The 115,343-nt window shown below is 47.4% G+C and carries 98 protein-coding genes (2 of these 98 cut by a window edge); 63 read left to right on the top strand and 35 right to left on the bottom strand.

The annotated features are described in order from the left end of the window. From G367_RS0112620 to G367_RS25690, 9 genes are all read left to right on the top strand, one after another. On the top strand, positions 1 to 213 hold the end of the coding sequence (locus G367_RS0112620; protein WP_020413497.1) for a LysE family translocator. It extends 417 nt beyond the left edge of the window; the window shows 213 of its 630 coding nt (coding positions 418-630); its start codon lies beyond the left edge, outside the window; its stop codon occupies positions 211 to 213. Between the two features lie 33 nt (positions 214 to 246). Next, positions 247 to 699, top strand: coding sequence for a hypothetical protein (locus G367_RS25190; protein WP_020413496.1), 453 nt, complete (start codon positions 247 to 249; stop codon positions 697 to 699). 61 nt (positions 700 to 760) lie between these two features. Further along, positions 761 to 1,156: a MerR family transcriptional regulator gene (locus G367_RS0112610; RefSeq protein ID WP_026305094.1), complete on the top strand. Its 396-nt coding sequence runs from the start codon at positions 761 to 763 to the stop codon at positions 1,154 to 1,156. 96 nt (positions 1,157 to 1,252) lie between these two features. Then, positions 1,253 to 2,348 (top strand): peptide chain release factor 2 gene (gene prfB / locus G367_RS0112605; protein WP_157533496.1). Its coding sequence is split into 2 segments (ribosomal slippage): positions 1,253 to 1,324 and positions 1,326 to 2,348, totalling 1,095 coding nucleotides; the frame shifts between segments, so codons are not numbered across the junction. 84 nt (positions 2,349 to 2,432) lie between these two features. After that, on the top strand, positions 2,433 to 3,917 hold the full coding sequence (lysS, locus tag G367_RS0112600; RefSeq protein WP_020413493.1) for a lysine--tRNA ligase: 1,485 nt from the start codon (positions 2,433 to 2,435) through the stop codon (positions 3,915 to 3,917). Positions 3,918 to 4,147: 230 nt separating this feature from the next. Beyond that, positions 4,148 to 5,089, top strand: coding sequence for a hypothetical protein (locus tag G367_RS0112595; protein WP_245556692.1), 942 nt, complete (start codon positions 4,148 to 4,150; stop codon positions 5,087 to 5,089). Between the two features lie 498 nt (positions 5,090 to 5,587). After that, positions 5,588 to 6,835 carry an HlyD family secretion protein gene (locus G367_RS0112590; protein ID WP_020413491.1) on the top strand — a complete coding sequence of 416 codons (1,248 nt, stop codon included), beginning with the start codon at positions 5,588 to 5,590 and terminating at the stop codon, positions 6,833 to 6,835. Next, the gene (locus G367_RS0112585) at positions 6,835 to 8,979 is read left to right on the top strand and encodes a peptidase domain-containing ABC transporter (protein ID WP_020413490.1); all 2,145 of its coding nucleotides are present in this window, start codon (positions 6,835 to 6,837) and stop codon (positions 8,977 to 8,979) included. Before G367_RS0112590 ends, G367_RS0112585 begins: the two co-directional genes overlap by 1 nt. Positions 8,980 to 9,020: 41 nt before the next feature. Beyond that, entirely contained in the window at positions 9,021 to 9,161 is a 141-nt protein-coding gene (locus G367_RS25690) for a class IIb bacteriocin, lactobin A/cerein 7B family (RefSeq protein WP_020413489.1), read from the top strand. Positions 9,162 to 9,266: 105 nt separating this feature from the next. On the opposite strand, the gene G367_RS0112575 is transcribed toward G367_RS25690, so the two are convergent. From G367_RS0112575 to G367_RS0112560, 4 genes are all read right to left on the bottom strand, one after another. Further along, positions 9,267 to 11,051, bottom strand: a complete 1,785-nt coding sequence (locus G367_RS0112575; RefSeq protein ID WP_020413488.1) for a hypothetical protein — start codon at positions 11,049 to 11,051, stop codon at positions 9,267 to 9,269. Positions 11,052 to 11,341: 290 nt separating this feature from the next. After that, positions 11,342 to 11,953, bottom strand: coding sequence for a TPM domain-containing protein (locus tag G367_RS0112570; protein WP_245556691.1), 612 nt, complete (start codon positions 11,951 to 11,953; stop codon positions 11,342 to 11,344). Then, positions 11,953 to 12,702, bottom strand: a complete 750-nt coding sequence (locus G367_RS26955) for a TPM domain-containing protein (RefSeq protein WP_020413486.1) — start codon at positions 12,700 to 12,702, stop codon at positions 11,953 to 11,955. Before G367_RS26955 ends, G367_RS0112570 begins: the two co-directional genes overlap by 1 nt. Positions 12,703 to 12,717: 15 nt before the next feature. Then, positions 12,718 to 13,332 carry a LemA family protein gene (locus G367_RS0112560; protein ID WP_020413485.1) on the bottom strand — a complete coding sequence of 205 codons (615 nt, stop codon included), beginning with the start codon at positions 13,330 to 13,332 and terminating at the stop codon, positions 12,718 to 12,720. A gap of 86 nt (positions 13,333 to 13,418) precedes the next feature. Here G367_RS0112560 and G367_RS0112555 point away from each other — a divergent pair, with 86 nt between their 5' ends. The 8 genes from G367_RS0112555 (at position 13,419) to G367_RS0112520 (ending at position 20,713) form a co-directional block, all read left to right on the top strand. Continuing rightward, complete coding sequence (locus G367_RS0112555; protein WP_020413484.1) at positions 13,419 to 13,955, top strand: YaeQ family protein; 537 nt, start codon at positions 13,419 to 13,421, stop codon at positions 13,953 to 13,955. A 14-nt stretch (positions 13,956 to 13,969) separates the two neighbouring features. Next, positions 13,970 to 14,452, top strand: a complete 483-nt coding sequence (locus G367_RS0112550; RefSeq protein ID WP_020413483.1) for a YajQ family cyclic di-GMP-binding protein — start codon at positions 13,970 to 13,972, stop codon at positions 14,450 to 14,452. Positions 14,453 to 14,469: 17 nt separating this feature from the next. Then, on the top strand, positions 14,470 to 15,399 hold the full coding sequence (locus tag G367_RS0112545; protein WP_020413482.1) for an esterase-like activity of phytase family protein: 930 nt from the start codon (positions 14,470 to 14,472) through the stop codon (positions 15,397 to 15,399). 381 nt (positions 15,400 to 15,780) lie between these two features. Then, positions 15,781 to 16,719 (top strand): hypothetical protein, encoded by a 939-nt coding sequence (locus G367_RS0112540; RefSeq protein ID WP_245556690.1) that lies wholly within the window; start codon positions 15,781 to 15,783, stop codon positions 16,717 to 16,719. Between the two features lie 55 nt (positions 16,720 to 16,774). Further along, entirely contained in the window at positions 16,775 to 17,713 is a 939-nt protein-coding gene (locus G367_RS25185) for an esterase-like activity of phytase family protein (RefSeq protein WP_020413480.1), read from the top strand. A gap of 344 nt (positions 17,714 to 18,057) precedes the next feature. After that, positions 18,058 to 18,648, top strand: coding sequence for a uracil-DNA glycosylase family protein (locus G367_RS0112530; protein WP_040628784.1), 591 nt, complete (start codon positions 18,058 to 18,060; stop codon positions 18,646 to 18,648). A gap of 2 nt (positions 18,649 to 18,650) precedes the next feature. Beyond that, positions 18,651 to 19,373, top strand: coding sequence for a uracil-DNA glycosylase (gene ung / locus G367_RS0112525; protein ID WP_020413478.1), 723 nt, complete (start codon positions 18,651 to 18,653; stop codon positions 19,371 to 19,373). 530 nt (positions 19,374 to 19,903) lie between these two features. Then, entirely contained in the window at positions 19,904 to 20,713 is an 810-nt protein-coding gene (locus tag G367_RS0112520) for a hypothetical protein (RefSeq protein WP_020413477.1), read from the top strand. A 203-nt stretch (positions 20,714 to 20,916) separates the two neighbouring features. Here G367_RS0112520 and G367_RS0112515 read toward each other — a convergent pair whose 3' ends face one another. The 3 genes from G367_RS0112515 to ygfZ all read right to left on the bottom strand — a co-directional run bounded on the left by G367_RS0112515 (position 20,917) and on the right by ygfZ (position 23,375). Next, complete coding sequence (locus G367_RS0112515; protein WP_020413476.1) at positions 20,917 to 21,516, bottom strand: class I SAM-dependent DNA methyltransferase; 600 nt, start codon at positions 21,514 to 21,516, stop codon at positions 20,917 to 20,919. 128 nt (positions 21,517 to 21,644) lie between these two features. Beyond that, on the bottom strand, positions 21,645 to 22,163 hold the full coding sequence (locus G367_RS23805; RefSeq protein WP_020413475.1) for an I78 family peptidase inhibitor: 519 nt from the start codon (positions 22,161 to 22,163) through the stop codon (positions 21,645 to 21,647). A gap of 171 nt (positions 22,164 to 22,334) precedes the next feature. Further along, positions 22,335 to 23,375 carry a CAF17-like 4Fe-4S cluster assembly/insertion protein YgfZ gene (gene ygfZ / locus G367_RS0112500; RefSeq protein ID WP_020413474.1) on the bottom strand — a complete coding sequence of 347 codons (1,041 nt, stop codon included), beginning with the start codon at positions 23,373 to 23,375 and terminating at the stop codon, positions 22,335 to 22,337. A gap of 114 nt (positions 23,376 to 23,489) precedes the next feature. Here ygfZ and G367_RS0112495 point away from each other — a divergent pair, with 114 nt between their 5' ends. Continuing rightward, positions 23,490 to 23,735, top strand: a complete 246-nt coding sequence (locus tag G367_RS0112495; RefSeq protein ID WP_020413473.1) for an FAD assembly factor SdhE — start codon at positions 23,490 to 23,492, stop codon at positions 23,733 to 23,735. Continuing rightward, on the top strand, positions 23,710 to 24,162 hold the full coding sequence (locus tag G367_RS0112490) for a protein YgfX (RefSeq protein WP_157533494.1): 453 nt from the start codon (positions 23,710 to 23,712) through the stop codon (positions 24,160 to 24,162). The genes G367_RS0112495 and G367_RS0112490 overlap by 26 nt, the downstream gene beginning before the upstream one ends. A gap of 37 nt (positions 24,163 to 24,199) precedes the next feature. On the opposite strand, the gene nadB is transcribed toward G367_RS0112490, so the two are convergent. Continuing rightward, positions 24,200 to 25,816, bottom strand: a complete 1,617-nt coding sequence (gene nadB, locus G367_RS0112485) for an L-aspartate oxidase (protein ID WP_020413471.1) — start codon at positions 25,814 to 25,816, stop codon at positions 24,200 to 24,202. A 169-nt stretch (positions 25,817 to 25,985) separates the two neighbouring features. Between nadB and rpoE the strand changes: the two genes are divergently transcribed. The 5 genes from rpoE (at position 25,986) to ycjG (ending at position 30,045) form a co-directional block, all read left to right on the top strand. After that, positions 25,986 to 26,600 (top strand): RNA polymerase sigma factor RpoE, encoded by a 615-nt coding sequence (gene rpoE, locus G367_RS0112480; protein ID WP_020413470.1) that lies wholly within the window; start codon positions 25,986 to 25,988, stop codon positions 26,598 to 26,600. Between the two features lie 117 nt (positions 26,601 to 26,717). After that, on the top strand, positions 26,718 to 27,404 hold the full coding sequence (locus G367_RS0112475) for a sigma-E factor negative regulatory protein (RefSeq protein ID WP_083922729.1): 687 nt from the start codon (positions 26,718 to 26,720) through the stop codon (positions 27,402 to 27,404). A 1-nt stretch (position 27,405) separates the two neighbouring features. Continuing rightward, positions 27,406 to 28,599, top strand: coding sequence for a MucB/RseB family sigma factor regulatory protein (locus G367_RS0112470; RefSeq protein ID WP_020413468.1), 1,194 nt, complete (start codon positions 27,406 to 27,408; stop codon positions 28,597 to 28,599). Between the two features lie 29 nt (positions 28,600 to 28,628). Beyond that, a complete protein-coding gene (locus tag G367_RS0112465; protein ID WP_020413467.1) occupies positions 28,629 to 29,057 on the top strand; it encodes a SoxR reducing system RseC family protein in 429 nt (142 codons plus the stop codon). A gap of 40 nt (positions 29,058 to 29,097) precedes the next feature. Beyond that, positions 29,098 to 30,045 (top strand): L-Ala-D/L-Glu epimerase, encoded by a 948-nt coding sequence (gene ycjG / locus G367_RS0112460; protein ID WP_020413466.1) that lies wholly within the window; start codon positions 29,098 to 29,100, stop codon positions 30,043 to 30,045. Here the strand turns inward: ycjG and mpaA are convergent. Then, on the bottom strand, positions 30,033 to 30,737 hold the full coding sequence (gene mpaA, locus G367_RS0112455; RefSeq protein ID WP_020413465.1) for a murein tripeptide amidase MpaA: 705 nt from the start codon (positions 30,735 to 30,737) through the stop codon (positions 30,033 to 30,035). The genes ycjG and mpaA overlap by 13 nt on opposite strands. A gap of 175 nt (positions 30,738 to 30,912) precedes the next feature. On the opposite strand from mpaA, the gene G367_RS0112450 reads away from it, so the two are divergent. The 8 genes from G367_RS0112450 (at position 30,913) to acpS (ending at position 38,397) form a co-directional block, all read left to right on the top strand. Further along, on the top strand, positions 30,913 to 32,310 hold the full coding sequence (locus G367_RS0112450) for a DegQ family serine endoprotease (protein ID WP_020413464.1): 1,398 nt from the start codon (positions 30,913 to 30,915) through the stop codon (positions 32,308 to 32,310). 133 nt (positions 32,311 to 32,443) lie between these two features. Further along, a complete protein-coding gene (gene lepA, locus G367_RS0112445) occupies positions 32,444 to 34,249 on the top strand; it encodes a translation elongation factor 4 (protein WP_020413463.1) in 1,806 nt (601 codons plus the stop codon). 43 nt (positions 34,250 to 34,292) lie between these two features. Continuing rightward, on the top strand, positions 34,293 to 35,060 hold the full coding sequence (lepB, locus tag G367_RS0112440; protein WP_020413462.1) for a signal peptidase I: 768 nt from the start codon (positions 34,293 to 34,295) through the stop codon (positions 35,058 to 35,060). A 48-nt stretch (positions 35,061 to 35,108) separates the two neighbouring features. Next, a complete protein-coding gene (locus tag G367_RS0112435) occupies positions 35,109 to 35,549 on the top strand; it encodes a DUF4845 domain-containing protein (protein ID WP_020413461.1) in 441 nt (146 codons plus the stop codon). Next, complete coding sequence (gene rnc, locus G367_RS0112430; RefSeq protein ID WP_020413460.1) at positions 35,542 to 36,222, top strand: ribonuclease III; 681 nt, start codon at positions 35,542 to 35,544, stop codon at positions 36,220 to 36,222. The genes G367_RS0112435 and rnc overlap by 8 nt, the downstream gene beginning before the upstream one ends. A gap of 116 nt (positions 36,223 to 36,338) precedes the next feature. After that, entirely contained in the window at positions 36,339 to 37,238 is a 900-nt protein-coding gene (era, locus tag G367_RS0112425; protein ID WP_026305091.1) for a GTPase Era, read from the top strand. Between the two features lie 26 nt (positions 37,239 to 37,264). After that, positions 37,265 to 38,014 (top strand): DNA repair protein RecO, encoded by a 750-nt coding sequence (gene recO / locus G367_RS0112420; protein ID WP_020413458.1) that lies wholly within the window; start codon positions 37,265 to 37,267, stop codon positions 38,012 to 38,014. Further along, positions 38,011 to 38,397, top strand: a complete 387-nt coding sequence (gene acpS, locus G367_RS0112415) for a holo-ACP synthase (RefSeq protein ID WP_020413457.1) — start codon at positions 38,011 to 38,013, stop codon at positions 38,395 to 38,397. The genes recO and acpS overlap by 4 nt, the downstream gene beginning before the upstream one ends. Here the strand turns inward: acpS and G367_RS0112410 are convergent. Continuing rightward, the gene (locus tag G367_RS0112410; RefSeq protein ID WP_020413456.1) at positions 38,394 to 41,225 is read right to left on the bottom strand and encodes a response regulator; all 2,832 of its coding nucleotides are present in this window, start codon (positions 41,223 to 41,225) and stop codon (positions 38,394 to 38,396) included. The genes acpS and G367_RS0112410 overlap by 4 nt on opposite strands. Before the next feature lie 219 nt (positions 41,226 to 41,444). Here G367_RS0112410 and cysM point away from each other — a divergent pair, with 219 nt between their 5' ends. From cysM to G367_RS0112345, 11 genes are all read left to right on the top strand, one after another. Next, on the top strand, positions 41,445 to 42,335 hold the full coding sequence (gene cysM / locus G367_RS0112405; protein WP_020413455.1) for a cysteine synthase CysM: 891 nt from the start codon (positions 41,445 to 41,447) through the stop codon (positions 42,333 to 42,335). A 646-nt stretch (positions 42,336 to 42,981) separates the two neighbouring features. Beyond that, positions 42,982 to 45,228 carry a GTP diphosphokinase gene (relA, locus tag G367_RS0112395; protein WP_020413453.1) on the top strand — a complete coding sequence of 749 codons (2,247 nt, stop codon included), beginning with the start codon at positions 42,982 to 42,984 and terminating at the stop codon, positions 45,226 to 45,228. Between the two features lie 14 nt (positions 45,229 to 45,242). Further along, on the top strand, positions 45,243 to 46,070 hold the full coding sequence (gene mazG, locus G367_RS0112390; protein WP_020413452.1) for a nucleoside triphosphate pyrophosphohydrolase: 828 nt from the start codon (positions 45,243 to 45,245) through the stop codon (positions 46,068 to 46,070). Between the two features lie 147 nt (positions 46,071 to 46,217). Next, the gene (gene adk / locus G367_RS0112385; protein WP_020413451.1) at positions 46,218 to 46,871 is read left to right on the top strand and encodes an adenylate kinase; all 654 of its coding nucleotides are present in this window, start codon (positions 46,218 to 46,220) and stop codon (positions 46,869 to 46,871) included. 172 nt (positions 46,872 to 47,043) lie between these two features. Beyond that, entirely contained in the window at positions 47,044 to 48,042 is a 999-nt protein-coding gene (gene hemH, locus G367_RS0112380) for a ferrochelatase (RefSeq protein WP_020413450.1), read from the top strand. A gap of 266 nt (positions 48,043 to 48,308) precedes the next feature. After that, positions 48,309 to 49,106 carry a hypothetical protein gene (locus tag G367_RS0112370; RefSeq protein WP_020413448.1) on the top strand — a complete coding sequence of 266 codons (798 nt, stop codon included), beginning with the start codon at positions 48,309 to 48,311 and terminating at the stop codon, positions 49,104 to 49,106. Positions 49,107 to 49,286: 180 nt separating this feature from the next. Then, the gene (gene tsaB, locus G367_RS0112365) at positions 49,287 to 49,991 is read left to right on the top strand and encodes a tRNA (adenosine(37)-N6)-threonylcarbamoyltransferase complex dimerization subunit type 1 TsaB (RefSeq protein ID WP_020413447.1); all 705 of its coding nucleotides are present in this window, start codon (positions 49,287 to 49,289) and stop codon (positions 49,989 to 49,991) included. Between the two features lie 3 nt (positions 49,992 to 49,994). Continuing rightward, on the top strand, positions 49,995 to 50,792 hold the full coding sequence (locus G367_RS0112360; protein ID WP_020413446.1) for an undecaprenyl-diphosphate phosphatase: 798 nt from the start codon (positions 49,995 to 49,997) through the stop codon (positions 50,790 to 50,792). Positions 50,793 to 50,797: 5 nt separating this feature from the next. Continuing rightward, positions 50,798 to 51,679 carry an NAD(P)-dependent oxidoreductase gene (locus G367_RS0112355; protein WP_020413445.1) on the top strand — a complete coding sequence of 294 codons (882 nt, stop codon included), beginning with the start codon at positions 50,798 to 50,800 and terminating at the stop codon, positions 51,677 to 51,679. 83 nt (positions 51,680 to 51,762) lie between these two features. Then, positions 51,763 to 52,911 (top strand): tRNA-queuosine alpha-mannosyltransferase domain-containing protein, encoded by a 1,149-nt coding sequence (locus G367_RS0112350; RefSeq protein WP_040628780.1) that lies wholly within the window; start codon positions 51,763 to 51,765, stop codon positions 52,909 to 52,911. Positions 52,912 to 53,423: 512 nt separating this feature from the next. After that, positions 53,424 to 53,726, top strand: a complete 303-nt coding sequence (locus G367_RS0112345) for a hypothetical protein (RefSeq protein ID WP_020413443.1) — start codon at positions 53,424 to 53,426, stop codon at positions 53,724 to 53,726. Between the two features lie 98 nt (positions 53,727 to 53,824). On the opposite strand, the gene G367_RS0112340 is transcribed toward G367_RS0112345, so the two are convergent. The 3 genes from G367_RS0112340 to G367_RS23800 are packed head-to-tail and all read right to left on the bottom strand — an operon-like array spanning position 53,825 to position 56,322. Next, positions 53,825 to 54,760, bottom strand: a complete 936-nt coding sequence (locus G367_RS0112340) for a TauD/TfdA family dioxygenase (protein ID WP_020413442.1) — start codon at positions 54,758 to 54,760, stop codon at positions 53,825 to 53,827. After that, positions 54,753 to 55,523, bottom strand: a complete 771-nt coding sequence (locus G367_RS0112335; RefSeq protein WP_020413441.1) for a class I SAM-dependent methyltransferase — start codon at positions 55,521 to 55,523, stop codon at positions 54,753 to 54,755. The genes G367_RS0112340 and G367_RS0112335 overlap by 8 nt, the downstream gene beginning before the upstream one ends. Beyond that, a complete protein-coding gene (locus G367_RS23800; protein WP_020413440.1) occupies positions 55,501 to 56,322 on the bottom strand; it encodes an iron-containing redox enzyme family protein in 822 nt (273 codons plus the stop codon). The genes G367_RS0112335 and G367_RS23800 overlap by 23 nt, the downstream gene beginning before the upstream one ends. Before the next feature lie 1,129 nt (positions 56,323 to 57,451). Here G367_RS23800 and pcaB point away from each other — a divergent pair. Further along, on the top strand, positions 57,452 to 58,801 hold the full coding sequence (gene pcaB, locus G367_RS0112325) for a 3-carboxy-cis,cis-muconate cycloisomerase (RefSeq protein ID WP_020413439.1): 1,350 nt from the start codon (positions 57,452 to 57,454) through the stop codon (positions 58,799 to 58,801). Positions 58,802 to 58,850: 49 nt separating this feature from the next. Next, positions 58,851 to 59,243 carry a nuclear transport factor 2 family protein gene (locus tag G367_RS0112320; RefSeq protein WP_020413438.1) on the top strand — a complete coding sequence of 131 codons (393 nt, stop codon included), beginning with the start codon at positions 58,851 to 58,853 and terminating at the stop codon, positions 59,241 to 59,243. Positions 59,244 to 59,353: 110 nt separating this feature from the next. Here G367_RS0112320 and G367_RS25180 read toward each other — a convergent pair whose 3' ends face one another. Then, on the bottom strand, positions 59,354 to 62,431 hold the full coding sequence (locus G367_RS25180; RefSeq protein ID WP_026305089.1) for a cellulose binding domain-containing protein: 3,078 nt from the start codon (positions 62,429 to 62,431) through the stop codon (positions 59,354 to 59,356). A gap of 695 nt (positions 62,432 to 63,126) precedes the next feature. Here G367_RS25180 and G367_RS0112310 point away from each other — a divergent pair. Further along, positions 63,127 to 65,211 (top strand): neutral/alkaline ceramidase, encoded by a 2,085-nt coding sequence (locus tag G367_RS0112310; protein ID WP_020413436.1) that lies wholly within the window; start codon positions 63,127 to 63,129, stop codon positions 65,209 to 65,211. Between the two features lie 743 nt (positions 65,212 to 65,954). After that, positions 65,955 to 66,929 carry a DJ-1/PfpI family protein gene (locus G367_RS25175; protein WP_051089500.1) on the top strand — a complete coding sequence of 325 codons (975 nt, stop codon included), beginning with the start codon at positions 65,955 to 65,957 and terminating at the stop codon, positions 66,927 to 66,929. 575 nt (positions 66,930 to 67,504) lie between these two features. Here the strand turns inward: G367_RS25175 and G367_RS0112295 are convergent. From G367_RS0112295 to G367_RS0112280, 4 genes are all read right to left on the bottom strand, one after another. Further along, positions 67,505 to 68,086 (bottom strand): hypothetical protein, encoded by a 582-nt coding sequence (locus G367_RS0112295; protein WP_020413433.1) that lies wholly within the window; start codon positions 68,084 to 68,086, stop codon positions 67,505 to 67,507. After that, positions 68,071 to 69,381, bottom strand: a complete 1,311-nt coding sequence (locus tag G367_RS25170) for a peptidylprolyl isomerase (protein ID WP_169337114.1) — start codon at positions 69,379 to 69,381, stop codon at positions 68,071 to 68,073. Before G367_RS25170 ends, G367_RS0112295 begins: the two co-directional genes overlap by 16 nt. Before the next feature lie 76 nt (positions 69,382 to 69,457). Further along, positions 69,458 to 70,480, bottom strand: coding sequence for a phospholipase C/P1 nuclease family protein (locus G367_RS0112285; protein ID WP_020413431.1), 1,023 nt, complete (start codon positions 70,478 to 70,480; stop codon positions 69,458 to 69,460). Between the two features lie 352 nt (positions 70,481 to 70,832). Continuing rightward, positions 70,833 to 71,480: a hypothetical protein gene (locus tag G367_RS0112280; RefSeq protein WP_020413430.1), complete on the bottom strand. Its 648-nt coding sequence runs from the start codon at positions 71,478 to 71,480 to the stop codon at positions 70,833 to 70,835. A 450-nt stretch (positions 71,481 to 71,930) separates the two neighbouring features. On the opposite strand from G367_RS0112280, the gene G367_RS0112270 reads away from it, so the two are divergent. The 3 genes from G367_RS0112270 (at position 71,931) to G367_RS0112260 (ending at position 73,670) form a co-directional block, all read left to right on the top strand. Next, complete coding sequence (locus G367_RS0112270; RefSeq protein ID WP_020413428.1) at positions 71,931 to 72,416, top strand: hotdog fold domain-containing protein; 486 nt, start codon at positions 71,931 to 71,933, stop codon at positions 72,414 to 72,416. 181 nt (positions 72,417 to 72,597) lie between these two features. Next, positions 72,598 to 73,032 carry a hypothetical protein gene (locus G367_RS0112265; RefSeq protein ID WP_020413427.1) on the top strand — a complete coding sequence of 145 codons (435 nt, stop codon included), beginning with the start codon at positions 72,598 to 72,600 and terminating at the stop codon, positions 73,030 to 73,032. Positions 73,033 to 73,139: 107 nt separating this feature from the next. After that, positions 73,140 to 73,670, top strand: coding sequence for an isochorismatase family protein (locus tag G367_RS0112260; protein ID WP_020413426.1), 531 nt, complete (start codon positions 73,140 to 73,142; stop codon positions 73,668 to 73,670). 626 nt (positions 73,671 to 74,296) lie between these two features. Here the strand turns inward: G367_RS0112260 and G367_RS0112255 are convergent. The 6 genes from G367_RS0112255 to G367_RS0112230 all read right to left on the bottom strand — a co-directional run bounded on the left by G367_RS0112255 (position 74,297) and on the right by G367_RS0112230 (position 79,258). Beyond that, complete coding sequence (locus G367_RS0112255; protein WP_020413424.1) at positions 74,297 to 74,884, bottom strand: endonuclease dU; 588 nt, start codon at positions 74,882 to 74,884, stop codon at positions 74,297 to 74,299. Positions 74,885 to 74,898: 14 nt separating this feature from the next. Next, the gene (locus tag G367_RS0112250) at positions 74,899 to 75,444 is read right to left on the bottom strand and encodes a DUF1415 domain-containing protein (RefSeq protein ID WP_020413423.1); all 546 of its coding nucleotides are present in this window, start codon (positions 75,442 to 75,444) and stop codon (positions 74,899 to 74,901) included. A 6-nt stretch (positions 75,445 to 75,450) separates the two neighbouring features. After that, on the bottom strand, positions 75,451 to 75,984 hold the full coding sequence (locus G367_RS0112245) for a DUF2058 domain-containing protein (protein ID WP_020413422.1): 534 nt from the start codon (positions 75,982 to 75,984) through the stop codon (positions 75,451 to 75,453). A 140-nt stretch (positions 75,985 to 76,124) separates the two neighbouring features. Then, positions 76,125 to 77,219, bottom strand: coding sequence for a PaaI family thioesterase (locus G367_RS0112240; RefSeq protein ID WP_020413421.1), 1,095 nt, complete (start codon positions 77,217 to 77,219; stop codon positions 76,125 to 76,127). A 116-nt stretch (positions 77,220 to 77,335) separates the two neighbouring features. Then, the gene (locus tag G367_RS0112235) at positions 77,336 to 78,808 is read right to left on the bottom strand and encodes an alpha/beta hydrolase (protein ID WP_020413420.1); all 1,473 of its coding nucleotides are present in this window, start codon (positions 78,806 to 78,808) and stop codon (positions 77,336 to 77,338) included. A 72-nt stretch (positions 78,809 to 78,880) separates the two neighbouring features. Beyond that, on the bottom strand, positions 78,881 to 79,258 hold the full coding sequence (locus G367_RS0112230) for a hypothetical protein (RefSeq protein WP_157533491.1): 378 nt from the start codon (positions 79,256 to 79,258) through the stop codon (positions 78,881 to 78,883). A gap of 1,030 nt (positions 79,259 to 80,288) precedes the next feature. On the opposite strand from G367_RS0112230, the gene G367_RS0112220 reads away from it, so the two are divergent. The 3 genes from G367_RS0112220 (at position 80,289) to G367_RS0112210 (ending at position 84,257) form a co-directional block, all read left to right on the top strand. Next, complete coding sequence (locus tag G367_RS0112220; protein WP_083922726.1) at positions 80,289 to 80,804, top strand: sigma-70 family RNA polymerase sigma factor; 516 nt, start codon at positions 80,289 to 80,291, stop codon at positions 80,802 to 80,804. Between the two features lie 157 nt (positions 80,805 to 80,961). Next, on the top strand, positions 80,962 to 81,087 hold the full coding sequence (locus tag G367_RS26950) for a hypothetical protein (protein ID WP_281165067.1): 126 nt from the start codon (positions 80,962 to 80,964) through the stop codon (positions 81,085 to 81,087). Positions 81,088 to 81,254: 167 nt separating this feature from the next. Next, entirely contained in the window at positions 81,255 to 84,257 is a 3,003-nt protein-coding gene (locus tag G367_RS0112210) for a TonB-dependent receptor (RefSeq protein WP_020413415.1), read from the top strand. A 435-nt stretch (positions 84,258 to 84,692) separates the two neighbouring features. Here G367_RS0112210 and G367_RS0112205 read toward each other — a convergent pair whose 3' ends face one another. Beyond that, positions 84,693 to 85,175, bottom strand: coding sequence for a PraA/PraB family alkane oxidation protein activator (locus tag G367_RS0112205; RefSeq protein ID WP_020413414.1), 483 nt, complete (start codon positions 85,173 to 85,175; stop codon positions 84,693 to 84,695). A 1,143-nt stretch (positions 85,176 to 86,318) separates the two neighbouring features. Here G367_RS0112205 and gndA point away from each other — a divergent pair. Further along, on the top strand, positions 86,319 to 87,839 hold the full coding sequence (gndA, locus tag G367_RS0112200) for an NADP-dependent phosphogluconate dehydrogenase (protein ID WP_020413413.1): 1,521 nt from the start codon (positions 86,319 to 86,321) through the stop codon (positions 87,837 to 87,839). A gap of 98 nt (positions 87,840 to 87,937) precedes the next feature. Here the strand turns inward: gndA and rdgC are convergent, their stop codons facing one another. The 6 genes from rdgC to G367_RS0112170 form a co-directional block, all read right to left on the bottom strand. Next, complete coding sequence (rdgC, locus tag G367_RS0112195; protein WP_020413412.1) at positions 87,938 to 88,930, bottom strand: recombination-associated protein RdgC; 993 nt, start codon at positions 88,928 to 88,930, stop codon at positions 87,938 to 87,940. Between the two features lie 165 nt (positions 88,931 to 89,095). After that, positions 89,096 to 90,223 carry an alkaline phosphatase family protein gene (locus G367_RS23775; protein WP_020413411.1) on the bottom strand — a complete coding sequence of 376 codons (1,128 nt, stop codon included), beginning with the start codon at positions 90,221 to 90,223 and terminating at the stop codon, positions 89,096 to 89,098. A 507-nt stretch (positions 90,224 to 90,730) separates the two neighbouring features. Then, positions 90,731 to 91,069 carry a hypothetical protein gene (locus tag G367_RS0112185; RefSeq protein ID WP_020413410.1) on the bottom strand — a complete coding sequence of 113 codons (339 nt, stop codon included), beginning with the start codon at positions 91,067 to 91,069 and terminating at the stop codon, positions 90,731 to 90,733. Positions 91,070 to 91,079: 10 nt separating this feature from the next. Continuing rightward, positions 91,080 to 91,583, bottom strand: coding sequence for a hypothetical protein (locus G367_RS25165; protein WP_020413409.1), 504 nt, complete (start codon positions 91,581 to 91,583; stop codon positions 91,080 to 91,082). 89 nt (positions 91,584 to 91,672) lie between these two features. Next, positions 91,673 to 92,773, bottom strand: coding sequence for an alpha/beta hydrolase family protein (locus tag G367_RS0112175; RefSeq protein ID WP_020413408.1), 1,101 nt, complete (start codon positions 92,771 to 92,773; stop codon positions 91,673 to 91,675). 401 nt (positions 92,774 to 93,174) lie between these two features. Then, positions 93,175 to 93,573, bottom strand: a complete 399-nt coding sequence (locus tag G367_RS0112170) for a VOC family protein (RefSeq protein WP_020413407.1) — start codon at positions 93,571 to 93,573, stop codon at positions 93,175 to 93,177. Positions 93,574 to 93,900: 327 nt separating this feature from the next. Between G367_RS0112170 and G367_RS0112165 the strand changes: the two genes are divergently transcribed. The 4 genes from G367_RS0112165 to G367_RS0112150 all read left to right on the top strand — a co-directional run bounded on the left by G367_RS0112165 (position 93,901) and on the right by G367_RS0112150 (position 97,441). Then, complete coding sequence (locus G367_RS0112165; protein ID WP_083922725.1) at positions 93,901 to 94,977, top strand: bile salt hydrolase; 1,077 nt, start codon at positions 93,901 to 93,903, stop codon at positions 94,975 to 94,977. Between the two features lie 206 nt (positions 94,978 to 95,183). After that, on the top strand, positions 95,184 to 95,627 hold the full coding sequence (locus G367_RS0112160) for a hypothetical protein (protein WP_157533490.1): 444 nt from the start codon (positions 95,184 to 95,186) through the stop codon (positions 95,625 to 95,627). Between the two features lie 45 nt (positions 95,628 to 95,672). Further along, positions 95,673 to 96,536: a GNAT family N-acetyltransferase gene (locus G367_RS0112155; protein ID WP_020413404.1), complete on the top strand. Its 864-nt coding sequence runs from the start codon at positions 95,673 to 95,675 to the stop codon at positions 96,534 to 96,536. Beyond that, complete coding sequence (locus G367_RS0112150; RefSeq protein WP_020413403.1) at positions 96,536 to 97,441, top strand: polysaccharide deacetylase family protein; 906 nt, start codon at positions 96,536 to 96,538, stop codon at positions 97,439 to 97,441. Before G367_RS0112155 ends, G367_RS0112150 begins: the two co-directional genes overlap by 1 nt. A 1,340-nt stretch (positions 97,442 to 98,781) precedes the next feature. Here the strand turns inward: G367_RS0112150 and G367_RS0112145 are convergent. Both G367_RS0112145 and G367_RS0112140 read right to left on the bottom strand, forming a co-directional pair. Further along, positions 98,782 to 100,254 (bottom strand): aminoacyl-histidine dipeptidase, encoded by a 1,473-nt coding sequence (locus tag G367_RS0112145; protein WP_020413402.1) that lies wholly within the window; start codon positions 100,252 to 100,254, stop codon positions 98,782 to 98,784. Positions 100,255 to 100,377: 123 nt separating this feature from the next. After that, positions 100,378 to 102,345, bottom strand: coding sequence for a VacB/RNase II family 3'-5' exoribonuclease (locus G367_RS0112140; protein WP_020413401.1), 1,968 nt, complete (start codon positions 102,343 to 102,345; stop codon positions 100,378 to 100,380). A 347-nt stretch (positions 102,346 to 102,692) separates the two neighbouring features. Between G367_RS0112140 and G367_RS0112135 the strand changes: the two genes are divergently transcribed. The 4 genes from G367_RS0112135 to G367_RS0112115 all read left to right on the top strand — a co-directional run bounded on the left by G367_RS0112135 (position 102,693) and on the right by G367_RS0112115 (position 112,218). Then, positions 102,693 to 103,781: a Glu/Leu/Phe/Val dehydrogenase dimerization domain-containing protein gene (locus G367_RS0112135; RefSeq protein WP_020413400.1), complete on the top strand. Its 1,089-nt coding sequence runs from the start codon at positions 102,693 to 102,695 to the stop codon at positions 103,779 to 103,781. Between the two features lie 254 nt (positions 103,782 to 104,035). Continuing rightward, positions 104,036 to 106,852 (top strand): M16 family metallopeptidase, encoded by a 2,817-nt coding sequence (locus G367_RS0112130; protein ID WP_026305088.1) that lies wholly within the window; start codon positions 104,036 to 104,038, stop codon positions 106,850 to 106,852. A 2,940-nt stretch (positions 106,853 to 109,792) separates the two neighbouring features. Next, a complete protein-coding gene (locus tag G367_RS0112120) occupies positions 109,793 to 110,383 on the top strand; it encodes a hypothetical protein (protein ID WP_020413397.1) in 591 nt (196 codons plus the stop codon). A gap of 923 nt (positions 110,384 to 111,306) precedes the next feature. Then, positions 111,307 to 112,218, top strand: coding sequence for a hypothetical protein (locus G367_RS0112115; RefSeq protein ID WP_020413396.1), 912 nt, complete (start codon positions 111,307 to 111,309; stop codon positions 112,216 to 112,218). Between the two features lie 437 nt (positions 112,219 to 112,655). Here G367_RS0112115 and G367_RS0112110 read toward each other — a convergent pair whose 3' ends face one another. Further along, positions 112,656 to 113,267, bottom strand: coding sequence for a glutathione S-transferase family protein (locus G367_RS0112110; protein ID WP_020413395.1), 612 nt, complete (start codon positions 113,265 to 113,267; stop codon positions 112,656 to 112,658). Positions 113,268 to 113,358: 91 nt separating this feature from the next. Here G367_RS0112110 and G367_RS0112105 point away from each other — a divergent pair, with 91 nt between their 5' ends. After that, a complete protein-coding gene (locus G367_RS0112105) occupies positions 113,359 to 114,720 on the top strand; it encodes a metal-dependent hydrolase family protein (RefSeq protein ID WP_020413394.1) in 1,362 nt (453 codons plus the stop codon). 52 nt (positions 114,721 to 114,772) lie between these two features. Here G367_RS0112105 and G367_RS0112100 read toward each other — a convergent pair whose 3' ends face one another. Then, positions 114,773 to 115,343 carry the 3' portion of an SIMPL domain-containing protein gene (locus G367_RS0112100; RefSeq protein WP_020413393.1) on the bottom strand. 140 nt of this gene lie beyond the right edge of the window, so 571 of the gene's 711 nt are visible here — the last part of the coding sequence; the start codon falls outside the window, past its right edge; its stop codon occupies positions 114,773 to 114,775.

Raw genomic sequence — 115,343 nt, 5'->3', positions numbered from 1 at the left:
CCACCCTTTATCAATCAAAGTAAACCTTTGGTGCCGCAACTCTCCGTGCTGCTTGCCACAATACTGTTGCTGGAAACCCTGTGTCTGCTGATTTACGCTGGAGGTGGTCAGGCACTCAGTCGTCTGCTGGAACGTGCTGAGAATGTGCGCTTGATCAATCGCATCTCCGGTACATTGATGTTACTGGTGGGAGTCTGGCTGGCACTGTCCTGAGTTGGGCTGTCGTCGTTTTATGGAGGAAGTTCGATGGTAAAAACAACACTATCTGCATTGATTGCATTGACCCTGGTGGTGGCCGTGGCTGCCTGCGGCGGTGCCAAGGAGGAGCAGGCAATGGAAAATCAAGTTGAAAATACCCCGGGGCCTACCCAGCCGGAGGTAGCGCCAAGCGCTCCCGCGCCGAGGCCGGGGGAGATGGTTTGGGTCTATCGCAAAAGCGGTCGCAAGCAGTGTGAAGGTGGAGGTATGACACTACAACAGAGCCTGGCCAAATTACGAGAGAATGGCATTGCGGTACAGGAGTCCCGCTGTGGCGTGCGAACTGACAGGATGTACCCGGCAGTGTGTGGGGCTCCTACCGGAGATATATTGCTGCATCTCGTTGGTATGGATGCTTTAGATGCAGCGTTGGAGTTGGGTTTCGATCCCGCCGAGCAGGTGCAATACCAATTTGCGGCATGTCGCGATAACAGCGCCTAGAAATTGTTGAATAGTGCTTGCTGTGGTGTTTGGTGAGCCTTGGAATCCGTAGGTGCTATCGGTGAATATATCTCAGGCAGCCCGCAGCTCGGGCCTAAGTAGTAAAGCCTTACGTCACTACGAGGAAATTGGCCTGTTGGTTCCCAGTCGTGGGGCTAATGGCTACCGCCAGTACACTGCAAGTGATGTAGAAACCCTGCGCTTTATCCAGAGGGCCCGTGTCAGCGGTTTTTCGACTGGAGAGGTCCGGGCCTTGCTGGAGTTGCGCGAGAACCCCGACAGGCGTAGCCGGGAAACCAAGCTGCTGGTCAGTGAAAAACTATCCCACCTGGAAGAGCAACTCCGAGACCTGCTCGAAATGCGTACAACCCTGTTGGCATTTGAGAAAAGTTGTGCCGGCAACGACTCACCCGAGTGCGCAATCCTGGATCGGTTATCTGGTCAGCTTCCAGGCTAATCCAATGGGTATCTCATTAGCTGTCGACTGGCAGGACCCCCGCGCGCTGCGGTAGAATGCGCGCCGCTTTTTATTTTGTCCGGACACCGAAAGTTCATGGAAATCAATCCCCTCCTCAATCAATTAAAAGACCTCGAAGAGCGCACTGACGTTCTTAGGGGGTATCTTTGACTACGCCAGCAAGAAAGAACGCCTTACCGAAGTAGAGCTGGAGCTGGCCGAGCCGAGCGTTTGGGACGACCCCAACCGCGCACAGGAACTGGGGCGCGAGCGCTCCTCCCTGGAAACGGTGGTTAATACCATCGAAAACCTTGACTCCGGCATTGCCGATTGCCGCGAACTGTTGGAAATGGCAGTCGAGGAAAATGATGAGGACTCCGTAGGGGAGGTCTCCACTGAGATCGAAGGTCTCCAGCAGCAGCTGGGGATTCTGGAATTCCGCCGTATGTTCTCCGGCGAGAATGACGAGAACAATGCCTACCTGGATATCCAGGCCGGCTCCGGTGGTACCGAGGCCCAGGACTGGGCGGAAATGATCCTGCGTATGTACCTGCGCTGGGGTGAAGCCCACGGCTTCAAGACCACCCTGGAAGAGGTCTCTGCGGGGGAAGTGGCCGGTATCAAGAGTGCCACCGTGCACTTTGCCGGCGACCATGCCTTCGGCTGGCTGCGCACAGAAACCGGTGTACACCGCCTGGTGCGCAAATCGCCGTTTGATTCCGGCAACCGCCGTCACACTTCTTTCAGCTCGGTATTTGTGTCACCGGAAATCGATGACAATATCGAGATTGAAATCGACAAATCCCAGGTGCGTGAAGACACCTACCGCGCATCAGGCGCCGGTGGTCAGCACGTCAACAAAACCGATTCTGCGGTGCGTTTGACCCACACAGAATCCGGGATCGTCGTGCAGTGCCAGAGCGAGCGCTCCCAGCACCAGAACCGCGATAAAGCCTGGAAAATGTTGCGCGCGAAAATGTACGAGCAGGAAATGCTCAAGCGCAACGCAGAGAAGCAGGCCATGGAAGACAGCAAGGCCGATATCGGTTGGGGCAGCCAGATCCGCTCCTACGTGTTGGACGACCAGCGTATCAAGGACCTGCGTACCAGTGTCCAGACCAGCAACTGCCAGGCAGTACTGGACGGAGACCTGGACCAATTTATCGAAGCCAGCCTCAAAGCCGGCCTCTGATTTAAAGTCTCCACTCTCACCGCGCCCCTCGTCTCTCACTAATGGGACGAGGGGTAATATCACTCACAAAACTGATAGATCACCATGACTGATATCCAGCAAGACGAAAACAAACTGATCGCCGAGCGCCGCACCAAGCTTTCCGCTCTGCGCGAGAAGGGCAATGCTTTCCCCAACAGTTTTCGCCGCGAGAACCTCGCTGCCGACCTGCAAGCTGAGTTCGGCGATAAACAGAAAGAGGAGCTGGAAGAACTGGGTAAACGGGCGTGCGTAGCGGGGCGAATCCTGGCTAAACGCGGACCCTTTATGGTGATCCAGGATGTGTCTGACCGCATCCAGCTCTACGCCGATAAAGCGGCACAGAAAGATATTAAAGAGCGCTTCGGTGCCTGGGATATCGGCGATATCGTCGGCGTAAAAGGCACACTGCACAAATCCGGCAAGGGCGATCTCTACGTCAACTGTGAAGAGTACAGCCTGCTGACCAAAGCACTGCGCCCGCTGCCGGAAAAATTCCACGGCATCGCCGATCAGGAAATGCGTTATCGCCAGCGCTATGTGGACCTGATCGCCACGCCGGAAGCCCGCGAAGTGTTCCGCGTGCGCTCTAAAGTGATCGAGTATATCCGCGACTTTCTCAACGGCCAGCAGTTTATGGAAGTGGAAACGCCCATGCTGCAAGTTATTCCCGGCGGAGCCAGCGCGCGCCCGTTCGTCACTCACCACAATGCGCTGGATATCGATATGTACCTGCGTATTGCCCCGGAGCTGTACCTGAAGCGCCTGGTCGTGGGTGGTTTTGAGCGGGTTTACGAGATCAACCGCAACTTCCGCAACGAGGGCCTGTCCACGCGCCACAACCCCGAATTCACCATGCTTGAGTTTTACCAGGCGTACGCGGACTACAACGACCTGATGGATCTCACCGAGAAGATGCTGCGCGGTATCTGTGAGGATGTTCTGGGCTCCACCACTGTGGAATACCAGGACAGCAGCTACGACTTCTCCAAGCCGTTCGCGCGTTTGTCTGTATTCGACTCCATCCTGCACTACAACCCGGAACTGACTGCGGCCGATATCGACAATATTGAATCCGCCCGCGCCGTTGCCGAGAAGCTGCAAATCCCACTGAAAGACAGCTGGGGCCTGGGTAAGGTACAGATCGAGATCTTCGAGAAAACTGTAGAGCACCGTCTCGACCAGCCGACCTTTATCACTGAGTATCCAACCGAAGTGTCTCCGTTGGCTCGCCGTAATGATGACAACCCGTTTGTCACCGACCGCTTTGAATTCTTCGTTGGCGGCCGCGAGATTGCCAACGGTTTCTCCGAGTTGAATGACGCGGAAGATCAAGCCGAACGCTTCAAGGCCCAGGTTGCGGAGAAAGATGCCGGTGACGACGAAGCCATGCATTACGACGCCGATTATATCCGCGCGCTGGAATACGGTCTGCCGCCCACCGCTGGTGAGGGCATCGGTATCGACCGTCTGGTAATGCTGTTTACCAACTCTCCATCGATTCGCGACGTACTGCTGTTCCCGCATATGCGTCCTGAAACGAACGATTAAACGGCTCACCGCGCTACTAGCAGTGTGCTCTGCCGTCGCGTCAATACTTCGGCGCGACGGCCCTCTCCGGATATCCTCTTCTAAAGTCGGGCATTCCTGTACAGGAATTTCATTGGCCTTTTCCCGTTTGTCGCATCTGTGTAACTGATGTTACGGCCGCGATCTACTCTAAATAAATCCATCGACGAAATTGCAGAGCTGTAGAAAGTGAGCAATAAAAGAAGGAGAAAGTGTTGGCAACTAAGGCGGCGCAATGTATTTGTGGGCTGGGGAGTTTGTTTATCTGCTGTACTGCCCTGGCTCAGTCGAAGTTACAATACCCTCTATCACAGGAACTAAGTGCTAGCTCGGTACCAATTGAGTTCCAAAACCTTCCTGTGCCGTATACGCCTTCCCTTCCTAGAGTCTCGACTCAAAACGGCTGGCGCTTTGCCGTCACGCCATACTTATTCCTGCCCTTGCGTACCAAGGGTGAGTCTACAGTGGCTGGAACCACAGTGGATGTTGATCTCAACCTGAAGAGAACCCTGGAACTTCTAAATGTGGCTTTTTCTGCCCGGCTTGAGGCCTGGAAGGGACGCTTTGGCGTAGTTACCGATCTTTATTATGTACACCTGAATTTAAAAGAGGGGGCTAGTATACGCCCTCCCAGAAATCCACAGTTAGATATAGACATCAATATTGATGTAAATGTGGATGTACATCAGGGGTGGGTTGCTGCATTTGGTGCATTTCGTTTATTAGATGGGAGTTTTGCCACTGGTGACCACCGTTATTTTTGGGATGTCGGTGCGGGTGTACGCTGGAACCGTCTCCGGCAGGAGGTGAAAGCCAGGGTAGGAATTGATATTGCCCCGATGCCTGAAGTGCGAAACCGGCTGGGAGGCCGCAAGAGCTGGTGGGAACCAGCTATAGGCACCAGAGTGGGGCTCAGGCTGAATGATTGTCTTACTCTGGGGGCGCGCACTGAAATCGGAGGTTTTGGTGCCAGCGGTGACGAATTGCAATGGAATCTACTGGTCGGACTTGACTGGCGTGCTTGGGAAGCAACGTCCTTACGTTTGGGTTACCAGTATTACAGTATCGACTATTCCAGTAGACTTCCAGATGGAAAATTTGCCTATGATATTGACCAGCATGGGCCCTATATAGCCGCTACATGGCGTTGGTGATCCCTGATTATTAGGTTTGGATAATATATAAATACTGACTGGAGAATCCGTTTTCCTGGTACTCCTATGATGCTTGTTGGTGAAGTATATTCACTTCTATTCTGTTTGTGATTTAATCGCGAATCTGGCAATAATATTCTTTTTATAAAACGTTCCCCCTGGAATAGATCTTCGAATGAGATGCCTGAGTTTTTTGGATGTATTTATATCTGGCTTGATAGATAAACAATAAAAAAATAAAAATTTAAAGGCGATTTTCTTATGGAGTCAGGGTTGATAATGGCTTTAAATTTTTGAGATTTTTAAAGGTTGAATTCTGGTGTTAGTATGCGGATCTAACCTCGCTAAAAAGCCTATCAATAGATGAGGGCCCCGGTTTATCAGAAACATTACTGGGACGGTTGTTATAAAGTTTTTGGTTTTACTTCGTTGACAGCATTGCTGTGTGAAGATAAAAATCTGACCGTTAAATAATTAACCTGGAATAAGGTAATTGTGGTGACAGGACTGTTTCGCCAGCAAGTTGTAGAAAGGCAAGTGGATCGCTTGCACGGTGGGGTTTTACTCCTGCCGCGTTTTTCACATACCGCTATTCTCGCGCTGCTACTAATTTGGATAGCAGTTGTCTTTATCTGGTTAGCTATTAGCAGTTATGCTCGCAAGGAGAGCGTAACTGGCTGGTTGGAGCCAGCCTCTGGATTGGTGCGGGTTTATGCTGAGCGTTCGGGCATTATTAAACAGGTTCTGGTGCGCGAAGGTGATAGGGTGATTAAAGGCCAACCACTGCTAGTGGTAAATGGAGATCGGATATTAGCTGACGGAAAGAACCTCGAGGCCTTATTATTGACTGAATATGAGAGTCAACAAAAGCTAGTCAATGAGCAGCTTGAGCGCGGCGATAAGATTTATCGTCAACAACTCCATGATGTAGATGAGCGTATTAATGCTAGTAGGGAGGATCTGGCACTACTTGAAAAACAGATAGAATTGCAATCCCGACATTCTGCGTTAGTGGCTGAGCAGGTAGAACGTTACCGTGTTCTAAAGCTAGATGGTCATGTATCCTCTTCAGAACTGGATGCCACCATTGCCCAGGAGTTGGAGCTATATGTCGATCGACAGGAGCTTGAGCGGAGTCGGGTTAATTTACGCAATCAAATTCAGAGGCTTGAAAGAGATCGATTACTACTCCCCGAAGAATACGCTAATAGTAGTGATCAATTGCGAACAAGGCTCTCAGACCTAGCCCAGCAAATAGCTAAATTGCATGGTCAGCGAGCTTATATCGTTAAAGCATCCCGATCAGGAGTGGTTAGTAATTTGCAGGCGTTCGAGGGGCAACAGACGCAAACCCATATTCCAGTTTTATCACTGTTGCCGGAGGGGCATATACTAACGGCACAATTGCTGGTATCTGTACGCTCAGCGGGCTTTCTCAGTCCGGGCCAGCAAGTGAAAATTCGCTATGATGCCTTCCCTTACCAAAAATTTGGTCTCTATGTCGGCACTGTACTGGAAGTGTCAGACACTGTTCTTCTGCCTGATGAGTTACATCGTGTACCTGTAGCTGTGGATGAGCCGGTTTTTAAGGTCATTGTAGAGCTGGCTGATCCTTCGGTTAATGCCTACGGGCGACGCTTTCAACTCAAGCCAGGTATGACTTTATCTGCCGATGTGAATCTGTCGGAGCGAAGCTTATTAGAGTGGTTGCTGGAACCAATTTATAGTTTAAAGGGGCGGTTGTAATGGAAACCAGCGCATGGTCATCGGTAAATAATGGGCGAGCGGAAACCCATTTGAATTTCTCTGTACATCGCCAATTGCCGGTAATTTTGCAGACGGAGGCTGCGGAGTGTGGATTGGTATGTCTGGCGATGATTGCGGGATTTCATGGTTATGATACTGACCTTGTTAGTCTGCGCCACCGATTTCATATTTCCAATCATGGCATCAACCTCAAGACCCTGGTAGATATCGCTGATCGCTTACATTTAGCGGGCCGTGCACTGCGACTTGAAATGGAGGAGTTGGAAGAGTTGCAGTGTCCCTGTGTACTCCATTGGGATATGAATCACTTTGTGGTACTCAAGTCATTACAGCGCGGTACTGCCGTTATTCATGATCCAGCAATGGGGGAGCGGATACTGTCCCTTGAGGAGCTTGCCCAACACTTTACTGGTGTTGCTCTGGAACTTTTGCCGACAGATGAATTTCAACTGGGGGAGGACCGTCAACAGCTTAAGCTACGTCATTTCTGGTCGTCTATCAGTGGGCTAAAACGTAGTTTGGGCCAGATATTGATACTGTCATTGATACTGCAATTGTTTGTTGTAGTTTCCCCTTTCTATATGCAAACCGTGGTGGATGATGTCATCTTGCGAGGGGATGAAAGCCTGCTATTGGTATTAGCTATGGGTTTTGGCTTGTTACTGGCGATACAAGTTGGTACGAATGCGTTAAGGGAATGGGTCATTCTGCATGTTTCTAGTCGGCTTAATGTACAAATGGCAGCAAATCTTTTTCGCCACCTGATTCGTTTGCCGATGAATTATTTTTTTACCCGACATATGGGCGATATAGTCTCTCGCTTTGGTTCCCTGAACAAAGTACGTGAGTTGCTTACCACAGGATTGGTTGCTGCAGTTGTGGACGGAATAATGGCTCTCATTACACTCGTCGCTATGATATTTTATGATATGAAGCTAACGTTAATTGTGCTATTGGCGGTTGCGCTTTATATTATCTTGCGAGTATTGCTGTATCGCCCATTGCATCTCCTTACTGAAGAGGAAATTGTTGTGCAGGCAAAGCATGATTCACACTTTATGGAGTCGGTGCGAGCCATACAGACAATTAAATTATTTCAGCGTGAAAATGATCGTCAAAGTCAGTGGCAAAACTATTTGGTCGATGCCATTAATAAGGATATTCGCATCACTCGCTGGAATATTGGCTATAAAACGGCGAACCGTTTGTTGTTTGGTATAGAAAATCTTTTGGTGATTTATTTTGCTGCAATAGCAGTGATGGGTAATATTTTCACTATTGGTATGCTTTATGCCTATATGAGCTACAAGAACCGCTTTGTACAATCCATGGATGCATTAATCGCAAAGTGGATAGAGTTGAAAATGCTTGGTTTACATTTGGATCGATTGTCTGACATTGTCTTTACTAAGACTGAGTCAATGGGAGAAGTATGTAATCGTAGAGTGGAAATTGATCGGAGTGGACCTCTGCAAGGTAAAATTGAGGTGCGTAATCTTACTTTTCAATATGGTGAAGCGGAAACACCAGCCTTTCAAAATTTGAGCTTTACAATAGAACCCGGTGAAACTGTTGCCATTGTAGGCCCAAGCGGGTGCGGTAAAAGTACTCTTTTAAAGTGCATGATGGGTTTGCTGCAGCCGACAGCGGGGGAGATCCTGATCGATGGTCAGCCTTTAAAGCAAATACCTCACTATCGAAGTCAGATAGCTGGAGTTTTGCAGGATGATCAACTGCTTGCAGGTAGCATTAGCGACAATATCGCCTGCTTTGAACCCAAGATAGATATGCAGGAAGTAGTTCGTAGTGCGAAAAAGGCATGTATTCACGATGAGATAATGTATATGCCCATGCAATACAATACCTTGGTTGGTGATATGGGTACCAGCCTTAGTGGTGGGCAAAAGCAGAGAATTGTGCTGGCACGCGCACTCTATCGTGTACCGCGCATTTTGTTCATGGATGAAGCAACTAGTCACTTGGATACGGCTACAGAATCTTTGGTTAATGACCATATCAAAGGACTTGCCATAACCAGAGTACTGGTTGCTCATAGGCCGGAGACGGTCAGGTCTGCAGGGAGGCGGATTGTATTATCCAGTGCATTTTCTGGAGTTGCTTAGATAAACGGAAATACCCTTAATTTAAATATAGGACTTTACTTATGAAAGAGCTCACGGTCAATGAAATGCAGGAAGTTAATGGTGGCCTTATAAAAACTATTATTAAGATTATTGATAAAATAATAAATGACAATGGGGATGGCGATGCTGAAACAGCTTCCTATACCTCTGAATCAGGCTGAAACAGGAACAGGTGATTATATAGTTAAATCTGCGCCCATATGGGCGTAGATCTTTAGCTGGCTTAGGTGGTAAGTGTTGTGCTCAATAAAAAGTGACTGTTTTGGTTAACGTATAGAAAGAGAGGTAAATGCGAAAATCTTCCAGTGCTTGTCTGACTGAATAACTTCAATATTTGCCCTTATTTCCCGCGTTTTTTTTTCTATCTGCCCCCAATTGTAACCCTCTGCAGTTGCTTGCCACTTGCTGGTGATTCTGAACGCCTTATTCCCATTGATAACTATATGTTTAGCATATTCTACTTCAAGATTATTGATTGAGCGCAACGAACCCGAATTTCCGCTAGAAGTCACTGGTTGAAAAATATGTGAAAGGTTGGTAGTGGTGTTTTTGAAATTTTCGTCGCTAATAAGATTAGATAAGCGGGTGTTTAATGCTTCAGTTTGGGGTTCTTCATATGCAGCGGCCAGCCTCTTAAGAAGTATTTCTACCATTTGTTCAAGTTCTTTTTTGTTGACCGTCCCAGGCAAGGGGATGCGTAGCTCTCCTGGGAGGGTATAGTAAATAGCTCCTGCACAAATAAGTACAATACTGTAAAATAGGATATGGTGCTTGTTTTTCGCCTCTACTCTTCTAGTGCGAAGAGTCAGGATGAAGAAAATAAAAATGCAAAACCCGAAGAGCACTGCCATTGGGATTACGGCGCTGGGGTTTTTAATGAGTACTGGACCGCTATTGGGAGCACGGTAGTCGTATAAGTAGTTGCGCCATTGTATATCTGGAAAATCAGGCGCAACATGGGTGGGAAAGGGGCCTGCAGGGTCTTGAATCAGTGTTGGTACCGAGTTTATAGCATCGGTAAAAATAGTCCAGTCGATACTGACACTCTGAGGCAGCTCTTTAATTTTGAATCTTTCCCTGTAGCCGATAAGTAGGGAGCCGATTTCTATTGATTCATCTTCAGTTATTTTCGTATAGCCTGCCTCATTGGCTTTGAGGAATATTATTTCAGTGCTGATTGGTTCGGATATCTCACGGTCGATAGTAGTTGGGTTTTTGCCCCGTAGGTATTTCAAGGTTGTGCGGCGAAGAAGTTCACGTTTTTTGGTGGTTAATGGCTGCCAGGCATTGAAATTTTGATCAGTCCACCGTAGTAAATCTTTGGGGCGCAATAGTATTTCGTGTCGAATTTGGCGTGGCTCTACATAGAGGAAAGATTGCAATGGATAGCGGTTTTGGCGGTTGAGGCTGTGGTTGGAAAATTTGGTATTCCAGGGGTCTTTCCAGTCAATGTTGAGAGATTCTGTCCGAGATAAGTATTGAAAATTACTGACTGGAGTTTTACCGTGTTGACTGGTAAATCCGATTGTAACTGTTGCCTCTCCATCATTTCCTAGCGGGGGTTGGATATCCAGATGACTTACCCCCTTGATAGGATATTCTATATTTGCCAGTAAAATAATTTCATCATCTGGGAGCTTGGGCGCTCTAAGACCAGTGCGTGGATCAAGCTTGCCAGCGAAGGGGGAGTTTCTTGGTTTTCTTTCGGCGATGCGAATTTCGGAATTTGTCGGTTTGATTTCCCTTTTTTCGGTAAAAATTTTAACAGCAAATTTTTTGTGCTTTTTGACGGCTATAGCCAGTTCATAGATACTTTCTGTGGGAAGGATTTCAGGCCAGAACTTTTCGGCATCTTCCGCTGATATTTCAAATCTGATTTGCAGTTTATCTCCAGTAACTTCAATTTCAGCGATATTTGGAGCAGTCTCGGCACCGGCGTAACCTATGAAGTTGGCATAGGTGATAGATGGTGTCAAAATGACCAAAATAATTCTGGCTAGAGTTCCTATTTTTTTGATAAGTCCTGCTTCTATTGTTCTGATTTGAATCATTTTTAGTAAGAAACTAGTGGGTTGGCTTCATATTAATTAGAACTGGCTAGTTGAGAGGCCTTATTTGTTGTTCAAGGCTCCGTTAGTCTTGACATAGACGTAGTAATTAAATTTTCGAGTGCCGTTCCTATCAGTATAGATTGAACATTCCTCTGACTTGTCCTTAATCAGTGCATGTATTCGTAATTTTACTTATCGAGTTGATTCACACTGTTTTTTTGACGGATACTTCCTTCCCCAGTTATACGCTGAAGCTGTCGATGAATATGTTGGCAGATATGATGTTCAGGTTAGTTAATTAGCACTAAATGATTGGGCAGCTCGTCTTTTACTGCACTTCTAGGTGCGGCCTCTCTCAATAACTCGCCACATTGCGCTATACATGAAAGTAAGGCTTCCCCAGCCTTGCCCCGCTTGATCTCCTGTATAAAGCTTTCGATAATCACCTGCCAATTGTCATTGGTAATATGCTGGGCGAGGCCGCGGTCTGCCAAAATCTCTACATAGTGCTCTGCCTCGCATACAAAAATCAAAAGTCCAAGCCGACCTTTGGTACTGTGTAATTCCTGTTCGAGAAACTGGCGACGGGCGAGGTTGGATGCTCGCCAAAATTTTATCTTTTTGGGGACCAGTCGCATTGTGATGGGGCGCCAGCGGAAAAAAATTGCTAGGGCAATAAATAGTATCCATTGCAGTATAAAAGCCTGTTGGAAGCTAATCCACCAAGGCAGGTATTGGAACAGGGGGGAAAGTAAAAGTGCGAGAAATGCAGCCCACAACGTGGAAATGTATAAGTAGTTGTCCGCTTCTTTTGCTACAACAGCCATTACTTCGGCATCAGTATGGGTTTCCACCTCTTTGATCGCTTCGGCTACTTGGCGTTGATAACTGTTGCTGAGCATTACCATCCTCCCGACGCGCCTCCTCCGCCAAAGCCGCCACCACCTCCGCTAAACCCGCCCCCCGGTCTGCCACCGCTGGAGTAACCGCCTCCAAAACCACCCGTTCCATAGTAGCCGCCGAAGCGGCCTCGCTTATAGCTACGCCTGTGTACGGGTGAACTGAGCATTGAGGTGCCAAACAGGTGCAGCATTACTAAAATCAGGAATATTCCTGCCAAAAAGGCGATGCGTCGGTCTTTTTTATTTTCTATGGGTTCGGCTACATACTCATTTTTTGTGACTGCGATGATAGACTGCACGCCAGTTTCTATACCTTCCGAAAAAGCTCCACGGCGAAATTTCGGCAGTACTTTGGTATGGATAATATTGGCAGCCAATGCGTCTGTCAGTGCGCCCTCCAGACCGTAGCCGACTTCAATGCGAACCTTGCGCTTGTTAGGTGCGATTAAAAACAAAATGCCATTGTTTTTATCCTTATGACCCAGCTTCCATTCTCGTGCCAGCTGGTTGGCGTACTCCTCTATAGTGAGCCCTTGTAGATCTGGCAAAATAGCGACTACGAGTTGATTGCTGCTTTCAGATTCGTATTGCTGGATCTGCTCAGTCAGTCGGTATCGTTCTTCTGATGATAAAAGCTCTTCCTTGTCTATTACGCGCCCCGTTAGTATGGGAAACTGTACATCTGCCCACAGCGACATAGTCATCCATGAGGTGATTAGGGCTAAGGCAAGCAGTGCGGGGCGAATCATAAATTTGACACCTGCCTATTGGAAATTCACCTCTGGAGCCTTCTCCGCCCCCTCAGTGGTAGCTTGGTAAGTCTCACGCAGAGGCATATTGCGGTAAAGAATTACGTGCCAAATCTTACCGGGAAAAGTGCGGATTTCCCGGTTGTAGCGCTGCACAGCCTGGATATAATCCCGCCGCGCCACGCTGATTCTGTTTTCAGTTCCTTCCAGCTGGGATTGAAGACTGAGGAAGTTCTGGTTGGCCTTAAGGTTGGGGTAGCGTTCTACCACGAGCATTAGGCGGGCCAGGGCGCTGGAGAGTTGGGATTGGGCAGCTTCGAATTGTTGCAGCTTGACTGGATCATTGAGTAGGTTGCCATCTAGCTGCATAGAATTTACCTTGGCGCGAGCCTCGGTAACCGCTTGCAGTGTCTCACGCTCATGGCCCGCATAGGCCTGTACTGTTTTTACCAAATTGGGTACCAGGTCTGCCCGGCGCTGGTATTGGTTCTCTACTTGGGCCCAGGCGGCTTTTACCTGCTCATCATAGGTAGGGATGTTGTTGATGCCGCAGCCACTGAGCAAGGCCACCAGCAGGCAGAGTAGGATGCAGTGCCAAGAGGGTAGACTGTTGCCAGCGGCAGAGCTCATGCGGGGTATCCTTATTCTCCTGTAAACCAACCAAGAATAGTCCGCCTTGGTCTCTGTGCTGGGGACGGCACAGAGATGGAGCCGAAATGGCACTAAAAGCAACAATTTTTAAGGCCAAAGTACAAATCGCCGATATGGATCGGGATTATTATGCGGAGCATCAGTTAACTTTGGCCCGTCACCCATCGGAAACCGATGAGCGTATGATGGTGCGCTTGCTGGCATTTGCCCACAATGCTGCGGATTCCCTTGAGTTCACTAGAGGTCTCTCTTCAGATGAGGAGGCGGACCTGTGGCAGAAAAGCCTCAATGGTGAGATAGATCTATGGGTGGAAGTAGGTCTTCCTACTGAGGAGCGTGTGCGTAAAGCCAGCAATCGGGCTGAGCAAGTTTTAGTTTACAGTTACGGGCGGCGTACTGCGCCAGTGTGGTGGCAAAAGCTGGAGAGCCAGCTTACACGTTTTGATAACCTCAGGGTTTATCATTTGGCTGCAGACGCTACTGAACAGCTGACGGCGATGGCCGAGCGAAATATGGAGTTCAGCATTTCCATTCAGGATGGTCATATATGGCTAGCTGATGGTACTAACAACGCGGAGATTACTCCGGAAATCTGGAAATAGGAGCAGAAAAATTAATGCCTTCATTTGATATTGTATCTGAAGTGGATAAGCATCAGCTGACAAACGCGGTGGATCAGGTGAATCGCACAGTCACCAACCGTTTTGATTTTAAAGGCGTGGATGCTGAAGTGGAGATGAGTGAATTCTCTCTGGTGGTTCGTGCTGAGGTGGATATGCAGGTTGACCAGATGGTGGATATGTTACGTGGTGCGTTGATCAAATGTGATATTGACCCCTTGGCGATGGATGTAGGAGAAAAAGAACAGTCTGGGAAGCAGGTTAAAGTAGGTGTGACCTTAAAGAACGGGCTTGACAAAGATCTGTCAAAAAAAATCGTTAAACTGATCAAAGATGAAAAGCTTAAGGTGCAGGCGGCTATTCAGGGTGAGCAAGTACGAGTTACTGGTAAGAAGCGCGATGATCTGCAGCAGGTAATTGCCTTGCTGCGCAGTAAGGAGTTGGAACAACCGCTACAGTTCAATAACTTCCGCGATTAACTGGGTTTGTAGTTTTTATGCGTTTTTTCTTCAGTTTTATATTTATGTTGCTTTCACCACTGGTGGTAGTGGCAGAAGTGAGCTCTGCCAGGTTAAAGGCCAGCTATTGGGTGAATAATAGCGCGGGCCTGGATATTTCCGGCTTAAGTTTTTGTGCCGGCAGGCTACTTGCAGTTTCCGATAAAAATTCTGGAGAAATTTATACACTAAAGTTGCGCGACGGGGATGCCGATCTGGTATCCCATCTTCAACTAGATGGCTTAGGTGTGCCTGAGCATGATGAGCCTGTGAGTTTCTGGGAGGCATTTAAGGAACTCTTTCGCCCAGCTGATGAGCTGGACTTCGAAGGAGTTAGCTGTGATGGAAGCACCATTTATCTTGTCAGTGAGCACTATAACCGTATTGCTGTGGTGAGCGACCAGGGAAAAGCAAGCTGGCAAGAGTACCTATGGTCACCCGCCGCGAAATCTCAAGGCTACTTGCAAAAAGCCAATGCTTCCAGTGAGGGGTTGGTAAAGGCCGGTGACGTCTTCTGGGTAGCTATGGAGCGCGAACCGCGGGGCTTGCTGAAACTGAACTCGAGCGGTGGTGCCAGTGTGTTTTCTTTACCATCGGTAGCTGGCCTCGACTTTAGAGGGCGCTCGGAAGACCTGACCGGCTTGGATTATTACGACGGGGCTTTGTTTACCCTGGAACGTAATGCGCATGCGGTATGTCGCAGGGCTCTGCCAAGCCTGAAGGCGGAATGGTGCCTGGATTACCATGCCCTTGAAGTGTCCCCAGAACGTGTCTACGAAGAGACTCGCTATGGCAAGGGGGAGGGATTGGCTGTCAATCAGCAAGGTATTTTTGTAGTGCTTGATAACAATAATGTAGGCCGCGCTCTGGCTCCCGATGATAAACGTGCACTACTACTTCACTTAGCTTTCCCCAGAGATAATCAATAGTTATTCAAATTATATGGAATGAGTTCAGTTCATCTCTGAGGTTATTAGGAGCTGCCTAGCCAATATGGCGCATAATTTGCGTTATATCTGATTTTTTAACCCCGAGGTTGGCAATCTCCAAACAATGGCCTTCTACAAAAGAGCAAATTATCGACAAATTGCTGATAAGTGTTGGGGCTACTATGATGAGCAACAGCTGACTTTGCATATCGTATCTATAAGCCGATGTGAGTATGTCGCCAGTTTCCTGGTAACGCTTAGATCCTGATTCTACTGTAGGAGTATTTTCTGATTAATGAGAGGACAGCTTAGCGTTAAAAACTTTATCGATAATGATGTAGTTCTAGAGCTTTATTGTTTCCATAGTAAATGGAATTTACCGTGAAAAATCGTTTTTTATCTGGTGCTGTTGGGATATTACTCTCACTGACAGGGCAGGCAACTGAAATTATTCCCGCAAAAAAAATCACGCACTACTGGGTTGATGGTAGTGCTGGATTGAGCCTTTCTGGCTTGAGTTTCTGTGGTGATAGCTTGGTTACAGTTTCAGATAAATACTCAAGAGAAATTTATCGAATTAAGATTGAGGATGGAAGTGCAAAATTGGAAACTTTCTTAGAGATTTCAGGGTTGAAAGTTCCAAAGAAAGATAAGCCAAAAAATTTTTGGCATTTTTTTCTTGAGCTTACCCGTCCGGCTTCCGCGATGGACTTTGAGGCAATTAGTTGCACTAATAAATCCATTTATTTACTGAGCGAACGTTACAATCGTATTGCTGAGGTAAATATGCGGGGCAAGGGGCACTGGCTGGAAAATATGTGGTCCTCAATGGCAAAAGCTCAGGGTTATATGCAAGGGTACAACCTTTCTGGTGTTGGGTTGGCAAAGGTAAAGGATTATTTTTGGGTGGCTATGGAGCGTGATCCTCGTGGTTTGGTAAAGCTTGGTCCTGATGGGAGTGTCCAGATATTTACACCGCCACCAGTAAAAGATTTGGATTTCCGTGGGGAGTCTGAAAATTTGGCCGGTTTAGATTACTACGATGGAGCTTTGTTTACTCTTGAGCCAAATGCTTATGCGGTGTGTCGAAGGGCTCTGCCAAGCCTAAAAGCAGAATGGTGTTTGGACTATCGAGAAATAGAGGAATCCTCTGAGCTTAAGTATGAGGCTTCTCGCACGGGGGGTAAGGGAGATGGTCTAGCTATCGGAGAAGGGGGCATTTTTATCGTGTTCGATAATGATAATATTAGTCGTAGTGCTGATCCACAAGACCGACGCGCCCTCTTTTTACAGCTGGTTTTCCCGGAAGTTGTTGATTAGATTGAACGGAGACATATGAATTGGTTATAAAGCTAAGCAGTAATTTGGGCCCGTTATGATTAAGAGCTTTCTTTATGTAATTACCGGCGTATTACTCTCAGTTACGGGAGTAGGAGCTGAAGTTATTCCCGCAAAAAAGATAAACCACTATTGGTTGGATGGTAGTGTGGGAGAAGGTATATCTGGTCTGAGTTTTTGTTATGGGGAGCTGCTCACGATTTCTGATAAAAATTCAAGGGAAATTTTCACCCTAAAACGAGAAGGCAGACACGCAAAATTAGCTTCTTATTTGCAGCTTTCAGGACTAACTGTTCCCCAAAAAGATAAGCCTAGAAATTTTTGGCATTTTATCTTGGACCTATCCAGGCCAGTGGGTGCAATGGATTTTGAGGGAATTACATGCTCCGATAAATATATCTATATAGTAAGTGAGCGTTACAATCGTATTCTTGAAGTGGACCGGCAGGGGAACGCTCACTGGTTGGATGCTATGTGGACCACCGAGGCCAGAGCTCGAGGTTACATGCAGGGCTTCAACCTTGCTAGCGAGGGCTTAGTGAAAATTGGTGATGACTTTTGGGTAGCTATGGAGAGTGAGCCTCGCGGTTTGGTAAAGCTTAGCCCCAATGGCGATGTTCAGCTTTTTACTCCACCACCGGTTGCCGGATTGAACTTTCGTGGAGAGCCTGAAGATCTGGGAGCGCTTGATTATTATGATGGCGGGTTATTTACTCTGGAGCGAAATGCTTATGCCGTATGCCGAAGAGTTCTGCCAAGCCTCAAAGCTGAATGGTGCTTGGACTACCGAGAAATTGAAAAATCTTCTGAGTTACAATATGAGGGGCATCGCACTGGAGGCAAGGGAGATGGGTTGGCTGTAGGGAAAGAAGGTATATTTATAGTGTTTGATAACGATAACATCAGCCGCAGTGCAAATCCTCAGGATCGCCGCGCGCTCTTGTTACATTTGGCCTTTCCTGAGCGTGTCCAGTAAAGCCAGATTTGGGGAGTGTATCTGCTACTTGTGGTTGGTTTTTTGTAGATACCCTGAAGGTTTAACCAGTCAAGATTTATGTGGTAAGGCCTTGAATATCTTAGAGTGTAATCCTTACCCTCTTTTCCAGAGATCCCTGCTTACCCAGCAAGCGAGGTTATGGCTGATTTGCCATGCTTGGTGAGTTGCTTGGAGATCTATTCCAGCGACGATAGCCATAAGGTCGCTGTCTAAAACTAAAGTATATTTGTGATGTTTAACAGCCTTAATATCAGTTGGGCTAGAGCTTCCAGAGTTCGTTTGGGACTGATGTTGTGTCTGGTTTTCCTGAAGGTTGAGAATTAGTGGCAAAGAAGAAATTATCTACATTGCTGGAAGAAATACGAGCTTGTCGCTTGTGTGAGGAGCATCTGCCACTGGGGCCCAATCCCGTTCTGCGTGCAGCAGAGTCGGCACGTTTGCTGATAGTTGGCCAGGCGCCGGGTACCAAAGTCCATGCTTCCAGTATCCCTTGGAATGACCCATCCGGCGACCGCCTTCGAGATTGGTTATCGATAGATAGGCAGGTGTTCTACGACGAATCCGAGATTGCCATCATTCCTATGGGTTTTTGCTACCCTGGTCGTGGCAAGGGAGGAGATTTACCTCCGCGTCCTGAATGCGCCACTACCTGGCATCAGCGCCTGCTGGAGCAGCTGCCAAACTTGCAACTTACTCTATTGGTGGGACAATACGCCCAGCGCCACTACTTGCCGCATTGGTATGGCAGTATTACTGAGAATGTGCGCCATTATCGCGATGCCTTGCCGGCCCGCTATTTCCCTTTACCGCACCCCAGTCCACGCAATACCTTATGGTTGCGTCGCAGACCTTGGTTTGAGGAAGAAGTGGTGCCGGAGCTGCGAAGACAAGTTAAGAAAATATTCAAGGTTTAATAATGCCGGTTCCGGACAATATCAAAATTCATCCTTCCTGGTACAGTGTGTTGGGCGAGGAGTTCAAGCAGCCTTATATGGCCCATTTACGTCAATTCCTGAGGGGAGAGAAAGAGGCCGGTAAGCGGATTTACCCTCCTGGTGGGCAGATTTTCAATGCTTTTAACTCCACCCCCTTTAATCAGGTGAAAGTAGTGATTCTTGGTCAGGATCCCTATCACGGACCTGGCCAGGCTCATGGCTTGTGTTTTTCTGTAATGCCGGGTGTCCGTATCCCGCCCTCTCTACAGAATATCTATAAAGAGTTGTATTCGGATCTGGGTATTGCTCCTGCCCATCACGGTTGCCTCCAGCCCTGGGCGGAGCAGGGTGTACTGCTGCTCAACGCTACCCTTACCGTAGAAGATAGTAAGGCCGGTGCTCACCAGGGCCGTGGTTGGGAGCAGTTTACTGATGCCGCCATTCATAAATTGGCGGAACAGCGAGAAGGTTTGGTATTTGTGCTGTGGGGTAGTTACGCGCAGAAGAAGGGAGGCTTTATTGATCGCAACAAGCATTTGGTGTTGCGCGCTCCACATCCATCTCCCCTATCGGCTCATCGCGGCTTCTTTGGCACCCGACCTTTTTCTCAAGTCAATCATTGGTTGCAACAGCGTGGTGAAAAGCCGATTGAATGGGCATTGCCAGAGGCTAATCGGTTGCAGAGGGTTGCTGTAGAGATTTAAGTGTCTGCTAATTTATATTGATTATGTTAGTTGGGGATCTTGTTTAGGGTTATTGGTTTATAGTTGGTTAGCCTTAATTTTTCATAAAATAAGCACTTTGGGGTGGTCGCTTGAATATAGGGGCTGCTCCTTTCTTTTGGTGCTTAAACTCTCAATTTAAGGTTTATTTACCGCTCTTTATCCTATAAAGATTATTTTTGCGTCTTAGCAGTTAAGCCTTAAAGCTATGTGGAGAGAGTGGTTTATGAATTCTTACTGAATTTATATTGTTTTGTGTTTTGGGGTCCGTCGCGCATTTAATTAGATTGATATTTTTTGTCTGTATTGTTCAATAATATGTGTCAATTCTGTTTGCGCCTTTTTGGGGTTGGGTTGCCGTCTGATTGATCGTGGTGACTGTTTGGTAGGGGGTATTTGTCTATAGCATTCTTATCCATTGAGAAGAAAAAAAGTGTTCTTGGCTTTATACTGGATTTTTAGTCTTAATATCATAAATTCTTGTGGCCAAATTACTTTGAGTGGTGGGTGCAGTGGAATATCTGTTCTTGGATACTGTTCTAGATTGGTTGTCTGCTCCATTTGTTGAGGCGGCCTTTACCACATTGTTTATTGGTACGGCAGCGTTTTGTAAAAAGAAGTTTGATGCGAAGTCTTACCGGGCCCTTTGGGATAGATTTTTGGGCGACTCTAAGGCTGATATCCATGTTGTTCTTCCGTTAATCAAGCAAAAAACTCTATATTCAGATATTACGAAGACGCAAAGTCTTATCCCGGATAATGTATTATTTATGCCTTATGACGAATCTCTCGCAATACAGCTTTTGAAAGATAGGATTAAGAAAGTATATCCTAAAAGGAAGGTGGTTTTTCACGATTCACATAATTTTGTCCATGATCAAAAAACATTTATATGTATAGGTGGTCCAGCTATCAATGTTGTAAGCCGTGATTTGTTGCTGACCAGGAAGATTGACTCAAAATTTAAAGTGGATTTTTTGGGACGCTTTGCGAATGATGAGACTGATGGGCGGGTATATATGTCAAACACTTTAGATGGTTCTATCACTGAGGATTATGGTTTTATTTTCATAACGGAGAACCCCTACCAGCGGGATAGCTGTGTGTGTTTAGTTTTTGGGATATGGTCTCATGGAACTTACTCTGCGATCCAGGCATTGTGTGGTAAGGGTACCCATCTACCTGAGCTTGCAAATAAGTTAAAGATAAATAAGTCACTTTTTGCTATTACAAAGTCCACTGTAAGGGGGATGGTAACGGGCTTTCCATCTGTAGAAAAGGTAAGGAAGATAGAGAGTGCGATTTCATCAAACCCTAATTAGATTTGCTGTTGTGGATGTGTTTTTATTAAAAAAATAAATAGAACCTGCTAATTATGTGTTGGAGTGGTCTGTCGGATCAAGTTGAAGGGTAGGTTGTCTTTGGGTATTTTATTTTTAATGGCTGGTTCTTGGGTGCAGAGTGGGTGATATTCAGGGCGTGGAAAGATTATTGTGTAGTTACGAGTTTTGTGCAAAATTTATTTTCAGTTTTTTTGAATAATTAAATAAGCGTGTAGTTCTGGATGTTGATCGTATTCGAGGTGTCTGCACGTACAGTCTAAGCTGAGGGTTAATTTAAGAAACCCAGCTATGCCCAGCGTTGAGTAATACATTTCTGGGCCCATGGTATTGTTTCTGTGCTCGCTGGGTCCATCTGTGCCGCCGAAGGAGAAAATTAACACTCCACCCCTGTTGAGTCTTTTGACTAGCCTTGTTAAGACATCCTTTTGTTTTTCAAGAGGAATATGCCAGATACTATCCCAGGCAGTAATAAAATCGTATTGCTCCTGACTTTCCCATAGACATATATCCTGATGATGGAAGGTGATATCCGGGTGGCGCTTTTTTGCTAAAGTGATCATTTTAGCAGAAATATCAATTCCTTCTGGCGCAAAGCCTTCAGTTTGAAGTAGCTCTATAAACCTCCCTGTACAGCCGCAACCAACATCAAGTGCCATACCTCTGTTCTTTACAAAAGCCAAGGCTCGTTTATGTTGTTCAATTCCGTTTGCTGCATTAAACACTTTACGCTCCCATAAATGGGTTATTTCATCGTAGGCTTTTCCGGTTTCTTGAGGATTCATATTTTTAAATTCTCAGGTGGGTAGTCTGAAGCTTGTTTGAATATTCTTTGATTTGACTTGGTTGAAATTATTGTTTTTATGTGCTGAGTTATTCTGAACGTTTTAAGGGCGAGTTGTATTCCCCTCTTTCAACCCTTCCAAATATTAACAATATTTCCATTGTTATCCAGCTCTATATTTACACGTTCAGGGCGAAAATCTTCAGTCAGAGCTTCACCAGTTTTATAGATACGTGAATATTTTCCGATGATGCTAGATATAGGGAGTTTCTTTATTTCATGGTTTTTTATTTTCGCTTGGTAAGGTGAGAGATTACCGATTTCATTAGTTAGTCTAAATGTCGATGAGCCATCAAGTCCCAGTTTTTTTCTGTCAAAAGATAAGTTGACACCTTCCAGGGATAGCGCTTCACAGTGGTCAGGTTTAATGCGTGTGACTGTGACTTGATAGGGCGGCAGCCCTGTGGTCCCTTTATTGACGTCAATATTGAAATCTTCTTTCTTGGTGCACCCTCCAGATGTGACGCGTAAATCAAGTGTTTCGGGGCGTACAGTTATCCCCAATAGCACTTCTCCAGCTGATTCGGAAAGTGCTGAATAAGATGTAAATAGGACTGCAATTAAAATTGCAACAGAAAAGGGTTTCATATTTTATCACCTTGTGATGTTTGTAGGATTTCGTTATAGCCATGAATTTAAAGGGTCGTAGAAGGATTGGTTGATCTTGTGTGAAATTTCTTGGTGGGAGGAGAGGGGCTGATTAGATTCATTGAAAAGGGCGGCCATAAACCGCCCTCGGAGTATTTACTTCGGCTTTAGCTAGGCTAGAGGATCGGCATCTGCATCATAGGGGAGTTCCTGAATTTCCAGGATGCGGCCGTCTTCCAAATGAAGCTTTTCACCGGCTGCGACTTTGGCAATAGTAAGGACAGCGAGTAGCTCTATGCCGTCTTTACTGTGACAGGCCTCTACCAGGTTGCCAATGCTTTGTTTGCCATCCCCGAAAACTTCCAGGCCGCTGATAGGGAGATCGCCTCCTGTACTTTTTGCGCGATATAAGCGGCGTTTTGCGGCGCCGCGAAATTGCATACGTGCAACCACTTCCTGGCCGGTGTAACAGCCTTTCTTAAAGCTGACGCCGCCAAGTAAGTGTAAATTAGTCATCTGAGGGATGAACATTTCTGAGGTGGCGGCATCAACTTGGGGAATGCCGGCCTCTATCTGTCCCTTTTGCCAAAGGTCATAGCCAGTCGCTTCACACTCTGGGGAGAGGTTTTGCCAGAGCTGCTGAGCTTTGGTGACTGGCACCAGTAGCGCAAGCTGGGCTTCATTAACCGCCTGGGCGATGCAGCGCTCGCCATCGAAATCAAAAGTGACTACTTCACCGGGGGAGGGAGGGGCGAAGCCAAGTAGCTGTGCTGTTTGCTGTGCGACGTTTTGACCTTGCAAGCCGAGCCAATGGCTGTCATCGCTGATATCTGTCAATTCTGCTTTAAAAAACACTGCGTACTTACTTAGGGCCTGTTGGGCAATCGGAGCGAGGTTGCGAGGAAGACGCAGAATAAATTCGCTCTGGGACAGCTTGAGGGCACTGAAAGCGCTGATCATACGGCCTTTAGGATTGCAGTGGGCGCCTAGGGTGCTGTGCTTGTCTGGTAGATTTACCAGATCGCAGGTGAGCTGGCCCTGTAAGAATTTCTGGCTGTCCGGGCCTTTGATCGAAACAGCGCCTTGGGGGCCAAGATCGATAAGGTGCAGTGCCTGCGGGTCATCCGTGCTGGTTAGAGGGAAGTGAGCTTTGCCGCCTTCCCAAATGGCGCCTTCGCTGCTGAGAAAATCCTGCCACTGTTGCTGGTCCATAGTGCTGCCACCTCCGGTTGTCTTGGTGGCAATATCTGGGGGTTGGAGCGCCCATTTTCAAGTTTGGCCAGGCTGCAGGTATACTGCACCCTTTAACTTGGTTGGAAAAGAAGTATGGATCGCAACCGCCTGTTTTGGGCCAGTCGCCGCGGAATGTTGGAGCTGGATCTGGTGCTGCTGCCATTTTTGGAAAATGTATATGAGACCCTGGAACCTGAAGATCAGCAGCGTTATATTCGGTTGTTGGACGAGCAGGATCAGGACCTGTTTGCCTGGTTCCTCCGCCGTGAAGACCCGGCCGACCCAGATCTCCAGCGAATAGTACAAATTATCCGTGACAACACCGGTTTGCGCGAGTAAAGGTTCCCCTCTCTATTTTGAGCGCAGCGCCCGCCTGAGTTGTGTCGTTGCGCCATCCTCTATCTTATTTTTTCTTCTTTCAATGGCTGTGCTTCAAGCTGCAATTCTATTGTGGCTCTGCGGGCTGCCCTCCTGGTTATTCTGGATCCTGCTGACTGTTATCTTGGTATTTGCCTATTGGGAGGTACGCAGTTTGGCGCAGATGGTGGGTATATTATCTACTCGAGAGCGTCGCTGGTTTTGGCGGGTGGTTGGTGATAATGAGCGCCAGTTCTCTTTCCGTGGTGAGCTGGTCTTATGGGGCTGGTTAGTGGTTATTAATGGGAGAGACTTACAGGGCAGGTCGTTGCGTTTGGTGTTGGCACGGGATGCAATAAGCCCTAACGACTGGCGCAGGCTGCAGGCGGCTCTGCGGTTCTCCCGTTAGGGGGATCGGTAGTCTGGGCCGCCTCTATTCTAAATTGCTAGATAAATTGTCGCTGATTGGCGAAGTTCTCAGGTACCAGAACGGTATCCATAGCCAGCTCCCTTAGGCCTGGGTAGTCTAGGGAATAGTGCAGGCCACGGCTTTCGCGGCGGTCCAGGGCTGAGCGAATAATTAGTTCTGAAACCAGTGCCAGGTTACGCAGTTCCACTAAGTCGTTGGTGATGCGGTAGTTGGCGTAAAACTCGCGAATCTCTCGCTGCAAGAGTTTTACCCTATGCTGGGCTCGTAGCAGGCGCTTGCGTGTGCGCACGATTCCTACGTAATCCCACATGAAGCGACGCAGTTCATCCCAGTTGTGCGAGATCACAACATCTTCATCTGAATCTGTTACCCGTGAAGCGTCCCAGCCTGGTGCGCGGCGTGGTACCTGTACTGAATCGAGGTGCTCCTCAATATGCAGTGCGGCAGAGCGCGCATATACCAAGCACTCCAAAAGCGAGTTACTGGCTAGGCGGTTGGCGCCATGCAGGCCAGTAAATGTCGTTTCGCCAATGGCGTACAGCTGGTCCAGGTCTGTGCGGCCGTGATGGTCCACCATAATGCCGCCGCATGTGTAATGGGCGGCAGGAACCACTGGGATTGGTTCCCGGGTAATATCGATGCCGTATTTCAGACAGTTGCTGTATACCGTAGGGAAGTGTTCCCGCACAAAGTCGGGGTCTTTGTGGGAGATATCCAGGTACAAGCAATCTGCACCCAGGCGCTTCATCTCATGGTCAATTGCCCGGGCGACGATATCCCGAGGGGCCAGTTCGCCACGCCTGTCAAAGCTCTCCATAAAACGGCTGCCGTCAGGCAGCTGCAATTGTGCACCTTCGCCGCGTAGAGCTTCAGTTATAAGGAAGGCTTTGGCTTTTGGATGGTACAGGCAGGTGGGGTGGAACTGATTAAATTCCATATTGGCAACCCGGCAACCAGCGCGCCAAGCCATGGCAATACCATCGCCACTGGCTCCGTCGGGGTTGCTGGTATAGAGGTAAGCTTTGCTGGCACCTCCTGTGGCGAGCACCACAGCCTTGGCCTGAATAAGCTCGACCTCTTCAGTATTTTTATTCAGAACATAAGCGCCAGCACAGCGAAAACGCCCCTTCTCGGGATCAGGCTGGCGGATCAGGTCTATGGCGACGCGGTGTTCAAAACAGTCGATATTGGAGCTGTTAAGCACCTTTACCAGCAGAGTGCTGTGTACGGCTTTACCAGTAGCGTCAGCACTGTGAATGATGCGGCGATGGCTGTGCCCCCCCTCTTTCGTAAGGTGGTAATCCTCCCCCTCGCGGGTAAAGTCTACGCCCTGGTTGATCAGCCAGCGAATAGCAGCGGTACTCTCCTCCACCGTGAAGCGTACAGACGATGGGTGGCAGAGTCCTGCACCCGCGTCTAATGTGTCTGCAATGTGCGACTCCACCGAATCCATCTCATCTAGCACTGCAGCGATGCCTCCTTGGGCGAACCAGGTGGAGCCGTCCTGCAGGCGCTGCTTGGAGAGCAGAGCTACGCGATACTTGGTTGAGAGGTGCAAGGCCAGGGTAAGGCCGGCGGCACCGCTGCCGATTACGAGAATGTCGTAGTTTGCCTGGGCATTCATAGATTTCATTTATCTTTTAGGGTCGCGTAGTATAGCGCCTCCTGATTATTCGTCGATTTGACGTGGAACTTATGTCCTATTGTCAGTGTCATCAACAAAGTAAAAGAAACGCCTGCGCCGGCAGCCCCTTAATAATGACAAGTGGCGCCCGCAGTGTGGCTGGATATGGGAGTTGGGGATGACAGCGCATCAGGCGTCAACGAGTGACCGTGAGCTGGTAGAGCGGGTTCAAAAGGGAGACAAACGCGCTTTTGATCTTTTAGTACTCAAATACCAACACAAAATTGTTGCCGTAGTCAGTAGGTTTATCAAGGACCACAGTGAGGTACAGGATGTAACTCAGGAGGCTTTTATAAAGGCCTATAGGGCACTTGCCAATTTCCGTGGCGACAGTGCTTTTTACACATGGATGTATCGAATCGCGATTAATACCGCTAAGAACCACTTGGTTTCCCGCAGTCGCCGTCCGCCGTCCTCAGATGTGGATCTTGAGGATGCCGAGTTCTACTCGGGTGCCGATCTTTTGCGGGATAACGAGACTCCTGAGAATCAGATGTTTCGCGACCAATTGGAGGGGGCTGTTCATCGCGCTATTCGCGCACTGCCAGAAGATCTGCGCTCAGCAGTTACGTTGAGGGAGCTTGAGGGATTGAGCTATGAGGAGATCGCCGAGGTAATGGGATGCCCGGTAGGCACAGTGCGCTCTAGGATATTTCGCGCACGGGAAGCGATTGACCGGACAGTCCAGGCCGTGATGGCCGGTGAGCCGGAAACACTGGGTGACAGAGGCTAATTTTGCGGAAAATTTTCCCTGCCGGGGAAACCAACCGCCGAGAGCCCGGTCATAACTGATACCAATTATGGTGCGTGTGGGCACCGAATAAATGATTGCACAAGAGGGTTAACCCCTATGTCCCACGGGAATCATCAGGAACGTCTCAACGAATCGCTCTCGGCGCTTATGGATGGCGAAGGCAGCGAATTGGAGTTGCAGCGGCTGCTTAAAGCCTCTGCTGTCTCTGAAGAGTTGGGTGAGCGCTGGTCACGCTACCAACTGGCCGCGAGCGTAATGCGTCGCGAGCATGTCGCCCCTGTAGATAGTGGCTTGGCTGCGAGCATCTCTGCAGCGATCGATCTCGAAGAGCCTCTGTCTCAGACTGGAAGTGCTTCTGTAGCCGCCAACGAACTGGTTAACAGTCGTTGGTGGCGTCCGCTTTCGCGCGGTGCAGTGGCAGCCACTGTGGCCTTCGCCGCAATCCTTGGGGTGCAACAGATTACCGATACCCAGCAGAACCTAGTGCAGGGTATAGATCAGGTCGCCGAAATCGAGCGCCCGGCGCAGCCGGTAGCCCAGTCGGCGCCACAACCTTCTGGTTTTTATGTTCCAGCCCCCTCGACTCGTTCAGTAAGTACGGCCACACCGCGCTTTGTACCTGAGCAGCGCGGGCAGGCAGTGATTCAGCAGGCACCTACGCCGGAGCTGATGCGCCATTTAAACCGTGTGATGATTCAACACTCCGAACAGGCCGCGCATGTTGGTAGTCAGGGTATGGTGCCCTTTGCCCGAGCGACCTACGGCGAACAGGTTGGAATGTAGTGTGACGAAAGTCGTTTACCGGGGGGGTCTTATCAATAGCGCAACCCTTAGTGCCAGCAGCCTGCTGTTGGCCTCCTTCCTGCTGGCCCCGCTGTCATTCGCACAGGAGGCTGCCGGTGGTGACCCCAATACCCCCAGTGCAGTAAACCTCGATATGGCCAGCTCTCAGGGTTCTCCTGTAGCGGAATCTGGTTTGGTCGCTGCAGGAGGGGAAGCCAGTTCAGCAACTACAGCTGCTGTAATTGACCCTTCTGCACCAGTGATGGCGGAAACGGCTGTTATTGAGCCTTCGGCAGCTGCCCCTGGGGCACTTGTTGGTTCCAATATGGCTAGTGCCCAGGCTGCCGGAAATGAGGTAGAGCAGTGGTTGAACAAGCTCGCCAAGGCTGTCAGCGAGCTGGAGTATAGCGGGCTGGTGACTTTCGAGCATGCCGGCATGTTGGAGACCCTACAGGTAGTGCATGCGGTGCGTGATGGTGAGCAAGTTGAGCGGGTTCGCTATTTGAGTGGCGAACCGCGTGAATTGATCAGTCACGGTAGTGGTGGTAACTGCGAATTCGGTGCGTCCCCCAGCGCGAGGACTACTTTATGGAATGCGGTGGGGCAGCAACAAGTTCAGCGCGCTTATCAGTTTATCTTGCGTGGTGAAGAGCGTATTGCCGACCGGGATGCGGTAGTGATTGAGGCCAGGCCCCGCGACCGCTATCGACTGGGGCTGGTGGTAAGTCTTGACCGTGAGACAGGCTTGCCCTTGAAAACAATGCTGGTGAGTACCCAGGGGCGCGTCTTGGAGCGCTATCAATTTGTACAGCTGGATTTGTCTCCAGTAGAGGACTCGGCCCTGCAGACGGTTTCAAACGCAGCACGACGTATCGACAATCGCAGCACTTGTGAGACTTCACAGAGCCGCTGGCAGGTGCGCTGGTTGCCCGATGGGTTCAAAGTGGTTTCGGTAAAGCCGCTATCAGATGGCGATATGATGGTCTTTAGCGATGGGCTCGGCGTGTTTACTGTGTTTGTACAGCGTCTTGGCCCTGAGCTGGAGAACTTTAAGGGGCGGGCGATCCGCGGTGCCACTGTCGCCTATATGGACCGGATGGAGGTGAAGGGAGTGGCCTATACCGTCACAGTTGTTGGAGAGATTCCCGATGCCACAGCACGTAGAGTGGCCAGCTCCATCATCGAAAAAGGCTGAATTGCTTGCTAGAAGAGCGGGGCCGAGTCGTGGCCATAGAATCTGATGCCGTCTGGGTGGAAACCATCCAGCGCAGTGCCTGTAATGGCTGTGAGGCTAAATCTGGCTGCGGAACTGGTTTGCTCGGAGACTTTTTCTCCTCTTCCACACGTGTGCGGGCGGCTTTAAATGGTTTCCCCGCCGACAAAATCTCTCTGAATGATACAGCGGTTATTGGAATCACCGAGAGTGCTCTGACCAGTAGTACACTACTGGTATACTTGTTGCCACTGCTTTCCCTGGTGCTGGTAGCGCTATTGGGAGATTACCTTTTCGCTGAAACTGGCGCCGTGATTGGCGCAGTTCTCGGCTTGATGGTGGGAGCTTTGGGGGTACGCTGGTACAGCCGCCACCAGTCTTCAAATCCTGCTTACACTCCTGTATTGCTGCGTATCGAGCCCGGCAGCGACCGCTCCTAACCTAAACTGATAGCTCCATAAACCCGATTGGAGGCTCTCCATGCTGGCCCGCTGCTACGCTGAGCGCTGGCCCCTGCGCACAGCTTTCGTCATATCCCGGGGTGCCCGCACTGAGGCTGAAGTGGTCGTGGTGGAGGTGAAGTGGGGCGGCATTGTCGGAATTGGTGAGTGCACCCCCTACGCTCGCTATGGAGAGAGCCCAGACTCAGTGATGCACCAACTTGAACCGCTGTTATCTGAGTTAGCTGCGGGCCTGGACAAGGCGCAATTACAGTCACGCCTGCAGGCAGGCGCTGCGCGTAACGCTCTGGATTGTGCATTAGTGGACTGGGAGAGAAAGTACAAAGGGGATGGCTTCGCTGGTCCCGATTCATTGCCTACCGTACAAACCCTGGTTATCGAGAGCCCAGAGGCGATGGCTGATGCTGCCAGTGTCGCTGTTTCCCAGGGAGTAGAGGTGTTAAAGTTGAAATTGGATGACCAGCTCGTGAGCGAAAGGGTGGCCGCGGTGCGTGCCGCCGCTCCTGCCACTGAGCTGGTCATCGATGCCAACGAGGCCTGGCGTAGCGATGGCCTGATTGAGCGCTGCGAAAAGCTTGCTGAAATGGGGGTGGCCATGCTGGAGCAGCCACTGCCCGCGAGTGATGATGAATTCCTGGAGGCCTTCCCTCATCCACTGCCGATCTGCGCGGATGAAAGTTGTCATACCCGTGCTGACTTACCACGCCTGAAAGGCCGCTACGAGATGGTCAATATCAAACTCGATAAAGCTGGCGGAATCACTGAGGCGCGGGCACTGGCCGATCAGGCTGTTGCTGAGGGGTTTGGGTTGATGCTCGGCTGTATGCTCTGCACTTCTCGGGCTATCCGTGCGGCTTGGCCCCTGGGACCAAGGGCGCGCTATCTGGACTTGGACGGCCCCACTTGGCTTGCAAAGGATGCGGAACCCCCTTTACGCTTTGGTGCAGGTCGGGTTTACTGGTCGTAAGTGAGTAGTTCAATGAGTATCGCCAGATAGTCTTCGCTGGCAGCGTCAGCTGAAATCGGTGGAAATTCCACAGTGATGCAGGGCAGCTCCCGTTCGGCGCACCAGGTGCCAAAGGAGCCTGGAGTCTGATAGCCGATTTCCTTAATTAGTTGTAACCGCAATCCTTTGGCCAGCCAGGCACCGAGTTCTGTTTCCTTAGGATCTTCGACGCAGCCAAGAGGCTCGTGGATAGAAACTGCCCAGGCGGGGTTAAGCTTGGCGATCAATTGACACAATGAAGCGGTTTCGCACTCTGAGGCGGGGCCATCGCCAGTGCTGAGCCTTACATCGCGGGCCTCGGCGGAACTGTTCCAGCGGTATACGTTGCCGCTCGCATCCCAGTTCTTTGTGGCAAAGTTACGGTTGAGGTCTACCCCGCAAGCATTGCAACGGGTACCTAATTGGCAGCCATCGGGGTTGACCGCCAGTATGACATGATGTTTCAGCTGGCCCGATGCCAATGCGCGCAGAGCGCAGGAGAGGGCGACCACAGCGGCGACTTCATCGCCGTGAGTGCCGGCCATAACCAGTCCGTGGTTGTGACCGGATTGCGCGGGAAAATAAAAAAGTGGAGCGCCCAGTGCGCTGTATCCATACACCTCCCTGGGGAGGTGAAATTGGCCGCGCTCAGGGCGCGGGCGCAGTTTAGACATCGCTGGCCCTTTACACAGATTTACACACGGCGGCAGAACTTTCGTAGCTGCATCGCCACTAAATCGTTACAAAATGTCCCCCAAGGGGCCGGAGCCGGTGTAGAAGGCATGCCCTGGAAGGGACTCAAAATCCAATGGTTTCATATTAGAAGGGATCACTAGGGGTAACAAACCTATGGTTAAACGCTGTACACAATATTTCTTGGTGCTCTGTCTCCTCATTTCAGGCGCTGCCAGTGCCCGAGGGCTACCTGAACTTACTGAGCTTATTGAGGATAACTCTCCCGCGGTGGTGAAAATCAATACCGTGGACCGCAACCGTGTGGCGCGAGGGAATAGCTCCCCCCAATACCAGCAGGAAATTCCAGACATTTTCCGCCACTTACTTGAGCCGCGAAGGCGTCAGCAGCGCCCGGTTGCCAGTATGGGGTCTGGTTTTATTATTTCGGACGACGGTTATATCGTGACGAATAACCATGTGGTTGACGGTGCCGATAAGGTGACGGTCACTCTGACTGATCGCCGTGAATATGAGGCAGAGGTGATTGGTACTGATGTTCGCTCCGATCTCGCTTTACTCAAGATTGAGGCGGATGACCTGTCTGCTGTGCGTTGGGGTGACTCCGAAGAGCTGAAGGTGGGTGAATGGGTGGTCGCTATCGGCTCGCCGTTTGGCCTCGATTATTCCGCTAGTGCCGGTATCGTGAGCGCTATGGGACGCAGTATCCCTAATGAAAGCCGTGAGAATTACGTGCCATTTATCCAGACGGATGTGGCCATTAACCCCGGCAACTCAGGCGGTCCACTGTTTAACCTCAATGGCGAGGTTGTGGGTATTAACTCGCAGATTTATACACGTAGCGGCGGTTCTATTGGCCTTTCCTTCGCGATTCCAGCAAGCTTGGCCCAAGATGTGGTGGCGCAGCTAAAAGAGAAAGGGCGTGTCGATCGCGGATGGTTGGGTGTAGGTATACGCAATGTAGATCGTGATATGGCCGAGGCTCTGGGGCTTGGCAAGCCGTCTGGGGCGCTAGTGGAGCAGGTGAGTCCTGGCACGCCGGCAGCGGAAGCGGGTATTAAAGCCGGTGATGTAATTACCAGCTTTGATGGCCGCAAAATCGGCGTACATGGCGATCTGCCCCATGTAGTCGGTCAAATTCGCCCGGGTACAGAGGTTCCTGTAGAGCTGATGCGTAAAGGCAAGTCTGAGAGACTGAGAGTGGTTGTTGGTGCTTTGCCCGGTTCTGACGGTGAACGAACCCAGGCTGCTAGCCACCCAGCTACCAGTATTGGTGGCCGTCTTGGGGTAGTAGTTGAAGAAATCCCAGATGGAATGAAGCAGCGCTGGAATGTTGAGACCGGTGTTCTCGTTAAACAGGTTATTCCTGGCAAGCCTGGAGCTAAGGCAGGACTGCGTAGTGGCGATATCATTGCCCAGCTCGGATTTGAGGAAGTAGGGGATATAAAAGACTACAAAACTGTGGTTAAGGAGCTTCCCGAGGACGAGCTACTGCCTATCCGATTCTTCCGTGCCGGCCAGTCAACTTTCCGCACTATCAAGATAGAAAGCTAAGGGTGAGAGGCGAATGGTGGCCCAATGGGTCACCTGCCTCTCACCTACATCCATGAGTTCTGTTAGACTTGCGCCACACAGTTGGCATGGTTGCCAGCTAATCAATTGATTTTTCAAGGGTTTTTATTCCGCAGTGGCCACAGATCTCTCTCATATCCGCAATTTCTCCATTATTGCCCATATCGACCACGGGAAATCTACCCTGGCTGACCGCTTTATTCAGGACTGTGGGGGACTCTCCGACCGGGAGATGGCCGAACAGGTTCTGGATAGTATGGAACTGGAGCGCGAGCGCGGAATTACCATTAAAGCGCAAAGCGTAACGCTTGATTACAAGGCGCGGGATGGCAAGACCTACCAGCTGAATTTTATTGATACGCCAGGACATGTGGACTTCTCCTATGAGGTTTCTCGCTCTCTGGCAGCCTGTGAGGGTGCGCTCCTGGTTGTGGATGCGGCCCAGGGGGTGGAAGCCCAGTCAGTTGCCAACTGCTACACCGCTATTGAGCAGGGGCTGGAGGTTATTCCAGTTCTCAATAAGATGGATTTGCCCCAGGCAGACCCGGAAAAGGTTGCTGAGGAGATTGAGGATATCATCGGCATTGATGCCGCCGATGCCACCCGGTGCAGTGCCAAGTCAGGCCTGGGTGTGGAAGATGTCCTGGAAGACTTGGTGCGACTGGTACCACCACCTGAGGGTGATGTAGATGCGCCTCTTCAAGCCTTGATTATTGATTCCTGGTTCGATAGCTACCTGGGAGTTGTATCCCTGGTTCGTGTAGTGCAGGGAACCCTGAAAACCAAAGACAAGATTGTTACCAAATCTATTGGCCGCGCTCATGTGGTGGACAGTATCGGCATCTTTACCCCTAAGCGCCACGAAACCGGTGTTTTGCGCGCTGGTGAGGTAGGTTTTGTGGTGGCCGGTATTAAGGATATTCATGGTGCGCCGGTGGGTGACACCCTGACTCATGCCAAGGGTGCCGATGAAATTGAAATGCTGCCGGGCTTCCAGAAAGTTAAGCCACAGGTCTATGCCGGCTTGTTCCCCGTAAGTTCAGACGACTATGAAGCCTTTCGGGATGCGCTGGAGAAGCTATCCCTAAACGATGCTTCTTTGTTCTATGAGCCCGAGACATCTGATGCCCTCGGATTTGGTTTCCGTTGTGGCTTCCTTGGCATGTTGCATATGGAGATTATCCAGGAACGATTGGAGCGCGAATACGACCTGGACCTGATCACCACTGCCCCGACGGTAGTCTATGAGGTTGAACAAACCGATGGCGAAGTGGTGATGGTGGACAACCCCTCGCGCCTACCTGATGTGGGCAATATCGAGGAGATGCGAGAGCCTATTGCCGAGGTGAATATCCTGGTACCGCAGGAGTATTTGGGCAACGTAATTACTCTCTGTGTGGAGAAGCGCGGAATCCAGAAAGATATGCAGTACGTTGGTTCACAGGTATCCCTGCGTTACGAGCTGCCAATGAGCGAAGTGGTGATGGACTTCTTCGACCGCCTCAAGTCTGTGAGCCGTGGTTTTGCCTCTCTTGATTACAGTTTTGTACGCTTCGAGGCAGCAAAACTGGTGCGTCTGGATATCCTGATTAACGGTGACCGGGTTGATGCCCTGGCCCTGATTGTTCACCGCGAAAATGCGCAGCAGAAGGGCCGCGCTATGGCGGAGAAGATGAAAGAGCTGATTCCTCGTCAGATGTTTGATGTGGCGATCCAGGCGGCGATTGGTGGACAGGTAGTTGCACGGACTACGGTGAAAGCCCTGCGTAAGAATGTGACCGCAAAATGTTATGGTGGTGATGTTACCCGTAAGAAAAAACTGCTGGAGAAGCAGAAAGCGGGTAAGCGCCGTATGAAACAGTTAGGCCGTGTGGAAGTGCCGCAAGAAGCCTTCCTGGCTGTATTGAAGGTGGACCAGTAGTGGGCGTGCCTGCTATTGAGATCAAGGATAATAGAGACTCGCAATGGATATTAATTTACCTCTGATTCTGCTCTGGTTGGTTTTAATCAGTGGCGGGATCTGGCTGGTGGACAGTCTGTTTTTCGCTCGTCGTCGCAAGAAAGAGGCTGGCGCTCAGCAGGAAGACCCTGTTGTTGTTGAATACGCTAAATCATTTTTCCCGATTCTGGCTATCGTATTTGTATTGCGCTCCTTTATTGTCGAGCCTTTCCAGATTCCGTCTGCTTCTATGGTCCCCACCTTGCAGATTGGCGACTTTATTCTGGTGAATAAGTATGAGTACGGTCTGCGCTTGCCTGTATCCCGGACGAAAGTGGTGGATATCGGTGAGCCTCAGCGCGGAGATGTGATGGTGTTTTTCCCACCACACATGAACGATACCTATTTCATCAAGCGAGTGATTGGCTTGCCCGGTGATAAGATCGAATTGAAAAATAACGTGCTCTATGTAAATGGAGAGCTGGCACCACAGGAGTTAATTCAGGCGCTCCCACCGGTTAATCCTAAGGTTGAGATTATGTGGGAGAACCTTTACGGCCAGCGTCACCTAATGGCGAAAAATGTTAGCCCCGGAGAGTATGGAAACTTTAGCGGCACAGTGCCTGAAGGCCACTACTTTATGATGGGCGACAACCGCGATAACAGTCTCGACAGTCGCGCCTGGGGGTTTGTGCCTGAGCGCGATGTGGTAGGCAAGGCTTTTGCTATCTGGATGCATTGGGACAAACTGCTCAGTTTGCCCAGTTTTAAACGTGTAGGCTCTATCCAATAATGAGAACTGGCCGACAGTGCGTCGGCGCTAAGGATTGAGGGCATAATTATGGGTAGTGCTATCCGGATTTCAATGGAGCGCCAGCGCGGTATGAGCTATTGGGGCTGGTTATTGGTTATTGCGGTGCTTGGCTTTGCTCTAACCTGTGTATCCAAAATGGCACCGGCTTATGTGGATGCGCGCTACGTTAACGAAGCGTTAAAAACCCTGGGTGAAAACCCGGAATTGGAAAATATGACAGCGGGCCAGATCAAAAAAGAGATGGGTCGCTACTTTCTGATCAACAATGTGCGAGGAGAGCCCACCAAGGCTCTGCAAGTCGTTCGCGGCGCTAAGAGTACTGTGGTCAGTATAAATTATGAATTGCGGCAGACGTTGATTTACAACATCGATGTCGTGATGAAGTTTAACAAGCAGCTCGACACGGCCAAGCCGGAGCTTTGCTGTGATCCACTGGTAGATCTGGAGCAATTCCGTAAACGTGACTGATCTTTTACTGGAGCGCCTGTGTACGCGTCTCGGCTACAAGTTTGAACAAGGTGATCTGTTAGAGCTTGCGCTGACACACCGCTCCCACGGCAGCCGCAATAACGAGCGTCTGGAATTCCTTGGCGATTCTATTCTCGGTTTTACCATTGGGGCTGCGCTTTACGAACAGTTTCCCGAGGGCAGGGAAGGGCAGTTAAGCCGTTTGCGTGCGCAGTTGGTCAGCGGAGAAACCCTGGCAAAGCTAGCTCGTGAGCTGGATATTGGAGACTGCCTGCGCCTTGGCGAAGGTGAGATGAAAAGCGGCGGTTTTCGGCGCGCCTCAATTCTGGCTGATGCGGTGGAAGCCCTGATCGGTGCTATTTACCTGGATGCTGGTCTAGAGGCTGCGCGCACCAGGGTATTGGAGTGGTTTGCCCCGCGGCTGCAAGGCCTGTCCCTGGAAACTGTAAAGGATCCGAAGACTCGTCTGCAGGAGTGGTTGCAGGGGCGTAAGAAGCCACTGCCGGAGTATTCTGTGGTGGATGTCTCCGGCGCTGAACACGCCCAGCACTTTATCGTTGAATGTCGGGTCAGCGGTCTGGCACAACCAGCTCGAGGAGAGGCTAGCAGTCGTCGCGCCGCAGAAAAGATCGCTGCTGTAGAAGCTTACAGGCAGCTTACCGGCCAGGATTAACCTTACACTAGTTGAGAAGGCGTAACCCGGCCTGTCTCGAAATGACAGCCCCCTGCACTGGGGGTGAGCTGGTTCCGGACTTCCCGGGCGCCTCCAAACTTTTTCGGAGAACTTTTTTGAGCGAACAACCCTCTCGCTGCGGCTATGTCGCGATTGTAGGTCGTCCCAATGTGGGCAAATCCACACTTTTGAACCATTTGCTGGGACAAAAGCTGGCGATTACTTCACGTAAGCCACAGACCACCCGCCACAATATGCTTGGTATTAAAACCGAGGGCCCCAACCAGATTATTTTTGTGGATACGCCAGGCCTGCATTCGGATCAAGAGAAAGCGATTAACCGCTATATGAACCGGGCTGCATCCAGTGCTGCGCGGGATGTGGATGTGGTGGTTTTTGTCGTGGAGCGCACTCGATGGAGTGAGGGCGATCAGTTGGTGGCCGATAAGCTACGGGGTTTGAAATGCCCTCTGATTATTGCAGTTAACAAGGTAGATCAGTTGGAGGATAAGGGAGAACTTTTGCCACAACTGCAGACTTTGGCAGAGCAGCATCCCAAGGCAGAAATCGTACCTATTTCGGCGTTGCGCAATGTCAATCTAGAGGCTCTGGAGGAGGTGATTCTCAAGCACCTGCCAGAGGGACAGCACTTTTTCCCGGAAGATCAGGTGACCGATCGCAGTTCCCGCTTTCTTGCTGCGGAGATTGTGCGTGAAAAAATTATGCGTCAGCTGGGAGCTGAAGTTCCTTACCAGGTGACTGTTGAGGTTGAGGAGTTTAAACAGGAAGGCAAAATTCTGCATATCAGTGCCGCGATCCTGGTAGAGCGCTCTGGGCAAAAGCGAATCATTATTGGGAACAAAGGTGAGCGTATCAAGCAAATCGGCAGCCAGGCACGTGAGGATATGGAGCGGTTGTTTGACAGTAAAGTTATGCTGAATTTGTGGGTAAAGGTGAAGTCCGGTTGGTCTGATGATGAGAGAGCCCTGCGCAGTCTCGGCTATCGCGATGAGTAACAGGTCTTTGCCTGGCTGCTGACAGTATGAATACACCTCCGCCGGCACAGCCGGCGTATATCCTGCACTCCCGCCCCTATCGAGACTCCAGTCTGATTTTGGAATTACTCACACCAGATTTTGGGCGAATCAGTTGTGTTGCTCGTGGTGCGCGTAGGGACAAGCAGCGACGCCGGCAAGCCCTACAACCATTTTCACCTCTGCTGGTCTCCCTGCTAGGTAATGGGCCACTGAAGACCCTGGGCCCGGTAGAAAATGCCGGTGGTCCACTTTGGCTGAAAGGGCGGGCCGTATACGGAGGCCTTTATTCCAATGAGTTGCTGGTAAGGCTGTTACCGGAAGGGGAGGCTCACTATGCATTGTTTGCCGCTTATCAGGGGCTGCTGCAGATACTGTCTAACTTGGGTGGCAGTGACAGCACAGAGATGGAAGGCCCGCTACGTAGCTTTGAGCTACGGTTGCTCACTGAGCTTGGTAGTTGTCCGCCGCTGGATCAATGTGCTGGTGGTCAGGGGGGGGTGGTTGCGGATAGTTGTTATCGGTTCGAACTTGAGCGGGGTTTTGTTTCAATATTTCGGCCTCAGGGCGGAGTGCTGTGCGATAGTGAATTTCGTGGAGCCGAGTTGCTGGGTATTGCAAGGGCGCAAGATGATGGGCACTGGCCGATAGGGTTGTTGGCCCCCGCGAAGCGTTTGACTCGCTTATTACTACGTAGCTTACTTTGTGATAAACCACTGCAGAGCCGCGAATTGTTTAAACAGGTCTATGGGAAGTGATTGTTAGTATCGGTACAGATATCTGTAATTACCAGCGTATTGACGCGGTCTGGAAGCGCCATGGTGGGCGCTTTGTTGAGCGTATCTTGAGCGATGGTGAACGCTGTGATTTTGCTGACCTGGCTGAGGTTAATCGTGCGGCCTACTTGTGCAAACGCTTTGCCGCTAAAGAGGCTTTGGGCAAAGCATTAGGTACAGGTATTGGTGAAGGCGTCTCCTGGCAGGATATTGAGATACGCCGGCGTAAAGGGGCAGCCCCTCAGGTTTTGCTGAGTGGCGCAGCGCAGCAACGCGCTCGCGCTATGGGGGTTGACGTGATTCACCTGTCTCTTTCCGATGAGAAGGATGCAGCTTTAGCTTTTGTGATTTTCGAGAGGCATTAGGCCACCTCGAGTCCAAAAAGCGTATCCAGGTCTTGCTCCGAGGCCCACTCACGCAGAGCGCGAATCTCCCTCAGTACAGCATCCAGCTTACGACGATCAATCCCTGCCGGCTCATCATCTTTTTGTGTGCGCAACTCTTCCTGCAGAACACAGGTGGCTTCGCGCAACCTGGAAACGCCGCAATAACAGCACCCCCCGTGCATTCGGTGGGTTAGTTCAAACATGCTTTTGAAGTCACCGATGACTTGTAGGCGTTCAAGTTCACGCTCATCGGAAGCCAGCCCATCCACAAGCATCTGCAACATATCCCTGGCCAGCTTGGCATCGCCATTGGCTAGAGTCAGGCTCTCGCCAATATCTACAAGCCGCATCTTGTTGAAATTCAGCTTTTCCACCACTTGCGGTGTGATAAGTTTCAGCCAGCGTTTGATCATGTGGGATAGCTGGGCCTCGCTCACGGGCTTACTAAGATAGTCATCCAGTCCTGCGGATAACAATCGAGCTTTTTCCTCGGCACCTGCATGGGCAGTGAGGGCGATAATTGGTGTCCGTTTGCCGGCTTCCCGTTCGCGGATACAGCGAGTAACTTCAATACCATCCATACCGGGCATCTGGATGTCCATAAAGACAAGATCGAAAGTACTCTGTTGCCAGTGTTGCAGGGCCTCCTGACCGCTAGCGGCAATAACCACCTCGACACCCTGGGCACGTAGTAGTTCACCAACTAGGCGCCGGTTGGCTGCGTGATCATCGACTGCGAGGACCCGTGGCGGGGCGGGCCAGGGGAGGGCGGGTATGGCTCCGCTACTGGAGCGCTGCTGGCTTTGTTGCGGCACTGACCTTTTCAATGCGCGCAACAGATTTTCCCTAGTTACCGGCTTGCCCAGGAAGGTAAGTGTTCGGGTGCGAAGCTGCTCGTAGCAACGCCGAAGCTCAGCCGGGGCTCCAAGAACAATAACTCGACATTGGTAAGCATCCACTAGGGATTGCACCTTGACACTGAAGCTGTCGAAATCCCCTTTGGCGATGGCAGTATCGATAATCACTGCATCAGGCAGTGCGTCGTGTCGCCACATTTGTTCAATGGCTGGTTGAAGCGTGTCGGTATCGGTGAGCTCCACGGGTTCAACCTGCCACTGCTTGAGCAGTTGTGCTACCTGGGTGCGGGTGAGTTCGTTGGGGTCGGCAATCAGGATGCGACAATTGGGGAACATTACCCTAGGTGGTATGCCGCGGTTGCGTTCCGGGACCAAAGTCAGCTGTACCCAGCAGGTACTGCCGTCGTTAGCCGCTTTCTCCAGGCCGGTGCTGCCACGCATGCGCTCAACCAGGCTGCGGGCAATAGACATGCCGAGGCCGTTGGCGCTGATCTGTTGTGCATGTTGCGGTGTCTTGGTATTGAGAATCTGCTGTAGCTCGCGACGTCCAGCATCATCTATGCGGTTGCCGAGATCGGTAACACTGATACGCAGCACCAGTTCAGAATCATTGTTGCTTTGTACCGTAAGGCGTACAGGTATATTGCCATTTTCAGAGCTTCGTACAGCATTGCCCAACAGGTTTGTCAGTATTTGCTTGGTGCGTAAAGGGTCGCCAACCAGTGTAGAGGGTAACTGGGGGTCAATCAGTGGCACTAGTTCCAAGTGATGCTCGTAGGCATAAGGAGCGAGGATCTGTAGAGTTTCTTCCAATAGTTGCCCCAGATCCATGGGAATATGATCGAGCACCAGGTTGCCAGATTCGATGCGGGAGAAATCCAGGATATCATTGATAGTGGTGAGCAGGTTTTCCGACGAGCGCAGGATGGTTTGCAGGTAGTCCTGCTGTAATTCGTCGATCTCGGTTTTCAGCAGTAAATTGGTGAAGCCGATGATGCCATTTAAGGGGGTGCGGATCTCGTGACTGGTGTTTGCCAGGAAGGTAGACTTGATTCGACTGGCCTCTTGAGCTCTCTTTCGAGCCAGATCCAGCTCAATATTTTGCTCCTCCATACTATCAAGGGACTGTCGCATATCGTCCATAGCCTGCATTAAATTAGACTTGTACTCGAGTTGATAGCTGGAAAGGCCCTCGGCCATTTCATTAATCTGCTTCGCCAATTGGGCGAGTTCCCGGTTCTCGATTTCGTGAGTGCGGCGGTCGAACTCTCCGCGCCCAATGGCCTGTAATACTTGCCCCATCCGGACGAGGCTGTGGGCAAATCGCTCAGAGAGGATTACCGACCAGGCCAGCGCTGCCAGGGTGCAGATAATCAAGCCGACCAGCCCTACAAGAATCACTTGGTAAGTGCCCACCAGGAAATAGGGGCGGTGCAACTCAATACTAATCCAGCAGGTGGTAATATCACCCTTTAGGGGCTGCAACACCTGCAAGCTTTCGTCATCCTCAAAAATAAATGGCTCGCGCCTTTGCAGCTGCTCACTTGTTATTGGGGTTCGTGGGCGCGGGCCGACGCTAGCCAGTAGACCCAGTCCCGTCGCCAGGTCCAATGGGAGTTTCTTGCTCGCTTCGGTGGAATAGATATGCACCGAACGCACCATGTCCTTCTCTAGCATTAAGGCCAATAAGCTTTTGCGCAGCCATTCCATGCGCAGTTCGGTCGGGTGCCCTCCGCTCATCTCGATGAGTTCTGCAAGTTGTTCTGCACTGGCCCGCCCGTGGCTGAGTAGCAGCTGGCGCCGGTCATGCATCTGTTGCAGAGTAAAGACCAGTGCCAAAGTCATTGCCAGGATCAGTGCCGGGGCAACCGTAAAACGGAACATAGTGGAGCGCAGTGAACGCAATTCCCCGGGGGCTGGCAGGGATGGAATTGAGTTTTTGGGGGCCATGGTGAAAGAAGGGCCTTGTGCGATTATTTTTTCCCCATTTTACCTATATGGATCAGGTGGTGCACTCTCATGTAAAGAGTTGAAGAAATTGTTTCTCCTCGAGAGTGTCATTTCGTAATAACCCGACTATATAGTCCACATACAGAGTTGGTATTTAGCGATGTGTAGGCGTTCAGGTAAACTGTCCGGCCGCAATATCTGTCTGGAACTGAATGCACTATGGATTACCCCACAATTGCTGACTGTGTAGGCAATACTCCACTGGTTAAATTACAGCGCCTGCCTGGTGATACCAGCAATACGATTTTGCTTAAGCTGGAAGGGAATAATCCTGCTGGTTCTGTCAAAGACCGTCCGGCACTTTCCATGATTAACCGGGCTGAAGCCAAGGGACAGATCAAGCTTGGTGATACCCTGATCGAAGCAACCAGCGGCAATACCGGCATTGCCCTGGCGATGGCGGCAGCTATAAAAGGCTACCGTATGATCCTGATTATGCCTGATAGTGCTACAGCCGAGCGCAAGGCATCCATGACTGCCTACGGAGCGGAATTGATCCTGGTCAGCGCGGAACAGGGCATGGAGGGCGCACGTGATTTGGCGCTAAAAATGCAGAGTGACGGTATGGGGCTGGTACTAAATCAGTTTGCCAATACTGATAACCCTCTAGCCCATTACGAGGGCACAGGCCCAGAAATTTGGCAGCAGACAGGAGGAGAAATAACACATTTTGTTTCGTCTATGGGAACAACCGGCACCATTATGGGGTGTGGTCGTTTTTTGAAAGAGCAAAATCCGGAGATCCAGATTGTTGGGTTGCAACCAACCGATGGGTCCAGTATTCCCGGTATTCGCCGTTGGCCTCAAGCTTATCTGCCAAAGATTTTTGTCCCTGAAGAAGTGGATCTGGTCATCGATATGGATCAGAGTGAAGCTGAAGATATGACACGGAGGTTGGCGCGAGAGGAGGGTATTTTCTGTGGTGTCTCCTCGGGTGGCGCTGTAGCTGGTGCGCTGCGACTTTCCACCCAGGTGGAAAACGCTATTATCGTTGCCATTATTTGTGATCGAGGAGATCGCTATTTATCCTCAGGACTGTTTAACCAGTAAATTTTTTTCAGGCTGGTGAGACCTTATTGCCAGCCTAGCTGTTCCTCAGCAAACATTACGCGTATATTTTTCCTTTTTTCCCAATTAATTTTTCTCACAAAATAAAATTTACTCCTTTTTAGTAAATTCGGTTTTACTTCCTTGGTTGCATTCCCAATTTTTTTAACTGAGTAATTCCTCACTTGCTGGACTTTTTTAGATGAAGCCATTTTAGGCTGTCTGGGGGCATTTGTTGAGTGTTTAATCTTTTGGCAGAAACTTTTCGAAGGGCCATTTCTTAGTTAATGCTGGTTTTTGAAAATCTACAAAACAAAATTTTATTGCAAATGGTTTGTACTGTGGGTCGGCTTTTACTTTTACACGTGGGCATTTCTTTACAAGTATTTTATGTGACTGTCCAGCCAGAGGGCTGGTTGTATTCGCAGCTATTCTCTTGTCAAGTTTGACAAGCTGCTGCGAAAGAATGCTGAATTTCGCGCAGCTTGTTGAAAAATATAAAGAAAATCGTGGACTTTAGTGTGTTCAAACCTATGATAGAAGCGCTCCTTTAAGGGCTATACACACTTTATTTACCTGGCACTGCAGTTTCGTAGTTGGGTGGGGAGTGCCAGTAAGTTTCCAAATACCTGTTTCGGTCCGGTAAGACATGGTTCAAGTCAGAAAACATCATTCCTTCGGAGGTGAGAGCGAACTCGACCTGGAGTCTTGGCTTCGTCATGTACAGAAATTGGCGGGTCTGGATGGCGCTGCGATAGTAAAACTGCGCCGCGCCGCTGAAGTGAGCGCGGAAGCGGAACAGCGGGCTATTGAAGCGGAAAACATATGGGCGGAAGGCGCAAGTAGTTTTGCTACAGGCCTGGAAATGGCAGAGATTCTGGCGGATCTGCAAATTGATTCAGAAGCATTGGTCGCAGCTGTTCTTTATCGGGCTGTGCGTGAAAAGCGCATGCCAATTAAAAGTGTCGAGGAAGAGTTTGGTTCGACAGTAGCCAAGCTGATCCGAGGGGTGTTGCGAATGGCGGCAATTCGCAGTCGCAGCGCAGATACAGGAGATGAACGTAAAAGTGGTGCTGTAGAAGAGCACTCTGAAAATATCCGCCGCATGTTGGTAGCTCTGGTGGATGATGTTCGAGTCGCTCTGATCAAGCTCGCGGAGCGAACCTGTGCAATTCGTGCGGCGAAGAATGTAGAACAGGCAAAGCGTACTCGAGTGGCGCGGGAGGTGGCTGATATCTATGCGCCGCTTGCCCATCGGTTGGGTATTGGTCATATCAAATGGGAATTGGAAGACCTCTCTTTTCGCTACCTGGAGCCAAACGATTACAAGCAGATTGCCCGCTTGCTGGATGAAAAGCGGCTGGCGCGCCAGAAGTATATTGATGAGGTGTTGGAGCTTCTGCGCAAAGAGTTGGCTAAGGCAGACATTGAGGGAGATGTCTACGGCCGTGCAAAGCATATCTACAGTATCTGGCGTAAGATGCGCCGCAAGAATATCGGCTTTTCCCAAGTTTATGATATCCGCGCTGTACGTATCCTTGTGCCTACAGTGCGAGATTGCTATGCGGTATTGGGTATAGTGCATAACCTATGGCGCAATATCCCCAATGAATTTGATGATTATATTGCCTCTCCCAAGGAGAACGGCTATCGCTCGCTGCATACAGCGGTTATTGGCCCAGAGCGCAAGGTGCTGGAAGTCCAGATTCGTACTTTTGCTATGCATGAGGAAGCCGAATATGGTGTCTGCGCCCATTGGCGCTATAAGGGTACTGACCTGAAAAGTGAGAGCAAGGATAGCTATGAGCAGAAGATTTCCTGGCTGCGCCAAGTGCTCGACTGGCACGAAGAGGTGGGAGGCAACCCTCTGCAGGACGATCTGCAGACCGGCGAAGGGGACTCACGTATTTATGTGTTCACCCCGGATGGCCATGTGGTGGATTTGCCCCGTGGGGCTACGCCGCTGGATTTTGCTTATAAAATCCATACTGAAATTGGTCATCGCTGCCGTGGAGCAAAAGTGGACGGGCGGATTGTCCCTCTAAACCACGAATTGCAGACTGCCAACCAGGTAGAAATCCTGACCAGTAAACGTGAGGCACCGAGTCGTGATTGGCTGTCCTCGGGGATGGGCTATATCACTACCTCGCGTGCCCGTGCCAAGATTATTCACTGGTTTAAACAGCAGGCACGTGACCAGAATATTGCCGATGGCCGCAGCATACTTGATGGCGAGTTTAAACAACTGGCCCTGAGTGACTTTGACTTTGAGAAGCTAGCAGCGAAACTGAACATGCACTCGCTGGATGACCTCTATGCAGCGGTAGGCGCGGGTGATATCGGTGTAGGGCAGGTATTAAATACCGCCCAACGTATGGTCAAAGTTGATTATGCTGAGCGCGTGCCATCTCTTACCGCATCGGTCGCGCGTGGTGAGGGTAAGACAGATGTTTATATTGATGGCGTAGGTAATTTACTCACTCATATTGCCGGTTGCTGTAACCCGGTGCCCGGTGACGAAATTATGGGGTATATCACCCTCGGGCGCGGGGTTTCCATTCACCGCAAGGACTGCGCCAATATGTTACGGATGCAGGCGGAGGAGTCAGAGCGCGTTCTGCAAGTAAACTGGGCGGAAAAGCCGCGTGAACTCTACGCGGTAGAAATCATTATTGAGGCTTATGACCGCCTTGGTCTGCTACGAGATGTCACCGCCATGCTGGATAGTCAGAAAATTAATGTCACGGCTATGCAGACTCATTCCAATAAGCATAAGCACACCGTTGAAATGGTGCTGACTGCTGAAATTCACAACTTTGAAGAATTGAGTTACGTGCTGCATCGCATTAATCGCCTGCCTAATGTAGCGTTGGCGAAGAGACGCATGTTGCGCTGAATAAGGGGGGGTAGGTGCAAGATAAATACAAGGTGGAGGACCTGCTTCACCTGATGGCCCAGCTGCGTAACCCGGACGGTGGCTGCCCTTGGGATTTGAAGCAGACTTTTGCCAGCATAGTTCCTTCTACGGTCGAAGAGGCCTACGAAGTAGCTGAGGCCATTGAAATTGAGGACTACGAACACCTCCATGAAGAGCTCGGTGATCTGTTATTTCAGGTGATTTTCTACTCACAGCTTGGTTGTGAGCAGGGCTATTTCGATTTTTCACGTATAGTCGATACTCTGGTGCGCAAGCTGGTACGCCGTCATCCGCATGTTTTTCCCAGTGGAGAACTCTATGGGGACAATGACTCTGGTTCTGTGGATGAAGCCCAGGTAAAGCAGAACTGGGAAGCGATAAAAACTGAAGAGCGTAATGCCAAAGGCGAGTCTGGAGTTCTAGCCGGTGTTACGGTAGGGCTACCAGCATTGACGCGTGCGGCCAAATTACAGAAGCGTGCGTCCCAAGTGGGTTTTGATTGGCCGAATATTAGTGGCGTGCTGGACAAGATCGAGGAAGAAGTTGCAGAGCTACGCGAGGCTGTTGAAACTGGAGATCGTGAGCATGCCAGGGAGGAGCTTGGCGATTTACTGTTTTCCTGTGTAAATGCTGCTCGTCACTTGAAAGAAGACCCGGAAGCATCACTACGCCACTGCAATCGAAAGTTTGAGCGACGCTTTGGAAGTGTAGAGGCAGTCCTGAAGGCTCAGGGGCGTAGACCAGCTGACGCTAACCTTGAGGAGCTGGATCAGCTTTGGGATAGAGCCAAGGCGGAGGAGAAACCGGGCTCTGCTCAATGATTCTCTCTCGAAAGGGGGGCGGATATCTTGCGGGATTAGCCTCGCATTAGCAGCAATCTTGCCCAATTTGGGGTCTGCGTGTAAGGTAGCGCTCTTTTGGCACGGCGGCTCTATTGGTGCGTCGACAGTTTTGGAGGCTAACTGAACATGCGAATTATTCTCTTGGGGGCGCCGGGAGCCGGCAAAGGCACTCAGGCACAATTCATAACAGAGAAGTTCGGCATTCCGCAGATCTCCACCGGCGATATGCTTCGTGCAGCGGTGAAGGCAGGCACACCTCTCGGCTTGCAGGCGAAAGATATTATGGAAGCCGGCAAGCTGGTCTCTGATGACCTGATTATTGCCCTGGTAAAGGAGCGTATCGCCCAGTCAGACTGCACAAATGGATTCCTGTTTGACGGTTTCCCTCGCACTATTCCTCAGGCGCAGGCACTGTTGGATGCAGATATCCATATCGATCATGTACTGGAAATCGCTGTTGACGATGAGGAAATCGTTAAGCGCCTATCTGGTCGCCGTGTGCATGAAGGATCTGGCCGTGTATATCACATTGTCTATAACCCGCCCAAGAGTGAAGGACTGGATGATGTGACTGGTGAGACACTCATACAGCGCAGTGATGACACTGAAGAAACTGTGCGCAAGCGTCTGGCTGTTTACCATGAGCAGACTGCTCCTCTGGTTGGTTTCTACCGCGAGCTGGAAAGCCGCTCTCCCGAGGCTGCTCCCAAGTATTCAAAAGTAATGGGAGTGGGCAGTATGGATGATATACGTGAGAAGGTTTTTGAAGCTCTGAGCTGATTGCTTCAGTGACAGTTACTCTAAAAGGCCCCCACCTGGGGGCTTTTTCATTTCTTCCCGACAGCTCCTTTGCTGGTATTTAGGAAAGCCTTTTCTCTTGTAGTTATTTCTTCAGTCATTAACATTGCCGGCAGTTTTTCTTGGCAAATTTGTTTTTCAGACAGGCCCCTCTATGTCCAGTGCGATAATTTTGATGAATTTGGGCACTCCTGCACAGCCAACTGCGCCAGCGGTGAGAAGTTTCTTGAAGGAATTCCTTTCCGATCCCCGGGTAGTGGAAATTCCTCGTCCACTGTGGCTTGCGATACTGAATGGCTTCATTTTGCCATTTCGCCCCAAGCGCATTGCGCCCGCCTATAAAGAGATTTGGAATTGCAGTGCTGATGGTGCTGCAGTTGAAGGTTCGCCACTTCTTTACTATACGCGTCGTCAGGCCGAGCTGTTGCAGGGGTATCTGCGTGATAATGGCCATGATCTGGTGGTCGAGTATGCGATGACTTATGGAGAGCCGCAGTTAGACAATGTGATTGGTGATTTGCGCAAAAAAGGGTGTGAAACTTTCACTGTTTTACCGCTATATCCACAGTATTCAGCTACGACCACTGCCGCAATTTACGATCAAGTGGCGCAAATTTTTCGCAAAAGTCGTGATATTCCGGATATTTCATTGATTCGGGATTATTACCACCACCCCCTCTATATTAAATCCCTTGCGAACTCAGTCAGCGAGCATTGGCAGGCTCAAGGGCAGGCAGAAAAGTTACTGCTGTCATTTCACGGAATTCCAAAAGCAAATGTTGATAAAGGGGATCCCTATTATCGACATTGCACTGAAACTGCACGACTTCTGGCAGAAGAATTACAAATTGAACAAGAGCAGTGGCAAGTCACTTTCCAGTCAAGGTTTGGTAAGGCTGAATGGTTGCAACCCTATACCGATAAAACGCTGATTGAGTGGGGTAAGGGCGGAGTAAAGAGTGTTGATGTTATTTGTCCGGCATTTTCTGCAGACTGCTTGGAGACTCTGGAAGAAATTTCGGTAGAGAATCGCGCTAATTTTATCAATGCTGGAGGCAGTGAATATCGTTATATTCCTGCTCTAAATTTGCGTGAAGATCATATCGAAGCGCTTGCCGCGATCATTGAAGAAAAGTTGTTTGGGCCAAAATAATTTCTATCAGCGGCCTGAAAAAGCCGTTTAGGAGAAATTTGATAAGAAAAACATACTTTTTTGCTGAAAAATTTCTCATTTTTCGCTTTTTTACTTGCAATGCCGGATATTTTTATTAACTTTGATAAAGTTGTATCGAAATTGGCGGTGCGGCGCTCTGCATAAGTGATAAAAACAGCCCGTTGCAGTTTTTATTCGATAGCAAACAGGCAATGCTGCCGGCACACTTTTGGATGTACTTCTTCTTTTCAGTGAGGAGACAAGGGATGGCAAGAGTAGTAAAAAAGAGTACGCGTGCAAAGAAGGCAACTGGTTCGACTGCAGCGTCGCCAGTAGTCGCGAAAGCGCAAAAGGCGGTTGATGCGGCGAGTAAATCACTTGATGGGCAATTAGATCGTGTTGCGAAAGCAAAAGCACGGGCCCAAAAAAGTAATTCTGCAGCAGCAAAAACATCATTGGCTACTGCCAATAGCAAGGCAAAGGAGTTACGCGCCAAGCTGGCAATGGCTAAGATGAATCTCGCCAAAGCCAAGGCTATGGATGCTGTGCGTCTAGCAGAGGCTGCGGCCAAAGAAAAGGTTTCCACTCTGGCTGATAGCCTGTCTGCCAAGGCGGATAAAGATCTGGCTGCCGCGTTAAAGGCGTTTGAAGCGCGTTGGAAAAAGACTCGCGATAAGGCCCACGCCAAGAAGATCAAGGCTGCGGAGAAGAAGGCAGAGGCTAAGGTAAAGGCTGCGGCGAAGAAAGCCGCAGCCAAAGCCAAAGAGTTTGAGAAGAAAGCCGCTGCCAAGCTGAAGGCGGAAGCACAAAAAGCCAAAAAGGCGGTCGCCAAGAAAGCGACTTCTGCGAAAAAAGCAGGTCGGCCTAAGAAAGCCACTGCAGCCAAGACGGCCAAGCGTGTAGGGCGCCCAAAGAAAGCTACTACCGCGGCCAAGCCGGCCAAGAGGGTAGGGCGTCCCAAAAAGGCTACAGCTGCAACAGCTAAGAAAGCACCTGCCCGCCGGGGCCGTCCGCCTAAAGCGGGTGCTGCCCGTCGCGGCCGTCCGCCAAAGAAAGCGGCATAGCCCGAGTTCACTTAAACCCTACTTTATAGCTGGGCCTAAACAGCTATCTCAGACCCCGGCTCCGTCCGGGGTTTTCTATTGAAGGTACCCTGTAGTTTTTGGCTCTTTGTTAATTTACATGACTCCCCCTTGCGACCATGCCACAATCCCTCTCTTTGAGTTACCTGGTCTGAGATTGTTGTGAAGATTCTTGCCCTGGATACGACTTCTGGTTCTTGCTCTGTAGCGCTCTACAGCAATGGCCAGATTTCTGAGCGTTTTGTTCAGGCTGAGCGGGACCATACCCGTAGGCTGTTGCCGATGGTGGATGAAGTGTTGGCTGAAATGGAGCTGACTTTGGCGGGGCTGGATGCTTTTGCAGTTAGTCGAGGGCCAGGCTCATTTACCGGCCTGCGCATTGCTATCAGTAGTGTGCAAGGGCTGGCCTTTGCAGCGGATAAGCCGGTGGTTCCGGTGTCCAGTTTAGCTGCTTTGGCCCTAGGGGCCAGGCGAGCGCATCCTGAGTGGGGTGAAGCTTCAATAGTGCCCATGTTGGATGCGAGGATGCAGCAGGTATATTGGGGTATTTACACTGCTAGCGAACCACATCAAAGCCAGGTGCCTGAGGCGGTACAGCACCCTGAGCAAGTGCTGATGTCATTAAAAGAGTCCCACATATCACCCCCTATTTATGGTGCTGGACCTGGTTGGCATTATGAGGCTCTGCGCATGGCGCACATGGGTGGGGTTGACTTGGGTACCCTGATACATGCGAGGGAGGTTGCCCAGCTGGCTGTGCCACTATACCTGTCTGGTAAGGTGGTGACCGCACAAGAATTAGAGCCTGTGTATCTTCGCAATGAGGTCACCTGGCAGAAACGACAAAAAATCCGATCTAAGAAGTAACCCATGGAAATATTTCAAATTGTTGTCTTGGCCTTGATCCAAGGGCTTACTGAATTCTTGCCTATCTCTAGTTCAGCGCACTTAATCTTACCTGCCGAGGTATTGGGCTGGCAGGACCAGGGACTTGCATTTGATGTCGCTGTGCATTTTGGTTCGTTGATAGCGGTTGTTTCTTATTTTCGTAAAGATATTTGGGCGCTGATCCGGGATGGGCTTGGAGGGTTAGCCAGCGGGGACTTTACCGATGAGGGCAGGCTTGCCTGGTTGATTGTATTGGCGACTATTCCGGTAGGTTTGGTTGGGCTGATTTTCAAAGACTTTATCGAAGCCAATCTTCGCTCAGCAGCTGTTATTGCCACGACCACAATTGGCTTCGGCATTCTTCTCTGGTGGGCGGATGTGCGTGGGGTGCGCACACAAACATTGGCTCAACTCAATTGGAAAAAGGCATTGTTGATTGGCTTGGCCCAAGTATTAGCACTGATTCCTGGTACTTCCCGCTCAGGTATAACCATGACAGCGGGGTTAATGCTAGGAATGAAACGAGAGGCTGCCGCACGCTTTTCTTTTCTCTTGTCGATACCAGCAATTGCACTGCCGGCGCTGTTACTGACATACGACTTGCTTTCACTGGAAACTGTGCCCTGGGGCGATATTCTGCTGGGTGCTGTGTTGTCGTTTATTAGTGCTTACTTATGTATTCATTTTTTTCTGCAGTTTATTAGTCGTATCGGTATGGCACCTTTTGCAATTTATCGCCTGATACTGGGTGCGGTCCTGATTTGGATGATATGGGGGTAGGTAATATGGCAACTGTAGCGTTTATTGGCTTGGGGGTGATGGGCTACCCGATGGCTGGGTATTTATCAAAAGCTGGTCATCATGTAAGGGTATACAATCGCACCGCTAATCGAGCAAAAAAGTGGTTGGAGGAATACAAAGGGGAAAGCTTCCCATCCCCGGCTGAAGCGGCTAAAGGTGCGGAAGTTGTCTTCGCCTGCGTGGGTAATGATAACGACCTACGTCAGGTAGTGGTTGGAGAGCAAGGTGCTTTTTCCACTATGGAGAAAGGTAGCTTATTCGTAGATCACACTACTGCTTCGGCGGATGTTGCTCGGGAGCTGGCAGCCATTGGCAGTGACAAGGGGATATGCTTTCTTGACGCCCCGGTTTCTGGTGGCCAGGCAGGCGCTGAAAATGGGGCGTTGACTGTTATGGTTGGCGGAGATAAAGCCGATTTTCAGCGAGTTAATCCGTTAATTGAAACTTTCGCCAGAGCGGTAACCTTATTGGGCCCGGTAGGTAGCGGCCAACTGTGCAAAATGGTCAATCAAATCTGCATCGCCGGAGTAGTCCAGGGGCTTGCTGAAGGCCTGCATTTTGCCAAGGCTTCCGGGCTGGATGCGGAGCAAGTAGTGGATGTAATTTCCAAAGGTGCCGCGCAGAGCTGGCAAATGGAAAACCGCTCCCAGACAATGCTGGCTGGCGAGTATGACCACGGTTTCGCAGTAGATTGGATGCGTAAGGATCTGGCTATTGTCCTTCAGGAAGCTCAGCGTAATGGTGCATTGCTGCCAGTCACTGCATTGGTGGATCAGTTCTACAGCGAAGTGCAGGCAATCGGTGGTGCCCGCTGGGATACTTCCAGCCTGTTTGCGCGACTGATGAATGTGCGTTCCTTCGATTGATACTCTCTACTTGAAAGCTGCTCTCGGGGTTGGATGCAGTTATTTCCAACCCTGCATTCCTAATTTATATTGTTTAACTCTCGATGAAAGTTCTATTGCTCTCGGCCTATGATGCGGACAGCCACAAGCGCTGGCGTAAGGGTCTGGTTGCCGCTTTTCCCGAATGGCAGTGGACAGTCCTTACCCTGCCCCCACGATATTTCAGTTGGCGCATTCGTGGAAATAGCCTGACCTGGGCCAGAGGGGAGGCTGCGCAAGCCCTCAAGCAGGATTGGGATCTTGTTATTACAACTTCAATGACGGATCTCAGTGCCTTACGCGGTTTAGTGCCAGAGCTGGCTGGGATTCCCACTGTTGTTTATTTTCATGAGAATCAATTTGCTTATCCGGTGAGTACAGATGCTTACCAATCTATTGAGCCTCAATTGCTAAATATTTATACCGCATTGGCTGGGGACCTAGTTCTTTTTAATTCAGAATTTAATCGTCGCACTTTAATTGAGGGAGCTGTTACATTACTCAAGCGTTTTCCCGATTGTGTACCTACAGGAATTTGCGAGGAAGTACAAAACAAATCTAAGGTCTTGCCTGTACCCTTGGAAGGTGCGCTCTTTGTCAAAAAAAGCGCACAAACAAATTTTTGTTGGGATCACCGGTGGGGACAGGGTTATCAGGAAGAGGTAACCGAGGATACATTGATCATCAGTTGGGCTGCCCGCTGGGAGTATGACAAGGGCGCCGATCGACTACTGCAGATTCTTCAGGGCCTAAAAGAGAAAAAGGTAAAGTTCTTGCTCAACTTGATGGGCCAGTCTTTTCGTAACAGCCCGGAAGAGTTTAAGCAGATTAAGCAGGAATTCTGCCAAAATCTTTTGGTGGTGGGGTATGTGGAAAGCGAACATCTCTACCGGCAAACCTTACGTGGTAGCCATGTATTTCTATCTACCGCTTACCACGAGTTTCAGGGGCTAGCGGTAATGGAGGCCGCAGCGATGGGCTGCACGCCATTAGTGCCGGATGAGCAGTGTTACCCGGAGTTTTATCCTGAGCAATTGCGTTACTTGGGGGTGAGGAATGCAGTTACAAAGCTTGAATCTATGGCCAAAAGAGTTCAATGTGCGGAAACGTTAGTAAAATTGGACTTTCATAATATTTCATGGGAAAGCTATAGAGATAAATATTTTTGTGCTCTGAGCAGATGTATCTCCGATACAGTCGGCTATTGTAAATAAAAGTATTATTAGCCAAGCCTATTGAAAAACTTCACCGACTAAGCGACTTTAGTGGGGTTGTGTAACGCTTTTTTAGGTATCTAAAGTTCATATCAGTAGGCCTGGATCTGGGATCGGCCAGCCGCTCCCTGGCTTGAAAAGTACTGCTAGCAGCCCTATAGCTTATGGGCCCTCACTAGTCTTGACTTTTATACTCCACAGAATAGAGATGGCAATAGATAGAGGTTTTGGTACCATTCCATAAGCCAGCAGTATCCCCCCTCACTCTGAGAAGGCCGCGTGCGTGGTATGCTGCCACGAATATGCTCATATTAGCAGAATAATTTACGCTTTGACTTGATGCGGAAATCATGGTGCCTTTTTATTCTTTGTCCATTGTAAGGCGCGCTGAGAGAAGTGTTATATCTTGCTGTCTTGCAAGTAGATCAAGTCATCGAAGCTTTTTCTTGTTTTTATATCAATGTTATATTCTTTAGCTTCGGATTTCATATGGAAATTGATAAGGATATATCATGAGTAAGTATTTTTTGGCCCTGGCAGTTCTATTTTCGGTGCTAGCTATTGGTTGTACATCCGTATCAAATAGGCCGGGGTCTGATCAAGACGGTCAAGTTGAAGAATTGGCCTCTAACCTCGATAAACAGGAGGAACCAAAGAGTGAACTAGTGTGTAAGTATCGCGAAGGGACGGGATCGAGATTCAAAAAGAAGGTCTGCATGACAGCAGAGGAGTGGGCAGGTGATTCAGTGGAAACGGCCAGAAATGTTAATAAGCTAAGAAAAACAGTCGTAACGGGGCAATCACAAGGGCGTTGATGGTTTTTATTCTTAAAAGCCGAAAAGAGAGTTTATGCTAATTATCCTTTCGGCTTTATTTTCAGTTAAGGATTTAATTGGTGTGATTTAATAGAGGCTCAATTTATCCATACTCTAGTGTAAACGCGTTTTTGCTCGGGTGTGTCAACAAACTCATCCCGATCGTGAAGAATCCGAGTGTTGTCGATAAATATCATGTCTCCTGAGTTCATATAGAAGCTGACAACGTTTTCTTCATTGTTTAGCTCCCCGTCGAGCATGTCTAAAGCCTGCAATACCTCCTTGGTTAGCGGTTGATCGACCCGCTGGTGACCTTTTTCAATCCAGTAGCGCATATAGCGAATTGATAACTTACCCTTTTCGTAGCTGAAAATGGGGAAGTGATTGTTAAGGATATTCTGTAGGTTCTTGTCGCTGCCTGGGGTGACAAGATCGCGTATATAGTTATCATAGAGTAGAGCGAGCTTGCCAGGTTCTCTTTCTCTTAGGGCTTCGTGGACCTGTGCTGCGGAGACCACTTTGGATTTTCCACCTTTTATCGCAGGGGTGATACAGCACAAGCCGAGAATATTGGGCTGGATTGTACGTTGCGAGCTGTCTGTATGTACCCCGGTAGCTGCATTAGTTTGTGATACCGGAATTGCTTCATCTTTATAACTTCGACCTGTATCCAGGATACCGTACAACCTGCCATAGGTATCAATAGTTTGCCCCATTGCCAGGCTGATATTTAAGAACAAAAGATTGAGTGTATCTTGATCGAAGCCATCAATCCCCTGAATCCAGGTTATACCGCTTCCGTGTGCAATTTCTTGCTTGATCTGTTGGGCAAGTTGATCAAACTGTGGGGTTGGTACTGAGTCGGCTCTCAAGGATTCAACAGGATGATCCTGATTGGAAGCCCAATCTTGAAGAGCTTTTACTTCCTCTTGCCAGTCGGAAGGCCAAGCAAACTTCCAGTTGGATTTTGAGGCTATATCTGCAGCCTTCCACGCTTGAGCGCACACCTCTTCTCTGGGAGCCAATTCAATCATTTACTTGTACCTTAAATAAAACATGCAGAGGGTAACCTTTCAGAGGGCCAAAGAATTCAGGGTCCAATGCCAGGTGTTCGTCTGTTACCGCAAGCTCATTCACCTGCGGCAAAAGATTAAACCCGGCTGCTTTGAGTGCTTCGAAGTAATGTGAAAAGGTTTTGTGTACACAACGCACAGATACTGGAATTCCATCTCTGCGCCAGATTTTTCCTTCGAAAGTTTGATTGATGCCATCGAGATAGCTTTTATCTCCATGCTTAAAGTAAAACGGTGGTGTTTCTTCACGCATAAATGGTAGGCAAGGGTGGGGCACGGTAAAAACAAAGGTCCCGGTGGAGGCTAACAGTGATCTAACCTTTGTCATTACCTGAGTCATCTCTTCAATCGTGAGATAATTGAAAAGAAATACAGCAATGGCCTTGTCGAAGCTCTTTTGTGGGAATTGGTCAAAAGTCACAGCATTAGCAGCCGTATAACTGGCAGTGGATAGTTCGAGCTCTGCTGCCATTGCCTGTGCTTGACTGATCATCTCCGCAGAAGAATCGATGCCAAATATCGAACGAGCACCATTTTCCAGAATCATGCGTGAGACGTAACCCTCGCCACATCCAAAGTCCAGAATGTCTTGCCCAGCAATATCTCCTAACTCCTCAAGCACTCGAGGTCTTGCAGTAAAGTCACTTAAAAGGACCTTCTCAGATCGCAACCAGTTGCCTGCTTGGGCGTTATAGATTGTTTCAGTTGATAAGGGCTGGTTCATCCTGAGCCACTCCAGATGCTTGTTGAGTATAATTATTTAGATTTTCGAGAGGCTTTTGCGGACCCCTAATTGCACGTTCCAACATGCCATCCCAGAAGGCGGCCCTTAAGTTCAAGGCTTTAAGCACTCCGTGACGAAGACGCTTGCGGCCCTCCTCGGTATTGGCAAAATCCAATGCGATTTGGTTTAAGCTTTCTGCATGGTCATCATCAATGAGTGTATGAACAGAGAAGAAGCAATAATCCTCCGGCTGAAATTCGGGTAGGCTTTTTAAGCCTTTTTCAATGAAAGGATAAATAGAGCTGACGATATGCTCTGTACCTAATCCTAAAGCCCCGATAGCTTCTTCAGTAGAGCCATAAAGCAATACTCCGGAGAGCATGTCATACCATATAGCAGGATCATCGGAAATTCCTATTTCTGGTGTTCCGTGTAACGCCCTTTTTCTGAAGCTCTCAAACAGCTGTGCGTGTGGGATGTTCCGGACCCAGCTTGCACTGATCCCGTGAGTCTCCAGCTCTATAAGCTCTTTTTCTTCATAGTGTCCAGACTCTTCTGCGAGATTTTCCAGAAGAATGTTCCGGTGCTTCGGGGTAGTCAATCTGGAAATCACAGCAGTGAGCAAGTTTACAAAATGGGATGAATAAACTCCGTACTGTTGAGCAAAATCCGCGACCGCATAGCGAAAGTTTGGAAGGGATGCACTGCTGAATTGTTTGAGATATGGGTGGTTGATAGCCCTGTGCTTTAGCGCTTCTTCAGAGAGTTGCTCTAGCCAGGCTCTTTTATGATTATTCATCTGAAGCCTTAAATTCCATCTGTTGAGCCGAAAGTTGGCAACCGTAACAAGTAATTATTTCAGTTTGCTAACGAACATCCTGTGTGAATAGCGTTTAATGGTTGCTCGACCAGTAAACGGATTTTGAGTATACGGAGTAAAATTTTTTCTAGCAATATCATGATTATTATTCACGGATTCCGGTTGTTTGTTGCCTCTGTTTTCTTGAGAAAATTTAATTAGTTTTTGGCTGCGGGGTGTGTGGCTATACCTACTTGTAGGTATTTATTTTCTGATATATTGAAGTTAATGGGCTTTCGCCTCTTGTGTTTCTCTTTTCCATTTATTTGTAGTTGCTTTTAATTCAAGAAAATTTAAATTTCTTTTTGTCAGCTTCTATATTTTGTTTATGTGTGTGGCGTAGGGCTGAAGGATTTATTTGGTGTTGAATTTTTTTGTGCTCTTATTGTTGTAAAGCCGAATCGAAGTATAAATTGATATAAATCAATTCAAGGGTTATTTATTTGTGATTGGAGCTTGGAGCTTAAATTGAGTCCCAGTATGAGTGAAAAAGCATAAGTTTGAGTGGTACTGGAAGGATGTTTTTGCTTAGAAGGTTAGTGGAGATTTTGTGATTTAAGGTTTTCTTTACTATTTATATGGTTGGTACCATTTGGATTTTCTTGGCAGTATCATGATTTTATGTCGATAAGTAGGTGGTGTGATTTCAGAGTAGAGACTGCTAACGAGGCAGTAATTGGAAAGAAAATTCTCTTTTAACTAAATGGCTTTTGAGGATTGAGTTACTGGCTAGGGTGGGGCGAGAGATTGTATGTAAGAAAAAAATTGGCATACTTAGCTACCGCAAATGTTCACTGATGTAGATGTAATTGGTACTTTTTATATGGGACGCTCAGTCATCTGACCAGGGGCCGAGTAAAGGATACCTGCATTCTCTATCAATTAAGTTGACCTAGAAGGAAATAGCTACTAACTAATAGCTCATTAAGCCCCGAATGCTATTGTCTATTCTTCTTTGAGAAATGACTGTTTGTACCGCTAGTCTCGCTTTTGAGCAATCTCATTGCACTACCAGCCCGGGCGAATTCAAAGGACCTGCAAGCTTTGCCTTGGTTTTTAGAGGTGAATCGTGGCAGCAACTCTTATTGACTCAGTAGTTTTCTGTGATCTTTTCAGCACGCAGGCAATGCGAGATATTTTTTCAGATAAACAGAGAGTTCAGTACTACCTGGATGTCGAGGCGGCCCTGGCAAAAGTTCAAGCGCGATTGGGGATCATCCCCGAGGAGGCGGCGAAAGAGATTTGCAGCCACTGCAACGCCGATGAGATTGATTTCGTACGCTTAAAGGCACAGACAGAGTTGATTGGTTATCCCGTTTTTGGGGTTGTACAACAGCTGGTAGCACTATGCGATAAAGGGCTGGGGCAATGGTGCCACTGGGGAACTACAACCCAGGATATTACTGATACAGCTACCGTTTTACAGATTCGTGCAGCATTGGAATTGGTAGAAACTGATGTGGGAGCAATCTCAATTGCATTAGCTAAATTGGCGAAAGAGTATCGGGATACGCCGATGGTGGCGAGAAGTAATTTGCAACAGGCTGTACCAATAACTTTTGGTTATAAAGCGGCTGTATGGCTGGCTGGTTTCCATCGACACCAGCAGCGCTTAGAAGAAATTAAAAAACGTGCACTGGTTGGGGAGTTTGGTGGCGCAGCGGGAAATCTGGCCTCGTTAGGGAGCCAGGGATTGGCGGTACAGGTGGGGATTATGGAGGAGCTTAAGCTAGGGAAGCCATGTATTGCCTGGCATACCATGCGAGATAGAATCACTGAGGTAGCCTGTCTGCTGGGGTTGATCACTGGCACGCTGGGGAAAATCGCTCTCGATATTAAATTAATGGCGCAGACAGAAGTGGGTGAGGTTTCAGAGCCATTTACGTCCGGGCGAGGAGCTTCCAGTACGATGCCACAAAAGCATAACCCTGTCTCTTCAGTCTATATCAGTGGCATTGTGCCAATTATCAGGCAGCAGGTGGCAGCTCTGCTCAATGCTATGGAAGAGGATCATGAGCGAGCTACGGGTACCTGGGAAATTGAGTGGGTGGTACTTCCTGAAATATTTTGCCTGTCGGCTGCAACCTTGGCGCAAGCGCGCTTTGCTTTAAGTGGACTTAATGTGTACCCGGAAAATATGATGCGAAACCTAAAACTGACTGGAGGCCAGGTTTCCTCTGAGGCAGTTATGATGGGATTGGGTCCTAAGATTGGACGCGAGAAAGCCCATGACCTGGTATATCAGATCTGTTGTGATGCGGTGGAAAGCGGGCAGTCATTTGCCGAGTTATTGAAACAAAACCCGGAAATATCTGCAAATCTCAGTTCCAGTGAGGTGGATGAATTATTGGATCCCAAGAACTACTTAGGATTGTGTGGTGAGATGGTTGATCAAACCCTGGCCGGGAAGGAGCGGTAAAGATGTTTATTTGAATGGTAAATCTCTTCAGGCTGGGGTTTCTTGAATTATGAAAAACTCAATTCGCTCTGAAGCTATACAGAGATTATGTCTTAAGTATTTATCGGCTTTGGAGCAAGGTGATTTGGAGGCTTTGAAGGCTGTTTTTACAGAAGGTGCGAGGGTTTATTCTCCGATATTTGGGGAGTGCCAGGTTGATGATTTTTACTCCTATGTCACTCAGGCAACAGAAGAACGTCACTTGGAGTTAAAAAATATTATGCAGGGAGTGATGAATCCAAATCAGGTTGCTATTTATATGACTTATACGCGTACTATAAAAGGCAAAGAGCCAGCTACTATTAACACGGTTGATATTTTTGACCTTGCTACTGACCTAAGTGGATTCTCTTCCGTAGCTATCATTTATGATACTGCTCCAGTTAAGAGTGATTTTAATTGAGGAATTCTTATGGGTTAGATTTTTCTGTCTATAGGCATGGCACAAATTTATGTGCCATGCCGCCATCCTGTCTTTTTATAAAACGAACTCTTTATTTAATCGTAGTATAACTAGTGAATGACGCTTTCTAGTGCTTTCACTAAGCCAGAAGTTGGAGTACTGTCTGGTATTGGGCAGTTGAAGCTCTCAGAATGCCCATAGCTATAACCATACAGCAGGTTGCAGGCCATGACCTTATGACCTGCTGTAGTGGGATGTACCGAGTCACCAGTAGGGATTATTTTTCCCTGATCTGCCAGGAACATATTAAAAGAAGCTCTGGCATTTTCTACCGCATTTTTAATCTGGGCATTGTAGTAATCGGTGCAGTAATTTTTGGGGTCTTGCCCGTCAATATTACTTCGGCGAGGAATCATCGAGATTACAAAGGCAATATTTTTATCGGCTATGCCTAATGAAGAAAGGTGACTATATATTTTACCTACCAGAGTAGAGTTATCCGTAATATTTGCTGGTGACAATATGCCGGCAACAACCTGCTCCAGTCGACTGGCTGTGATACCTCCTATATCAGGTGCGGCACTGCACTTGGTTGCGCCATTCATATTTAAGAAAGTAATGTCGTTGGTTCCCAGCTGGATAGGTATCACAACGGCATCTGTGTCGGAGAGGCTTTGACTCAGCTGGCAGGCTTGGTTATCTAGCCATCCGGCACTGTTACTGCCTTCCCGGCACATTTCGGTAGCTACCGAATTGAAGTTAGCAATGGATTGAGCGCAGTTGGCAAAGTTATAGCCAGATGGAACTTGATGACCTGTAGGGTTTAGGAAGCAGAGCATATCGCTTGTGGTGGCTCCTGGGATTCCCGAATGCCAGTAATTCCTGCTTTGTTGTGCCAGGTCCTCTGGGCCAGTTGGACCATTTACAGTTCCGATAGTGTGTATGGGCTTGCCACTGTAGAGAATTTGGAGGGAGCCATTGCTCTCACTTGCGGTAAGCGGGAAACTGGATTTGCCATTGGAGGCATCGAAGAGATGTTGCCAAATTTGGGAGCGGAAGCCATTGGAGTTGAAGGGTAGAGTAGTCATGCCATAGGTGATCGAGTCCCCAATAAGCCAGAGTTTTATGCTGTTGGCATTGCCTTTATTGGGATTGGACGGCTCAGTGGGCTGGGGCTCTGGTTCTGTAGGTACAGGGGTACTTGGCGGAGAGGGTTCTGTTACGCTATTGGACTGGCAGCTAGTGGTCAGGTTTGGCTGAATATTTTCACCCGTGTACTCACCATTAAAACCAAATGCCCGAGCCTCGCCTGGAGGAATAGTGTCCTGGCCGCTGGCAGTCACTGTACCGCTATTTTCGCTTATCAGAGCATTCCAGTGATGGGCCACTTTTTGGTTACCTGGCCATTGCCACTGTACCTGCCATTTCTCAATGGGGGTATTTCCAGTGTTGCGGATAACCACATTAGCCATAAAGCCATTGCCCCAGTCATTTTGGACAGTGTATTCCACAGTACACTGGCCAGAGGATGGCAGTGGGGGGGCAGGTTCCGGGCTTGGTGCAGGTGTTGTGTCTGGTGCTGGAGTTGGCGGTGTTGTTGGGGATTTAGTGGACTCAAACCACTTAAGTGCATAGGCGCGGAACTCTTGCTCTGTAGGTAGGATACCCTGCTTTGCCTGAAAATCGATCAGGTATTGTTTGGCGTCCCGATAGAACTCTTGGTGTGTTTGGTAAATCTGTTTTTTGTTCCCCTCGTTGTCGATCAGCCAGTAGCCGACAAACTCATTAGCCCAGCTGTCATACTCGTTACCATACATCTGCCAATACAAGATAAAAGGAGTCCCCCACTCCAATGAAGTTTTAATCACATTGCGCGAGAGCATATCCTGTGCTTCTCCGGAGCGGGTGCCCCAGTCTTTGAACCAGGATTCACCGTATCCGTACTCGCCAATAAACACTCGTTTTTCAAATGGCAAGCCTGCCTTGGTGGGAAGCTTTGAATTAATGAAATCTAAAGCTTTGGTTAACTCGGTATGTAAGGTGGCGAAGTCTGAGTGTCTTTCCTTGGTAGTCAGGTCATAAGCTGAGTAAGACACCAGATCCACATTAGTGTGGGGCAGTACGGCATTGGTAATACGCTCCTTCCCCTGCATTGCTGACTCAACCCTATTGACTTCAACATAGTGATACAGGTTGACATCGGAGTGGGTTACATTGGCTTTAGCATCATCTATGGCCTTCTGACGAATATTGAGCCAGTCGATTAATCCCTGGATACGTATGGGGTCGATTTTTTCCTGGTTGTCATCACGGGTTCCGTCTGCCTTTTGCACCAGGTTCCAATCCCCTTCCCAGTGGCCGATCATAAAGGTTTTACCAGATCCGTTATATTGCGTTAGCAGGTATTCAGCCAGGGCATAAATTTTATCGTACTGCCAGGTTAGTTCATCTTTGGACATGCCCTTGTTGTCCATCCAGGAGCCTGAATCTTCCACCCAAAACATATAGTGGGAAAAATCCATTTCCAGGACCTCACGATAAGCGGGCACTTCTTCAAGCATGCGTTTGAATTGGTAGTCCAGCCCTTTGCCTCGTAGTTCATCATACAGGCCCGTGGAGAGGGCAATCTTAAGAAAATTCGAGCCCATTGCATGAATGGCCTTGGCAGACTCCACAAGGGAGCCTTCTCCGGTAAAACTGTACTTGGGACTGATTGTCTGGGTACCGAGAATGTAGTTGTAGCGCTCAATTGGGGATAGTGGAGTGCTTGTTGGCGGTTCAGTAGGTGTTGGGGGCGAAGATGCTTGCTTATTACAGCTGGCATTTATCTTGGATGGGATCTGCTTGCCCCCAGAGTAGGAGATATTAAACCCAAAGGACCGCGCCTCGCCTGTTGGTATGGTGGCAAAATCGCCAGTTCCCTCCGCGGTAACGATATTGCCGCTTTGACTAATCTTGGCATTCCAGGAGTGATCGATGACTTGGTCTGCGGGCCACTGCCAGTCGACTGACCAGCCATTGATGGGTTCATTGCCAGTATTTCGAACGACTACAGCGGCCATGTAACCGGTATTCCACTGGCTCTGAACAACCAGGTTCACGTCGCAGCTTGTAGCTGCGAGCGCCTGACCAGAAAGCCCTAATAAAAGTAAAGGGACCATGCTTGCTTTGATGAGTCGGATATGCATCAAGAAACCACTAATTATTAAATTTGTACCAACAGCTAAGGCTCCTTCCTGGCGATAAAGTTTCGTTTAAAGGAGTTATGCTGAATAAATGACTATTGATTCACATCTTCTGTCGGCTCGTGAGTGCTTCAAAATTTATCGGAAGCTAGAGGCATCTCGGGTAGTTCCTGATTGCGCTCCAAATTGGTGCGCGTTTTTGTTGGAATAGTCATAAATTCATCAAAGCTAAACTAAAAACGTTCTGGTCATCTCCGATGATCCTCTCAAAGTAAGTGGAAATTACATCGACCTCGGTCTATGAATGATATCTATATTTAATAAATCCTAATTGCAGATCTGGCATTGCGAATTACCCTGGCTTTTGGTCTGTTGGGAGTTATTGCAAACCTGTGGATAGCGTAAATGAAGTATCATGGAACCCGCGTGCCAAAGTATTAACTTAATAAAAAGGTGCGAATCAAGGAAGAATATTGTCATACCTGTCTAAGCTCTATTCACTGTATAGGTTTGTCTCTATCAGGAAGAAATAATAGAAATAATAAAAGTACAGTCATGTAGTTGTACTTCGTAAAGCTGGCTATCGAGCCAGTTTCTTTCACTGCGTTATCAGAATAATTTTTGCAAGTAAGGTCAGCCTTCTTTCCATGGCTCATGCTATGTATAGGCATCGCTATAGCAAATTATTTGGAGAAAAAATGAATAAAATAATAATCAAGATTTGTGTGGTGCTCTTGGGGCTAGTAGGCGCTACCCCTCTTGCATTCGGTGCGGACTGGTTGCTGGGTACTGGTAAATACGATATTACGGGCCCAGCCGCCGATGTTGGTATGGTTGGCTATGGTGAGACAGGGCAAACAACAAAGGGAATTCACACCCGTTTGTGGTCCCGCGCGTTTATTATCGCGAATCCACAGAATAGTCGGCGCCTAGTATTTGTCTCTGCGGATCTGCAGGGCATTCCCCAGGGCGTTAAACAGGGTGTAATCGCCAAACTTAAAAGTAAGTATGGCAATAATAGGTTCACTGATGAGAATGTCATGCTCACAGCAACTCATACTCATGTGGGGCCTGGTGGTTACGATCACTATGTAATGTTGAATATGAGTGCATTGGGTTACGCAGGAGATAATTATAGCGCGATTGTGGAGGGTATTTACCAGTCTATTGTCTCAGCGAATAACAGCCTGAAGGAGGGCGATATTTATCTGGATCAGGGTACCCTGCTCAATACCAGTGTTAATCGCAACCCAGAACCTTACGCACAAAATTCCGATATTAGTAATTACCAATACGATACTAATAAAACCATGAGTCAGCTCAAATTGGTGGGATCGGATAATGAGGCAATGGGGATTATCAATTGGTTTGCTGTGCACAATGTTTCCCTCGGAACCGAACAACGCCAGTTGAGTAGCGACCATAAAGGTGCGGCCAGTTACCTATTTGAAACCTGGGCTGCTGGCCAGCCCAATACCTCAGATGGTTTCGTGGCGGCTTTTGCCAACAGCAACCTGGGTGATGCCTCTCCTAATGTGTGTGGCCCCAGAGATGGCTGCGGTACTAGTGAATATGCGAGTTTAGAGCTGGCTGCAGAAAAGCAGTTTTCCAAAGCGCAGTCACTATATGAGTCAGCAGCTAACAAGTTGACAGGGGAACTGGACTATCGTCATCAAATCATCTACTTCCCAGGCTACACAGTGGCGGGACAGTACACTGGAGTAGGACAGCAGGATATATGTGAAGGCGCGGTTGGCTGGTCCTTTACAGCGGGTTCTACCTGGGATGGCCCCAGTGGAATTGACGGTATCTTCGAAGGTATGTCTGTAGATAATGAGGGTACAGAATGGGATCGCAGCGAAAGCCTGTTTGAATCTGTAATTGATGGATTCCCGATATTTGGATTGATGAACGCTTTTTCTGCGGTGGCTGTTTTCAACGAGACTCAGGATGATCCCTGCCAATATCCAAAGCCAACCTTTGTAGAGCGTAAAGTGGTGGGGCAAGAGCTGTACACACCCTATTTACCATTTCAGATGTTTCGAATCGGCTCCCTTGCCCTGGTTGCTGCGCCCAGTGAGATGACTACTATGGCGGGGCGCCGTTTGGAAGAGCAGGTGCTCTCAGCTATGCAGGGTAATGGAATCTCTACGGTGGTGATTGCCGGTCTGGCGAATGCCTATAGCGGTTACGTGACTACACACGAAGAATTTGATATGCAGCACTATGAGGGTGGCCATACTATCTTTGGCCCCAACACCCTTGCAGCTTACCAGCAAATCTACACGGAGATGGCCTATGCCATGAACAATAATCTGGAAGTCGATGCAGGCCCAACACCTGCAGATTTATCTAATGACCAGGTGATTCATGTTATCGGGGTGGTTTATGATGATAAGCGTCTTTGGGAATCTTTTGGGCAAGTCTGGAATGATGTCGGTAACAGCTACTCTGCCGGAGACATGGTGAGCGCCTCTTTTCGCTCTGGACATCCTCGCAATAATTTCAGGACTGGCGGCACGTTTATTGAGATTCAGCGAAAAGTGAATGGTAGCTGGGAAACCTATCTTACGGATAATGATTTGGATACCCGTTTTATCTGGACCAGGGATACCGCTATAGATTGTCTGGCTTGTTCCTTTGCTGAAGGGCAGTGGACAATTGGTGAAAATACTCCAGCTGGCACATATCGTATTAAGCATTACGGAAACTGGAAGAGTGGGTGGACAGGAAAAATTTCCAGCTATAGTGGCACCTCAAGCAACTTTACTGTAGCTAATTAGCAGATTCCTGCACCAATTAGATGGCATTACCGAAACTGTGATATCGACATCTAGGTAATGCCATATTTTCTATAAATGCCCTAAATATAATATATTTGTGTGCCATTATAAGTTGCTTGTTCTTCTTTTTATTCTGCTTCTACTATGTAATTCATTTTCCGCTTTTCCATCAGTATAATCGCGATTTCTCCATTCTCTAAAACACATGTAGTCCGCCTGGTAATAAGCAATATAGGGAAAGTTTTTTTACTTTACTGATATATGAATAACTAGCTGTTCTTGCTATTCGCAATGTATGGGTTGGGGTTATTTGCAGATGCAGTGCTTGCCGAAAAGCAGGCTTAGCTAATCCCCAGAATCTATAAAGAACTATGGAAAATTATTGCTCGTGAACGGGGTGAGGCTGATCTAATTCAATAGATTCATTTAGGGACCTCACTGGCCCAGCACGGGCAATATGGTTTGTTGCGAAGAAACATAGGGCAGTGGAGCCTATATAAACATTGCCAATGCCGAGCTTAAATATTATCAATGAGATAGAAAGGCTCCTTCTCTGATAATTGATGTCCTAATTTGTCGGCTTTATGTCCTTTGCGACTAATGCTATTAATTTATGCTTTCAACTGCCTCGACTGGAGGCGCCCTATTCATATAGCGGAATTTTTATGATGTGTCTGATCAATTGTCGAATAAACCTTTGCTCCTGCTAAAAATAACTGACTTTCGAATTTAAGGTTATAACCATGAAAATATTTTTCTGGGCTGCCCTGTGCTCATTACTTTTAAGTAGTAAGGCTTGGGCCCACTCTATATCTAAGGACGCTTTCCATATTGGAATATTATTGTACGATGGTGCACAAACTATTGATTATGCTGGCCCTTATGAGGTTTTTGGTCAGGCGCGTTATCGTTTGACAACCATCTCTGAAGATGGTGAAACCATTACTTCAGCGATGGGATTACAGGTGGTTCCAGATGCCAGTTTTGATCAAGAGAATCAATTTGATGCGGTAATTATCCCTGGGGGTGGCATCAATAAAGCGATGGAGAACCCGGAGATATTGCAGTGGATTAAGGAGCAGTCTGAGCAGGTGCAGTATGTGCTATCGGTATGTAACGGTGCCTTTATTTTGGCGAATACTGGGCTGCTTCATAGTAAGAAAGCAACCACTATTCGTGGAGCCTTCAATTCGTTCGAGAAAAGTTTCCCTGATATCGAATTGGTAAAGAATAAAAAGTTTGTAGATAACGGGAAAATCATTACTACCGCCGGTCTTTCATCCGGAATAGATGGTGCTCTATACCTGGTAAGCAAGATTGATACGATGGAGAAAGCCAGAAGTGTTGCGGCGAAGATTGAGTACCAGTGGCAGCCGCAGGGCGGTTATATCCGGGGTATAATGGCAGACAAAATTATGCCGAATTTTGGTGACTTGCCTGAGTCAATTCAATTTGTTTCTAAGGAATATAGCTATGGCGACTTGGAAGATTGGTATACCGCATTTCAGGTTTCCGGTGATGTGGAGACTGTAAAAGCCTGGTTAAGTGAACAGATGAAAGAGAATCCAGATTGGAAAATTAGTCAGGGAAAATTTATTGATAATAAATGGATATATCGGTTTTCTGATGATGGTATTGTACTGCAGATTGATTTTGTTTCTCCTTCTGAGGTCAATCCTTGGATGATTAAGTTAAGTATATTGGATCAAGCGTCGTAACTTGGCGGTTGTGGCTATTAGTGCGTATGGAATCTCCGTTAAAATTTAAGTTATATATTTAGTTTGCGCTATGAGTTTGCAATGACATTTGATCCAATCCTATTTTTCAAAAAATCAGAATAGCGGGAAAGTGTTGCTCTTGGGATCATCCGATTCAACATATCTTTTACAGCGCCACAAAGTCATTTTTGAGTTACACTGTGAGGGCTCTTCATTGCGACGGTAGCAAATTTGGTAGGGGCGCTCAATCTCCCAGCCCCGTCTTACATTTTTGTAGGTTTGGAAATTTGTGAATGAGGGGTTCTTTCCACCAGTTACTTGCACTTTACAAATGCTATCCCAGTCCATTAATTGGACCCTGACAGAGGATGCCAGGGAGTAAGTGGAGAATAAGCTTAATAAGAGAAGGAGGGCCGCTTTCACAATTATCCTTCCTACCTGGCTTGGCGCCACTCAGGTTTAAAACACCGAGAATGATAGTGTTATAAGCTTCCATTTGCGAAAATTTATTGACTTATTTGAATATAGACTGAAAAGTTATAAAGGCGTATAGGGTCTAAATCTGACTTTTATAGCTATTGCTTTGTGGGGGATTCGGTATCGACTTCCAGGTGATCCCTGAGAATAATTTCTCTTTGTTTTCGCAGCGAATCCAGTTTTTGAGTCGCCTCGTAGAGTTGTTCCTGGTTTATACCAAACTGCTTCCCTAGTTCAATTTGTTGTTCTAGCTCCGTAATTTTATGCTTCGCAGCTGCGGCAAAAGAGGCATATATGGCCTGTTCCTGCCGAGCTTCAAACTCTCGGTAGAGATCGCGAGATACAAGTTCTTCAGTGCTTGGCTTTGTGCGTGGATTATTTTTAGGGGCAAGTGGAGGTGTACGTGGATCGCCAGTTTTCATAGTCTCTGCTAATGATTGCACAGCTACGCTTTTTGGGTTTGAAGAGAATGCGAAGTCATTATTTACATTGAGTTCTGAATACTGGGTAACTACGGTTTTTGTTGAAGGTTGGTGAGCTTGGGTGGAATAAGGAAAATTTGGTTTAGGTTTGTCCCTATCGACTATCCCATCCAAAGCTATGCTTTGATCATTTAGAGCCACTACAGTAATGATCAGTCCAACTAATGTTAGAGCGACCACAATTAGCAAGATTCGCAAGACAGCAACCTCTGATTTAATTGTATGGATGCATTCTTTTTAGCCAGCGATATCAGTGTATAAAATTTTTCTTGGAGTTTTTTCTGAGCAATAGCATTAGTGGCTCTATAGTGCACCGAATCGCTCTCGATTGGCTGATAGCTAATTTTCCGCTTGTCTATCCAGAGTATTTCCCAGTGCACATCTCCGGCTTTTTGGGGGCTGCGAAAGGGTTTTGAGACTGTATTTTCAGGGAGGCTAAATGCCATGGCGAGTGTCCAGTGATCGCGATGGTTTTCTCGATCAATCCACCCCAGGCTGCCGTTGGAGTTACGGTCTGTTGCGTTAGAGTATTTCTGAATTGCTTTATGAAAGGGCAGGCCGGCTTTGATTTCCTTATAGACAAGATCGGCCTTTTCTTGTGATTCCAGGCGGATATGATAGGCGTGAACCTTTTCAATACGCTTGAAGTTCTCTTTGTGTTTTTTATAGTAATGATGGACTTCTTTCTTTGTCACAGATTTTGCGAGAGCTTGGAGATGTGGGTTTTCATCGTGAATATCATGAATCAATCCCATATTTTGTAATAGAAGTTCACGTTGTAGGGCATATTCTATACACTGTTTGACGGTTGCGCGGGATACCTGGTCCAAGGATGAGCTGATTTCAAACCAATCTAACACATAGGCGCTAGTGAGCTGTTGCTTTATGGCCTCGCGGATGAATTCCAAATTCAAGCTGTGCATCTGTACCTTAAGCTGAATATTCTGACGACGATATAAGTCCCATAAAGTCAATACTTGTTCAGCTTGTGTATTTCTGAACTTGTAGCGAGCAATCACTAGCTGCTCCGCTGAATTCCGTTGGTCAGTTGTCATGGAGCTATAGAGCTTTTGCTGTAACTGAAGAATTGGTTTGAGTTTGTTGATATTAAGTGTCAGAGGAGCTGTTAGAAAATCCAGACTGCTGTTTACGTTTGCAGATTGCATGGTCTTTTCAAGCGGGGTCTGGTAAGCGCTGCGAATCAGTTTGAAGAGCTGTTGCTCAACCTGCGTATGGTAGTCGTAGCCTACAGTGTTGTGGTTATCTATTACAGACTTCGTGGTGTTCATCGTGGCTAGTAGATGGCTTTCTAGAAGCCCTTTGAGAACTGACCGCCTGTTGGCCTCTTTATCGTGGCGACGTGCTGCTTTTACAAATACGTCTAATGCCGCTAGAGATATATCTTCGCCATTAACTCTTGCTGCAACACTATCTGGTAGCGTTGTAGGTGAGTCCGCGAAAGCCAGAGTGGTCACTATCAGTACGGCGGCCAATACCCAGATAACTCTCATCAGAATATCCTTAGACCACTGGCTGCGGGCGCCAGTGGTGAGCGCTTAATTCTTGTTGTTATTCACTGACTTTTTGAGCAGCGTGATTGAGGATATGAACCACCATTGCAATGGCATGAGGCACGACCGTTTTGGCCACTTGCAGCCTGTCGTTATGATCGGTACTGGATAAAACAATACCACCATTGGCATAGGCGAGGGCGCCGCCTTGAGTCAGTAAGGGGCGAATATCATCGCTGCTTTGCCCTATAGCAGTAAAGTTAGACATGGCCTGAGCAACCAGTGCTTCGTCATTGAGGTTTTCGCTATCGTAGTAATCTGCAACCCAGCCCTCCCAACCGCTGTGGTTGAGTCCTGAGGTGGTCCACACATGGTGTGGCTGAAGCAGGTCAGTGGTATGCATTACAAAGCCGAGAGTTTGTGCGGTTGGTTGGGCAAGGAATTGGCTGTACCAGTACTGGCCGAGGTTGTCGATAGGTTGAAAGGGGATCTCCTCAAAGTCGTCATACATCGATTTGGAGGAATGGCTACCCTGGCGATAGTTGGCTTCAGTAATACCATAGGTATTGTATTCTGAGTCATCGGCTGACCACCAACCGGTCATTCCCCCATTACCATCATCCAGATAGTCGCCAACCAGCCAGGTAGCTGCCATATTATCAATGCTGTCCCATACGGTAAGCAGGTCGTAGTTGTAGCCGCCGAGATCGTTCCCGTGAACATCTGAACCGCGGGTATGATTTTGGAAATGCCAATAGCTTGTGTAACCTACTAGTGAGGCTCCGGCGTTAAACACTGGAGCGTAGACACAGTCACCAGTGATTGCCCCGCACAGGTAAGTATCTTTGAAGTCGTCAACATCATAAGCGCCCTGGCCAAGTACCTCCGCAAACTCATCTACACTAAATCCGGCCGCATTTACCCAAGCTTTGAGTTTATTGTATTCGGTAGTCTCTGGGTTGTTGCGCATATAGGAAACAGCGTCAATTGCAATGCGCTTATGGGTGATCTGTTGGAATGCTTGGGTAGAGGATGCACTTAAGGCCGCGAGGACTAGGCCGGTGGTGATAATTTTCTTCACGACAGCTCCTGATATGGTTTTTATGTCTTATAGAGAGCGCCTGTGGAAGCCCAAAGGCGAGCGGGCGTAAGTATGCTGGCGAGAAGTGACAGTTTTAATGCGTTTCTATGAAGATAATCAATTGGCTCGGTGTAAGCGGTCAATCTATGCGGTGGATCTCATATAAGGAAACATGAAGAAAAGATTTATAGTTTTTGGATACTTTAAATAACTAATATTATTTCGGGCGCTTTATTACGTAAATTCTCAGGTGAAAGTGTTGATTGTTTATACAATATGGCTGTCTTTAATGATACAGGCTGAGTCCTCAGTTGAAATTTCTTTAAGACTCTTTTTTTAGTATTTTTAGTCATTAAAGTTTTTGATGTGTCGGGTAGATCTCGTACACACTGAGAATGCGATAATCCCCCGTGGTTCTGTCATGTTTCTGCGCGTATATTTTCCAGCTAGTACCTGTACGTATGCCAATAACTGAAACGGTACGATTTGCCCCATTGTAAAACCCCCGTTGATTGCTGGTGCCATAAACAAAGGCTGTCCCGTAAGTAGCTGCTAGATTGTTGCGAAGGGTATCGCCATTAACAGCCGCAGGTTGTACATGAGCAACATCAAGGGCAGTACTGCCTATGACTGGGCGGATGACAAAAGAGCAGGCAGATAGTTGGCCGGTTACCATCATTGAGGGCCCAGTTGCGCTGGGTAAACGATAAAAACCCAGGTTTGCCGCACCGACATCCATATGTATGGAGTGTGTAAAAAACAGGTGTGGATTTGTCGCAAGATAAAAAGCATTACCCCTTATGTGGAAAGATTCAGTTGAGTGCATATTGTGTGTTCCCAGAATGGTTCCAGGACGATATGAATTTCCGCCATTGCCGATGCAGTATTGAGTTATTCCTGATGCTCCAGGATCACCATAAATTCTAACTGGGTAGGTTTTCAGAAAAGTTGATGTATTTGCTTGCAGTTGATTGAATGCGGTTGCCGGTAAGATTGCCATGTTTATTTTCCTTTTATAGGCGTATGAAACAAAAATACCCATAATGTGGCATCTGCCACTTGGTTATGAGTAAAAATAGAAGTTTATTTCCCCCGAAAGCTGCTATTTTTTTGTGACCACTCGCTAGATCTGATTGCCAGATTAACATGTGTTTATTAAGGGACTCCGCAGACATTGATGCCAAATTATCTTCTTGTCTCTTTTTTAAACTTATAACCATCACAGATGGAAAGAGGCTTTCGCTTATACTAATAGCTATTACCGGAAGATATCCGGTATTTCTTATTCTTTGTGCAGATCTTCGGCTGTATTGTTCTCCGATAGTTAGGCTGGTCAATAAACCTGATAGATCTGATTATCTGGCGTAACCCTTTGATCATGTATAGTTGCGGGCAACGACGGATGCCTATGAGGAAGTTCGTCAACCAATGATTTAGATAGTGAGGCAAGATGGACTATCAATCTTCGAAAAGCCCCGTGTTGCAATTGTGGAAAAAGTTTGGGAGCTCGGCACTCGGGCGCTGGGCAGTTTCTAAAGTAGTGGCCTTCAAGGCTCCATATTTCAGGTCTATCAAGCCATGCTTTGCCGAAGTGTCCCCAGGACATGTCGAAGTGCTCGTAAAAAAGCGCTGGAGTGTTACTAATCATATTGGAACTGTACATGCTATTGCCATGTGTAATGCTGCCGAGCTAGCTGGTGGCGTTTGTCTTGATGTATCCCTTGATCGACGATTTCGTTGGATACCTGTAGGGATGGAGGTTAAGTACTTGAAGATGGCTAAAACTAACTTGAGAGCCGTATGTGAGTACCCTGAGTTTGAATCTATTGATGCGGGTGATGTAATCATGCCAGTCGGGGTTTTCGACCAGAACGGGGAAGAAGTTTTCCATGCAGATATCACTATGCGCGTATCCCAACGGCCCAGCGCCAAATAAATGCTGTTCTGGAAGGCTTGGAGGTTCTTTACTCCTAAGCCTTGCCTAAGAAGCCGGCTAACCAGCCATCTACCTGTATGGAAAATGTGCACCTGTACTAACCTTGATTTCAACAGGTGTGGATTGGTTGAGGAATCCGTAAAATACCCGGCTTCTTAAACTGTATCTATCTGGAGGAATTATGGGCTTAGAGTGGAAGTTGGGTCGATCATCAGGCCTGCTTGATTTGGTCAGTGATGACGGTGCGGAATACCAGCTGTACCATGCGAAGAGCAATGCTATTACAGATAGTGATGTATACCAGGACTTAACCGAGACCTTGGGTATGGCCGTATCCAAGCTCAATGAGAGTATCAATGACTCTTCCCTCTACTTCCTGATTCGCTGGGAAAGTGCTTCTTCTACATTGACAATCTCTATTACTGACGATAGCAGGAAGAAGGATTCTGATATTGTCGTGCGGTGTCATTTCCTTGCGCTGGAGCCATCGGAGGCATTTACGGAGAACCTGAGGTTTTGGTGTAAGGAATATCTATCTACGGACCAGGGATTTTCCCAGTTTTCCCTTGTGGCACTTTTTGCTGATAAGTCCAGGGACAGCGCTGTTATCCTTTAATACCAAGTCGTACTTGAAGGCTCCTAATGACTGCCGATGAATTGCGGCAGGGTGCAAGATATGAATCAATCGCCTCCGCCTATGTGGGTGAGTAACAGAGTGAACTTATGGATGTTTTGCTGATTATTGATATGCAGGAAGCTTCCTTTGCGGAGCGTAATCAGTTTGATGTAGACGGTACCATAGCCCGCATAAACAGGCTCGCTGCCTGGGTTAGGGAGCGAGATGGAAGTGTAATATTTATACAGCATGATGGGCTTGAAGAAGAGGGACTCCTGCCCGGATCTACGGGCTGGGCACTGCTGGATGATCTGATAAAAAGTGAAAGTGATCTTGTAATTAGAAAAAAAACCAATGATGCTTTTTATCAGACAGATCTAAAGCACACCTTGGAAAAGCTTAATGTAAATCGTCTGATTGTCAGCGGATGGGCGACGGATTTTTGTGTAGATACCACTATTAGGTCTGCTGTGAGCCATAAGATCAATATCTTAGTAGCTTCTGATTGTCATACCTTGAAAGACCGTCCACACCTTAAGGCACAAACTGTAATAGCCCACCATAACTGGATATGGAGTGAGCTGATTACCGACGACACAACTATTCGGGTGGAACTGCTGGAGGAAATTCTGCAATAATTTTCCCTCTATAACTGTTTGCTTATATTAAGGTTTTTTACCGAATTATCAGCTTTTGAAAGAAGTTCAAGGAATTGCCAGGATTTAATTTGGTTTTTTATTATACCAATTAGTCGACTCGATATATTGCTAAGTAATTGTCAGGCCGATTAGAGAGGAAATTTTTATGAATGTGTACTAGTTATGCATTGGATTTCTAGTCGCATTATCGCTTTTCCTTAGGACTCTTGTCGCTATAGGGCATAGTAAGTAAAAGATGGGGCATTCCTTTGAGCTGGATAACACTTTACATAATTGGGTGAGAGCCCATGCCAATACGGTCGAATATGCGTCTTTCTTAATGATTCTTATTTATCTCGTCAGCCTCGGGCAGCTGGGCGCCCTAAGTCTGGTGGTTTGTAGTTCTAGTCACAGCCTGCCGTTTTCTTTTCGTTGTTGGAGTTCTACTCCCCCTCTAGCATAGCCAGGCCTAGTCCTATGCGTTTTATTGGCGCTGTGTGAACTTACTTCTTTAGGTTTAAAATTTTTTGCGATATTTGCCCAGCAAGTGTGAGTTAATTCCTTGAACCCCCTTGCTTTTATTATGCATAAAAAGGGCAGGAGTAAATTCAGCCTTCACTATCATTCTATGCCCGTTTACCGCTTTGTCCCGTTATTACCGCGGCACCGATCATATGTGCTAACCGCAGTGCTTCGGGCACGTTGCCATTATCCGTTGCCTGCTCCAGTACCCGGGCAGCGATATCGGGGTTGCAGCCCTGTACCTGGAAATAAAAATTCCTGAGTGAGTGGATTTCGCCGGCTTTTAACAACGTCTCTTTGCGGAGCCGGTAATCGGGGAAGTTTTGAAGGGCGCGATCTATGGCTGCCATATCCGGCAGCTTACGCATAACGGCAATACAAGGGCGATCGATAGTTTTTGAGAGTTCAGGTAAATCAATAATATTAAAACCACCGACAGCAAGGCCATCCGTAAGGATTACGTTTATTTGACTATAAAACTTACTGTTTTTTAACAGTTCAGCAATGACCTGGGTGGCCTCCATACCATCTTTTTTCACTTCTCCCCATAGCATTCCCTCGAAGCGTGTATTGGAACAGACGATGCCGCTAACCTTTACTGGCGTGCCCCGCCCTTTCTTGAAAGGGGCATCGTCAAATCCGATCAGGCGGATCAGCTTGTTCAAGCGCAGTAGTTCTTCCAGGGATTTCATCACTTGAGATTTTGCTATCGGAAAAGGTAGGGGAAGAGTCGCAGCTTTTCTTCTTGATTCAGTGATTCAACCTGAAGAATATTATTTTCAGGAATGCTCTCTGGATTTGGGTAAAGCTCGATCATTTTTTCCAGGTTATCTTCACGCAATAGATGAAGGATAGGAAAAGGGGCCCGGTTAGTGAGATTTTCAGCATCATTCGGATTTGTTCCGGCAAATTGGTAGTCCGGATGGAAGCTGGCCAGCTGATAAGTGCCTACATAGTTGTAGCGTTCCAGTAGCCATTCGGCCTGATCGAGAAATTGATTGTAGTCGGCAAAGTCTTGCAGATGATCGGGAATAATCAGCAGGGTAGTAAGGAGCTCACTCTCTGGCGTACTGTCGAGTCGTTGCAGTTCTGTATGTAAATCGGCCAGCAGGGCCTGGTCGTTTTTGCTTTCACTGGCTATGTAGCGTATCTGGCCTGCGCGCATAGGTTTGCGCGCAAAAGGGCAGAGGTTTAAGCCCACCACCACATCGGTGAGCCATTGCTCCACTACCTGGACAACATCTTGCTTCATTGCCAATTACCACATAAGGTCATCGGGGATCTGGAAATCTGCATAGGGGTCGTCTTCATCTACCGGTGCTGATGTTTCAGCAGGTTTAACGATAATCTCAGTGTTTCGCTCGGCAATCTTGTCGGCGATTATCCTGGGCACCAAATCAAAACGCGCATCCTGGGCGACAATCACCAGGCGACCGGCTATCAGGTGATCGCGTAGTTCATCACTGACGTAGATGGTTTTGATCTTCTTGTCGAAAGTAAAATTGTAAGCCGTTTCTCCAGAGTAGGGCTGGCGGTTTGTTTCCACCAATTGCTTGATCTGGGCTGCGATAGCTTTCTGTTGAGCAGCGGCATCTCGCTCGGCATTCAGGGCGCGATCTCGAGCAGCTTTCTCTGCGAGAGTCTTTTGTGCGGCCAGCTTGGTTTCATCTATCTGGGGCTGCGCAGACTTCTTAGCAACTTTCTGCTGTTTGCGCTTTTCCTTGCTAACTTGTTTGGCTTTCTTCTTGTCAACAAGTCCTGCTTGCAGGAGTTGGTCTTGCAATGAGGCCATAGTGTGCTTCCCAAAAGTTACATTGGAATTGGTGTCGCAATAGGCGACTATTCGGTCAAAAAATATTCAGAGGCTTTGCCTGAATGTTGGTGATGAGCATTTTACCTGAAGTTGGCCTTAGCATTGATAAGGAATTTTATTCAGGGTGTCCAAGGTTTGCCTGAGGTTGCAGTGGCAATAATTTCATCTGGCTGTTTGCCATCCGCAAGCATCTGAGCACCGCCGGGGATAACCAGTGCGGAACCAGTGGCAATAGCCACGCGCTTACCGCTGGGCGTATCAATATTGCAGGATGAAACCCTTAACTGCCGGCCTCGGTGAAGTACCTGGGACTCTAAGATCAAATCCCCACTGTTGAGCTTTGCTGGTCGTGCAAAGCGAATATGCATATCTAGAGTGGCGAAGATAGATCCGGCAGGTAGAGTGGAGTAAACAGCTCCGCCCATGGTGAAGTCTGCAGCCCAGGCCAGAAGCCCACCATAAATGGATAAAGTTCCATTAGAGAACCAGGGGGAGGAAGGCATGGTAGAGATACAGCGCCCATTTTCTATCTCGACTGCTCGATAACCAGTAAGTAACCAAACTGGATGCATTCGCCCTTCATTGATCGTCAACCGCTGAAGTTCAATGGGCACTTGTTCTGGAAAGTGTGCCATATCACAAAAGAAGGTTTCAGGAGGAGGGCGTAAATAAGGATCAGGTGGCTCGGTGGGCCCTAAGTCTGGTAGAGGAAGCTCTTGATCTGGGCTGACTGGAAAGTCTGCTATTAAGCAGCGGGTACTCCCATAAGCGAGAGTCCTGCCATTTTGGTCGTTGATCTGCAGGCTGGAGAGGCCAACCTGGCTACCGGAGTGAATCGTCGTTGCCCGGCCGACAATGTTCTGAGTACTAGTGGTAATTGGCCGGATAAAGCACATGTTCAGTTCAGAAGTGCTCAGTACTTTACCTGCGGGTAGGGTAGTCCAGATAGCGGAAGCCAGGGGAGCATCAGCGAACATTGCATAGATACCGCCCCAGTAAATGCCGGTACCATCAGCTAACCAAGGTGTAATAGGCATGGAATAGGTAGCTTTTCCAAGCCCTGCCTCAATAGGTTGCATGCCAGTTAAGCGCCAAAAGGGAGGTCCTGGCAGGCTACCGCGAATATATTGCTTGAATGTCTGCAATCCAGGTTGCTGAAGTGCTCGCAGGTCACAAATGGCGCCGCGATGAACTTCGTCGGTGATATTGGTCATCCCCGCCTCCAGTTGCATCTATAGCAAGGTTAATGTGCGGGGGTGGGGGATACGAGATATTGTGTAGTGGATAGGTAGCGGCAAGAATGCCACTACCGAAAACCTATAGAGAGCCTCTATTTTATAGCTAGAGTGGGCAGATCCACCGTAATCGTTGTCTTTTCAATAGGGCGCCCCTCCAAAAATAAGTTTATGGTGTCTTGAACCTCTTCGGAGGCCATAAACAAGTTGTGACCGGCATTTTTTACGGTTACTAAGGTTGTATTTGAAAGACCTGAAACGGCTTCGTGTTGGCTTTCAATATAAGTTCTGCCATCTAGCGTACCGCTGAATAATAATACGGGCACATCACTTTGCGGGTTTGCCCGGAAGCGATTTCCCAAGTCCAGCTCTGGCGCCAAGCCGTCATAATGGTATGAAAAGTTTAAGTAGTCCCCCAGCAGGCTAGCTTTAGCTTGTTCGGCCACCTTGGCTTTGCGTCCTTTATCGATACCGGATGCAATATCCATAGCAGTGGGCATCGGTCTGAGGGTAATGGGAGCTCCAGGCTGTAGGAACCCATCAGGAAAATAACGGGAAGGAACTTTGTTGAAGGCCGGTACCTCTCTCAAGTCTATTGCACGATAAAAAGCGAGCAGTTGGGCTGCACTTTTGGGGTCTGCAATAAATGCAGAGGCTATTTGTTGCATATCTCTGCGTTGTAATAGGGTATCCAGCTTACTCCCATCCCTTTGCGGAAGCTGAATTTTTAGAGGTTGCTTTTCCAGCTTTGCATGGACGCGATGTATCAAGCCTTTAATATCTGGGTAAATCGCCTTCGCTTCGGGCTGCTGATCGATGGCTTTTTGAAGGCGATCCAGATAGGATTCTGTACGGGAAGGTAGCTTAATCGTTTGGTTTAGCCCCTCAGCACTGGAAAGAATAATCCGATCAATAGACCCCTCTATCTCCTTTAAGGCTGCTAGTGCCAAATGGCTGCCGTAAGAAGTGCCCCACAATACAATTTTCTCTTCTCCCAAATGGTGCCGTAGAGCCTCTAGATCACGAGCACTTTCCAATGTGTTATAGGCTGCGAGATCAACACCTTGATCGCGCCAGAAAGAGAGGCATTCAAGAAGGGCACTTTGATGCAGTTCAACATATTTCGAATCGGAGGTGGAGATGAGCGGTGGAACTATCTGCTTAGACTCGCAGTTAGGCAGGTCATTGGAATGCCCGGTGCCGCGCTGGTCCAGGGCAATGACATCACCGTATTCCCGCAATGCCATAAACATTTCATAGCGATAGTTGACTGCCATAATTCCGGATCCGCCGGGGCCCCCAGCCAGATAGACAATAGGCGGACCCGCCTTTTTACCTGTCGAAGGGAAGCGGATATACTGAATTGAAAGGTTGCGGCTATCTTTGATAGCGCGATTTTCTGGGACCTTAAAAAAACCTCTGTAACCATCTGCAGTTTTTTTATTCCAGGTAGTCAATGTATAGGGCTTTTCATTATTTATTGCTTTTGCATGCCCGATAGAGGAGGTCAATAGGAGACCAGCAACTGCTGAACTCCAAAAAAGGGTTAGTCTTTTAAGTCCTTTCATACAAACTTGCCTGCTTGTTAATATGCTTGCTTTGATTGTCTGTGATAGAAAAAGTCAACTCAAGCCAATTAGCTATCCGGTTGTGGAACTTATCATCGGAGCAAGTTCGACTTTTCGTTCTGAAGAGTTATTTGGCATCTTGGAAAGATTTTTGTTGGCCAGATAGCTCTTTTGAAAAAATGTACAGAAGAAATTATCTACATGGTTATTGAGCAGATTTTCTGGAATTTCAGGCTGTTGTAAAAACTGGCTATAATCTGGTTTATCTGTGATTTCTTTTATTGGCAAATCCATTGCTGGAAGTTCCTTTGGATGAAAAATGTGCGGAGTACCGATATTTGTCAATCCAGCATGGCACCCGGAATAGAGTAGGGCCATAGCATCAACGATAAAACCTCCCCAGTCGCATCCGCAAAATCTTGCTTTCTGTAATCCGAAATGGTTCATCATACCTGTAAGGGCATTATTGTGTTCTTTCCCAGCACCTCTGAAGGTAGGCTTGAAGCTGTAACAATGGAGTGCATAATTTAAGAGAGTCTCTCCATTTTATTATTTTTCCTTGAAAAAATAGAAAATCACTATTTGTTTTTTAAGTGGATATTTTCCGGTTCAACTCTCCAAGTTCTTTTACTGCGATACGAGGGTTGTGAAAAAGTAAAGAATTTAAAAGTTGTCACTAAAGTCACAGAGGTTATCGAATAAAGTATATAAAGAAAAGAAAATTTCAATTAATGAGCCTAAATTTGTTTGATATGGGGTGCTTATGTTTGATCTTTTTGTGCCAGTTTGATTGGTTCCAGGGCGTTTATTGGACGGCGATTAGGCAACTAGAGGGCAAAGTATTGGATTTGTTTGAGCTGCCATACAGAATTCTGACTCTTCTGCTGGTTTTTATAGTGCCCAGTGGGGAATTGTTTTTCTGGTGAGAGGCTTTTTCTATGTTATTAGAATGATGCGGGGGAAAGTCAAGTGGCCTTTGGATAAACTGCAGTAGGCTTTCTTTAGTACCAGTTACAAATTTATGAAGGTTTGCGATGCTAGCTGTGGAGTCGCTCAATGAGTGATCAATGCCTCTTAGGCTAGCTAAACTTGGAAATCTTGTGGCGTGTAATTCTAGAGATTGTTCACTTATGAAACATATAGGCGTTCTATTCACCATTTAGTTTATTGAAGGCGTTTATCAATAAGTGTGGTGCAGTTATTCTAAATTTTCTGGAAACCGAATAAGTCAAAATAAATTTAAGAAAAATTTTCCAGAGAGAATTCTTTTAAAGTGTGTTTTTGACCTAGCAGTCTGCATTTTTGATTGGTTTTGTGAATTAATGGTCATAATTTTATAAGTCTCTGAAAGCTTTGTGGTAATTCAAATAAGTTTTTTTGGTGTTCGTCCAGTTTTAATTACCGGCTTAGCGCTAGTCGAGTTAGTGATGAAGCTCTAGGCGGTTGGCACACTTCCAATTGACCAAATACTTGTTTGCCTATGAACAAAAGCTGCCAAAAAGATATGGCTTCATGGGTCGGGGAGTATCGTTTGGGGTTGAGGCGATATTTTTCTTCCAGGGTGAATATTTCTGATGTGGATGACCTGGTGCAAGAAGTTTTTGCGCATCTGCATTTTCAGATGAAGAAATCTAATACGAATATTAGAAATCCAAGGAGTTATATCTACACAATTGCGAAAAATCTTTTGGTAAGCCATGGCCGCTACCAGAAATCTCGCTGCCGTGCATATCATGAGCCACTTAGTTCTGAGATAGATATTCCAGATGTGATCACACCTGAGCGAACGGTTATAGGGATGCAGGATTGCCGTCGTGTCTGTCAAGCTATCCTGAGATTACCGCCAAGAGCAGGTACAGCATTTAAATTTCATCGCTTTGAAGGTTTAACTTACCAAGATATCGCCGAGCGCATGGGAATCTCCAAGGAGTCAGTAAAGGAGCTAATTCAACGTGCATTAGTTCGAATTCGGAAGGTAATGGAAGAGGCCGTTTGACGTTGCCGATTTTGACTAGGCTAAGTGAGACATCTTGAGGGAAATTTCAATAGATTAGTTTTTTAATCTTGGTGTTTAAGGCGTTGTTGATTTATTTGTTGTTTTGTATGGGGGATTCATTTTTATCAGCTACTATTTTCTATTTGGGTGTTGGAAGTTGGAAGTTGGAAGTTGGAAGTTGGAAGTTGGAAGTTGGAAGTTGGAAGTTGGAAGCTGGAAGCTGGAAGCTGGAAGCTGGAAGCTGGAAGTTGGAAGTTGGAAGTTGGAAGTTTATATCAATTAAAAATATAAGTTTTTGTTGTTCTTGATTTATGTTTGATGTTCTCTGGGCGGGTAATCTTAATCCCCCCTACCGCGAGTGTGTTGCGTCTTTAACTTGGTTAGGCCTGAGATAAGGTGGTGTTTGGCTGACTTAAAAATAATAGAGAAAATAATATAGAGAGACTCAGTATGATGATGAGCCTTCGTAAGAAAGAAAAGTTGATTGCACAAGCGATTCGTACCACTAATCCAGTCAATAATCATACCCCTTGGTATAGCGTTGCGATTGCCTGCATGGTAATGACTGCGACGCCATTGACAGCCTTATCTCAGGATGACCAAAGCGAGGATAAAAGTAGTCGAGCAAGGCAGCCTATCGAAGAAGTTACCGTAACAGCACAAAAAATAGAGGAGAGTATTCAGGATGTTCCTATCGCTGTCTCTGCCTTGTCGGGGGACAATATAGATGCCCTGAAGATTGAACGGGGTGAAGAACTACTTCGTGCGGTGCCTAACGTAAACTTTTCCAAATCAAACTTTAGTACCTATAACTTCTCAATTCGTGGCGTTGGTACCAAGGCTGTCTCTGCTGCAACCGATCCGGCGGTGGCGGTGAGCTTCAATAATGCACCACTTATTCGTAACCGGTTGTTCGAGCAGGAGTTTTTTGATGTACAGCGAGTAGAGGTGTTACGAGGACCTCAAGGTACTTTGTATGGCCGAAATGCGACTGCTGGCGTGGTTAATATGTTGCCGGTGATGCCAGAGGATGAATTTGCTTCTGAGATTAAAGCTGAAATAGGTAGCTATAACTCAAAGCGCACAAGTGGCATGTTTAACTTGCCGGTGGGCGATACCATGGCACTGCGGCTTTCAGGTGCTATGACCAAGCGTGATGGCTTTGATACCAATACCTACACTGGGAACGATGTAAATGATAGGGATCTTTATTCCACGCGTGCCATTTTTGAGTGGGAACCCAGTGAAACCTTTAGTGCAAACCTGATCTGGCAGCACTTTGAAGAAGATGACAAACGCTCACGTACTGGCAAGCAGCTATGTACCACCGACCCGGGACCATCGACGATCGGGGATACTGAGCTAACAGAAATTACTTCTATTTTCTTTAGCCAGGGGTGTATGCCGGCATCAATTTACAGTGATGATGCCTATAGCGCGCCGAATGGAAGAGGGTTTGCTTTTGTGTTGGTACCCCAGTTTATCAATTTAGATACTGGATTTCCGATTATCGACTATTACAGTAATCCCTATGGAAATGCAGAGCAATCAAGGGATTTACGTGAGATTGCCACCAGCTATGATCCAGTTTTCCGTGCTGAAAATGATTTAGTGCAGCTGAATTTTGAGTGGGAATTGAGTAATTCACTCACTTTTTTCTCCCAATCAACTTATGCAAAGGATGATTACTACTCTTCTCAAGATTACAATCGTTATGTATCAGACCCAATTTTTAATGATTCTGCTGAATTTGTTCCCACCCCTGGAGGAATTTATACTGATCCACAGTTAGGCCCCTCTGATGGAATATTAGCAGTAGATATTAGCCGCTCCGATAATAAACAATGGAGCCAGGAATTCCGGTTACAGACATCTTTTGATGGGCCCTGGAACTTTTCATTAGGTGCTAACTACCTGGACTTTAAAACCCAGGATGATTATTTTGTATTCAATAATATGTTTAGTTTGATTGCAGAATATTTTTATAACGGTACCAGAGACCCTGATACAGGTTTATTGATTTCTGAAAAATGTATTGATCCAGAGCTCGGTGCGGGTGATATGGATTGTATTTATGTAGATCCAAATTCACTTGAGAATATTGATGAGGAGGGGCACAACTATTTTCTTAGCAGAAACTTAGTGGAAACTCGCTCATGGGCCCTGTTTGGTGAGGCCTATTGGCAGATCACAGAGGATGTAAAACTTACCACAGGTTTGCGCTACACCGATGACCGTAAGCAATCAACTCCTGTACCTAGCCAGTTACTGTTAGGTACAAGCTTTGATAGTGAAACAGGAGAAATAATATCGGGTCAGCGTTCAGGTGGGCTTGTTCACCGAGGATATCCAGAGGGAGATCAAGTTACTCAGAATTGGCAGGAATATACGGGCCGTGCGGTACTAGATTGGCGAGTAGACACCCCCTTTACTGACGATACCATGTTTTATTTATCTTTTGCTCACGGTTATAAGGGGGGCGGCACTAATCCACCTCGAGCAGAGATTGATCCAACCGTAGTGCAGTATCAACCCCTGGAGGACTCCTTTGAACCGGAGTTTGTTAATGCGATAGAAATCGGCTCCAAGAATGTAATGTTAGATGGAAGTCTGACATTCAATGCCAACGCCTTCTATTATGATTATACAGATTATCAAGTTTCCCAAATTGTTGATCGCATTTCTTTAAATGAGAACTTTGATGCGGAGAGTATCGGGCTTGAGCTTGAGCTGGCGTGGCAGCTTACAGATAGCACCAGAGTTGATATGAATATGGGCTACCTGAAGACTCGTATCGCAGATGGTGAAGAGTCTATTGATGTTATGAATCGCACTCAAGGAAATGAAGATTGGATGTTGGTAAGGCCTAGTATTCAGGTTCCTTCAAACTGTATTGCACCAGTGGATTTGGTTGAAACAGTTGCCGCCACCGGCAATGTGCTTGCCATTTGGTCACTCTGTGCAGGCTCTGCTCTATACGGTTCATTTACGCCAGAGATAGAGGGCTTTGCGCGCTGGGACTTGCTTTATGGTGTAGATCCTTATAATCCACTCACTGATGCTCCAAATGGAGGGCGGGGCTTTGCTGCTGATCTGAGTGGTAACGAGCTACCTAATGCTCCGCGTTTTACTGTGAATTTTGGTGTCGAACATACTATTCCTATTGAGGACTGGGATCTGACGTTGCGGGCGGATTACTATCGCCAATCTGAGAGCTATGCACGTGTTTATAATACAGAATATGATCGTTTGAAGGCATGGAGCAACCTTAATGCTTCTGTGAGCTTGAACAACCCTAATTCTGAACTGTATATGCAGCTCTACGTGAAAAATATATTTGACGATGCGCCGATTACAGATATGTTTACAAATAGTGATGATTCGGGTCTTACTACAAATGTATTTACTTTAGAGCCTCGTATTGTTGGGTTTAGTGTCAGTAAAGGCTTTTAATACTTTTACTTTTTAAACCCGGTATCGGAGGCCTGCTGATTAGAGTAGTCACAGTAAGTTAGAATGCGGTATTTCATCTCTTACTTACTGTGGCTTTTCCTTTGTCTTCTTCTGATAGATTGCTAATTTACTAATATCTAAATTAAATTAATTTTTAGATTAATAGAGCTGATATTTATTCTCTTTCAAGATTAGGTTGGTTGTAGGGAATAGCTTCTCTAGCGTATTCTACTATGAAGGTACTGTAATTGTAGGGCCTGATTTCCTTTTGAGGGATTAATGTTGCATGACATTATAAGAGGATTTGAATAGTAGTATTTTATATAAAGGTAAGGGTAATAAGAAAATGCTTTGAAATGAAATTCATTAGTTATTTATAAAAAATACCGCTAGCGGTTGCCGGCGGTATTTTAAATTGGCTACCTCGAGGGTTTTTTAGGGTACAGTAAATGAGGATTGTGGGTTGGTTGATACAACGCCATTAATTACACAGGCACTACCTGAACCTACACTCGGAATTTGAGCATTATTAAAGGTGATCCTTCCTGTTGATTGATCGAAAGAACCTGTTAAATCTCCAGCGCAGTTACCAGTTACGGCGGCAACAGCAACATTCTTTAAGGTTACTGTATTGTTTGCGTTTCCTATCAGGTCATAGGGAAGATTATTGAAGGAGACACTGTTGCACATATTGAGGAATCCGCCCGATAGCGCAAGACTGCCTACTGAAGCATCTGCGCCGGTGGAATTTACACTGCCTGAAAGTGTGCAGTTAAGAGAAATTCCTTTTTTAACCGTTAGGGTGCCAACATTTGCCAAGGCGATAGCACCCGGAGGGGACCAGGTTTCGGCGTTGGCTAGACTGGTAACCCCAAGGGAAACGAGACAGATAGAAGCAGCGGTAAGGATCTTTTTCATAATAATAATATTCCTAGTAGCTTTGTAAGTTACGGCAGGCGTAGTGTCAATACTTGGGTATTTATAATCCGCCGCCTTTTAATAAGCGCATCATCGCTTGGAGGTGATTCCACTTATAGCCTAGAAAAACTGAATAGGGTTTAAGTATCAACACCATCCATCCTTAAAGACGAACAGGGACGATTATTGGGGGGAGGGATAATTCAAATAGACGCGATTTTATCGGTAAAGAACATTCTTTATCCTCAAATTTAGTTGATTATAGTCAGAATATTTTATATTAAGATTTCTGTACCTAATAAGCCTTTACCACAGTGGGATTTGGTTATCCTCAATATTGGATCTGTTGAGCGATAATGATTTCCATTTTAAACATTTTGGAGTTTATATTTTTTATACGATGAGTTCATACTTCCTGGAAAATTAAAAGATGTAGCCTGGGGGATCGAAGGGATGAATGAAGGCTGAATGTTGGCGAACTGCCAAAAGTGGTCTGAAGTGACTATGATAGTACATCCTGCATTTTCAAATTTATTTAAAAATAAGTTGGGATATAAATTTTTACGGTTTTCTGTGGTGCGGTAAATAAAAGTCGTGAATTATTTAAGATAATACCACTCTTTGTTTTGAGGATTTAATTGAACTTGGTAATGGGGACTCTAACATTTTTGGAAACTTCCCTCCGGTGGATTGGTTGGAATTACCTATCAGATCTCCGACAGTGTGCCTCAACGAAAAGTTAAAACTGGCATAGCCGATCTTCTGGTTGTCATCTCTCTTATAAATGGAATCTACTTCCTGCCGCTATGTGAAAGCTGTCTTCTGGATCTGATTTCTAAGGTTATATCAGCCATTTGTAATGGTTAACAGAATGACTGTTCCTGGTGAATGTGGACAGGGAAGAAGGCTATTGTACTTGCCTGTGATCAGGGCCCTGGCGCTAAAAGATATACCGGGCTGGTCCAATCTAATCCCTCTAGGAAAGTACCTACTCCATGCTGAGTTTTTGTCAGTGATCAATATTTTGTTGGTTGTTTTTTGTACATTAGGGTGATGTCGCTGGATCTTTGCTCTCCCGGCCTCGTATTCATATTGCTATACTCCGCGCCCCTGAAAGACCCCTATCTTAGTACGGAGAACTTGATGTCTGACTCACAGTGCGATATTGGCTTTATCGGCGCCGGTGTGATGGGTAAGAACCTGATCCTGAACCTGGCTGACAACGGCTACAAGGTTTGTGCTTTCGATCTGGATCACAATCGGCTCAACGCACTGCTGGAGCAGGACAAGAAAGAGCGCGGTGATCAGCCGGCACGGGTGGAGACCTGCAATTCGTACACCGAGCTGTTGGCAAAAGTAAAGGCGCCGCACCTGATTATTCTGTCTGTGCCAGCGGGTGCACCAGTAGATGATGTTTGCTGCAAGCTACTGGATGCAGGGCTTAAAGCAGACGATATCGTGGTGGATACCGGTAACAGCTTGTGGACTGACTCCGTTGAGCGCGCCAAGCGATATGAAGGTAAGCTGATCTTTTTTACCACGGCAGTATCCGGAGGCGAGGTTGGTGCCCGTTTTGGCCCCTCTTTGATGCCTAGTGGTGACCGTTATGCCTGGAGCCGTATAGAGCCGGTTTGGCACTCCATTGCAGCCAAGGTCGATAAGGCCAGTGGCCAACCTATCGAGCGCTTTGAGCCAGGCAATCCTGTACGTGAGGGAGAGCCCTGTGCGGCCTATATTGGTCCCATTGGTTCCGGTCACTATGTAAAGATGGTGCACAATGGTATCGAATACGCTGATATGCAGATGATCTGTGAGGCCTACCATGTGATGCGCAGTGCCCTGGAGATGTCACCAGCCGAGATTGCTGAAGTGTTTCGAGAATGGAATCGCGGCCCACTGAACAGCTACCTGATCAATATCAGTGCGGAAGTTCTATCCACCCTGGATTCTGTCACCGAGCAGCCGCTGGTTGATGTGATTCTGGATCGAGCCGGCCAGAAGGGAACAGGGCTGTGGACGGCAATCAGCAGTCTGGAGGTGGGATGTCCGGCACCGAGTATTGCCGAAGCAGTTTATGCTCGTTCCCTGTCTACGCGTAAGACCCTGCGCTCTCGTGCTGCTCAGAAACTAAAGGGGCCGTCAGTATCCCCGGTAGCGGTGGAGCAGCGTGATGAGGTAATCCAGGAGCTGCACGATGCCCTGTACTGCGCGAAAATTTGTGTATACGCCCAAGGCTTTGACCTGATGAAGCTGGCTGCGCGAGAGCAGGGCTGGCAGCTGAATTTTTCTGAGATTGCGCGTATTTGGCGGGCGGGCTGTATTATCCGTGCAGTATTTCTTCAGTCTATCAGCGATGCTTATGAGCGCGATGCCAAGCTGTCCAATTTGTTATTGGATGACTTCTTTACTCAGCAGATTGCCGAACACCAAAGCAATTGGCGTCAGGCGGTTGCCAGTGCCACGTTGAATGGTATTCCGGTACCGGCACTGTCTTCGGCTTTGAGTTACTACGATGCGTTCCGCACAGAGTCCCTGCCAGCTAATTTGCTACAAGGGCAGAGGGACTTCTTCGGCGCGCATACTTTCTCCCGTGTGGACCAGCCTGAGCAGAGGAAATACCACGTACTCTGGAGTGAGCCAGGTCGCCCTGTTGTAGAGATATGATCTGATAGAGAGTGAGGGGAAGAGCCCACATATATTCTGAGGGTAGGAGTGGGCTTCACCCGGTGGGCCTCCCGGTGCGAATGGCACCGGGTAAGTACTCAGAACGCTACTTCTTCCACTTCTCGTACCCGCTCATCGACTTCTCCACGTGAGGCTTTGGCTACTATTTCCTCCACGCTGGCAGCCTCCATATTTACTCCGCCAAAAGCGGCAAGCAAGTCCTTGAGCAGAGCTGAGATTTCAAGGGTCATTACGGCAAAATCGGCGTCAAAGCGCAGAGCTGCATTATCTGCATCGGCGCTATCGGCTTTTTCCAGTAATTCATCGTTGAACTTGACGCGTTTCAGGGAGAGCTGGTCGTCAACCAGGAATTCAACTCCTCCACGCCAGACCAGTCCCAGCTTGTGGACTTGAAGCCCCGCCACCAGGTGGTTGTGTATCTCCTCCGCGCAAAGGTCTTGGTTTTTGCAGCGGATCACACTACCGCTGTCTTTAGGGTCTCGAAGCTCACATTCATGGCCAAAATCAAACTGTATTGGCGCTTCAGGTGCGGTGAGCCAGTGGGTCATGGTTTGCTGTGGCAAATTTTTGGCGGAAAGGGGGATTACCGCAAGGCTGCTGATCGCTTCGCGGAGGTTTTCCAGCAATTCCTCTGCGGCAGATGCTGAGGAGGCATCTACTACGACCAAACCATCGTGGGGCGCGATATAGGCGTAGTGTAGGCGCGAGCGAGCAAAGGCTTTAGGCCGCATTTCAAGCAACACTTCATCCTTCAGGTTTTGTCGCTCTTTGCGACCAACCTGGCGGGCCTCTTTTGCGGAGATAGCTTGGGCCAGCTCTTCGACTTTTTCATTGACGACTGCCGCGGGCAGAACCTTTTCCTGTTTTTTGGCACAGACCATTAAGTAGCCATTGGTTGCGTGGACCAACTGGTTACCGTGGCGTCCAAGGGGGGGGACCCAGCCATAGCGAGAGGAGTCCTGGCTGCCACAGGGTATAAATGCCTGTGGCTCCAGTAGTTCGTTGAATTTTTCAGCATCCAGGCTGAATTCTTTGGTTAAGCGATAGACACGAAGGTTTTTAAACCACATACATCAGGCCATTTGTATTTAGTTACGAGTGCGGCCGACAATTATGCGGAAACTGGGGCGGGGCAGCTAGTGAGCTGTTTCCAAATGCCAGATTGGAGACGATTGCACCAAGTTCTATTGCTGAACTGACTGGGGCCAGCCATAGTGGCCCCGAAGCAGAAAAGGCTATTTCTTCACTAAGTTATCTATGGCTGGACCGGCGTCCCTGGAAAAATCTGTGGGAGTGAAACCCAGCAACTGTAATGCTGTGGCGGCAATCTGATTCTGGTACAGAGTGGGGCCCCCTGATACTTCACCATGTGCTTTGATATCCGGGCCCAGTGCTGCAATCCAGATTTCATCTGATCCGGGCATGCCATTTTTGTGTGGGTGGTCTTCCTTGCCAAAATATTGAGTCAGTGCCGGGCCGCTGGCGTGGTGTGGCCAGGCTTCGGCAATGTTACCGCGGCCATGGTCCACGGTTATTATCAGGTTAGTATTGTTTCGGTAGCCTTCGATAGATTGCAGGGTACTCCATAGGTCTGCGAGAATTACATCACTGCGATGGGCGGAATCGAGGTATTGGTGGTACTGTTCATCGTGGGCGAAATCATCGGTCTCACCCAGGGCTATATAGAGCATCTTTGGCTTATTATGGATTAAATATTCTTTGGCGAGCCCATAGGTGAAGGCGTCCGGGCGTACATCCTGCCAGAAAACTGGCAGCTGGCCTTGCAGTTCATTCAGAAATTGAGCACGCTGGGATATTCCAGGCCAGTTGGCGGGTTCCAATCCTGCATTGACAAAAACACCGCTTCGATCCCGGTTGATAATAGCTGAGAATACGCCCCAGCTACCAAAAACAGCTACACTTTTTTCAAACTCTGGTTTGTTATTTAACCATTCCAGGAAAGTGATATTGTCATTGGGTAGTGGATCATTGCTGTTAATTTTTGGATCGGCGCGCCCGGTGAGGATTTCATTGTAGCCAGGGTAGGAAAACCACCAGCCGTTAGTGATATTGGCAAAAGATTCCTTGTCACGGTTACCGGCCAGAAATCCGCCTTTTTCTATTTTATTCCAGATAAAAGGAAAAAGTTTTTCTCGCTTTACCTTTGCTGATTCGCCTCCAAATTGCTTGATCAATTGATCTTTATTCTCCGTAAACTTTTCGTGATTCAATATTTCCTGGTCGTAACCGGAAAAAACTTCCTGCCAGCGCAAGCCATCAATAGTTACCAGTACCAGATTATCGGCAGCCTTAGAGTGGGCGCAAAGTGTTATAGCCAGTATTGCCGTGAGAAGGGCCTTCATAGAGTGTATCCTCTGTGGGCGTTGCCCAGTGTTATTATTTGTTATATCGCGCTATATCTCTTTATGGTTTGAGCGATGCCAAATTTTACCGAAAAAACACGGTAAGAAAAAACTACAAGCTTATTCAGCTTTATTTTGCTAAAGGGCAACTGTTTAGGTGAGCCAATTTAAGCATCCAAGCAGCGCTCATTGGGAGCTGCCTGGATGCTTATGGAAAGTTACTTAGAAATCCAGGATAACTGATAGTGATATTGTGCACGGAGCGCCCCCCCAGGCACCGCCTGAAACTACACCACCCAGGTTGTCTTCATCAAACGGGTTAAGGGGAAGCGAGCTTAGTATTCTGATTAGAGGCTCAAAAAATATTCCGTTCTTAGGGAGTCAAAATTAGGGATAGGCTCTGATAGGGCACAAAACATGAGAAAATGGGTTATACATTGATGAATTGGAAGCCCCGGAGCTTTACGATAAAATTTCGGGGCGTGAGATGGAAAAACTCATTTAGGGTCAAGAGGCAATTTTCAATGAAATTCCAGTGCAGGCCTCTATTGCTGACCAAATAATACCGACAACCGCATTCCAAACCTTTTCAATAGTGACTGCGAGAAGTCCACGTAAAGTTTTGGCAAAGTTTAGGGCCATATCTTCCAGAGAGTCTAGAAAGTAGTCTCTGAGGTCATCATCAATTTCCTCGGCCAAAATTGCGTTGGCGATGAGCTTTGCTTGCAGCGCCAGCGCAGCCAGTTGGCGTTCTGAAAAACCGCGAATCTCGGTGATATCGTGATTGATAACTGTGGAAGCTGCATCTTTGATATTGGAAATCAGCTGGTTAACGTCAAGTGACATGTCTAATTCCTCAGCGGTTTAGAAAAGATTCATAGGTCAGGGCCTGGTCCATGGAGATTACAACTTCATTTTTGAAGAGAGCAACAGCAGTAGCACGCAGTCCCTTATCTTCATCTTCCTTTCGCATTCGATTTAGACTGCTGGAAATTTTTTCAAGGGAAGCAACACTTGGTGGTGCAGATTCAAAACTAATATTGCTATCTGTAGAGTCAAGGTAATTGTTGATTTTTCTCAAAGTAACCTTGCCGGGGACAGGTCGGGTATTTGATTGCATGGCCAGCGCATCAATTTTACCAATTAAGGAGTGATAGTTTTGGCTTCTCTCGCTATAGGAGCCTTTGTTGGTGCCATGGGAAACCGAGGAAAAGAATTGCATCAATTCAGCATTGACTTCGGTTAGGCCAGAATAAAGCTCCGCATCATACCTGGGAGCAAGCTGGGTACAGCTACTGACAAGAATCGCCAGAAATAAGCACAGAGTCGATGCTCTTTTCATTGGCTGGTTGGCTGACATCTCTACTCTCCTTGCTGTAAGTGTATTGTTGGTGACTGTTGTGTTCTGGAAATTTCTTACCGGCACGAGCAGTGCGCTTTGTTATTGGTTCAGGCTGGCTCTATGGCTATTTTTTCGCTATGGCTAACGATACTATTTTGTCGCTCGTAATAAGATAGCAGTAGCCTCACGGCCTCCTGATTGTCAAAGTAACGAGAGTGTACCCTGGCAGCCAGCTTGTCTGGGAAAGTGCCATATGAGCCAATAATACGCTCATAGCAATGATGGGCATCTGGTACTGCCGATCCGCTGGCAAACCAATCTGAGTGAGACTTGATATCAATCCACTCAATTAAGTCTTTGCGCTGGGACAGTTCAAGTACTTCATTCTGCAGCCAGGGTGCTTGCTTACCTAATACTTCAATTAGGGAGCCCATTGTGAGTATGCGAACAGGGACTCCAATGGGGGGAAGGTCAGCAAACAGGTCAACAGTGACAACACTACCGAAGCTGTGTCCGACAATGGTCACCGACTGGTATTTTTCTTGTGCAAGGCTGCTTTCCAATTGTTCACGTACTCGTCGGATTATTTCAAAACGTACCGCAGGTTTGCCCCTGGCCGCAGGTTCATTGGTGAGGTAGCGCTTACAAAAATCAGAGATGTCTACTAATAGGGAGACCGGCATTAATGCCACTATTGCCGTGGCTACAGCCCATATTCGCCAGCCACCAATGTACTCCACGGAGCGCTTCAACTTTTCCACCAGGAAGAAGAAAGGGTTGTCTGTGGCTGGCTCTATGGCCTCAACAAATAAAATAATGGTACCTAGGTACCAGACAATAAAAGCAAGAGCCGATAGCGTCAGGCCAAAAGTTAAGTATTTACGTCTAAGTACCCCTTTCCAGATGTGAAGATTGGCAAGCCAGAACCAGATCAATGAGAATCCTCTGGCAAGCCGAGTTTTCAATGTTTGCTGAGTAATACTGGGAACCAAGTCGTTCCAGTATGCCTCCACAAGATCCAGCTCCTGGGGCTGTCCGCTCGAAGCTACTCGTAAACGGTGGACTCCAGGGGGAATAGAGGGATCTGCAATGGGAGTGAGCGGCATGCGCTCGCTTGCTGCGATAAGTCCTTCGGTGAATTCGGACAGCTGAGCAGTGCTGGTGACCCTCGTTAAGCCGGGAACCAGCAAAATCAGGCTTCTATTCATGATGCTTCCAAATGATCGGTAAGGGTAGCGTGAGCACTCCAAATTGATCGAAGGCCAATAGCCAACTAAACTTTTGTTGTTCGGTGCTGCTTTGAGAAACGAACTTCCTTATCTTTAGGTGTATGCTGGCAGAAAGTCAGCAATGGCACATTCCAGTGCCGAAAATTTGTTCTATAACCGGGCTCACCCAGTGATCGTGATTAAGGTGGCAGGAACTTGGAACCCAATGAATGAGTCTTGTCCGATTTATATGTGATAGGGCAGGAGAAGTAAACAGGAAATTTTCAGGAAAGTATCGGGTAATCCAGAAGGTTCTAAGAAATCTGAAAGTCTGTTCGGTATGAGGGCAACCGCTTCACAAATCGGGCCCAAGTGAGGGAATCGACAAAGGCCCATAAAATTTACTCAGCAAGCTCGGTTTTCAGTTCAACTAGGACAAACTCATTGCCATATAAATCTTCAAAGTGTGCAAATTCTGCACCAGCTTCAGACCTGTGGGGCTTAGTAAACTGAACACCGTTATCCACCAGGCGTTCATATTCACTCTGAAAGTTATCCGTATAAATGACGGCGCATGGTTGCCCGGCAGTTTGTTTTCCGACACTCTTCTCCTGATTTTCTGAGGAAGCTTGAAGTAGCCAGATTCCTACATCTTTCTGTTTTGGTAAGCGGACATGGACGAACCGAAGGGGAGGCGCTTCGGAGTCGACAAATACCTCAAAGCCCAGCTTATCTCTATAAAACCTGATTGCCTCTTCGTACTCCCTGACCAAAATTACCAGTCTACCAATGGAGTTCATACTCTCCCCCTATTACATTTTACATTTGGATCGGCGTGAGTTTTCTTTCCTACATAGTGTAATCATTTTCAGTAACGGGGAATTTTACTTAAAAAGAAAGGGGCGTGAATCCGGTTGGTTGGAAAGCACGCCAGAAATAGGAGGTTAAACAGAGTTTTCGTTAGATTTGAGGTTATACACCTCAATTTCTACATACTGAATACCTCTGATGCGCTAAAACTATTCTACATATATTTTCACTTTTATTATGTTTGAGTCTGTTAGGTAAAGTGAGCTTTTCAGATGAAGGGTGGATTATTGAACACCTAAAGCAAGCGGAGAATATCTGTGAGATTGCATAGTTTAAATGAAGTCAAGCCCTTGTTTTACTGGATTGCTCCAATCCTCTTTTTTTCCCTCTTACTGGTTGCTGCATCTTCACAAGCTTGCACGCGGATATTATATGGAACTGGTACAGGGAACTATATCACCGGAAGAAGCATGGACTGGAGTGATATTAAAGCTGCTATGGATTTCTGGGCATTTCCAAAGGGGATGCAACGCAACGGAGGGGTTGGTAGAGGCTCTATTGAGTGGACATCCAATTATGGTTCTGTTGTGATCAGTATCTATGAGTCTGCGACTTCAGATGGGATCAATGAAGCTGGTTTAGTGGGAAATCTTCTATATCTGGCTGAAGCGGATTACGGTAATCCGGAAGCACGGGGTAAGCCAACAATTTCGGTTGGGGCCTGGTTACAGTATTTTCTGGATAACTTTCGTACAGTTAGTGAAGCGGTAAATGCGATGAAGCGAGAGCCTTTCACCGTGGTTGGTACAGATCTGCCCAATGGCAGGCCGGCTACCGCACATATTGCTCTTTCTGATCCATCTGGTGATTCTGCAATATTTGAATATATAAAAGGGGAGTTGCAGGTTCATCATGGGAAACAATACACGTTAATGACAAACTCGCCAATTTATGGACAACAACTAGCTATCAATACCTATTGGGACCTTATTGGTGGCCAGAATTTTCTGCCTGGTACTATTAGTGCAGCTGACAGGTTTGTGCGAGCTAGCTATGCCTTGGAGTCATCCCCGAAATACAATGCGCGTAGGGATGCATTAGCTTCCGTGTTCTCACAAATACGCGCTGTTAGCGTTCCTCTGGGGATGAGTAATCCAGAGAAGCCTAATATCGCCTCGACACTGTGGCGTTCAGTGATAGACCAGTCTGCCAAACGCTACTATTTTGAATCGGTTATCAATCCCTCAGTCATTTGGGTGGATCTTGATAAGTTAAACCTTAGTCTCGGTGCTCAAGTAATGAGTATGAAACTGGATGTTCCTGAGAATCTTGGGGGAGAGGTTGTTTCTGAATTTAAGCCGGCGAGTCCTTTCAAATTTCTTGCACCAAAATAAGACCTACAATTCATGATGTTAGAAATATCTCTCACTTCACCTCAAAATAGCATCTAGTCAATATAGGGGAAGCGGCTTTTGAAAATGATGATAAAATTGTCTGTTCAAGCGGCGGAATATGCCCTTTTAACAGTTTAATAATAAAAAGTCTCTTATTGGTGCGATTTTGCTTGACTAGTAGATGGGATGTATTTGAACGGGGTGTTGTGAGTGGTGGTATATATCAAACACCACAAGCGGATTTAGTGGTAAGTAAATTCAATTCGAAAAGTGCATCAGAGAGATTGACTCATTCGCGAAGGAATATTGAGAAGGCTGTAGCACTACCTAGAATAAAAGTTGCCTGGGGATTTCGCCTTGCTGGTAATTTTCTATTCTTTACCGTTATTATATTTTCTATCGTTCAGGTATCCACTCTGGAGCTGGATGTTGGTCTGATAGTGCTGGGAGTATTTCTTGGGATGTACATATTGGAAAGCTACGTAATAATTGCTTTCTTTTGTAAGCAAGCTTGGTGTGTAATTCCTATGCATGTGTTTTCAATTTTATCTCTGTTAAGTATTTCATATGGAGCAATGCTTTCAGTAATCCACTTTTTAAATATGGGGAAAATTCAGTTTAATAAAGGCTCTCTTGCAGATTTGATGTGATGTTGAATGTAGGATGTTTAACATGTGGCGAAAAAGGAGGAAATAATGTCTCAAGAGCTTACTATTCGCCCAATGACAAGAGGGGAAGTGGATTTATTGGTGGATTGGGCGGCAGAGGAAGGCTGGAATCCTGGGTTAAATGATGCGGAAATATTTTGGAATACCGACCCTGAAGCATTCGTTGCAGCATTAAAAGATAAGGAGCTGATAGGAGGTGGAGCGATTACTTCCTACGATGGGAGGTATGGATTTATGGGTTTTTTTATTGTGCGGCCAGAATTTAGACATCGAGGCTACGGAGACTACTTATGGCATATACGTAGAGATAAAATGTTGGCGCGGCTCTGTCCTGGGTCTACTGTTGGATTAGATGGCGTTTTTGACATGCAAAGCTACTATGCCAAGGGCGGATTTTCTTTCTCGCATCGTAACCTGCGTTTTGTTTGCCGGCCCTCAAGCAGGGTAAAAACCCTTGAAGGGAATGTTGTTCCTCTATGCCAAGTGCCTTTTGATCATCTAAACCAATATGATCGCGCTTGTTTTCCTGCCTGCAGGGGTAAGTTTCTACAGGGGTGGATAGCTCAACCTGAGGCCCTGTCTTTGGGGTACTTAAAGGACAGTCGCCTTGAAGGGTATGGAGTAATGCGTCGGTGTAGAAAAGGATTCAAAATTGGACCTCTATTTGCAAATGATCGACAGGTAGCGAAGTCCCTTTGTGATCAGTTATTGGTACATGCGGCAGGTGAGGAAGTATTCTTGGATGTTCCAGAAAATAATCCTGCAGCAATGGCATTGGCCCGAGCATACGGTATGGAGGAAATTTTTGGTTGTGCCAGAATGTATCTAGGGCCCAAACCGAAAATTATGCATAATCGCGTGTTTGGCGTTACAACTTTTGAGTTAGGCTAATGCAAAAGCGAGATTTGATTGGTTATGCCGGTAAACCTCCGCATCCTCAGTGGCCTGATGAGGCTCAAGTTGCCGTGCAATTTGTTCTTAATGTTGAAGAGGGGTCCGAATCTACACTGGTTAATGGTGATGGACAATCTGAGTCTTATTTACATGAAATTTCTGGTAGGCCTCCCCGGGTAGGTGAGAGGGATTTTAGTGTTGAAAGTATGTATGAGTATGGTGCTCGGGCTGGAGTTTGGCGTTTGCTAAACCTATTTGAGGAGAGACGGTTAAAGTTAACTGCGTTTGCTACGGGGTTGGCGCTGGAATTAAATCCAAAAATTGGGGAGGCCCTCTCTGCAGGGGGGCATGAAGTCGCGGGTCATGGCTATCGCTGGTTGGATTATAAGACAGTGCCAGTTGAAGATGAGCGGCAGGGTATTAGGCGCACTATTGAAATAATTAAGCACATAACAGGATGTCCACCTAGAGGTTGGTATACGGGTCGGACGAGCCTTAATACCAGGAAATTACTAAATGATGAGAGTGATCTTATTTATATTTCTGATTCTTATTGTGACGACCTGCCTTATTGGCAGTCCAGTGTATCTGAGAAATTGATAGTACCATACACCTTAGTGAACAACGATATGAGATATCTAATGCCTAATGGTTTTTCATCGGGGCAGGATTTCTTTTTATTGTTGAAGGACGCTTTTGACTGTCTTTGGAAGGAGGGAAAGAAAAGCCCCAAACTGATGAGTATTGGTTTACATGGTCGTATTAGTGGGCACCCGGCCAGGGCTATGGCTATTGCTCGATTTTTAGATTATATCATTACCTTTGAAGCTGTTTGGATTTGTCGTCGGGAGGATGTTGCTAAATGGTGGATATCTAAGCAATCTAAAAGCAATAATATATAGAGTTTTTGGGGAATATCTTGAGGTTCTGAATTTTCCTGGTATTTGTATGATGGTTAGTGCTCTACACTTCACTGAACTCTCTACTTGAGTCTCTGCATAAAGTTGAAGCGATTGATTTTCGATTCGGAGTGCGGATCTCGGCATAGGGGCATAAAAAATTCCTGTTTGCACCTATCTGATAAACAATGCCTTGGATCATGGACCGGGCAAAGAATAGCTACTCATGCGGGGCTTTGAAGAGGCAGCTAATGATTTTGGTATGAATTAAAAAGGAATTGGCTGATATTCATAGCATGCCGCAGAATTCCTTATTAATCAGCCTGGAGTGGATTGCGATGATGTGGGTGCTTATGATGAATCATGGAGTCGCTTACAGGAAAAGCTGCCTGCGCTAATACCCTCAACAAAGTTAAGGATGTGTGCATCCTATCTACTTGATCAAACAGACGTGAGGGTTGCAATAAAGAAGATTGACAATACTGTGGATATTATCTTCAATAGTCCAGCGAGTCAAACCAGCCGACCCCTTAAGCGCCGGCCGATTGAATTGGAAAGTAGCTAGTATCGGACAAGTTAATGTTGGCTACTTTGAACTAATATGTTTCCACTCTTATGCTGCTCATAGATTGTGAAGGGAAGGACAGCTGTGTCAGTGGCTGCGGAGAGAACACTGTCAACAAGATAGGCCCCAAGAAGCGGTGCAAAATTCAAAGATTCGCTGTTTGAATGCATTTTGCACATGTTGTACGACAGCCCGCTATAAACTCTAGGGATGGATTCACAATTAGTTTTCTGCTTTTTTAAGTTTCTTGCAATTTCGAGATCTGTGCTTGATAAGGTGGTAACGGTTCCGCAAGCTGTTAGAGAAAAAATGCTAAATATTAAAATTAGACTTTTCATAAATTATATAACTTCCTTGAGAAATTAATATTCCGGTTTAAAGCTTTTCATCTGTGACTGAAGCGCTATGGTGGCCGGTATCCTTTAACAATTTAGTGCCCACACCTATGAATGTTGGTTGTGACGCTTTAGGGATTACAGACAAACTTAAATTTTTATTGCTTCTTCCATGTCATAGTTGAAGTGAATGTATTGACTAGAAGGTTGGATGTAAAGTTCCATATTCTTATTTTGATTGAAATTTAATCTAAAAAGTATCTATCTAGCCCCCAGTCTTTTTAATCGACTTTTTTCTATTAGCGCCTGAAAAATGTGATTGCTTAGCAAGGACTATAGATAGTGTCGTGAGAGGGAGTGGGTGAGCAGCCCATCCACCGGGCTCACTCCGATGGATGGTAACGGGATCATTCTATTTATAATTAATAGGCACGAAAGGGAGTTTAGTTTTTAGTTGGGATTGCCTGAACAACTTTAATAAAGTAATCCCAAAAGTTGGCGACACTTTGGATGTGTACTCTCTCTTCTGGCGAGTGGGCGCGGCGAATGGTGGGGCCGAATGAGACCATATCCCAATTGGGGTAAGGTTTGGCTAGAAGGCCACACTCCAGGCCGGCGTGGATCACTTTCACTTCAGGCTCTTCTCCGGTCATTTCTTTGTAAACACCCTTCATCATCGCGAGTAGTGGTGAGTTGGGGTTTGGCGTCCAGCCGGGGTATGAATTATCCAGTTTGGTTTCTGCACCGGCCAATTCAAAAGTAGCGGCTACATCCAGGCTGTGCTGATCCCTAGCACTATCAGAAAGGCTGCGTACCAGGCACTGTATTTGAACCCGGTATTGGCCGTCTTTTTCTATAGTGACCACGCGGGCCAAATTGTTGGAAGTGTCAGCAATACCTTCCAGTGCGGTACTCATGCGCTCCACGCCATTGGGGCAGCAGCGAATAGCGCGAATCAGCTTTTGTTGACTCGTGATATCCATTGTATTGAGTGGTGTATCGGTGCTCTCCAGGCTAACTTCCAGTGCCGCTTCGTTATCCAGCTCCCGTGCAATTTGTGCGCTTTCAGTATGGACAACCGTTTGTAGTTGCTCCTGGTTGTCAGCAGGAACTACGAGGGTACTAAATGACTCTCGGGGAATGGCATTGCGCAAGCTTCCCCCATCTAATGTAGCGATTCTCAAAGTAGGAATTTCACGTAGGGCGGCATCGATAATGCGGTTGGCAATCTTATTGGCATTGCCACGTCCCTTATCAATATCCAGCCCTGAGTGGCCTCCGCGCAGGCCGCGTACAGACAGTTTATATGCCTGACTGCCAGCTGCTACAGGTATTGCCTTGTAGGGCAGAGCTGCATTGACATCGATACCACCGGCACAGCCAATGTAGAGTTCACCTTCGTCTTCAGTGTCGAGGTTTAACAGCAGATCGGCTTCGAAGTAGCCTGGCTGCAGGTTCTTAGCACCGGTCATGCCCGCTTCTTCATCGATGGTGAGCAGAGCTTCCAGGGCGGGGTGGGGGATATCTGTAGACTCCATCAAGGCAAGAATGGCGGCGACGCCGATGCCATTGTCGGCTCCAAGGGTAGTGCCTTCGGCGGTAATCCACTCACCATCAACATGCGGTTTGATAGGGTCGGTGAGGAAATCGTGTTCAGTATCCGCATTTTTTTGCGGCACCATGTCGACATGGCTTTGCAGCGCCAGAGTTTGATGATTTTCCATGCCCGGTGTTGCCGGCTTTTTGATAATAACATTGCCAATCTCATCCAGCTGCACATCCAGGCCGCGGGTTTTGGCGAAATCGACAATGTGCTCAACAACTCTATCTTCATGCTTGGAAGGGCGGGGGATTTCACAAAGTTTGGCGAAGTGTTTCCAGAGAGGGGTAGGGTTCAGCTCAGCAATATTGCTCATTGGTGGCCTCAAATCATTCTTATGGGATTAATTGTCGTTTCCTGTAAAACCTGTTTATGGGGTCGACCAAAGGTAACAGGAAAGAGCCCGGCATTTGCCGGGCTCTTTGGATGTTGCTCGTCGTTACTTTTGTGGGGCCTCTTCAGTTACCGAGCTCTCTGACAAAAGCTCGAGTGCAATGCGGCGTTTATCTATGTCCACCGCAGTAACTTTGACATTGACGGTCTGCTCTAACTGAAAACTTTTCTCATTGTGGGTGAGTGTTAAGTGTTTGCCGTCAAATGTGGGTAGATTCTTTTTATCGCCGTTCAAGCGGACAAATCCATCAATGCCGTATTGGTCCAAGCGTACGCCCAGCCCAGCTCCATTAACCAGGACAATCTTGCCAGTAAAATCCTGACCTACTTTATCCTGCATAAACTGAGTGTAAAGCCATTGTTCGAGGGCTCGATTGGCTTGGCGTCCACGGAGCAGGCTATCTTGCAGGCTCTCGATTTCTGTGTCGCTCAGTGTTTTCGCAGGACTATTCTCAGATGCTGCGCGCAGTACGCGGTGGTTATACAGGTCGTTGTACTTGCGAATGGGTGAGGTTACGGTGGCGTAGGCCTCAAGTCCCAGACCCAGGTGCGCACCGGAGTTGTTGTTGAGCTGGCCGGGACGCAGCATGCGCTTCAGCACTGCGAGAAGGTTGCGCATTTGCGCATCTTCATGGCTCTCCAGGTGTTTAACCAGCGCTAAATAGTTCTGCAATTGGCTGAGATCGTTTTCCGCATGTTCTGGGAGTAATTCCTTTAGAAGGCTTCTTACTTCGCCCATCCGCTCTTCGCGAAAACCCAGGTGTACTGAGAAGCAGCCCTGCTGTAATTCTGCCAGTTTTGCTCCGATGCAGATATTGGTGGCGAGCATAGCTTCCTCAACCATGCGCTGGGCAATATTACGCTCCTGCTTCTCAATACGCTCGATTTTGCGCTCTTTGTTGAGGTGAATTTCATAGTCAGGGCGCTCTTCCATTGCCAGGGAGTGCCCTGCGCGATATCTGGCGCGGGCCTCATACAGAGCGGCAAGGTTGCGCAAGCTTTCTTTTTGCGCTTCCGGTACCGCGGACTCATCTCCCTCTATGAGTTGGCTTACCTGGTTGTAGCTCAATTTATATTGGGAGCGAATTGCGGCAAATTCATAGCGGCTTGAAATAATTTTACCGTCGCTGTCGATATCGATGTGTACTACCAGTACAGGGCGCAACTCATTAGGTATCAGGGAAAAAAGGTCCTCACATAGGCTGCGCGGCAGCATAGGCAGAGTTTCGCCAGGGAGATACTGGCTGTGGGCGCGCTTAAACGCCTCGAGATCCAATGGGCTGCCCTCGGTGATAGCACTTGAGGGGTCGGCAACGGCGATATGCAGGGTCCAGCCGTTTTCGCTAGGCGTAACGGCGAGGGCATCGTCCATATCGCGGGTGGTTTCCGCATCAATAGTGACAAAGCCCAATTCGGATAAGTCGGTGCGCTCAGAGGTATTGGTGACAATCTGTTCAGAAATGGTTTTAGCCTGTTTCTCCGCTGCCGGACCAAACTGCTCAGGTAGCTTGTATTGGGCCACTACATAGGCATGCTCAATGCCAGGCATTTCTGGTTTACCGATAACAGTCTCAACTTTTGCCTGGGCGCGCCCGTCCTTAAAGGGATGACGATTGACTTTGCAGGCGATAAATTCGCCTGGCTGTGCCTTGCCCCTTGCTTTAGGAGGCAGGAAAATCCATCGAGACAGGCCATTCTGAGTGGGCTGGATAAAGTGCCCTTGACCTCGCTGTACATATTGGCCAACCAGGTAATCCAGCTGGCTGTCGAGTAGGGCATCTAATTCGGCTGTCAGTTTGCCTTTGCTCTCCTTTGTAATGCAGACGCGAACCCGGTCACCTGGGAAAACACGTTCCATTTCGTTGGGTGGCAGAAAGGCCTCCCGTCCATCCTCCAGCTCCACGAAGCCAAATTTGCCATTGCTGCCGCGTACCCGGCCTTCGGCAAAGTCCTTACTGGAGCGAATATCTGTTTTCAGTTGTGAAAGTTGTTTCAGAGCGTCGGCATTCAGCATCGAGTTTATCTCTCGGGTCGATTTGGGCGCGGATTCTACCAGACCATGCTGACACGATGTAACGGAGTCCGGTAGTGGAAGAAAGTATCCCTGTGCTAATGGGGCCGCGCGGTGGGTTGAAGGGGAGGTCAGGATTGCTGACCGCTTAGGCGACTATATTTTCGCAAGGTCGTTTATCCTAAAAAAATATGCTTTATGTGACAATTTAGCTATTGCTTTGTGGTTATGTGCAAAATATGCAAACTTTATCTGTCGAAGGTGGATATAATCTTACCCCTGAATAAAAACAGATAAGGGCTGTGGTTGTTCCCCAGCTGTAGAACCGGCCTTCCGGAGAGGAACAGTTAATGAGTATTTTTTCCCATTCCGCCTACGATAAACACGAACAAGTGGCGTTTTACCAAGATGCTAAGAGCGGACTCAAGGCAATTATCGCGGTACACAATACGAATTTAGGTCCCTCACTGGGTGGCTGTCGCATGTGGCCATACGCCGATGATGGTGAGGCACTGAATGATGTATTGCGCCTCTCCCGAGGCATGACTTATAAGTCTGCAATGGCGGGGTTAAAGCTCGGCGGCGGGAAATCTGTGATCATCGGTGATCCGCGCAAGGAAAAGACTCCTGAGTTGCTGCGCGCCATGGGCGAATTTATCAATACCCTCGGTGGTCGCTATATCACCGCTGAGGACTCCGGCACTAGTGTCGCTGACATGAGTGTGATTGGTGAGACCACCGAATATGTATCCGGACTGTTTGCGGGCTCTGAATACGGTGGTGATCCGTCTCCTTCTACAGCCTACGGTGTATTTGTGGGCCTTAAAGCTGCGGTGGAACATCGCTGGGGTAAAACTGACCTTACCGGCCTGAAAGTTTCCATCCAGGGCGTTGGTAATGTGGGTTTCCGCCTCGCTAAGCTGCTGAAAGATGCCGGTGCGGAGCTGTTCGTTACCGATATCTTCCAGGACAACATTGATCGCGCAGTGACTGAGCTGGGCGCGATTGCTGTAACCGCTGATGAGATCTTTGACCTCGATGTGGATCTATTTGCTCCCTGTGCCATGGGTGCGATCCTCAATGATGACACTATTTCCCGTCTAAAAGTTGGTGCGGTGGCCGGTGCGGCAAATAACCAGTTAGCTGAAGAGCGTCACGCAGAAGCATTGCGTGAGAAGGGAATCCTCTACGCCCCGGACTATGTAATTAATGCCGGTGGAATAATCGATGTGTACTACCAGCAGAAAGGCGACTACAACGCTGATGAGGTGCGTGCGCACATTGAAGAAATTGGCAGCACTATGAAAGAGGTGTTTGTACGTGCGGATGAGACTGGTGAGACTACGGCACATGTTGCTGACCGTATAGCCGAAGAGCGTTTTGGCCACCATTCTGTGACTGGCGATACCGAGAATAAATCCGGCACTGTAGCCGCATAACAGCAGTTTAACGCAAGAGAAGTGTCGGTGACCTGATCGCCACAGGCGATTGCTATGATCATTTCTCTCTGTGATGTATTTTTTGGGCACTTCGGTGCCCATTTTTTTGTCTGATATTTGTCCGATCGATCTGGCAACCGGGTAAGATGCCAGATCCACTGTTTGAATGTGCTGAGGGTTTAGCAGATATCAGGAGTGAATCCTGGCCTAAACTTGCCATCCTGAAGCCGCGGTTATTAAGAGGGAGTGACAATATGGACTTGCGTCCAGTACTTATCAGTGTCGTTATTGCCACTGCAGGTCTTGCCGGTTGCGGCAAGTCTGTCGACGATACACCCCATGCGTTATCTGTGGATAAAGAAGCCGCTGCCAGCAGCAAGGCAGCAGCCACCGATAAAGAGGCCTATGTACCGCCGCCGGAGCTGGATATCCCCTATCACAAAGAAGTTCTGCCCAATGGGTTGACGGTGATAGTGCACGAGGATCGCAAAGCCCCGGTTGTCTCCACCAATATCTGGTACAAAGTGGGCTCCAAGGATGAACCGCAGGGCAAAACTGGCTTCGCACATCTGTTTGAGCACCTGATGTTCAACGGCAGTGAGAACTATCCAGGTGAATACTTCGAGCCTTTCCAGCGCTCAGGTGCTACGGATATGAATGGCACCACTAATAATGATCGCACCAACTACTTTGCTACTGTGCCTAAAGGTGCCCTGGATATGGCTCTGTGGATGGAGTCTGACCGAATGGGCCACTTCAAGGGCGCTATCACCCAGGAAGTTTTGGATGAACAGCGTGGAGTGGTAAAAAACGAGAAGCGCCAGGGGGAGAATGCTCCCTATGGAAAGGCTTTCGACATTATTGCCAAGAGTACTTTTCCGGCAGATCATCCTTACTCCTGGACGCCAATTGGATCAATGGAAGACCTGGATAATGCCAGCCTGGAGGATGTGAAAAAGTGGTTTGCAGATCACTACCAACCGGCAAATGCCACTTTGGTAATTGCTGGCGATGTCAGTGTTGATGAGGCTATGGACAAGGCGCGCAAGTATTTTGGCGATATACCCAGCACAGGAGTACAACCGCGAATTAAAAACTGGGAACTGCCTACCCAGGTTAAAAAACGGGAGGTGGTACGAGACCAGGTGCCGCAAACTCGTATTTACAAAGTTTGGAATGTTCCTGCGGTAGGTAGTAATGAGGAGCACGCACTTGAGCTGATGACCTCCTTGTTGGCTAACCGAAAAAATTCACTACTTTATCGTCGCTTGGTGCGGGATGAGCAAGTAGCGACGAGTGTGAGCGCTTTTTATTATGGGCGCCAGCTGGCTGGGCAGTTGATGATTATTGTCGATGTGAAACCTGGGCAGTCCCTCGATAAAGTTGAAAAACTTTTGAATAAAGAATTGAGAGAATTTGCGAAAAACGGGGTGAGCGCAGAGGAGCTACGCCGAGTTAAGCAGGGAGAATTTGCCGGGTTGGTGAAGGGGCTGGAAAAAACCGGTGGCTTTGGTGGCAAGAGCGATATTCTTGCCCGCTCTGAATTTTATTATGGGGATCCTGGGGCCCTGCTTAAAGGTGTGGAAGATTATGCCAAAGTTTCCGCGCTTGAGGTGCAGGATGTGGCAAAGCAGTGGCTAAAGGATGATTCCTATACCCTGATCATTGAGCCCGAGAAAAAGTACACCGCCGCCACAGAGGGTGCCGACCGCAGCAAATTGCCAGAGGTCGATAAGAATGTAGAGTTGGAGTTGCCCAAGCAGCGCGAATTTACATTGAAAAATGGCCTCAAGGTGGTTCTGGCGGAGCGTCATGATACGCCTGTGGTATTGATGAACTTGCAGTTCCGCAGTGGGGCCTCTGCCGATCAGAATAAACCTGGTCTCGCCTCTGTGACTGCTCAAATGTTAAATGAGGGTGCTGGAGACCTGGACAGTCTGGAGTTTAGTGCGCGCTCTGAGGAGCTTGGGGTGAGTATTGGCGGGGGGAGCGGACTGGATTACAACTCCATCAGTATGAGCGCCCTCAAGACCCAGTTGGAGCCCTCTTTGAAGTTGTTTGCCAAAGTGGTGACTGAGCCCCGTTTCCCTGAGTCGGATCTTGAAAGGGTAAAATCCAACCGCTTGGATGCCATAGCCCAGGAAAAGGCACAGCCCCAGGGCTTGGCTCTGCGTGAGCTGCCGCCGTTACTGTTTGGTCCAGATCATCCCTACGGTTCACCGTTGACCGGTTCCGGTACGCCCGAGGGGATAAAGTCAATAACCCGGGAAGATCTGGTGAACTTCCAGAAAACCTGGGTGAGACCGGATAACGCCACTCTGACGGTTGTGGGGGATGTAACGGAAAAAGAAATTGAGCCATTACTGAACGAAACACTGGGTGGTTGGAAGGCACCTAAAACTGAATTACCAAAAATTGAAGTGGCTAAAGTTGAGCGTCCCGAAAAAGCCCGAGTGTATTTGCTGGATCGCCCAGGAGCGCAGCAGAGTTTTATCATGGCCGGTTTGGTTATGCCTCCCTGGCAACCCCAAGGTGCTGAGGCCTTCGATGCAATGGCCAATATTATCGCAGGGAAATTTACTTCCCGAGTAAATATGAATCTGCGTGAAGATAAGCACTGGTCATATGGAGCTCGCGCTGTTTCTATGGATACAGAAGGCCAGCGTCCCTACATTTTGTTCGCGCCAGTGCAAACGGATAAAACCGCACCAGCAATACAGGAGTTGGTGAAAGAGTATCGGGATTATCTCAGTGATCGTCCAATTACGGAGAAGGAGCTCGAAGATTACCGAAATGATGAGGTACTCAAGCAGAGTGCACGCTTCCAAACCAAGGGGCAATTGCTTTCCAGTATTAATTGGCAGGTAGAAAAGGGGCTGCCGGAGGAGTATATCGCTGAGTACCCACAGCGGGTGGCCGCGCTTGATACCGATAAAGTTGAAGCTTCGGCACAGGAATTCCTGGCCCCCGAGCAATTTACCTGGGTCATTGTTGGAGACCTGGATAAGATCAAGGGAGAAGTAGAGGCGCTGGATATTGGCCCGGTAGAAGTTCTGCCTTCAAAGGATTAGGGCTTTATCAGACTTTTGAAAAAGGCCTTTTATGGCCTTTTTCAACCTGAGTTTGTAGCGCATATTTAAAAACTTTCTACGATAAAAAAGTACTTGAATGCTTGATTTGCAATTCAAATATCTCTGCTAGAACCGATTAGTGAATGGTTATGGGGGGCGAGCTCAACCAAAGCCTGTGAAATGAATAAATGCCCATCGATTTTACGCGGCTTTGATGCCAAACAATTTAACAGAAGCTGTAGGGTTAGTTTGGGTGCCTTAACTTCTAGATGTATTAAGAGGCTACTATAAATTATTTTTTGCATTACAGGTGTTTCATAAGTCTTATTGTTCAACTTGCTTAGGTTGGTTGTTATGCTGCCGCCCCCATCTACTCTGGAGGAAGGCTGGGTGAATCAACGGTAGCATGGGATATATCAATATCTACGAATGCAGTCCATTTTCAAGGTGCGGATAGTATCGTACGCGCAGTTTTCCAGGCGGTCAGCTTCTTTGTTGGCTCTGGGAGGGGCTGAAAATCTCCTCTCCACAGCCGGTTACCTTATAGATGTTAAGCTTGGTCACAGTCCTATTGACATAGATATGTGCAAAGCCTGGGGGCACGAGCTTTCTCTGGCGGATTAACTTGATTACTAGTAATCCGCTGCTGGATGGGCATTCATCTAATTTTTTCGGAGGTAAGTGTATATATTTTCTGTTTAACATCAAAGTCTGTATAAATCACCACTTATTGATTTCGAAAGCGGATAGAAGAAGGAAATAATATCTATTTTTTACGGGGGTGCGAATTGGGGTTGGAGTTGCTGAAAAAATAGTATTTTAATTCACGTAATTTCAATGTGTTCCTTTGGTTGGGCACTGTATGGTTTAAAGACCCTGATCATCTCTTGGAGTTATTATTCAACAATGCGGGCTTTCATAAATATAAATCCTGTTGAGGGTGTCGGTATTAATAGTGAGCAAAATCAGGAAGTATGGGTGGCAGGATAGCGTATAAGTCCCACATGAGGCAGGGAAAACCTTTGGTGATCACTTGCCAAGCAAAAGGGATAATTTTCTACCTCAGAATAGAGTAATAACTGTATATATAGTTGTCAAAAGAACTCTTTTGATTAAGAGTGTCACGATTATTTGATTTGCATACCATTGATAAATGAAATGATTGTCAAATTGAAAGAGGGATTTGCCTTCCCGGAAAGGTCGCGCAGGCTGGATGATTGTGAATCCTGTGTCAAAGCATATTATACATTCTGGGATAGTTTATCAGACCTGTTTTAACTTGCTTCATTGTTGTCGATCAGGAATCCTACTACTTCTTGAAAAAAACAGTTTGAGATCCAAGCTGTCTTTAATTAACCAGAACCAGGGGCATGCAAAGGTTGGTTATGCTATTTCCTGGTTTGCTAAAAGATGAAGCCACTGGCAATGATATTGTGGGGAGCAATAATACTCCAACTTTCTAGTGAGTCCAACTGATATACAGGTCGATAATTAAAACTTTGCTATTTTCGAGTTGGTCCTTCAGGTAAGAAGTCTATCATTTTTGAATGTATTGTCCGATTACAAGGTTCTTAAATGAATCATTTGATGGTTTTAAAGGTGTACAATTGTTATACAAGTTGTTTTTTGAAGTTCGGAACGAGAAAGCTGCTTAAATCAAAATTGATACGATCTATTTTTCCAGGAAAATTTATCTCGTTACGATGTTGGTGTTTAAGGTTGTATTTGCAAAGTAAAATAGCCAACTTTTCAGTTGAGCCTGCCAGATTGAGATAAATGCTAAGGGCGGCCAGTTAGCTGTCTCTAAATACTATTTAGTTGAGGGTCATTCGAGGGTGTTATTTAAGTTTCCATCCAGCGAAGTTATGAATTGCTGATTTAAAGCGTTGAGGGGGTCTGAGGTTTATTAAGGGACGGCTTTCAGGGGTTGGCAAAATTAACGGAATAATAAGCTAGATTCTGTGCAGTGGCCTGAAAATAATTTCTGTACTTATTTTCTATTTATGGTAGTCAAGCTCTGTGTCTGCACTTCAGTTTGATTTGCGCCGCTAATTCAATTCTGATGGCGCTTAAGATTATTTCTCGTCATCAACATGCTAAGGCTTGTGAGGAATTTCCTACCTAGAGTGTCTAGCTTAAGATAGTTGGGGTCATATTCAAATTAGGAGCGCAATCTGAGAGCCCTGTCCCCTTGCTTGTTGATTCCTATAATTAGCTTAACTCTAGTGTCTTCTATAAATTTTATCGTGGTTGGGTAACATCATTTGCACCTTAAATTAAATAGTAATTTGTGATGGTGAAATTAAGGGGGTGAGTCTGTAAGGGGGGCTTGAAGGATGCTTATATTTATCATTCTAGAGCTTTTATGTTTAGAATATCCAGGAGTTTTTCATTTCACTTCGCCTATTAGTGTGCTACGAAATCGACTCAAAGCAAGAGGTATTTTGTACATGGCGGATATAAAAATGAAGTTCACAAAAAGGTATGATTTGAGGGTTCTGCTTTACTGAAATTGAAATAAATTAGGTGGAAGTGGCTAAAATGGTTCCTCGTGAATTTTGGGGTGCCAATTATGGGGGGTGCTGTGCGGAAAGATAATGGGATTCGTAGCCAGCATAATTTCTGTTCCGTTAAAGCTTAAGGTTTGAAATGGATAATTCCCGGTTGTCACCAGTATATGATTGCGATAAAAAGTTCGACATGGTTTACGATGATTGTTCGGCTGGTATGTAGGTGGGAGGGTTCTGGAAATAAGTCTATCTGTTAGAAAGGTTGTCATGATGGAATTTAATATTACCCATCGTAAAGCTGAGTTTTTGCGAAGGTCTCGCACATAATTAACCTTTACATTTTTTTATGTGGTTGGTAAGTTACGGCCCGGAAAAGTTACTGTTAACTTTTCTTTGGTGCAAAAATATGATTATTCAAAGGAATTGAAGTATGAAAAATTTAAGGCTAATTGGTACAACGTTTGCACTTTTGCTTGTTGTATTTTCTCAGCAGGTATTTTCTAAGGATGTTTCTTTAGGTGCTCAAGAGAACAGTGCTCTCCTTAAGCTTCAAGAGGAAATTTTGTCTTTAAAGAGGCAGGTTGAATTCTTGAATGCTCCAATCAAAAGTGAGTCAGACTTAAATCATTATCTGGTGGCTAATCCAGTGGAAAAGACGCCCCTCGGGAAGTTGCCAGAAATAGAGCGAGAGCTATTTATCAACAGCTTAAAATTCACCGACAAGGGTTTGGCTGGGTTTGATTACGGGATGTTAGAATATGGGCCAACAGCAACAGAAGTACATGATATCCTTGAATTATTTGGTTTGCAGTCATTTACCTTGGCGATGAAAAATTTAACTGTGGAATCAGAAAAAGACAGAGCGATAACAGAGCGAGCTGAAGCTGCACTCTCTCTTAATTGGGAGTGGGTCGAAGATTATACTTGTAAGTCTGACGTAGATATGGGTGGCTGGCCGATTCGTTATTGTGCAAAGCAGGCGCGCTCTATGTGCAATTCACGGACGTGTAATTATCCCTAATCTGCGGATTTAAAGCTAGCTTATTAGGACGCTACTAATCTACACGGTTTATCCTGCCTTCGCCCAGTGGTTGGGGCAGGATAGTTTCTCTGGAGCTGTCATAGGATCGGCCTGCCTTCTGAGTTCAATTTTTGCTGTAGATTGCTAGAAAAGCTATAGCAGGCTAAAGGTTCGAAAACTACGTCAAAACACATGAATGTTGACAGGTGCAGTTCAAAGGCGGTGTTGCTATAGATTCAAGGCTAGGGCTGCTATTGCTACTTGAAAATCAGTGTTCCAGTTGTCTGCATCTTTGTGGAAGAATCTTGGCGGGTAGTAGGGTGGCAGGACTGGACTAATATTGTAATGACAATACTGTGAATTACAGTATGGCTTTAAATCGAGTGCCATCTTAACTTTAGATGTTCAGTAGCCAATAGATAATTAGCGTTGGTCGAAAGTCAATCTATGCTAACGAGATATTCATTGTTGAAGATCTTTCAGTGGCTAAATAAAATAGCTTCGAGTGCATATTTCCACGGAAATATAGTAGCAAGGTGAATTTTGATACAGGTTTGCATTGCTTTAACCAATTAGGTGTTCTGGGCAAGAAAATTACAGTTTATAATAAAACTACCAAAGTATTGTTGTGCTTGGCTGGTAGAAGGATGCTGATTGCGTATACAGGCGAAGATAGAAAAATTAGTTTTCCTGTCCGGAATAATTAAGAATCTATATATTTCGGTAGAACACCTTAGTGTAATTTAAATTATGTGTCCATGTATTGGTGGTTTGGTTCTATGGATGAACTTTTCTTAAAGGTGTTAAATGTTGTGTCACACGCTCAGTCTTTGAAAGGCTTCCTTTTTCAGGGCTATATATCAGACGCAGTCGAAAACGGATTTCTGAGCCGGAAGGGATTATCATAAAGCTAGGACATCATAATGAAAAAAACACCCGTAATGATACTGTTTATGCTGCCCTTTTTAAGCGTGGTGGAGATATGGGCAAGTAGTAACACTTCTATCAAGGATCGTTACGATCAGTTGAATGAAATTTATTCTAATGTAGAGCTTGGCTCAATTAAGGAAAGAAGGGAGGTAGCTGAGAGTCTATATCTAGAGAATTTTAAACCAATTATAGCTAACCTTGGTGAGCAGCAGCTAAGGCAGCTGGATCTAGAATATTTATTTAGAGCTGTAACGGTTGTCAATTTTTATGATCCTCAGGTTAATTATACCCGTGATTTGCGTAGGCTATTGGAGTTTCTTGAAAGAAAAGAATTTGTAAAGAAACGGCATTATGCTGATTTGCAAAAAGCCTATGTTGCCGCTGGGCAGTTCGAATTAGCCAGGAGTATGGTTGAAGAAAAGAAATTAAACTATTTGGAATATTTGCCTAAAATTAACAGGGTTAATGACCTGGCGCTCGAAAAGCCATTTATTTTGGAATTTGAAAATTCGTCGCTTAAGCAGCGTGCTTTTGAGATTCCTTCACAGGGTCCTTTTATTTTAGTTATTTCAAATCCTGGGTGTCGTTTTTCCAGGGCTGCAGCAAATTATATTAGTGATGATGTACAATTTAAAAAGATGTTTTTTAAGCATTCTGTTTGGCTTACCCAGCCAGGCGGAAGTCTGCAAGTTGAGCAGCATAAAAACTGGATGCAAACTTATCCAAAATTACCGGTCGGCTTGATATATAATTCATCATCGTGGTCTTTCTTAGATGCTAATTTGGGTACACCGGCGTTTTACTTCTTTCACGACGGACAACTAAGTCAGTCAATATTAGGTTGGTCTTTGGATGATAATCAGCAGGCACTGAAGGATGCTCTTACTGATATTGGTTTAATATAGGTTTTTTTGGTGAGCGTATTAGGCAAATTCTGTTAGTAGCCACCCTCCTCAGGAGTTTCTTAATAGATTTCAATACATTGGAAGTTTTCGTACAGTCATAGCCTCACAGTTGCTATCTTATTGGGCAATCTCTTACAATTTTCAATGTCTGGGTTCAAGTTAATTTTGTCGAAAACTCTATCCATAATCTGCCGACTGAACTTGCGACGTTTCCTCTATATTTGTTGATGGTAACTTATGGAGACCTGAAGGTGGTGAAATCTAGAGAAGCTTAATTGTTAGAGTAACCCTAAATATTAGTCGGATGATGACTTGTTTGTTTGAATGGGATCTATGCTGTTGTAATTTCAGGTTCTTTCTCGATAAATTCGCCCCACGGCATTTATATGGGGCGATAGTCTTTATCTTTGTGAAGTGAAATTAGTTGTGTGCTGCAGTCATACCTTAAAGCTGGGGCGCTTCTTGAGCTGCTCGCGCCAGCGAATCAGGTGGGGGTGCTTTTCTTCATTCGGGCGCAGATTTTGAACTTTGCCGAAGTCCAGACTACAAACCATACTGATGTCCGCGACTGAAAAATAGTCGCCAACCAGGTATTCACTATCGGAAAAGTGATCGTTTAAAACGCTCATAAACTTCAGGGCGCGTTTACCTGCATCCTCACCAAACTCTGGGTAGACATTCATACGGTCTTTAAAAAATCCGGAAACATGCTGAAAGCACATCCCAACGGCGAACATCAAATTAAAATCAGCGCGACGATTCCACATCTCCACCAGGGCTTTTTCTTTAGCATTTCGCCCGAAAAGGGGAGGGGTTGGGTGTAATTCCTCGAAGTAACGCTGGATAGCCACAGATTCGGCAATGTGGGCGCCATCGTCCAACTCCAAAACCGGTACTTTTTTATTGATATCCTTGCTGCGAAATTCTGGGGTGAGATTTTCCCCCTTTGTAATATCCACAGGAGCAAACTCTACATCAATGCCTTTTTCAGCCAAGTACATACGAACTCGGCGGCAATTGGGTGCACTCGCAAACTCATAGATTTTCATAGGGGCTTCCTCTCGCCTTGGCGATTACGGTAAATTGTACGATTTCCAATAAAAACAGTTCAAATCTAAGAGAGACTTACTGGTGAGGACAATGACCACAAGTGCCAAGAGAAACAGCTTCTTTCGCCGCACCGCCACTGCCGTGGCGGTTTGTGTAGGATTCTTCAGCCTGCCGGTATCTGCAGAGAGTATCGCTATTTATGCGGGGAAAATGTTCGACAGCACTAATGGAAAATTATTGGAAAATCGCACCATTCATGTGGTGGATGGCCGGATTGAATCGGTACAAAAAGGATTTGCCAAGCGGGATAGGGAGTCCCTGGTAGATCTGCGCGAGTACACCGTATTGCCAGGGCTTATGGATATGCATAGCCATCTTACTTATGAGTTTGGTCCTCGCGCTTACGTGGAGTCCTATACCTGGAATCCGGCAGACTTTGCTCTGCGCAGTGTAGATGCAGCTAATCGCACATTACAAGCGGGTTTTACTACTATACGCAATCTTGGTGATCACGATAATGTAACCGTGAGCCTGCGCCGGGCTATTGAAGCTGGCACGATTGAGGGGCCGAGAATTTATACTGCGGGTAAGTCAATTGCTACCACCGGTGGCCATGCGGACCCCACAAATGGACGCCGTGAAGATCTGGTTGGTAATCCCGGCCCGGTCGATGGTGTTGTCGATGGCCCAATCTCTGCTCGTAAGGCAATACGTCAGCGCTATAAAGATGGTGCAGATCTAATCAAGATTACTGCAACCGGTGGTGTCTTGAGTGTTGCCAAAAGCGGACAGAACCCACAGTTTATGCAGGATGAGCTTGAGGCCATTGTTGCAGCGGCTAAGGACTATGGTTTTACCGTGGCGGTGCATGCCCATGGTAAGGAAGGGATGATACGTGCGATCCGTGCTGGAGTGGATTCAATTGAGCACGGCACCTACATGGATGAAGAAGTAATGGACCTGATGCGGCGCAATAGTACCTGGTTTGTACCGACACTCATGGCGGGGGAGTGGGTGACTGAAAAATCCGCAATCGAAGGGTTCCTGCCAGATATTGTGCGCCCCAAGGCAGCAACTATGGGCCCGTTAATGCAGGATACTTTTTCCAAAGCTTATAAGCGCGGTGTTAAAATTGCTTTTGGCACCGATACAGGGGTCACCAGGCACGGAGAGAATGCTCGGGAGTTTGTACTGATGGTGCAAGGTGGTATGACGCCAGCAGACGCTATCCGTTCGGCCACGTGGAATGCGGCTCAACTTCTGCAGGTACAGGATGAACTGGGTAGCATCAGCGAGGGTAAAATTGCCGATATTATCGCAGTCGCGGGCAATCCCCTGGAGGATATTTCCGAATTGCAGCGGGTGCAATTTGTAATGAAAGGGGGCAAAGTATTTAAGGAGCCCAGCGAACCTGCAGTTGAGGTATTTATCGAGGGTGTGGGCGAGAGCTGAAGGGAACAGATTTCCGGCCCCATAAAATATTGGTGGAGCCGGAAAGCTTGTCTTAGTCTTCCAGTTCGAATACCAGCTCAAGATTTACGGAAAGGGTCGTCTCACCGGGAGAGATTGGGGTTGAAGCGCTTTCCTTTACCGCCATGTCACTGCGCAGCATCATCGGGCGGGGCATACCGCCATTGCCATTTTCAGAAATACTAACAATTCTGCGAACTTTCATTCCCAGGGCTTTTGCATAGATAGTAGCTCGCTCCTGGGCATCTAAGAGGGCCTTTTCACGGGCTTCCGCTTTGACCGGGCCAGGTTCGCCGATTTCAAAACTTGGGCCGTGAATTTGATTTGCTCCAGCAGCTGCCAAACCGTCCAGTACCTGGCCCAGTTTATCCAGTTTACGCACTTTAACGCTCACCGTATTCCGCGCTGTATAGCCCACTATTTTCGGGGTTTGATTTTGTTGGTAGCGATAGCGGGGAGAAAGGCTGATACCGCTGGTTTGGATATCTTTCTTGGCGATACCCGCTTTCTTTATCGCCGCCATCAGTGATTCCATTTGTTCAGCGTTATCACTCATGGCCTTTTTGCTGTCTTGGGCTTCTGTTACCACGCCCACGGAAATATTG

The sequence above is a fragment of the Microbulbifer variabilis ATCC 700307 genome (assembly GCF_000380565.1).
Lineage (GTDB): Bacteria > Pseudomonadota > Gammaproteobacteria > Pseudomonadales > Cellvibrionaceae > Microbulbifer > Microbulbifer variabilis.
The sequence above is the reverse complement of the archived record's forward strand: the minus strand, read 5'-3'. Positions and strand labels throughout refer to the sequence as shown.

Coding starts and splice junctions, on each gene's coding strand:
- G367_RS0112235 (WP_020413420.1), bottom strand. CDS start 78,808: ATGAAAGGACTTAAAAGACTAACCCTTTTTTGGAGTTCAGCAGTTGCT.
- G367_RS0112560 (WP_020413485.1), bottom strand. CDS start 13,332: ATGAGCTCTGCCGCTGGCAACAGTCTACCCTCTTGGCACTGCATCCTA.
- nadB (WP_020413471.1), bottom strand. CDS start 25,816: ATGAAATCTATGAATGCCCAGGCAAACTACGACATTCTCGTAATCGGC.
- G367_RS0112155 (WP_020413404.1), top strand. CDS start 95,673: ATGTCTCAAGAGCTTACTATTCGCCCAATGACAAGAGGGGAAGTGGAT.
- G367_RS25690 (WP_020413489.1), top strand. CDS start 9,021: ATGAAAGAGCTCACGGTCAATGAAATGCAGGAAGTTAATGGTGGCCTT.
- G367_RS0112255 (WP_020413424.1), bottom strand. CDS start 74,884: ATGAAATCCCTGGAAGAACTACTGCGCTTGAACAAGCTGATCCGCCTG.
- G367_RS0112140 (WP_020413401.1), bottom strand. CDS start 102,345: ATGCTGAATGCCGACGCTCTGAAACAACTTTCACAACTGAAAACAGAT.
- cysM (WP_020413455.1), top strand. CDS start 41,445: ATGGATTACCCCACAATTGCTGACTGTGTAGGCAATACTCCACTGGTT.
- G367_RS25180 (WP_026305089.1), bottom strand. CDS start 62,431: ATGCATATCCGACTCATCAAAGCAAGCATGGTCCCTTTACTTTTATTA.
- G367_RS0112360 (WP_020413446.1), top strand. CDS start 49,995: ATGGAAATATTTCAAATTGTTGTCTTGGCCTTGATCCAAGGGCTTACT.
- recO (WP_020413458.1), top strand. CDS start 37,265: ATGAATACACCTCCGCCGGCACAGCCGGCGTATATCCTGCACTCCCGC.
- G367_RS0112130 (WP_026305088.1), top strand. CDS start 104,036: ATGGACTTGCGTCCAGTACTTATCAGTGTCGTTATTGCCACTGCAGGT.
- G367_RS0112230 (WP_157533491.1), bottom strand. CDS start 79,258: ATGATGAACCATTTCGGATTACAGAAAGCAAGATTTTGCGGATGCGAC.
- G367_RS0112210 (WP_020413415.1), top strand. CDS start 81,255: ATGATGATGAGCCTTCGTAAGAAAGAAAAGTTGATTGCACAAGCGATT.
- G367_RS0112115 (WP_020413396.1), top strand. CDS start 111,307: ATGAAAAAAACACCCGTAATGATACTGTTTATGCTGCCCTTTTTAAGC.
- G367_RS0112585 (WP_020413490.1), top strand. CDS start 6,835: ATGGAAACCAGCGCATGGTCATCGGTAAATAATGGGCGAGCGGAAACC.
- G367_RS23805 (WP_020413475.1), bottom strand. CDS start 22,163: ATGAAACCCTTTTCTGTTGCAATTTTAATTGCAGTCCTATTTACATCT.
- G367_RS0112145 (WP_020413402.1), bottom strand. CDS start 100,254: ATGAGCAATATTGCTGAGCTGAACCCTACCCCTCTCTGGAAACACTTC.
- G367_RS0112575 (WP_020413488.1), bottom strand. CDS start 11,051: ATGATTCAAATCAGAACAATAGAAGCAGGACTTATCAAAAAAATAGGA.
- G367_RS0112105 (WP_020413394.1), top strand. CDS start 113,359: ATGACCACAAGTGCCAAGAGAAACAGCTTCTTTCGCCGCACCGCCACT.
- rpoE (WP_020413470.1), top strand. CDS start 25,986: ATGACAGCGCATCAGGCGTCAACGAGTGACCGTGAGCTGGTAGAGCGG.
- G367_RS0112570 (WP_245556691.1), bottom strand. CDS start 11,953: ATGCTCAGCAACAGTTATCAACGCCAAGTAGCCGAAGCGATCAAAGAG.
- G367_RS0112280 (WP_020413430.1), bottom strand. CDS start 71,480: ATGGCAATCTTACCGGCAACCGCATTCAATCAACTGCAAGCAAATACA.
- adk (WP_020413451.1), top strand. CDS start 46,218: ATGCGAATTATTCTCTTGGGGGCGCCGGGAGCCGGCAAAGGCACTCAG.
- G367_RS0112220 (WP_083922726.1), top strand. CDS start 80,289: ATGAACAAAAGCTGCCAAAAAGATATGGCTTCATGGGTCGGGGAGTAT.
- rdgC (WP_020413412.1), bottom strand. CDS start 88,930: ATGTGGTTTAAAAACCTTCGTGTCTATCGCTTAACCAAAGAATTCAGC.
- G367_RS0112270 (WP_020413428.1), top strand. CDS start 71,931: ATGGACTATCAATCTTCGAAAAGCCCCGTGTTGCAATTGTGGAAAAAG.
- G367_RS0112110 (WP_020413395.1), bottom strand. CDS start 113,267: ATGAAAATCTATGAGTTTGCGAGTGCACCCAATTGCCGCCGAGTTCGT.
- ygfZ (WP_020413474.1), bottom strand. CDS start 23,375: ATGGACCAGCAACAGTGGCAGGATTTTCTCAGCAGCGAAGGCGCCATT.
- G367_RS0112120 (WP_020413397.1), top strand. CDS start 109,793: ATGAAAAATTTAAGGCTAATTGGTACAACGTTTGCACTTTTGCTTGTT.
- G367_RS0112495 (WP_020413473.1), top strand. CDS start 23,490: ATGGATCGCAACCGCCTGTTTTGGGCCAGTCGCCGCGGAATGTTGGAG.
- mpaA (WP_020413465.1), bottom strand. CDS start 30,737: ATGTCTAAACTGCGCCCGCGCCCTGAGCGCGGCCAATTTCACCTCCCC.
- G367_RS0112260 (WP_020413426.1), top strand. CDS start 73,140: ATGGATGTTTTGCTGATTATTGATATGCAGGAAGCTTCCTTTGCGGAG.
- G367_RS25185 (WP_020413480.1), top strand. CDS start 16,775: ATGATTAAGAGCTTTCTTTATGTAATTACCGGCGTATTACTCTCAGTT.
- G367_RS0112335 (WP_020413441.1), bottom strand. CDS start 55,523: ATGAACCAGCCCTTATCAACTGAAACAATCTATAACGCCCAAGCAGGC.
- G367_RS0112175 (WP_020413408.1), bottom strand. CDS start 92,773: ATGAATAGAAGCCTGATTTTGCTGGTTCCCGGCTTAACGAGGGTCACC.
- G367_RS0112240 (WP_020413421.1), bottom strand. CDS start 77,219: ATGACCAATATCACCGACGAAGTTCATCGCGGCGCCATTTGTGACCTG.
- G367_RS0112370 (WP_020413448.1), top strand. CDS start 48,309: ATGGCAAGAGTAGTAAAAAAGAGTACGCGTGCAAAGAAGGCAACTGGT.
- ung (WP_020413478.1), top strand. CDS start 18,651: ATGCCGGTTCCGGACAATATCAAAATTCATCCTTCCTGGTACAGTGTG.
- G367_RS0112150 (WP_020413403.1), top strand. CDS start 96,536: ATGCAAAAGCGAGATTTGATTGGTTATGCCGGTAAACCTCCGCATCCT.
- G367_RS0112265 (WP_020413427.1), top strand. CDS start 72,598: ATGGGCTTAGAGTGGAAGTTGGGTCGATCATCAGGCCTGCTTGATTTG.
- G367_RS23775 (WP_020413411.1), bottom strand. CDS start 90,223: ATGAAGGCCCTTCTCACGGCAATACTGGCTATAACACTTTGCGCCCAC.
- G367_RS0112205 (WP_020413414.1), bottom strand. CDS start 85,175: ATGAAAAAGATCCTTACCGCTGCTTCTATCTGTCTCGTTTCCCTTGGG.
- G367_RS0112515 (WP_020413476.1), bottom strand. CDS start 21,516: ATGAATCCTCAAGAAACCGGAAAAGCCTACGATGAAATAACCCATTTA.
- ycjG (WP_020413466.1), top strand. CDS start 29,098: ATGCTGGCCCGCTGCTACGCTGAGCGCTGGCCCCTGCGCACAGCTTTC.
- G367_RS0112250 (WP_020413423.1), bottom strand. CDS start 75,444: ATGAAGCAAGATGTTGTCCAGGTAGTGGAGCAATGGCTCACCGATGTG.
- G367_RS0112245 (WP_020413422.1), bottom strand. CDS start 75,984: ATGGCCTCATTGCAAGACCAACTCCTGCAAGCAGGACTTGTTGACAAG.
- relA (WP_020413453.1), top strand. CDS start 42,982: ATGGTTCAAGTCAGAAAACATCATTCCTTCGGAGGTGAGAGCGAACTC.
- lepB (WP_020413462.1), top strand. CDS start 34,293: ATGGATATTAATTTACCTCTGATTCTGCTCTGGTTGGTTTTAATCAGT.
- lysS (WP_020413493.1), top strand. CDS start 2,433: ATGACTGATATCCAGCAAGACGAAAACAAACTGATCGCCGAGCGCCGC.
- G367_RS0112435 (WP_020413461.1), top strand. CDS start 35,109: ATGGGTAGTGCTATCCGGATTTCAATGGAGCGCCAGCGCGGTATGAGC.
- G367_RS0112135 (WP_020413400.1), top strand. CDS start 102,693: ATGAGTATTTTTTCCCATTCCGCCTACGATAAACACGAACAAGTGGCG.
- G367_RS0112555 (WP_020413484.1), top strand. CDS start 13,419: ATGGCACTAAAAGCAACAATTTTTAAGGCCAAAGTACAAATCGCCGAT.
- G367_RS0112550 (WP_020413483.1), top strand. CDS start 13,970: ATGCCTTCATTTGATATTGTATCTGAAGTGGATAAGCATCAGCTGACA.
- G367_RS0112410 (WP_020413456.1), bottom strand. CDS start 41,225: ATGGCCCCCAAAAACTCAATTCCATCCCTGCCAGCCCCCGGGGAATTG.
- G367_RS25165 (WP_020413409.1), bottom strand. CDS start 91,583: ATGTCAGCCAACCAGCCAATGAAAAGAGCATCGACTCTGTGCTTATTT.
- G367_RS0112320 (WP_020413438.1), top strand. CDS start 58,851: ATGAAAAACTCAATTCGCTCTGAAGCTATACAGAGATTATGTCTTAAG.
- G367_RS25190 (WP_020413496.1), top strand. CDS start 247: ATGGTAAAAACAACACTATCTGCATTGATTGCATTGACCCTGGTGGTG.
- G367_RS0112355 (WP_020413445.1), top strand. CDS start 50,798: ATGGCAACTGTAGCGTTTATTGGCTTGGGGGTGATGGGCTACCCGATG.
- G367_RS0112450 (WP_020413464.1), top strand. CDS start 30,913: ATGGTTAAACGCTGTACACAATATTTCTTGGTGCTCTGTCTCCTCATT.
- G367_RS0112475 (WP_083922729.1), top strand. CDS start 26,718: ATGTCCCACGGGAATCATCAGGAACGTCTCAACGAATCGCTCTCGGCG.
- G367_RS0112170 (WP_020413407.1), bottom strand. CDS start 93,573: ATGAACTCCATTGGTAGACTGGTAATTTTGGTCAGGGAGTACGAAGAG.
- G367_RS0112345 (WP_020413443.1), top strand. CDS start 53,424: ATGAGTAAGTATTTTTTGGCCCTGGCAGTTCTATTTTCGGTGCTAGCT.
- gndA (WP_020413413.1), top strand. CDS start 86,319: ATGTCTGACTCACAGTGCGATATTGGCTTTATCGGCGCCGGTGTGATG.
- G367_RS0112310 (WP_020413436.1), top strand. CDS start 63,127: ATGAATAAAATAATAATCAAGATTTGTGTGGTGCTCTTGGGGCTAGTA.
- G367_RS0112185 (WP_020413410.1), bottom strand. CDS start 91,069: ATGTCACTTGACGTTAACCAGCTGATTTCCAATATCAAAGATGCAGCT.
- G367_RS26955 (WP_020413486.1), bottom strand. CDS start 12,702: ATGATTCGCCCCGCACTGCTTGCCTTAGCCCTAATCACCTCATGGATG.
- G367_RS23800 (WP_020413440.1), bottom strand. CDS start 56,322: ATGAATAATCATAAAAGAGCCTGGCTAGAGCAACTCTCTGAAGAAGCG.
- hemH (WP_020413450.1), top strand. CDS start 47,044: ATGTCCAGTGCGATAATTTTGATGAATTTGGGCACTCCTGCACAGCCA.
- G367_RS0112350 (WP_040628780.1), top strand. CDS start 51,763: ATGAAAGTTCTATTGCTCTCGGCCTATGATGCGGACAGCCACAAGCGC.
- G367_RS0112340 (WP_020413442.1), bottom strand. CDS start 54,760: ATGATTGAATTGGCTCCCAGAGAAGAGGTGTGCGCTCAAGCGTGGAAG.
- G367_RS0112545 (WP_020413482.1), top strand. CDS start 14,470: ATGCGTTTTTTCTTCAGTTTTATATTTATGTTGCTTTCACCACTGGTG.
- G367_RS25175 (WP_051089500.1), top strand. CDS start 65,955: ATGAAAATATTTTTCTGGGCTGCCCTGTGCTCATTACTTTTAAGTAGT.